Source organism: Rhodoferax sp. GW821-FHT10B06 (genome assembly GCF_059415605.1).
Genome location: NZ_JBWKNO010000015.1, coordinates 1 through 111,682 on the forward strand (window position 1 = coordinate 1; position 111,682 = coordinate 111,682).

General features: G+C 63.3%; 108 protein-coding genes and 1 riboswitch (1 of these 109 cut by a window edge). Of the genes, 54 read left to right on the forward strand and 54 right to left on the reverse strand.

The features are described from left to right. On the forward strand, positions 1 to 348 hold a 348-nt coding region (locus AC07O2_RS19785; RefSeq protein WP_495077458.1), incomplete at its 5' end, for a YncE family protein. Between the two features lie 27 nt (positions 349 to 375). Here AC07O2_RS19785 and AC07O2_RS19790 read toward each other — a convergent pair. Beyond that, complete coding sequence (locus AC07O2_RS19790) at positions 376 to 984, reverse strand: Crp/Fnr family transcriptional regulator (protein WP_495077459.1); 609 nt, start codon at positions 982 to 984, stop codon at positions 376 to 378. Between the two features lie 106 nt (positions 985 to 1,090). After that, positions 1,091 to 1,174, forward strand: a riboswitch (S-adenosyl-L-homocysteine riboswitch). A 26-nt stretch (positions 1,175 to 1,200) separates the two neighbouring features. On the opposite strand from AC07O2_RS19790, the gene metH reads away from it, so the two are divergent. From metH to AC07O2_RS19810, 4 genes are all read left to right on the forward strand, one after another. Next, on the forward strand, positions 1,201 to 3,948 hold the full coding sequence (gene metH, locus AC07O2_RS19795; protein WP_495077460.1) for a methionine synthase: 2,748 nt from the start codon (positions 1,201 to 1,203) through the stop codon (positions 3,946 to 3,948). A gap of 170 nt (positions 3,949 to 4,118) precedes the next feature. After that, positions 4,119 to 6,350 carry a putative bifunctional diguanylate cyclase/phosphodiesterase gene (locus tag AC07O2_RS19800; RefSeq protein WP_495077461.1) on the forward strand — a complete coding sequence of 744 codons (2,232 nt, stop codon included), beginning with the start codon at positions 4,119 to 4,121 and terminating at the stop codon, positions 6,348 to 6,350. Beyond that, complete coding sequence (locus AC07O2_RS19805) at positions 6,347 to 7,438, forward strand: ABC transporter substrate-binding protein (RefSeq protein WP_495077462.1); 1,092 nt, start codon at positions 6,347 to 6,349, stop codon at positions 7,436 to 7,438. Before AC07O2_RS19800 ends, AC07O2_RS19805 begins: the two co-directional genes overlap by 4 nt. Further along, entirely contained in the window at positions 7,435 to 9,717 is a 2,283-nt protein-coding gene (locus AC07O2_RS19810) for an ATP-binding protein (RefSeq protein WP_495077463.1), read from the forward strand. The genes AC07O2_RS19805 and AC07O2_RS19810 overlap by 4 nt, the downstream gene beginning before the upstream one ends. A gap of 75 nt (positions 9,718 to 9,792) precedes the next feature. On the opposite strand, the gene AC07O2_RS19815 is transcribed toward AC07O2_RS19810, so the two are convergent. After that, a complete protein-coding gene (locus AC07O2_RS19815) occupies positions 9,793 to 11,322 on the reverse strand; it encodes a YifB family Mg chelatase-like AAA ATPase (protein WP_495077464.1) in 1,530 nt (509 codons plus the stop codon). A 273-nt stretch (positions 11,323 to 11,595) separates the two neighbouring features. On the opposite strand from AC07O2_RS19815, the gene glnK reads away from it, so the two are divergent. The 4 genes from glnK to AC07O2_RS19835 all read left to right on the forward strand — a co-directional run bounded on the left by glnK (position 11,596) and on the right by AC07O2_RS19835 (position 15,459). Further along, complete coding sequence (gene glnK / locus AC07O2_RS19820) at positions 11,596 to 11,934, forward strand: P-II family nitrogen regulator (protein WP_495077465.1); 339 nt, start codon at positions 11,596 to 11,598, stop codon at positions 11,932 to 11,934. A gap of 35 nt (positions 11,935 to 11,969) precedes the next feature. Continuing rightward, on the forward strand, positions 11,970 to 13,532 hold the full coding sequence (locus tag AC07O2_RS19825; RefSeq protein WP_495077466.1) for an ammonium transporter: 1,563 nt from the start codon (positions 11,970 to 11,972) through the stop codon (positions 13,530 to 13,532). A 209-nt stretch (positions 13,533 to 13,741) separates the two neighbouring features. Then, complete coding sequence (locus AC07O2_RS19830; protein ID WP_495234099.1) at positions 13,742 to 14,641, forward strand: SMP-30/gluconolactonase/LRE family protein; 900 nt, start codon at positions 13,742 to 13,744, stop codon at positions 14,639 to 14,641. Positions 14,642 to 14,712: 71 nt separating this feature from the next. Beyond that, a complete protein-coding gene (locus AC07O2_RS19835; protein ID WP_495105497.1) occupies positions 14,713 to 15,459 on the forward strand; it encodes a YoaK family protein in 747 nt (248 codons plus the stop codon). Here AC07O2_RS19835 and AC07O2_RS19840 read toward each other — a convergent pair. Further along, positions 15,456 to 16,094: a glutathione S-transferase family protein gene (locus tag AC07O2_RS19840; protein WP_495234100.1), complete on the reverse strand. Its 639-nt coding sequence runs from the start codon at positions 16,092 to 16,094 to the stop codon at positions 15,456 to 15,458. The two genes, AC07O2_RS19835 and AC07O2_RS19840, sit on opposite strands and share 4 nt — an antisense overlap. Before the next feature lie 306 nt (positions 16,095 to 16,400). On the opposite strand from AC07O2_RS19840, the gene xylF reads away from it, so the two are divergent. The 7 genes from xylF (at position 16,401) to AC07O2_RS19875 (ending at position 23,430) form a co-directional block, all read left to right on the forward strand. Next, a complete protein-coding gene (gene xylF, locus AC07O2_RS19845) occupies positions 16,401 to 17,423 on the forward strand; it encodes a D-xylose ABC transporter substrate-binding protein (RefSeq protein ID WP_495105601.1) in 1,023 nt (340 codons plus the stop codon). Between the two features lie 80 nt (positions 17,424 to 17,503). Beyond that, positions 17,504 to 18,691 carry a sugar ABC transporter permease gene (locus AC07O2_RS19850; RefSeq protein ID WP_495234101.1) on the forward strand — a complete coding sequence of 396 codons (1,188 nt, stop codon included), beginning with the start codon at positions 17,504 to 17,506 and terminating at the stop codon, positions 18,689 to 18,691. Beyond that, positions 18,691 to 19,470 (forward strand): ATP-binding cassette domain-containing protein, encoded by a 780-nt coding sequence (locus AC07O2_RS19855; protein ID WP_495234102.1) that lies wholly within the window; start codon positions 18,691 to 18,693, stop codon positions 19,468 to 19,470. The genes AC07O2_RS19850 and AC07O2_RS19855 overlap by 1 nt, the downstream gene beginning before the upstream one ends. A gap of 34 nt (positions 19,471 to 19,504) precedes the next feature. Then, entirely contained in the window at positions 19,505 to 20,662 is a 1,158-nt protein-coding gene (locus AC07O2_RS19860; protein ID WP_495100005.1) for an ROK family transcriptional regulator, read from the forward strand. A gap of 17 nt (positions 20,663 to 20,679) precedes the next feature. Further along, complete coding sequence (xylA, locus tag AC07O2_RS19865) at positions 20,680 to 21,996, forward strand: xylose isomerase (RefSeq protein ID WP_495100004.1); 1,317 nt, start codon at positions 20,680 to 20,682, stop codon at positions 21,994 to 21,996. Positions 21,997 to 22,332: 336 nt separating this feature from the next. After that, a complete protein-coding gene (locus tag AC07O2_RS19870) occupies positions 22,333 to 22,968 on the forward strand; it encodes a YiiX family permuted papain-like enzyme (RefSeq protein ID WP_495234103.1) in 636 nt (211 codons plus the stop codon). A 99-nt stretch (positions 22,969 to 23,067) separates the two neighbouring features. Beyond that, positions 23,068 to 23,430, forward strand: coding sequence for a GNAT family N-acetyltransferase (locus tag AC07O2_RS19875; RefSeq protein WP_495234104.1), 363 nt, complete (start codon positions 23,068 to 23,070; stop codon positions 23,428 to 23,430). Between the two features lie 282 nt (positions 23,431 to 23,712). Here the strand turns inward: AC07O2_RS19875 and AC07O2_RS19880 are convergent, their stop codons facing one another. Further along, positions 23,713 to 24,723 carry a zinc-dependent alcohol dehydrogenase family protein gene (locus tag AC07O2_RS19880; protein ID WP_495234105.1) on the reverse strand — a complete coding sequence of 337 codons (1,011 nt, stop codon included), beginning with the start codon at positions 24,721 to 24,723 and terminating at the stop codon, positions 23,713 to 23,715. A 98-nt stretch (positions 24,724 to 24,821) separates the two neighbouring features. On the opposite strand from AC07O2_RS19880, the gene AC07O2_RS19885 reads away from it, so the two are divergent. Next, entirely contained in the window at positions 24,822 to 25,697 is an 876-nt protein-coding gene (locus AC07O2_RS19885) for a LysR family transcriptional regulator (RefSeq protein ID WP_495234106.1), read from the forward strand. A 93-nt stretch (positions 25,698 to 25,790) separates the two neighbouring features. Here AC07O2_RS19885 and AC07O2_RS19890 read toward each other — a convergent pair whose 3' ends face one another. Further along, positions 25,791 to 26,705, reverse strand: a complete 915-nt coding sequence (locus AC07O2_RS19890; protein WP_495234107.1) for a glutaminase — start codon at positions 26,703 to 26,705, stop codon at positions 25,791 to 25,793. A 347-nt stretch (positions 26,706 to 27,052) separates the two neighbouring features. Here AC07O2_RS19890 and AC07O2_RS19895 point away from each other — a divergent pair, with 347 nt between their 5' ends. Together AC07O2_RS19895 and AC07O2_RS19900 are read left to right on the forward strand one after the other, a co-directional pair. Continuing rightward, entirely contained in the window at positions 27,053 to 27,631 is a 579-nt protein-coding gene (locus tag AC07O2_RS19895) for a hypothetical protein (protein WP_495234108.1), read from the forward strand. Positions 27,632 to 27,716: 85 nt separating this feature from the next. Further along, positions 27,717 to 28,748: a hypothetical protein gene (locus tag AC07O2_RS19900; RefSeq protein ID WP_495234109.1), complete on the forward strand. Its 1,032-nt coding sequence runs from the start codon at positions 27,717 to 27,719 to the stop codon at positions 28,746 to 28,748. Between the two features lie 55 nt (positions 28,749 to 28,803). Here the strand turns inward: AC07O2_RS19900 and AC07O2_RS19905 are convergent, their stop codons facing one another. Genes AC07O2_RS19905 through lplT form a run of 3 tightly spaced genes read right to left on the reverse strand, consistent with a single transcriptional unit; the run spans position 28,804 to position 31,529 of the window. Next, complete coding sequence (locus AC07O2_RS19905; RefSeq protein WP_495234110.1) at positions 28,804 to 29,292, reverse strand: glutathione peroxidase; 489 nt, start codon at positions 29,290 to 29,292, stop codon at positions 28,804 to 28,806. Positions 29,293 to 29,326: 34 nt separating this feature from the next. After that, a complete protein-coding gene (locus AC07O2_RS19910) occupies positions 29,327 to 30,202 on the reverse strand; it encodes a DMT family transporter (protein ID WP_495234111.1) in 876 nt (291 codons plus the stop codon). 46 nt (positions 30,203 to 30,248) lie between these two features. Beyond that, positions 30,249 to 31,529, reverse strand: coding sequence for a lysophospholipid transporter LplT (gene lplT / locus AC07O2_RS19915; RefSeq protein WP_495105511.1), 1,281 nt, complete (start codon positions 31,527 to 31,529; stop codon positions 30,249 to 30,251). A gap of 291 nt (positions 31,530 to 31,820) precedes the next feature. Here lplT and alr point away from each other — a divergent pair, with 291 nt between their 5' ends. Beyond that, positions 31,821 to 32,942 (forward strand): alanine racemase, encoded by a 1,122-nt coding sequence (gene alr / locus AC07O2_RS19920; RefSeq protein WP_495234112.1) that lies wholly within the window; start codon positions 31,821 to 31,823, stop codon positions 32,940 to 32,942. A gap of 61 nt (positions 32,943 to 33,003) precedes the next feature. On the opposite strand, the gene AC07O2_RS19925 is transcribed toward alr, so the two are convergent. Next, on the reverse strand, positions 33,004 to 33,546 hold the full coding sequence (locus tag AC07O2_RS19925; protein ID WP_495234113.1) for a gamma carbonic anhydrase family protein: 543 nt from the start codon (positions 33,544 to 33,546) through the stop codon (positions 33,004 to 33,006). Between the two features lie 95 nt (positions 33,547 to 33,641). On the opposite strand from AC07O2_RS19925, the gene AC07O2_RS19930 reads away from it, so the two are divergent. From AC07O2_RS19930 to AC07O2_RS19945, 4 genes are all read left to right on the forward strand, one after another. After that, positions 33,642 to 34,655 carry a glycosyltransferase family 2 protein gene (locus tag AC07O2_RS19930; RefSeq protein ID WP_495234114.1) on the forward strand — a complete coding sequence of 338 codons (1,014 nt, stop codon included), beginning with the start codon at positions 33,642 to 33,644 and terminating at the stop codon, positions 34,653 to 34,655. Next, on the forward strand, positions 34,652 to 35,563 hold the full coding sequence (locus AC07O2_RS19935; protein WP_495234115.1) for a glycosyltransferase family 2 protein: 912 nt from the start codon (positions 34,652 to 34,654) through the stop codon (positions 35,561 to 35,563). Before AC07O2_RS19930 ends, AC07O2_RS19935 begins: the two co-directional genes overlap by 4 nt. An 84-nt stretch (positions 35,564 to 35,647) precedes the next feature. Further along, complete coding sequence (locus AC07O2_RS19940; protein WP_495234116.1) at positions 35,648 to 37,603, forward strand: acyltransferase family protein; 1,956 nt, start codon at positions 35,648 to 35,650, stop codon at positions 37,601 to 37,603. A gap of 186 nt (positions 37,604 to 37,789) precedes the next feature. Continuing rightward, a complete protein-coding gene (locus AC07O2_RS19945) occupies positions 37,790 to 39,226 on the forward strand; it encodes an oligosaccharide flippase family protein (protein ID WP_495234117.1) in 1,437 nt (478 codons plus the stop codon). A 13-nt stretch (positions 39,227 to 39,239) separates the two neighbouring features. Here the strand turns inward: AC07O2_RS19945 and AC07O2_RS19950 are convergent, their stop codons facing one another. Then, on the reverse strand, positions 39,240 to 41,159 hold the full coding sequence (locus AC07O2_RS19950) for an alpha-amylase family glycosyl hydrolase (protein ID WP_495234118.1): 1,920 nt from the start codon (positions 41,157 to 41,159) through the stop codon (positions 39,240 to 39,242). Between the two features lie 172 nt (positions 41,160 to 41,331). Next, positions 41,332 to 41,760 carry an Hsp20/alpha crystallin family protein gene (locus tag AC07O2_RS19955; RefSeq protein ID WP_495099746.1) on the reverse strand — a complete coding sequence of 143 codons (429 nt, stop codon included), beginning with the start codon at positions 41,758 to 41,760 and terminating at the stop codon, positions 41,332 to 41,334. Between the two features lie 210 nt (positions 41,761 to 41,970). Here AC07O2_RS19955 and AC07O2_RS19960 point away from each other — a divergent pair, with 210 nt between their 5' ends. Together AC07O2_RS19960 and AC07O2_RS19965 are read left to right on the forward strand one after the other, a co-directional pair. Next, a complete protein-coding gene (locus AC07O2_RS19960) occupies positions 41,971 to 42,936 on the forward strand; it encodes an AraC family transcriptional regulator (RefSeq protein ID WP_495234119.1) in 966 nt (321 codons plus the stop codon). Between the two features lie 109 nt (positions 42,937 to 43,045). Then, complete coding sequence (locus AC07O2_RS19965) at positions 43,046 to 44,362, forward strand: Nramp family divalent metal transporter (protein WP_495234120.1); 1,317 nt, start codon at positions 43,046 to 43,048, stop codon at positions 44,360 to 44,362. 62 nt (positions 44,363 to 44,424) lie between these two features. Here the strand turns inward: AC07O2_RS19965 and AC07O2_RS19970 are convergent, their stop codons facing one another. The 5 genes from AC07O2_RS19970 to AC07O2_RS19990 form a co-directional block, all read right to left on the reverse strand. Beyond that, positions 44,425 to 45,234: an oxidoreductase gene (locus AC07O2_RS19970; RefSeq protein WP_495234121.1), complete on the reverse strand. Its 810-nt coding sequence runs from the start codon at positions 45,232 to 45,234 to the stop codon at positions 44,425 to 44,427. Positions 45,235 to 45,290: 56 nt separating this feature from the next. After that, complete coding sequence (locus AC07O2_RS19975) at positions 45,291 to 45,995, reverse strand: SDR family oxidoreductase (RefSeq protein WP_495234122.1); 705 nt, start codon at positions 45,993 to 45,995, stop codon at positions 45,291 to 45,293. Between the two features lie 24 nt (positions 45,996 to 46,019). After that, on the reverse strand, positions 46,020 to 47,027 hold the full coding sequence (locus tag AC07O2_RS19980) for an NADP-dependent oxidoreductase (RefSeq protein WP_495234123.1): 1,008 nt from the start codon (positions 47,025 to 47,027) through the stop codon (positions 46,020 to 46,022). Between the two features lie 91 nt (positions 47,028 to 47,118). Continuing rightward, entirely contained in the window at positions 47,119 to 47,493 is a 375-nt protein-coding gene (locus AC07O2_RS19985) for a hypothetical protein (RefSeq protein WP_495234124.1), read from the reverse strand. Between the two features lie 83 nt (positions 47,494 to 47,576). Beyond that, the gene (locus AC07O2_RS19990) at positions 47,577 to 48,176 is read right to left on the reverse strand and encodes a TetR/AcrR family transcriptional regulator (protein ID WP_495234125.1); all 600 of its coding nucleotides are present in this window, start codon (positions 48,174 to 48,176) and stop codon (positions 47,577 to 47,579) included. A gap of 182 nt (positions 48,177 to 48,358) precedes the next feature. On the opposite strand from AC07O2_RS19990, the gene AC07O2_RS19995 reads away from it, so the two are divergent. Further along, positions 48,359 to 49,219 carry a hypothetical protein gene (locus AC07O2_RS19995; RefSeq protein WP_495234126.1) on the forward strand — a complete coding sequence of 287 codons (861 nt, stop codon included), beginning with the start codon at positions 48,359 to 48,361 and terminating at the stop codon, positions 49,217 to 49,219. 18 nt (positions 49,220 to 49,237) lie between these two features. Here AC07O2_RS19995 and AC07O2_RS20000 read toward each other — a convergent pair whose 3' ends face one another. The 5 genes from AC07O2_RS20000 to AC07O2_RS20020 form a co-directional block, all read right to left on the reverse strand. After that, entirely contained in the window at positions 49,238 to 50,200 is a 963-nt protein-coding gene (locus AC07O2_RS20000; RefSeq protein ID WP_495234127.1) for a threo-3-hydroxy-L-aspartate ammonia-lyase, read from the reverse strand. A 22-nt stretch (positions 50,201 to 50,222) separates the two neighbouring features. Further along, positions 50,223 to 51,200: an ornithine cyclodeaminase family protein gene (locus tag AC07O2_RS20005; RefSeq protein WP_495234128.1), complete on the reverse strand. Its 978-nt coding sequence runs from the start codon at positions 51,198 to 51,200 to the stop codon at positions 50,223 to 50,225. Between the two features lie 16 nt (positions 51,201 to 51,216). Next, positions 51,217 to 51,846: a helix-turn-helix transcriptional regulator gene (locus AC07O2_RS20010; protein WP_495099758.1), complete on the reverse strand. Its 630-nt coding sequence runs from the start codon at positions 51,844 to 51,846 to the stop codon at positions 51,217 to 51,219. Between the two features lie 134 nt (positions 51,847 to 51,980). Further along, positions 51,981 to 53,333, reverse strand: coding sequence for a hypothetical protein (locus AC07O2_RS20015; RefSeq protein ID WP_495234129.1), 1,353 nt, complete (start codon positions 53,331 to 53,333; stop codon positions 51,981 to 51,983). 174 nt (positions 53,334 to 53,507) lie between these two features. Then, positions 53,508 to 54,542, reverse strand: coding sequence for an MBL fold metallo-hydrolase (locus AC07O2_RS20020; RefSeq protein WP_495234192.1), 1,035 nt, complete (start codon positions 54,540 to 54,542; stop codon positions 53,508 to 53,510). A 136-nt stretch (positions 54,543 to 54,678) separates the two neighbouring features. Here AC07O2_RS20020 and AC07O2_RS20025 point away from each other — a divergent pair, with 136 nt between their 5' ends. Continuing rightward, positions 54,679 to 55,308 carry a TetR/AcrR family transcriptional regulator gene (locus tag AC07O2_RS20025; protein WP_495234130.1) on the forward strand — a complete coding sequence of 210 codons (630 nt, stop codon included), beginning with the start codon at positions 54,679 to 54,681 and terminating at the stop codon, positions 55,306 to 55,308. Positions 55,309 to 55,310: 2 nt separating this feature from the next. Here AC07O2_RS20025 and ybiA read toward each other — a convergent pair whose 3' ends face one another. After that, positions 55,311 to 55,574 (reverse strand): riboflavin biosynthesis intermediates N-glycosidase, encoded by a 264-nt coding sequence (ybiA, locus tag AC07O2_RS20030; protein WP_495234131.1) that lies wholly within the window; start codon positions 55,572 to 55,574, stop codon positions 55,311 to 55,313. On the opposite strand from ybiA, the gene AC07O2_RS20035 reads away from it, so the two are divergent. Next, positions 55,494 to 55,655: a hypothetical protein gene (locus tag AC07O2_RS20035; protein WP_495234194.1), complete on the forward strand. Its 162-nt coding sequence runs from the start codon at positions 55,494 to 55,496 to the stop codon at positions 55,653 to 55,655. The two genes, ybiA and AC07O2_RS20035, sit on opposite strands and share 81 nt — an antisense overlap. Before the next feature lie 1,505 nt (positions 55,656 to 57,160). On the opposite strand, the gene AC07O2_RS20040 is transcribed toward AC07O2_RS20035, so the two are convergent. Next, the gene (locus tag AC07O2_RS20040) at positions 57,161 to 58,075 is read right to left on the reverse strand and encodes a LysR family transcriptional regulator (RefSeq protein ID WP_495234132.1); all 915 of its coding nucleotides are present in this window, start codon (positions 58,073 to 58,075) and stop codon (positions 57,161 to 57,163) included. Between the two features lie 97 nt (positions 58,076 to 58,172). Between AC07O2_RS20040 and AC07O2_RS20045 the strand changes: the two genes are divergently transcribed. Beyond that, positions 58,173 to 59,381: an MFS transporter gene (locus AC07O2_RS20045; protein WP_495234133.1), complete on the forward strand. Its 1,209-nt coding sequence runs from the start codon at positions 58,173 to 58,175 to the stop codon at positions 59,379 to 59,381. A gap of 137 nt (positions 59,382 to 59,518) precedes the next feature. After that, on the forward strand, positions 59,519 to 60,190 hold the full coding sequence (locus AC07O2_RS20050) for a TetR/AcrR family transcriptional regulator (protein WP_495234134.1): 672 nt from the start codon (positions 59,519 to 59,521) through the stop codon (positions 60,188 to 60,190). Between the two features lie 15 nt (positions 60,191 to 60,205). Here the strand turns inward: AC07O2_RS20050 and AC07O2_RS20055 are convergent, their stop codons facing one another. Beyond that, complete coding sequence (locus AC07O2_RS20055; protein WP_495234135.1) at positions 60,206 to 61,159, reverse strand: DUF2145 domain-containing protein; 954 nt, start codon at positions 61,157 to 61,159, stop codon at positions 60,206 to 60,208. Next, entirely contained in the window at positions 61,156 to 61,641 is a 486-nt protein-coding gene (locus tag AC07O2_RS20060; RefSeq protein WP_495099767.1) for a hypothetical protein, read from the reverse strand. Before AC07O2_RS20060 ends, AC07O2_RS20055 begins: the two co-directional genes overlap by 4 nt. 84 nt (positions 61,642 to 61,725) lie before the next feature. Here AC07O2_RS20060 and AC07O2_RS20065 point away from each other — a divergent pair, with 84 nt between their 5' ends. From AC07O2_RS20065 to AC07O2_RS20075, 3 genes are all read left to right on the forward strand, one after another. Continuing rightward, positions 61,726 to 62,403 carry a DUF3313 domain-containing protein gene (locus AC07O2_RS20065; protein WP_495234136.1) on the forward strand — a complete coding sequence of 226 codons (678 nt, stop codon included), beginning with the start codon at positions 61,726 to 61,728 and terminating at the stop codon, positions 62,401 to 62,403. A gap of 61 nt (positions 62,404 to 62,464) precedes the next feature. Next, positions 62,465 to 63,058 (forward strand): helix-turn-helix domain-containing protein, encoded by a 594-nt coding sequence (locus tag AC07O2_RS20070; RefSeq protein WP_495234137.1) that lies wholly within the window; start codon positions 62,465 to 62,467, stop codon positions 63,056 to 63,058. Between the two features lie 58 nt (positions 63,059 to 63,116). Further along, positions 63,117 to 64,286: an MFS transporter gene (locus tag AC07O2_RS20075; RefSeq protein WP_495234138.1), complete on the forward strand. Its 1,170-nt coding sequence runs from the start codon at positions 63,117 to 63,119 to the stop codon at positions 64,284 to 64,286. Here the strand turns inward: AC07O2_RS20075 and AC07O2_RS20080 are convergent. Together AC07O2_RS20080 and AC07O2_RS20085 are read right to left on the reverse strand one after the other, a co-directional pair. Beyond that, positions 64,278 to 65,999 (reverse strand): GGDEF domain-containing protein, encoded by a 1,722-nt coding sequence (locus tag AC07O2_RS20080; RefSeq protein WP_495234139.1) that lies wholly within the window; start codon positions 65,997 to 65,999, stop codon positions 64,278 to 64,280. The genes AC07O2_RS20075 and AC07O2_RS20080 overlap by 9 nt on opposite strands. Positions 66,000 to 66,257: 258 nt before the next feature. After that, complete coding sequence (locus AC07O2_RS20085; RefSeq protein ID WP_495234140.1) at positions 66,258 to 68,348, reverse strand: EAL domain-containing protein; 2,091 nt, start codon at positions 68,346 to 68,348, stop codon at positions 66,258 to 66,260. A gap of 296 nt (positions 68,349 to 68,644) precedes the next feature. Here AC07O2_RS20085 and radA point away from each other — a divergent pair, with 296 nt between their 5' ends. Further along, a complete protein-coding gene (radA, locus tag AC07O2_RS20090; protein WP_495234141.1) occupies positions 68,645 to 70,015 on the forward strand; it encodes a DNA repair protein RadA in 1,371 nt (456 codons plus the stop codon). Further along, on the forward strand, positions 70,015 to 70,785 hold the full coding sequence (locus AC07O2_RS20095) for a metallophosphoesterase family protein (RefSeq protein ID WP_495234193.1): 771 nt from the start codon (positions 70,015 to 70,017) through the stop codon (positions 70,783 to 70,785). The genes radA and AC07O2_RS20095 overlap by 1 nt, the downstream gene beginning before the upstream one ends. On the opposite strand, the gene AC07O2_RS20100 is transcribed toward AC07O2_RS20095, so the two are convergent. Further along, positions 70,782 to 72,050 (reverse strand): MFS transporter, encoded by a 1,269-nt coding sequence (locus AC07O2_RS20100; protein WP_495234142.1) that lies wholly within the window; start codon positions 72,048 to 72,050, stop codon positions 70,782 to 70,784. The genes AC07O2_RS20095 and AC07O2_RS20100 overlap by 4 nt on opposite strands. A 181-nt stretch (positions 72,051 to 72,231) precedes the next feature. On the opposite strand from AC07O2_RS20100, the gene AC07O2_RS20105 reads away from it, so the two are divergent. The 10 genes from AC07O2_RS20105 to AC07O2_RS20150 all read left to right on the forward strand — a co-directional run bounded on the left by AC07O2_RS20105 (position 72,232) and on the right by AC07O2_RS20150 (position 80,975). After that, positions 72,232 to 72,633, forward strand: a complete 402-nt coding sequence (locus AC07O2_RS20105) for a DUF1924 domain-containing protein (RefSeq protein ID WP_495234143.1) — start codon at positions 72,232 to 72,234, stop codon at positions 72,631 to 72,633. A 23-nt stretch (positions 72,634 to 72,656) separates the two neighbouring features. Next, complete coding sequence (locus tag AC07O2_RS20110) at positions 72,657 to 73,184, forward strand: diheme cytochrome c (RefSeq protein ID WP_495234144.1); 528 nt, start codon at positions 72,657 to 72,659, stop codon at positions 73,182 to 73,184. A 40-nt stretch (positions 73,185 to 73,224) separates the two neighbouring features. After that, a complete protein-coding gene (locus tag AC07O2_RS20115) occupies positions 73,225 to 73,956 on the forward strand; it encodes a cytochrome b/b6 domain-containing protein (protein WP_495234145.1) in 732 nt (243 codons plus the stop codon). Between the two features lie 20 nt (positions 73,957 to 73,976). Next, the gene (locus AC07O2_RS20120; RefSeq protein ID WP_495234146.1) at positions 73,977 to 74,648 is read left to right on the forward strand and encodes a winged helix-turn-helix domain-containing protein; all 672 of its coding nucleotides are present in this window, start codon (positions 73,977 to 73,979) and stop codon (positions 74,646 to 74,648) included. After that, a complete protein-coding gene (locus AC07O2_RS20125) occupies positions 74,645 to 75,994 on the forward strand; it encodes an ATP-binding protein (RefSeq protein ID WP_495234147.1) in 1,350 nt (449 codons plus the stop codon). Before AC07O2_RS20120 ends, AC07O2_RS20125 begins: the two co-directional genes overlap by 4 nt. Before the next feature lie 52 nt (positions 75,995 to 76,046). Continuing rightward, positions 76,047 to 76,991, forward strand: a complete 945-nt coding sequence (locus AC07O2_RS20130) for a branched-chain amino acid transaminase (protein ID WP_495234148.1) — start codon at positions 76,047 to 76,049, stop codon at positions 76,989 to 76,991. Continuing rightward, positions 76,988 to 77,194: a zinc-finger domain-containing protein gene (locus AC07O2_RS20135; protein ID WP_116607525.1), complete on the forward strand. Its 207-nt coding sequence runs from the start codon at positions 76,988 to 76,990 to the stop codon at positions 77,192 to 77,194. The genes AC07O2_RS20130 and AC07O2_RS20135 overlap by 4 nt, the downstream gene beginning before the upstream one ends. After that, positions 77,184 to 78,191: a lipopolysaccharide heptosyltransferase II gene (gene waaF, locus AC07O2_RS20140; RefSeq protein WP_495234149.1), complete on the forward strand. Its 1,008-nt coding sequence runs from the start codon at positions 77,184 to 77,186 to the stop codon at positions 78,189 to 78,191. Before AC07O2_RS20135 ends, waaF begins: the two co-directional genes overlap by 11 nt. Positions 78,192 to 78,355: 164 nt before the next feature. Further along, the gene (locus AC07O2_RS20145; protein ID WP_495105554.1) at positions 78,356 to 79,387 is read left to right on the forward strand and encodes a GGDEF domain-containing protein; all 1,032 of its coding nucleotides are present in this window, start codon (positions 78,356 to 78,358) and stop codon (positions 79,385 to 79,387) included. Between the two features lie 88 nt (positions 79,388 to 79,475). Further along, a complete protein-coding gene (locus AC07O2_RS20150) occupies positions 79,476 to 80,975 on the forward strand; it encodes a protein adenylyltransferase SelO (protein ID WP_495234150.1) in 1,500 nt (499 codons plus the stop codon). Between the two features lie 94 nt (positions 80,976 to 81,069). Here AC07O2_RS20150 and AC07O2_RS20155 read toward each other — a convergent pair whose 3' ends face one another. The 3 genes from AC07O2_RS20155 to AC07O2_RS20165 form a co-directional block, all read right to left on the reverse strand. Continuing rightward, positions 81,070 to 81,378 carry a BON domain-containing protein gene (locus tag AC07O2_RS20155; RefSeq protein WP_495234151.1) on the reverse strand — a complete coding sequence of 103 codons (309 nt, stop codon included), beginning with the start codon at positions 81,376 to 81,378 and terminating at the stop codon, positions 81,070 to 81,072. Between the two features lie 276 nt (positions 81,379 to 81,654). After that, positions 81,655 to 81,933: a hypothetical protein gene (locus AC07O2_RS20160; RefSeq protein ID WP_495234152.1), complete on the reverse strand. Its 279-nt coding sequence runs from the start codon at positions 81,931 to 81,933 to the stop codon at positions 81,655 to 81,657. Between the two features lie 28 nt (positions 81,934 to 81,961). Beyond that, positions 81,962 to 82,225: a hypothetical protein gene (locus AC07O2_RS20165; RefSeq protein ID WP_495234153.1), complete on the reverse strand. Its 264-nt coding sequence runs from the start codon at positions 82,223 to 82,225 to the stop codon at positions 81,962 to 81,964. 38 nt (positions 82,226 to 82,263) lie between these two features. Here AC07O2_RS20165 and AC07O2_RS20170 point away from each other — a divergent pair, with 38 nt between their 5' ends. Then, positions 82,264 to 83,043 (forward strand): N-acetylmuramidase domain-containing protein, encoded by a 780-nt coding sequence (locus AC07O2_RS20170; RefSeq protein WP_495234154.1) that lies wholly within the window; start codon positions 82,264 to 82,266, stop codon positions 83,041 to 83,043. A gap of 15 nt (positions 83,044 to 83,058) precedes the next feature. Here AC07O2_RS20170 and AC07O2_RS20175 read toward each other — a convergent pair whose 3' ends face one another. Together AC07O2_RS20175 and AC07O2_RS20180 are read right to left on the reverse strand one after the other, a co-directional pair. Continuing rightward, a complete protein-coding gene (locus AC07O2_RS20175) occupies positions 83,059 to 83,496 on the reverse strand; it encodes an EamA family transporter (protein ID WP_495234155.1) in 438 nt (145 codons plus the stop codon). Between the two features lie 161 nt (positions 83,497 to 83,657). Continuing rightward, positions 83,658 to 84,557: a LysR family transcriptional regulator gene (locus tag AC07O2_RS20180; protein ID WP_495234156.1), complete on the reverse strand. Its 900-nt coding sequence runs from the start codon at positions 84,555 to 84,557 to the stop codon at positions 83,658 to 83,660. 128 nt (positions 84,558 to 84,685) lie between these two features. Here AC07O2_RS20180 and AC07O2_RS20185 point away from each other — a divergent pair, with 128 nt between their 5' ends. After that, positions 84,686 to 85,168: a nuclear transport factor 2 family protein gene (locus tag AC07O2_RS20185; RefSeq protein ID WP_495234157.1), complete on the forward strand. Its 483-nt coding sequence runs from the start codon at positions 84,686 to 84,688 to the stop codon at positions 85,166 to 85,168. A gap of 107 nt (positions 85,169 to 85,275) precedes the next feature. After that, positions 85,276 to 85,683 (forward strand): SRPBCC family protein, encoded by a 408-nt coding sequence (locus AC07O2_RS20190; protein WP_495234158.1) that lies wholly within the window; start codon positions 85,276 to 85,278, stop codon positions 85,681 to 85,683. Between the two features lie 10 nt (positions 85,684 to 85,693). On the opposite strand, the gene AC07O2_RS20195 is transcribed toward AC07O2_RS20190, so the two are convergent. The 12 genes from AC07O2_RS20195 to AC07O2_RS20250 all read right to left on the reverse strand — a co-directional run bounded on the left by AC07O2_RS20195 (position 85,694) and on the right by AC07O2_RS20250 (position 98,279). Next, a complete protein-coding gene (locus tag AC07O2_RS20195; protein WP_495234159.1) occupies positions 85,694 to 87,271 on the reverse strand; it encodes an EAL domain-containing protein in 1,578 nt (525 codons plus the stop codon). Between the two features lie 234 nt (positions 87,272 to 87,505). Next, entirely contained in the window at positions 87,506 to 87,979 is a 474-nt protein-coding gene (locus AC07O2_RS20200; RefSeq protein ID WP_495099718.1) for a VOC family protein, read from the reverse strand. 157 nt (positions 87,980 to 88,136) lie between these two features. After that, positions 88,137 to 89,321 (reverse strand): GGDEF domain-containing protein, encoded by a 1,185-nt coding sequence (locus AC07O2_RS20205; protein ID WP_495234160.1) that lies wholly within the window; start codon positions 89,319 to 89,321, stop codon positions 88,137 to 88,139. Positions 89,322 to 89,324: 3 nt separating this feature from the next. Then, positions 89,325 to 90,485 carry a GGDEF domain-containing protein gene (locus tag AC07O2_RS20210; RefSeq protein ID WP_495234161.1) on the reverse strand — a complete coding sequence of 387 codons (1,161 nt, stop codon included), beginning with the start codon at positions 90,483 to 90,485 and terminating at the stop codon, positions 89,325 to 89,327. A 295-nt stretch (positions 90,486 to 90,780) separates the two neighbouring features. Beyond that, positions 90,781 to 91,830 carry an L-glyceraldehyde 3-phosphate reductase gene (mgrA, locus tag AC07O2_RS20215; protein WP_495105566.1) on the reverse strand — a complete coding sequence of 350 codons (1,050 nt, stop codon included), beginning with the start codon at positions 91,828 to 91,830 and terminating at the stop codon, positions 90,781 to 90,783. Positions 91,831 to 91,938: 108 nt separating this feature from the next. Next, on the reverse strand, positions 91,939 to 92,643 hold the full coding sequence (locus AC07O2_RS20220) for a site-2 protease family protein (protein WP_495234162.1): 705 nt from the start codon (positions 92,641 to 92,643) through the stop codon (positions 91,939 to 91,941). Further along, a complete protein-coding gene (locus AC07O2_RS20225) occupies positions 92,640 to 92,954 on the reverse strand; it encodes a J domain-containing protein (RefSeq protein ID WP_495234163.1) in 315 nt (104 codons plus the stop codon). The genes AC07O2_RS20220 and AC07O2_RS20225 overlap by 4 nt, the downstream gene beginning before the upstream one ends. Beyond that, positions 92,951 to 93,673 (reverse strand): hypothetical protein, encoded by a 723-nt coding sequence (locus tag AC07O2_RS20230; RefSeq protein ID WP_495234164.1) that lies wholly within the window; start codon positions 93,671 to 93,673, stop codon positions 92,951 to 92,953. Before AC07O2_RS20230 ends, AC07O2_RS20225 begins: the two co-directional genes overlap by 4 nt. A 2-nt stretch (positions 93,674 to 93,675) precedes the next feature. Further along, positions 93,676 to 94,467 carry a DUF2167 domain-containing protein gene (locus tag AC07O2_RS20235; protein WP_495105570.1) on the reverse strand — a complete coding sequence of 264 codons (792 nt, stop codon included), beginning with the start codon at positions 94,465 to 94,467 and terminating at the stop codon, positions 93,676 to 93,678. Positions 94,468 to 94,728: 261 nt separating this feature from the next. Further along, entirely contained in the window at positions 94,729 to 96,045 is a 1,317-nt protein-coding gene (locus tag AC07O2_RS20240) for a sensor histidine kinase (RefSeq protein ID WP_495234165.1), read from the reverse strand. A gap of 82 nt (positions 96,046 to 96,127) precedes the next feature. Beyond that, complete coding sequence (locus AC07O2_RS20245; RefSeq protein WP_495099709.1) at positions 96,128 to 96,844, reverse strand: response regulator; 717 nt, start codon at positions 96,842 to 96,844, stop codon at positions 96,128 to 96,130. Between the two features lie 181 nt (positions 96,845 to 97,025). Beyond that, positions 97,026 to 98,279 carry an AmpG family muropeptide MFS transporter gene (locus tag AC07O2_RS20250; protein ID WP_495234166.1) on the reverse strand — a complete coding sequence of 418 codons (1,254 nt, stop codon included), beginning with the start codon at positions 98,277 to 98,279 and terminating at the stop codon, positions 97,026 to 97,028. A gap of 170 nt (positions 98,280 to 98,449) precedes the next feature. On the opposite strand from AC07O2_RS20250, the gene AC07O2_RS20255 reads away from it, so the two are divergent. Then, a complete protein-coding gene (locus AC07O2_RS20255) occupies positions 98,450 to 99,262 on the forward strand; it encodes a M48 family metallopeptidase (protein WP_495105573.1) in 813 nt (270 codons plus the stop codon). Between the two features lie 19 nt (positions 99,263 to 99,281). Next, entirely contained in the window at positions 99,282 to 99,587 is a 306-nt protein-coding gene (locus AC07O2_RS20260) for an NIPSNAP family protein (protein ID WP_495099706.1), read from the forward strand. A gap of 86 nt (positions 99,588 to 99,673) precedes the next feature. Here the strand turns inward: AC07O2_RS20260 and AC07O2_RS20265 are convergent, their stop codons facing one another. The 6 genes from AC07O2_RS20265 to AC07O2_RS20290 form a co-directional block, all read right to left on the reverse strand. Continuing rightward, positions 99,674 to 100,471, reverse strand: a complete 798-nt coding sequence (locus AC07O2_RS20265; protein ID WP_495234167.1) for an inositol monophosphatase family protein — start codon at positions 100,469 to 100,471, stop codon at positions 99,674 to 99,676. Continuing rightward, positions 100,468 to 101,544, reverse strand: a complete 1,077-nt coding sequence (locus AC07O2_RS20270; protein ID WP_495234168.1) for an ABC transporter ATP-binding protein — start codon at positions 101,542 to 101,544, stop codon at positions 100,468 to 100,470. The genes AC07O2_RS20265 and AC07O2_RS20270 overlap by 4 nt, the downstream gene beginning before the upstream one ends. Continuing rightward, positions 101,541 to 103,709 carry an ABC transporter permease gene (locus AC07O2_RS20275; protein ID WP_495234169.1) on the reverse strand — a complete coding sequence of 723 codons (2,169 nt, stop codon included), beginning with the start codon at positions 103,707 to 103,709 and terminating at the stop codon, positions 101,541 to 101,543. The genes AC07O2_RS20270 and AC07O2_RS20275 overlap by 4 nt, the downstream gene beginning before the upstream one ends. A 25-nt stretch (positions 103,710 to 103,734) precedes the next feature. Beyond that, positions 103,735 to 104,760 carry an ABC transporter substrate-binding protein gene (locus AC07O2_RS20280; protein WP_495234170.1) on the reverse strand — a complete coding sequence of 342 codons (1,026 nt, stop codon included), beginning with the start codon at positions 104,758 to 104,760 and terminating at the stop codon, positions 103,735 to 103,737. Positions 104,761 to 104,883: 123 nt separating this feature from the next. Further along, complete coding sequence (locus AC07O2_RS20285; protein WP_495234171.1) at positions 104,884 to 105,912, reverse strand: LacI family DNA-binding transcriptional regulator; 1,029 nt, start codon at positions 105,910 to 105,912, stop codon at positions 104,884 to 104,886. Positions 105,913 to 105,926: 14 nt separating this feature from the next. Beyond that, positions 105,927 to 106,748, reverse strand: coding sequence for an exodeoxyribonuclease III (locus tag AC07O2_RS20290; RefSeq protein WP_495099698.1), 822 nt, complete (start codon positions 106,746 to 106,748; stop codon positions 105,927 to 105,929). 11 nt (positions 106,749 to 106,759) lie between these two features. On the opposite strand from AC07O2_RS20290, the gene pyrE reads away from it, so the two are divergent. Continuing rightward, positions 106,760 to 107,452 carry an orotate phosphoribosyltransferase gene (gene pyrE, locus AC07O2_RS20295; RefSeq protein ID WP_495099697.1) on the forward strand — a complete coding sequence of 231 codons (693 nt, stop codon included), beginning with the start codon at positions 106,760 to 106,762 and terminating at the stop codon, positions 107,450 to 107,452. 23 nt (positions 107,453 to 107,475) lie between these two features. Further along, positions 107,476 to 108,072, forward strand: a complete 597-nt coding sequence (locus AC07O2_RS20300) for a DUF4124 domain-containing protein (RefSeq protein WP_495234172.1) — start codon at positions 107,476 to 107,478, stop codon at positions 108,070 to 108,072. A gap of 12 nt (positions 108,073 to 108,084) precedes the next feature. Here AC07O2_RS20300 and gatB read toward each other — a convergent pair whose 3' ends face one another. From gatB to gatC, 3 genes are read right to left on the reverse strand one after another with little or no spacing between them, the layout of a single operon-like run. Next, positions 108,085 to 109,542, reverse strand: a complete 1,458-nt coding sequence (gene gatB, locus AC07O2_RS20305; protein WP_495234173.1) for an Asp-tRNA(Asn)/Glu-tRNA(Gln) amidotransferase subunit GatB — start codon at positions 109,540 to 109,542, stop codon at positions 108,085 to 108,087. Between the two features lies 1 nt (position 109,543). Next, a complete protein-coding gene (gene gatA, locus AC07O2_RS20310; protein WP_495234174.1) occupies positions 109,544 to 111,016 on the reverse strand; it encodes an Asp-tRNA(Asn)/Glu-tRNA(Gln) amidotransferase subunit GatA in 1,473 nt (490 codons plus the stop codon). Between the two features lie 6 nt (positions 111,017 to 111,022). Then, positions 111,023 to 111,322, reverse strand: coding sequence for an Asp-tRNA(Asn)/Glu-tRNA(Gln) amidotransferase subunit GatC (gatC, locus tag AC07O2_RS20315; RefSeq protein WP_495099693.1), 300 nt, complete (start codon positions 111,320 to 111,322; stop codon positions 111,023 to 111,025). Between the two features lie 199 nt (positions 111,323 to 111,521). Here gatC and AC07O2_RS20320 point away from each other — a divergent pair, with 199 nt between their 5' ends. Beyond that, positions 111,522 to 111,682, forward strand: the beginning of a protein-coding gene (locus AC07O2_RS20320; RefSeq protein WP_295952839.1) for a rod shape-determining protein. It continues 883 nt past the right edge of the window; the window shows 161 of its 1,044 coding nt (coding positions 1-161); it begins with the start codon at positions 111,522 to 111,524; its stop codon lies beyond the right edge, outside the window.

Consider the following 111,682-nt stretch of genomic DNA (forward strand, 5'->3'; position numbering starts at 1 on the left):
GTGATGGATGCCGACAATGGCGCGATTCTGTACACCTATGAAATCGGTGGCGGTAACGACGACGTGGTGTATGACGCTGAGCTGAAGCGGGTGTTCCTGACCAACGGTGTGAACTCGGTCATGAATGTGTTTGAGCAAGTGGACGCGAACACCTACAAGCCGTCCGAAGCGCTGGGCACCATGGCCGGCGTGCGCACCATGGCCATGGACCACAAGACCAAGAAGATCTACGCCATCACCGCCGAGGGCAGCGCCGACTACAGCAAGAAGATCACCACCAGCGTGTCGCCGTACTACGCCAATACCTTCTTTGACAACAAGTTCTACGTGCTGACCTATAGCAAGTAAAGACTAAGCCACCGCTGGTATGGGCAGCTACGTTGGCATTAAATGGTCGATTTCCTGCTGCATGGCCTGTACCAGCTGGCTGTAGCGCTTGAGCTTTTCCGAGGTTTCCCGCAGCCGCTCGGCCACGCGCATGGAAATCGCCAGCAGCAGCTTGGCGGCGGTGTGCGGGTCGTCCTGGCTGAGCTTTTCCAGGGCGGCACGCGACAGGATGGCGCAGACCACGTTGGTGCTGGCGGTGCACGAGGCCAGCCGGGCCTGGCCGTCGATCAGGCCCATTTCACCAATCAGGCTGCCCGGGCCCAGCACGGTCACGGTAACCGGGTTGCGCCGGCTGACGATGACGTTTTCTACCGTCACCTCGCCCTCCAGCAGTAGCACCATGTAGCCGGTTTCGCTTTTGTCGCCCTCCACGATGAAGGTGGTGTTTATCGGGATGCGGCGCGGCGTCATATAGCTCACCACGGTCAGCGCCTCTTCGGGCCGCAGCTGCATCAACGCCGTGGGAGCGATGAGCAGCTCGGCTGCCCGGTTGGCGGATTCGGACCCTTCTACGGCCCGCATGCGCTGCTTGGGCAGAAGGTCTTCGGGTTGTTGACCTTGAACGGTTTTCTTGCTGCCAAAGAAGTTTTCAAACATGCTGGGGAAGGGGGGTAGAGGTAACACATGGTCCGTGCCAGAAGTTTAGAGCTTTCTTGGGGTAGGGGGTAGGCCGGCAGGTGCGCGCATAGCCTTTAAAATCGGTGCTTCCAAGGAGCGTTGCAGCGGGGCTGGTTCCCGTCAGGCTTGGAAAGCTCTGTGTACGAGACCGCAACGACGCTCACCTGAACCATGCCCCCTCCACAGGTGAGTTGAATGTCCGAACCCGTCGCAAATCTCGTCCCCCCCATGTTGTTGTCCGGCCTGGAGCCTGTGCTCATCGGCCCCGGCACGCTGTTCGTCAACATCGGCGAGCGCACCAACGTCACCGGCTCCAAGGCCTTCGCCCGCATGATCCTGAACGGCGAGTTCGACCAGGCCTTGTCGGTGGCGCGCCAGCAGGTGGAAAACGGCGCCCAGGTGATCGACATCAACATGGACGAAGCCATGCTGGACAGCAAGGCGGCCATGGTGCGCTTCCTGAACCTGATCGCCAGCGAGCCCGACATCGCGCGCGTGCCGATCATGATCGACAGCAGCAAATGGGAGGTGATCGAGGCCGGCCTGCGCTGCATCCAGGGCAAGGGCATCGTCAACTCGATCAGCATGAAGGAGGGCGTGGAGCAGTTCAAGCACCATGCCAAGCTGCTGCGCCGCTATGGTGCGGCCGCGGTGGTCATGGCCTTTGACGAAAAAGGCCAGGCCGATACCTACGAGCGCAAGATCGAGATCTGCGAACGCGCCTACCGCATCCTGGTGGACGAGGTGGGCTATCCGCCCGAAGACATCATCTTCGACCCCAACATCTTCGCCGTGGCCACCGGCATCGAGGAACACAACAACTACGCGGTGGACTTCATTGAAGCCACGCGCTGGATCAAGCAGAACCTGCCGGGCGCCAAGGTGTCGGGCGGTGTGTCGAATGTGAGCTTCTCGTTCCGCGGCAACGACCCGGTGCGCGAGGCCATCCACACCGTGTTCCTGTACCACGCGATCCAGGCCGGCATGGACATGGGCATCGTCAACGCCGGCATGGTCGGCGTGTATGACGATCTGGAGCCGGTGCTGCGCGAACGCGTCGAAGACGTGGTGCTGAACCGCCGCCCCGACGCCGGCGAGCGCCTGGTCGAGATCGCCGAAACCGCCAAGAGCGGCGCCAAGGACGAGAGCAAGCGCCTCGACTGGCGCGGCACACCGGACCATCCGGTGACAGTGGAGCAGCGCCTGAGCCATGCCATGGTGCATGGCATCACCGACTTCATCGTGCCCGATACCGAAGAGGCCTACCAGGCGATTCTGGCCAAGGGCGGCCGTCCGCTGCACGTGATCGAAGGCCCGCTGATGGCCGGCATGAACATCGTGGGCGACCTGTTCGGCCAGGGCAAGATGTTCCTGCCGCAGGTGGTGAAGTCAGCCCGGGTGATGAAGTCCGCCGTCGCCCACCTGATCCCCTACATCGAAGAAGAAAAGCGCCTCGACGAAGCCGCCGGCCGCGATGTGCGCACCAAGGGCAAGATCATCATCGCCACCGTCAAGGGCGATGTGCACGACATCGGCAAGAACATCGTCACCGTGGTGCTGCAGTGCAATAACTTCGAGGTGGTGAACATGGGCGTGATGGTGCCCTGCCACGAGATCCTGGCGCGCGCCAAGGTCGAAGGCGCCGACATCGTGGGCCTGAGCGGCCTGATCACCCCTAGCCTGGAAGAAATGCAGTACGTGGCCGGCGAGATGCAAAAGGACGACCACTTCCGCATCAAGAAGATCCCGCTGATGATAGGCGGCGCCACCACCAGCCGTGTGCACACCGCCGTGAAGATCGCCCACCACTACGACGGCCCCGTCGTTTACGTGCCCGATGCATCGCGTAGCGTGGGTGTGGCGCAGAGTCTGCTTGGGGATGGTGCTGCAGATTTCATAGCGGAACTGAACGCAGACTACGACAAGGTGCGCCAGCAGCACGCCAACAAGAAGCAGACCCCGCTGTGGCCGCTGGCCAAATGCCGGGCCAACAAGACGCCGATCAACTGGACCGGCTATGCACCCAAAACGCCCAAGTTCATCGGCCGCCGCGTCTTCAAGAATTTCGACCTGGGCGAGCTGGCCAAGTACATCGACTGGGGCCCGTTCTTCCAGACCTGGGACCTGGCCGGCCCGTACCCGGCGATCCTGACCGACGAGGTGGTCGGCATAGAAGCCACCCGTGTCTACAAGGACGCGCAGGCCATGCTGAAACGCGTGGTCGAGGGCCGCTGGCTTACCGCCAACGGCGTGATTGCCCTGTACCCGGCGAACACGGTGAATGATGACGACATCGTTTTCTACACCGACGAGTCGCGCAGCGAGGTCGCCATGACCTGGTACGGCCTGCGCCAGCAGACCGAAAAGCAGGCGGTCGATGGCGTGATGCGCCCCAGCCGCTGCCTGGCCGATTTCGTGGCACCCAAAGCCAGCGGCGTGGCCGATTACGCCGGCATGTTCGCCGTGACCGCCGGCCTGGGCGCCGAGAAGAAAGAAGCCCAGTTCATGGCCGAGCTGGACGACTACTCCAGCATCATGTTCAAGGCCATCGCTGACCGCCTGGCCGAGGCCTTTGCCGAATGCCTGCACCAGCGCGTGCGCACCGACCTCTGGGGCACGGCGCCGCAGGAGGCGCTGAGCGTCGAGGACATGATCGGCGAGAAGTACACCGGCATCCGCCCCGCGCCCGGCTACCCGGCCTGCCCGGACCATAGCGCCAAGCAGGACATGTTTGCGCTGCTGCAATGCCATGAGATCGGCATGGAGCTGACCGAAAGCCTGGCCATGCTGCCGGCCGCCAGCGTCAGCGGCTTTTACCTGGGCCACCCGGACAGCGTGTATTTCAACGTCGGCAAGATTGGCGAAGACCAGCTGAAAGACCTGGCCCAGCGCCGGGGTGTGGCCGAGGCCGATCTGCAACGCCTGTTGGCACCCAATTTGTAAAAACCAGGGGCTCGTCCGCATGCGGGCGCCTGGTTTTAGGTGGAAGATGGGGTACTAGAACGTAAACACGTTCTTAGCCGCTCAACTTACTACAAACTTGTACTTTGCTACAGTTTGTAAGAAACTGAGTTAACCACCCACTTAGCGCCACGCCTTCTGCCGGACTGCCCATGGATGACGATGATCTGCTTGAGTTCATAGACACCCCGTCGGCCGCCGAGACCTCTGCGGGTGCGGCCATGCCAGAGGCCTGGCGCATTGTGGTGGTGGACGACGACCCCGATGTGCACGAAAGCACCTCCTACGGCTTGCGTGGCCTGGAGGTCGAGGGTCGTGGCCTGCAACTGCTGCACGCCTATTCGGCCGCCGAGGCCTTGCAGATGCTGCGCGACGAAACCGGCGTGGCCGTGGTGCTGCTGGACGTGGTGATGGAAACCGAAGACGCGGGTCTGGCTACGGTAGGCGCCATTCGCGAAGGGCTGGGTCTGGCGAATCTGCGCATCATCCTGCGCACCGGGCAGCCCGGCCAGGCGCCCGAGATCGAGACCATCCGCCGCTACGACATCAACGACTACAAGACCAAGAGCGAGCTGACCCGCACCAAGCTCTATACCGCGCTGACCACGGCCATCCGCTCTTACGACCAGCTGTGCCGCCTGGACGCCAGCCGGCGGGGGCTGGAGCAGATCGTGGCGGCCAGTAACCAGTTCATTGCCGATGCCGGGGTGCAGACTTTCGCCCAGGGCGTGATCACCCAGATTGCCGGTTTGATCGGCATCGAGGCCGAAGGCCTGGTATGTGCCTGTACCGGCATCAGTGAGGGCACTGCGCAGTACGTGGTGATTGCGGCGGCCGGGCATTTGGCCTATCTGATGCGCCGCCGTATCAGCGAGATCGATGATCCGCACATCGTCGCCAGCCTGACGCAATGCCTGGCGGAGCGCCGCAACCTGGTCACCGAGCGCAGCATCACCTTGTTTTTCGAAGGGCGGGAGTCGGGTGACTTTGCGGCGTTTGTGTATTCGGGCCAGCCTTTGCGCGCTGTGGACATGCATTTGATGCAGGTGTTTTGCACCAATATCGCCCTGTGCGCGGCGAATGTGGAGCTGGTGGCCCGCCTGCGCGACCATGCCTATGTGGACCGCATGCTGGGTTTGCCCAACCGCACCGCTCTGATCGAACATATGGACCGGGCGATCGCTGATGGCGCGGCGCAAGGCAGCGCCCTGGGTCTGATGGACGTGGACCAGTTTGCCGAGACCAACGATATGTTTGGCCATGTGTACGGCGATCTGTTGCTGGTCGCGATCACCCGCCGGCTGCGCGCTCTGCATGGGGGCGACGCGTTTTTGGCGCGCGTGGGTGGCGACACCTTTGCCTTGTTTGGCGCAGAAATCCGGGTCCAGCCCGAGGTGCTGCGCGCAGTGTTCGAGCAGCCGTTCGAGATCGAGGACATCCAGCGCCCGGTGTCCATCTGCATCGGTCTGGTGCGTTGTGATGCGGCCGGTGGTAGCGGCCTGGAGCTGCTGAAGAACGCGTCAATTGCGCTCAAGCGTGCCAAGGAGTTGGGCCAGGGCCGTAGTGCGTACTACTCCGCCGAGATCGGCATTGCCACACGCGAGCGCACCCGCTTGCTGCATGGCCTGCAGCGGGCTTTTGACCACGAACGCTTGTTTGTTGTCTACCAACCGCAAATGTCCTTGCGCACCGGGCTGCCCATAGGTTTTGAGGCGCTGCTGCGCTGGCGTACCGAAGACGGCCAGTTTGTGCCGCCCGATCGCTTCATTCCGGTGGCCGAGCAGTCCGGTCTGATCGTGGCCATCGGCGCCTGGGTCCTGCGCACGGCGCTGCACGCCCACGGCCAGCTGCGTACCGCGGGCATACAGGGCATACGCATGGCGGTGAATGTGTCGTCAGTACAGTTCGCGCAGCCCCAGTTTCTGGCCACGGTGGACGAGGCGCTGGCCGACACCGGCATGCCACCCGACTGCCTGGAGCTGGAGATCACCGAGTCGGTGGCCGTGATGGGTATGGAGCGTGTCGCCAGCGTGCTGCGTGCCATCAAGGAGCGCGGCATTGCGGTGGCGATCGACGACTTCGGCACCGGCTTTTCCTCGCTGTCCTACCTGGACCAGTTGCCCGCAGACCGGCTGAAGATTGACCGCGCCTTTGTCAGTTCGCTGGACTCGGGCCGGTTGGGTGCGCGCATTGCCGAGATGATCGTGCCGCTGGGCCACCAGCTGGGCATGCAGGTGCTGGCCGAAGGGGTGGAGACCGAGGTCCAGGCCAACATCTTGCGCAGCCTGGGCTGCGACGAGGCCCAGGGCTACTTGTATGCCAAGGCCATGGTCATCGAAGAGCTGCTGCCCTGGCTGGCGCAGCGCCTGGGTAAAAAGCCGTGAAATTCTGGCCCTGGCTGTTGCTGGCAGGGCTGTTGGCAGGCTGCGGCCCCGGCCAGCCGGTGCGCATAGGCTTCATAGCCGGCTTGTCCAATCGCAGCCCGGATGTCGAAGAGGATGGTCGCAATGGCCTGATGCTGGCCATCGAGCAACGTAACCAGGCTGGCGGCCTGGGCGGCCACCCGATTGAGCTGGTAGTGCGTGACAGCGGCCAGACGCCGCTGCAGGCCCAGACAGCCATGCAGGCGTTGGTGCAGGCCAAGGTGGTGGCTGCGGTGGGTTCGTTTACCAGCGCTACCGCTGCGCTGGTGGTGCCGCTGGCCGATGCGGCCCAGCTGGTGCTGGTCAGCCCCACGGTGACGTCCATGGATTTTGTGGGCAAGGACGATTATTTTTTTCGCATGAACCGCAATGCGCACGAAAACGCCAGCGCTTACGCGGCCAAGCTGGTGCAAAGAGGCCAGCGCCGCGTGGCCGTGCTGTATGACGTACGCAACAAAAGCCTGTCCAGCTCCTGGGTTCAGGAGTTCCGGATTGCCTATGCCGCAGCGGGCGGCCAGGTGGTGGTCGAGGTGCCTTTTGGCGCGGAGGGGCAGGGCGTGGGCGACAGCGTGCGCCAGATGCTGGCCGGCCGGCCGGATGGCTTGCTGTTCATTGCCGGAACGCTGGACGTGGCGCAACTGGCCCAGCAGGCCGAAAAGCTGGCCCCTGGCTTGCCCAAGACAGCCTCGGAATGGGCTTCTGGCGATTATCTGGTTGAACTGGGCGGGCGTGCGGTAGAGGGCATGATGACGGCCCAGGTGTTTGACCGCGCTGACACTTCCGAGCGCTACCGCCGCTTCCGGGATGCATACCAGGCGCGGTTTGCGCGGCCACCCAGCTTTAGTTCCGTAGCTGCGTTTGACACGGGTACGGTGCTGCTGCAAGCGCTCGAGCGGCGGTCCTGGTATGAGTCGCTCAAGGATGCCTTGCTGAAATACGGCCCCTATGAAGGGCTGCAGCAGAGCATCCAGTTCGACCGCTTTGGCGATGCCACGCGCAAGATGATGTTCACCCAGATCCAGGCGGGTCAATTCGTGCCTTTGCCATGATGGTTTTGCGGCTGCGCAGCTATCTGGGTGGTCTGCTGGTGGCCACCATGCTGGTGACACTGGTGATTGTGGGCAGTGCCATTCTGTGGATGCGTATTCCGCAGATCGAGCAGGCCAACAAGGAAGAGGTGGCCCGGGACATCGGCGAGATGGCCGCCCTGATGGAGATTCTGCTGGGCTCGGTGGAGTCGCGTGTGCAGGTGCTCAGCCAGGCGCTACGGCTGACGCCTGCGTCGCAGGCGAATGCGCTGCTGGATGAAGCCGTGGGCAACGCGCATGTGATGGGGGCCATTTACCTGGTGTCGGGGTCCGGTCGCGTGCTGGCGGCCGGTGTACCCGAGACCCTGCGCGCCCAGCGCGAGGAATGGCTGGGCAGCGATTTGTCGGCGAACCCACTGTTTCGCGCAGCCCAAACCCGCCAGCAGTTGGTTTGGGGGGATAAATACCTGTCCGTGCTGTCTGGCGTGGTGACAGTGGGGTTGGCATATCCAGTGGATGCCCAGCGTGTGCTGGTGGCAGAGGTGCCGCTATCGTATTTGCTGCGCACCTTCCAGCTGGTGGCGGGCCAGCGCGACTCCCTCATCTGGCTTGTGGATCGGCGCGGCGAGGTGTTGGCGGATACCGAGGGGGGGGCGCTCGTGGGCCGTGTGAATGTGCTGAACCTGCCGCTGATATCGACCTTTCAGCAGGGCCAGGCCTTGCCCGATCTGTTCCGCTTCATGGACAGGAATTTTCATCCGGCCGTATCCCGCTCCATGGACCTGGACTGGTATTTCGTGGGTGGCATGCCCTCCGGCCTGGAGAACCACGAGATCCGTGGCTTGGTGGTGATTGTTTTTACGGTGTTTTTGGGGGCGCTGGTCGTGGGCTTCCTGTTGGCTCCGTTCTGGGCGTCCCGCCTGATACGTCCGCTGCGGCGGATTGTGGTGCGCGCTGGTCAGATATCGGCCGGCGAGCAGGTCAGCCCCTGGCAGCAGGGGACGATCGCCGAGTTCAACAGCCTCTCGGGTGACCTGGAAAAGATGGCGGCCACGCTGCAGGAGCGCCAGCAGAAATCACAGGCCATCTTCAACACCTCGCCGGTGGCGATGTCGGTGACCAGCACGGAATCTCCGTTCGCTTTGCTGGACGTGAATCTGGCCTGGTGCCGGGTGTTCCGGCGCCGCCGTGAAGACGCATTGGGTCGCACCGCGACGGAGCTGAATATGTGGCGCTCCCAAGACGACCGCGCGGCCATGTTTGCCGCGCTCCAGGCTGGGCATGCCACCGCCGAGGCCTGGATGCTGCGCGGTGATGGCGAGCCAGTGCTGATCCAGCTATCACGCGATACGGTGCAGATCGGGGCTCTGCACATGATGGTCTGGGCCGGGGTGGACATCACCGAGATGTACCGTATCGATAACGCCCTGCGTGAGCTCAACGCCGAGCTGGAGGAGCGCGTGGCGCGCCGTACCGAGGCCCTGGCCAGTGCCAACGACGATCTCTCCACCGCTATTGCCGAGCTGCGCCAGACCCAGACCGACCTGGTGCGGGTCGAAAAAATGGCCGCATTGGGCGGGCTGGTGGCCGGTGTGGCGCACGAGCTGAACACGCCGCTGGGCAACGGTCTGATGGCGGTGACCGCGTTGGGCGACGAGGTGCGCAAGTTCAGGCAGTCCATGCAGGATGGGCTGCGGCGCACCGCCCTGGAGGAGCTGTTGTCCAGTGTCGAGCAGGCCACCGATATCTCCACCCGCAACCTGTACCGCGCTGCAGAGCTGGTGGCCAGCTTCAAGCAGGTGGCCGTGGACCAGACCAGCGCCCAGCGCCGGCGCTTCGCTCTGGCCGAGGTGGTGGCCGAAATCGTCAGCAGCCTGCGCCCTTCGTTTGCCCGAACGCCTTACAAGGTGGTGGTGGAGATACCACCCGGGCTGTGGATGGACAGCTACCCTGGGGCCCTAGGCCAGGTGGTGACCAATCTGGTGAACAACGCGGTGCTGCATGGCTTTGAAGGCCGCAACCAGGGCACGGTGCATATCACCGGCGAAGCCCGGGACGAGGGCTGGCTGCTGCTGCGGGTGGCCGACGACGGGTGCGGCATCCCTGCCGATTTGCTGGACCGTATCTTTGATCCTTTCGTCACCACCAAGATGGGCCGCGGCGGTACCGGCCTGGGCTTGCATATTTCCTATAACGCGGTGGTCAGCCTGCTGGGCGGCAGCATCAGCGTACGCAGCACGGAAGGCGAGGGGGCCGTTTTTGAACTGCTCATGCCCAGCAGCGCGCCCCGGGCGAGCTGAGTGTGAAGTTTGAGTGTTAAATGGGCTGCCAGCGCAGATATTACCTGCGCTGGCAGCTATCAAAAACATAGTAATTTAGCTGGATGCCCGCAAGGCCCGGCGGTACTGCACGGCTTCGGCAATATGGCTGGTATCGGTCGTGCCAGCGCCTGCCAGGTCGGCAATGGTGCGGGCCACTTTCAGGGTGCGGTGGATGCTGCGGGCCGACCAGCCCAGCCGGGCGGCTGTGGTGTTCAGGAACTTGGCGGCCGCGTTGTCCAGCGCCACGTGCTGGTCCATTTCCTGTCCTTGTAATGCCTGGTTGGACTTGCCTTGCCGATCCATGGCCTGTTGTCGGGCAGCGCTGCTGCGCTGGCGGATGGCGGCCGTGGATTCGCCCGGCGGTGCGTTGAGCAGGTCCTGGGCCGGCAGCGCCGGGACTTCAATATGCAGATCGATACGGTCCATCAAAGGGCCACTGAGCTTGCCCTGGTAACGTAACACCTGGTCTGGTGAACAGCGGCAGGCCTGCTGGCGTGATCCTAAAAAACCACAAGGACAAGGATTCATAGCTGCAATTAGTTGGAAGCGAGCCGGGAATTCGGCCCGCCGCGCCGCACGGGATATGGTGATGTGGCCAGTCTCCAGCGGCTCGCGTAGGGCCTCCAGCGCGGCTCTCGGGAACTCGGGCAGCTCGTCCAGGAAGAGAACTCCATGGTGGGCCAGCGAGATTTCGCCGGGTCGCGGCGGTGATCCGCCACCCACCAGGGCCACGGCACTGGCGGTATGGTGGGGGCTGCAAGTGGGGCGGGTCGCCCAGCGCTCCAGGGAGAACCGCCCGCCCAGGCTGGCCACGGCAGCACTTTGCAGCGCCTCTTCCACCGTCATGGGTGGCAGCAATCCGGCAAAGCGTTGTGCCAGCATGGATTTGCCCGAGCCGGGCGGTCCTATCAGCAGCAGACTGTGGCCGCCTGCTGCGGCAATCTCCAGCGCCCGTTTGGCCCCAGCCTGGCCTTTGACGTCGGCCAGGTCAGCATAGCCGGCCGTGGTGGGTCGGGTGGTCAGCTCCAGATGGCGCCAGCCTTCGGCCGGGGCGTCGCCTTCGCCTTGCGGTAAAAACTGCTGCACCACATCCAATAGGTGCTGGGCGCAGTACACCTGCGCGCCGGGCACCAGGGCGGCCTCTTCGGCGCTGCCCGGCGGCAATACTAACCGGGTGTGCACTTCTTGTGCGTGCAGCGCCAGGCTGGTGGCCAGCGCACCGCGCACCGGGCGCAATGCACCAGACAGCGACAGCTCGCCGGCAAATTCGTGGCCGGCCAGGCGTTCTGCCGCGATCTGGCCGCTGGCGGCCAGGATGCCCAACGCAATTGGCAGATCGAAGCGGCCGGAGTCCTTGGGCAGGTCGGCCGGCGCCAGGTTCACTGTGATGCGTTTGTTATGGGGAAATTCCAGGCCGGAATTCTGGATGGCCGAACGCACGCGTTCGCGCGCCTCCTTGACCTCCACATCGGCCAACCCGACCAAGGTAAAGCTGGGCAGGCCGTTGGTTAGATGCACCTCAACGGTGACGGCGGGGGCTTCCAGGCCCAGTAAGGCACGACTCTGCACCAAACACAAGCTCATCGTCGTTTTACTCCCTGTATCGGTGCAGAAACGACGTCCGAAGTACACGTTTCTTTGCAATGCACCATTTATGTGCGATAAATACCAATCCAAAGCTGTGCATCGCCACGCATGGATAAGGGGTAGGTTAACAAATTGACACCAATTTGGCACGCTACATGCTTAGAGCTTCCCGATTCCCCTCATTATTTTGGAGAAGACAATGAAACTGCCAGCGCCCGAGGCTGCCCGCCTTGACGCCCACCCTCTCTACAGCCCATCGAAGGACCAGCCATGAAACTTGTCACTGCCATTATCAAACCGTTCAAGCTCGACGAGGTGCGTGAAGCCTTGTCCGGCATTGGTGTGCAGGGTATCACCGTGACGGAAGTCAAGGGTTTTGGCCGCCAGAAGGGCCATACCGAGCTGTACCGTGGCGCTGAGTACGTTGTTGATTTCTTGCCCAAGGTCAAGATTGAGGCAGCCATCTCCGACGACTTGGTGGACCGCGTGATCGAAGCCGTAGAGGGCGCAGCCCGCACCGGCAAGATCGGCGACGGCAAGATTTTTGTCTACAACCTGGAGCAGGTTGTTCGTATCCGTACCGGCGAGACCGGCAAAGAAGCGCTGTAAGCGCGGCGTGCGTCATTAACGAAAGCCAAACAACCATGAAAAAACTTCTCGCATCTTTTGCCCTGGGTATGGGGCTGCTATGGGGCGCATCTTTCGCCCAAGCCCAGGCTCCGGCTGCCGAGCCTGCAGCCAGCGCGGCGGCTCCTGCCGCATCGGAAGAGGCCAAGCCAGCCGACGCAGCAGCCCCTGCACCGGCTGCTGCGGCCGCCGCAGCGCCTGCTGCCTCGGCACCGGCTGACGCCGCTTCTGCTGCACCCGCTCCGGTTCCCAACAAGGGCGACACCGCCTGGATGATGGTTTCCACGCTGCTGGTCATCATGATGACTGTGCCCGGCCTGGCCCTGTTCTACGGCGGCCTGGTGCGCAGCAAGAACATGCTGTCCGTGCTGATGCAGGTCATGGTCACCTTCTCGCTGATCCTGGTGCTGTGGTTCATCTACGGCTACAGCCTGGCGTTCACCGAAGGTAATGCCTATGTCGGTGGCTTCGACCGCCTGTTCATGAAGGGCATCTGGGATAACGTTGCGGGCACGTTTGCCACTGGCGGCACCTTCAGCAAGGGTGTGCCCATGTACGAAATCGTGTTTGCCGTCTTCCAGGCCACCTTCGCCGGTATCACCTGCTGCCTGATCGTGGGTGCTTTCGCAGAACGTATCAAGTTCTCGGCTGTGCTGCTGTTCACGGCGATCTGGTTCACCTTCAGCTATGCGCCTATCGCCCACATGGTGTGGTTCTGGATGGGTCCTGACGCCTACGCTTCCAAGGAAGTTGTTGACGCGATGAACGCCAAGGCCGGTTTGATCTGGCAATGGGGCGCGCTGGACTTCGCCGGCGGCACCGTGGTGCACATCAACGCCGCTGTGGCCGGCCTGGTCGGTGCCTACATGATTGGCAAGCGCATTGGCTACGGCAAGGAATCCATGGCACCTCACAGCCTGACGCTGACCATGGTTGGTGCCTCGCTGCTGTGGGTGGGCTGGTTCGGTTTCAACGCCGGCTCCGCTCTGGAAGCCAACGGCTTCGCTGCTCTGGCATTCATCAACACTCTGGGTGCTACCGCTGCTGCTGTGCTGGCATGGTGCGTCGGCGAATCGCTGATGAAGGGCAAGGCTTCCATGCTGGGTGCTGCATCTGGCGCCGTGGCGGGTCTGGTGGCAATTACGCCTGCTTGCGGCAATGTCGGTATCGGCGGCGGTTTGGTGATCGGCTTCGTGGCAGGCTTCGCTTGCTTGTGGGGTGTGACCGGCTTGAAGAAGATTCTGGGCGCTGACGACTCGTTGGACGTGTTCGGTGTGCACGGCGTGGGCGGTATCCTGGGTGCGCTGCTGACCGGCGTGTTCAACAGCCCCAGCCTGGGTGGCCCGTCCACTGTGGCTGACTGGGTTTCCGCTGGCATGACGCCCGCTGATGCCTACTCTGTGGCTGCCCAAGTGTGGATCCAGGCCAAGGCCGTGATGCTGACCATCGTCTGGTCCGGTGTGGTGTCTTTGGTTGCCTACAAGATTGTGGATCTGACCATTGGTCTGCGCGTCTCCGAAGAAGAAGAGCGCGAAGGTCTGGACATCAGCTCCCACGGCGAAACGGCCTACCACCGCTGAAATTGACACACCCCCAGGCTACGCACTTCGTGTCTTCGCCAACCCCCTTGCAGGGGGCGATATCAGTGGCCCGGCAAAGCCGGTTCCACGGTATCCCTGGCAAAGAGAGGTAGCGTCTGTATCGGTGAACCAGCCCGCCCGCAGCAATGCCGGCGGGCTATTTTTTTGCCCGTTCACAATACGGGCACTGCAAACTTTTACATCCCACCATGACCTGGCACACCGTCACCACCGAACCCAACCTCCTGGGTGAGTCTCCCTTCTGGCATCCGCAGGAAAAACGCCTGTACTGGGTCGATGTGCCCGGCAAGCTGCTGCAGCGCCTGGACGTGGTCAGCGGCGTGGTTGAGCGCTGGGCCATGCCCTCCGAGCCTGGCTGTATTGCCCCGGCGGCCAGCGGTGGCCTGGTGGTGGCGCTGCGCGAGGGTATTTACCGCGCCAAGGACTGGGGCGGCGATTTGCAGTTGCTGGCTGCCGCACCGTATGACCCGGCCACCACCCGCTTCAATGACGGCAAGTGCGACCCGCTGGGCCGCTTCTGGGCCAGCACCATCTACGAGCCGCGCGATGCGCGCAAGGCCGAGCTGTACTGCCTGGAGGCCGGCCGGCTGAGCAGCAAGGCCGGCAACGCCATCACCGGCAACGGCCTGGCCTGGTCGCCAGATGCCAAGACCCTGTACTGGTCGGACACGCCGCACCACATTGTCCACGCCTGGGACTGGGACGCGGCCCCGAATGTGCTGTCGAACTACCGCGAGTTCCTGCAGATGGCGCCCAAGCCCGCGGGCTGGCAAGCCGGCATGCCCGGCTACGGAGGCCGCCCTGACGGTGCGGCGGTGGACGTGCAGGGCAACTATTACTCGGCCCAGTTCGAAGGCCAGCGCCTGTGCAAGTTTTCACCAGACGGCGAGCTGCTGACCGCCTACCCGCTGCCCGTACGCTGCCCCACCATGCCCTGCTTTGGCGGTGACGACCTGCAAACCCTGTACCTCACCAGCGGCCGCCATGGTCGCTCCGATGCCGAGCTGGCAGCGCTGCCCGCGTCCGGCCATGTGCTGTCCATGCGCGTGGATGTGCCGGGCCTGCCGGTGAATTTCTTCAAAGACTAGGCTTGCTATTTTTTAAATAGCTGCTGGTGCAGCTAGTATCTGCGCTGGAGCAGTATTTCTTATAAATCCCTATGCGTCGCTTACGCCATCTATCCAGCCACCACCGCACCCCGGCCACCAACCGGCTGTTGGGTGGCCTGCTGGCGTTCAACGCGGGGGCCATCAACGCCGGGGGCTTTCTGGTGGTGGGCATGTACACCTCGCACATGAGCGGTTTTGCGTCCATGGTGGCCGACAACCTGGTGCTGGGTAATTTGACCTTGGTGCTGGGGGCTTTGGGTACGGTGCTGGCCTTCACCTGCGGCGCAGCCACTACGGCGGTGCTGGTCAACTGGGCGCGCCAGCACCATTTGCGCAGCGCCTACGCCTTGCCCTTGCTGTGCGAGGCACTGCTGATGCTGGTGTTTGGCCTGATTGGCGCCACGCTGAACCGCCAGACCCCGTTTGCCGTCCCGCTGACCGTGCTGGTCCTGGCCTACACCATGGGCCTGCAGAACGCGCTGATCAGCAAGATCTCCCTGTCGCAGATCCGCACCACCCACATGACCGGCGTGGTGACCGACCTGGGCATCGAGCTGGGCAAGATGCTCTACATGAACCGGCAGGGCAGCCCGCTCGAATCCCGCGTGCGGGCCAACCACGTCAAGCTGCGCCTGTACGGCACCTTGCTGGGTGCTTTTGTGACCGGCGGGCTGGTGGGCGCCACCGGCTTCAAGTACGTGGGTTTCATCTGGGTGGTGCCGCTGGCGCTGCTGTTGCTGGCCTTGTCGCTGCCGCCGCTGGTGGCGGACCTGGTACGCCCGCGCCCGGTTCGTTAAGTCACGTCCTGCGGCCGGGGGTGGCCGGGCATCAGCGCATAGGGCGCGACCCAGCCGGGCTGACCCTGGATGCGCTGCAGCCAGGCGGCGATGGCCGGGTAGTCGGCCCAGTCCACGCCGAACTCGTCCGGCCAGAACAGGTAGCCGCACAGTGACAGGTCGGCCGTGGTCAGCCGCTCGCCCACTACGTATTGCTTGCCGTCCAGGTACTGGTTCAGCACCTTCAGCGCTGACACCATGCGGCCGCGCAAAAAGGCCGTGACCGGTGTTTCACCCGTCTTGGCAAACTGCAGCTGAAAGCGTAGCGTGGCGATGTTGCTGGTCAGTTTGTGGTTGTCGAACAGGGTCCAGCGCAGTATGTCGCGGCGCTCGTTCTCGTTGGCCGGCGCCAGCTGCGGGAACTGTGCGGCCAGATAGTCCAGGATCACGCCCGACTGGCTCAGACGCAGGCCGTTGTGCTCCAGTACCGGCACCTCGCCCATCACATTGATCTCGCGGTAGGCCGGTGTACGGGTTTCGCCGTTGAAGAAATCGACAAAGCGTGGCGTCCATTCGGCGCCGCACAGCTGCAGCGCCAGCGCCACCTTGTAGGCATTGCCCGATTGGGCGAAACAATAAAGTTGGTAAGCGGCCATGGGGTCTTTCGAGTGGGAGGGGCTGAAAGCGCCATCGTAGCCGCAACCCCGAGTGCTCTATTTTTAATAGCTGCTAGCGCACATGGAATATGCGCTGGAAGGACTTTTTTCGCCATGCTGATGCGATCAACTCCGTGCAATCCCGTATTAGGGCAAGTCCTAGTCCATATTTTCTGGAAATGAAAGATAGTTCGTGCGGCAGTCGAACTAAGTAGTTTCGCGGAATTCCCGCCGCTGCCAGGGTGCGCTGGGCCGTCCGCCTGCAGCCGCCTCGTTGTTCCACAAAAACGGAGACAAAACATGAAGATCGCTTTCAAACAGACCCTGTCCATCCTGGCGTTGGGCTTGGCCAGCAGCGCCGCCTTGGCGCAAATGACCGTGGGCGTCAGCTGGTCCAACTTCCAGGAGGAACGCTGGAAAACCGACGAGGCCGCCATCAAGACCCAGCTGGAAAAGCTCGGTGCCAAGTACATCAGCGCCGATGCCGGTGGCTCCCCCGAAAAGCAGCTGGGCGACATCGACAGCCTGATGAGCAAGGGCGCGAAAGTACTGATCGTGCTGGCCATGGACAAGGACGCGATCCTGCCCGCCGTCAACAAGGCCACCAAGCAAAAGGTGCCAGTCGTCGCCTATGACCGCCTGATCGAAGCGCCCGGCGTGTACTACATCACCTTCGACAACAAGGAAGTGGGCCGCCTGCAGGCCGCCGCCGTGTTCAAGGCCCAGCCCAAGGGCAATTACGTGATGATCAAGGGCTCGCCCACCGACCCGAACGCCAACTTCCTGCGCGAAGGCCAGCAAGAGGTGATCGACGCCGCCGTCAAGTCCGGCGCCATCAAGATTGTTGGCGAGGAATACACCGACGGCTGGAAGCCCGAAGTCGCGCAAAAGAACATGGAGCAGATCCTGACCAAGAACGGTGGCAAGGTCGATGCCGTGGTGGCCTCCAACGACGGCACCGCCGGCGGTGTGGTCGCAGCGCTGACCTCCAAGGGTATCAAGGGCATCCCCGTGTCCGGCCAGGACGGCGACTTCGCCGCGCTAAATCGCGTCGCGCTGGGTTCGCAAACCGTCTCTGTCTGGAAGGACGCACGTGACCTGGGCCGCGAAGCCGCGATTGCCGCCGTGGACCTGGGCAATGGCAAGAAGGTGCCCGGCACCGTGAGCTGGAACGGCGGCGAAAAGAAGATCGCCCTGGACTCTCACTTCCTGAAACCCGTAGCCGTCACCCGCGACAACCTGGACGTGGTGGTCAAGGCGGGCTGGATCAAGAAGGATGAGCTGTGCAAGGGTGTGGCCGCAGCCAGCGCCCCGGCCGCCTGCAAGTAACTCCCCGGTGCTGAAGCGCTCCGCCCTGCAGGCCAGGGCGGGCGCCAGCCTGGAGTCCATTCTTCTTCCGGAACCCTGATATGAGCGATTCCCCCAATGCCTGGCGGCAGGCCAACATCGATTGGCGCCTTGTGCTGATGAGCCTGGTGCTGGCCGTGCTGGCTATGGTGTTTGGCCTGTTGACCGAAGGCATCTTCTTCTCGCCCGAGAACCTCTACAACATCGCCCAGCAAACGGCGGTGGTGGGTATCGTTTCCACTGTCATGGTGCTGGTCATCGTGGCCCGGCATATCGACTTGTCGGTGGGCTCGGTGATGGGTTTTGTGGGCGTACTCATCGCCTATCTGCAGTACAGCGCCAACTGGTCCTGGCCCACGGCCTGCCTGGCCGGCCTGGCCGTGGCATTGGCCGCGTCCATCTACCAGGGCTGGCTGACGGCGGTGCTGGGTGTGCCCTCATTCGTGGTCACGCTGGGCGGCCTGATGTCGTTTCGCGGCGCGGCCTTTTTGGTGGCCGACGGCAAGACCCAGCCGGTGACGGACGACTTCTTTCTGCGCCTGGGCGGCGGCTACGACGGTGGCATAGGCACCACGGCCACCTGGTGGGTGACCAGCCTGGTCTGCCTGGCGCTGCTGCTGCGCGCCGTGCAAAAGCGCCGCTCGCGCCAGCGCCACGGCGTGGCCAACGACCCGCTGTGGATGGAGGCTCTGCTGACCGGCGTGCCCATCCTGCTGCTGCTGGCCTTTGCCGACACCATGAACCACTACCTCATTTCATCCAAGACCGAGCCGCAGGGCATACCGATACCTGTGCTGATCTGGGCCGTGGTGGCCGGCGCACTGTCTTTCATCGTGCACCGCACCCGCTTTGGCCGCTATGTCTACGCCATGGGTGGCAACCCGGATGCGGCCGCGCTGGTGGGCATACCGGTGAAGCGTGTCACCTTGCAATTATTCGCGCTGCTGGCCGTGCTGATTACGGTAGCAGCTATTGTTTCCATAGCGCGGCTGAACGCCGGCACCAATTCGCTGGGCACCGGCATGGAGCTGTATGTGATTGCCGCGGCCGTTATCGGCGGCACGGCGCTGGCCGGCGGCAGCGGCTCCATCTTCGGCTCGGTGCTGGGCGCGCTGATCATGCAGTCGCTGGACAGCGGCATGCTGCTGCTGGATGTGTCGATCGGCAAGCGCATGGTCATCATCGGCCAGGTGCTGATCATCGCCGTGGTGTTCGACGTCCTTTATCGCAAATTCACGGGAGACCGCTGATGACCGAGCACTCCCAACCTTTAGTCGAACTGCGCGACATCCGCAAAGCCTTTGGCGGCGTGGTGGCGGTGGATGGCGTCAGCGTCAACCTCTATCCCGGCGAGGTCGTCGCCCTGCTGGGCCACAACGGCGCGGGCAAGTCCACGCTGATGAAGATGCTGGCCGGCGCCTATCCTATCGACAGCGGCGACACCGTGATTGCCGGCCACAAGGTGCACATCCGCACCCCTGCCGAGGCCCAGGCCCAGGGCATTGAAACCATCTACCAGACTCTGGCTCTGGCCGACAATTTGGACTCCGTCGCCAACCTGTTCCTCGGCCGCGAGAAGATGACAGCCTGGAACACGCTGGACGACCACTTCATGGAGGTCAACGCCCGCAAGGTGTTTGCCCGTCTCAACAAGAACTTCACCAACATCCGCGTACCCGTGCGCCGCCTGTCGGGCGGCCAGCGCCAGGTGGTGGCGATCTCGCGGGCGCTGTACTTCAACGCCCGCATCCTCATCATGGACGAGCCCTGCGCCGCCCTGGGCCCGGAGGAAACCGCCATGGTTGGCCGCCTGGTGCAGCAGCTCAAAAGCGAGGGCGTGGGCATCTTTTTGATCACCCACGACATGCCGGATGTGTTCGGCCTCAGCGACCGCTTGGCGGTGATGAAGAACGGCAAGCTGGTCGGCACCTACAACACTGCGGACGTGACCGAAGACGAGGTGCTGGGCATGATCATTACCGGCAAACGGCCCGAGGGTAAGGCGCAGGCGGAGCGTGCACAGAACTAGACTCAGGTCTTCTTTTGTTCACACGGCAACCCTTATGAAGACTACCGGCGACCAACAACTCGTCAAGCGCATCAACCGCAGTGTGCTGCTGCGCCTGCTGCGCGCCCAGCCCGGCCTGTCGCGGGCCCGCCTGGCGGCCGAGAGCGGCCTGACAAAATCCACGGTCAGTCTGCTGGTGCGCGAGCTGCTGGACGACGGCTGGCTGACCGAGGCCGCCACGCCGGTGAACGACGGCATAGGCCGTCCGTCCACCCCGCTACGCATCCACGAGGGTGTGCGTGCGCTGATCGGCGTGGAGATCGCGGTCGAGGTGGTGCGCGTGGCCTGCGTGACGCTGCAGGGCGAGGTGCTGCACTCGGCCCAGCAGCCGCTGACCAGCAACATCCCGGCCCAGGCCGCGCAGCAAACCGCGCGCATGGTGGCCACCGCCTATGAAGGCCTGCGGGCGTTGGACCTGCAGCTGGTGGGCGTGGGCGTGTGCACGCCCGGCGCCATCGACCACGACACCGGCCTGGTGCTGTTCGCCCCCAACCTGGGCTGGCGCCAGCTGGACCTGCTGGATCTGCTGACCCGCGCCATGGCCAAGGCCGGCCTGCCGCCCGTGCCCGTGCAACTGCAGAACGATGCGGACGCCGGCGCCTTGGGCGAGTACGAATTTGCCCAGGGCGAAGGCGAAGACCCGCTGATCTTCGTCAGCTGCGACGTGGGCGTGGGCGCGGGCATCGTGTCCAACGACCGCCTGTTCACCGGCGCCCAGGGCATGGCCGGCGAAATCGGTCACACCATCATGCAAATTGACGGCCCGCTGTGTTCCTGTGGCCGCAAGGGCTGCGCCGAGGCCTTCATCGGCCTGCGCGCGCTGCGCAACCACCCCATGGACCTGAGCCGCTCCGGCCACTACCTGGGCGTGCTGCTGCAAAACCTGTGGACCACCTTCAACCCGCGCGCCATCGTGGTCGGCGGCAAGTCGTGTGATCGCCACCCTGAATTCTTGCAGGCCGCGCAAAAAACCGTGGCCGCCTATGCCGAAAGTGCTGGCATGCCGCCCCCTAGCATCCGCGTGGCCCGCTATGGCCCGTTGGCCGCCGCCGTGGGCGCAGCCGCGCTGACGCTGCACGAATACCTGCGGCCCATGCACCCCAATTCCGAAGCCCGGCGCGCCCGCGCAGGGCAGGCTCTTTCACCCCCCTAACTTTTTAAAGGACTTCCATGGCCTCTTATTTCTCAGACATTGCCCCCATCGCGTTCGAAGGCCCGGCCTCCTCGAACCCGCTGGCCTTCAAGTGGTACGACCGCGACAGGCTGGTGCTGGGAAAGCGCATGGAAGACCACCTGCGGTTCGCCGCCTGCTACTGGCACAGCTTCTGCTGGAATGGCTTTGACCCGTTCAGCCACGACGGCACCTTCGAGCGCCCCTGGATGCGCATGGCCGACCCCATGGAAGCCGCCCGTGCCAAGGCCGACGCGGCCTTCGAATTCTTCGCCCGGCTTGGTGCGCCTTATTACTGCTTCCATGACCGCGACGTGGCCCCCGAAGGCGCCACCCCGCGCGAGAGCCTGAACAACCTGCACGCCATGATCGACGTGCTGGGCACCAAGCAGCAAGACACCGGCATGAAGCTGCTATGGGGCACGGCCAACATGTTCAGCCACCGCCGCTTCATGGCCGGCGCCTCCACCAACCCCGACCCGGCCATCTTCGGCATGGCCGCCCTGCAGGTGCGTGCCGCCATGGACGCTACCTTGAAACTCGGCGGCGAAAACTATGTGCTGTGGGGCGGCCGTGAAGGCTACGAGACCCTGCTCAACACCCGCATGGGCCAGGAGCTGGACCAGATGGGCCGCTTCATGAACATGGTGGTCGAGTACAAGCACAAGATCGGCTTCAAGGGCACCATCCTCATCGAACCCAAGCCCCGCGAACCCACCAAGCACCAGTACGACTACGACGTCGCCACCGTCTACGGCTTCCTGTGCCGCTACGGCCTGGAAAAGGAAATCAAGGTCAACATCGAAGCCAACCACGCCACCCTGGCCGGCCACAGCTTCGAGCATGAGATCGCCACCGCCATCGACCTGGGCATCTTTGGCTCCATCGACATGAACCGCGGCGACATGCAATGCCAGTGGGACACCGACCAGTTCCCCAACAGCATCCCCGACACCGCGCTGGCCATGTATTTGATCCTGAAGGGCGGCGGCTTCACCACCGGTGGCGTCAACTTCGACAGCAAGGTCCGCCGCCAGTCCATCGACCCCGAAGACATGTTCTACGGCCACGTAGGCGCCATGGATGTCAGCGCACGCTCCTTGCTGATCGCCGAAAAGATGATCAACGACGGCCGCCTGGAAAAGCACATCGCCGCCCGCTACGCCGGCTGGCAAGGCCCCGAGGCACAGAACATCCTGGCCGGCAAAGTCAGCCTGGACGCCTTGGCAGACCAGGTCCTTGCCAGCGGCGCCGACCCACGCCCGGTATCTGGCCGCCAGGAGTACATCGAAAACCTGCTGAACGCGTATATCTGAGTACGCGCTATTTAAATCGTAGCTGTTGGCGCAGGTTCTATCTGCGCCAGCGGCCGATTTAGTTTGCAAGCCCGCTGAAAGGACACCGTGCGCTGGTAGGCCATGGGGTCAGATCCGAATTGCGCGCAACCGGCCTGTTTGAACTCGCAATGCCCACCCGCATTTCGGCTGACCCCAGGGGCGGATAGATCCCCCCGGCTATAGTGGCCCATCGCTTTGATCTGCTGCTTTTGCTGGAACTCTTATGTCCTTTGACAGCATGTTGGAAATCCCGGAAACCCAAGCTAACCGGGCATTTGAGACAAATAGGAACATCGATGTTAGGAAGACATATTTGTGTCTCTCGATCTTGGGGCAGGCATCATCATGAGATTCATTGTCATCCTGGCGCTGGTTTTTCTCGCTCACCGTATTAGCGCGGAAGTCTTGCCGCTTCACGATGGTGATGTCGTGTTTCAAACCTCTCGCTCGTCGCAAAGCATTGCTGTTCAGAAGGCAACTGCTTCCCGGTACAGCCACATGGGCATCGTTTTCATCCGCAATGGCGAGCCATTCGTTTACGAGGCCGCCAGCAAGGTTCAGTACACGCCTTTGGAAGTATGGGTTGCTCGTGGCATCGGAGGCCACGTTGTGGCCAAGCGATTGCAGGATGCTTCAGTCATCCTAAATCCTGCTGGCGTCGAGCGGCTACGCCAAGCGGCGCGCGGCTTTGAGGGCAGGCCCTACGATCTCACCTTTGAATGGTCAGATGATCGAATCTACTGCTCTGAGCTTGTTTGGAAGATCTATCAGCGTGCTCTTGGAGTTGAGTTGGGTGGACTTCAGAAGATCAAAGAGTTCAATCTTAAAGACCCAGCAGTCCAGCAGAAAATGAAGGAACGCTATGGCGCACAAGTTCCGCTCGAAGAGCCCGCTATTTCGCCGGTCGCCATGTTTGGCTCCTCCCGTCTAGTAACTGTGCTGGAGCGCTAGCGGAGATGCTTGTGGCTCAGCGTCAACTTGCAGCATGCTGGCACTCCTCCCCGCATCCGAGCCCGACAAAGACTTCATCTTTGAAGCCTTTAAACCTCTATGCGCGAGTACGTGGAGTGGGCTTGGGGATGGAATGAGGAGTTTCAGCGTGATGGTTTTTGGGCCAACTTAGCGGTACAGAATTTCCAACTGATTTGCGTTGATGGGCAAAACGCTGGGGCGCTGTATGTCGAAGAGAGCGCGCAAAACCATTGTGTGCGCACCATCTTTCTCATACCGGAATTCCAAGGGTGTGGGGCGGGCTCCGCTGTGCTTGCGCAAGAAATGGTTCGCGCTACAGCCGCCCACAAGCCCCTCGTCTTGAAAGTGATCAAGATCAACCCGGCCAAACGCCTCTATGACCGCATGGGGTTTAAGGTCGTGCAAGAGGACGAGGCCACCTTCCACATCCAATGGGGCTGAGGTTGCAGGGATGGACTCGTCCACAACGTCGAAACGGGTGGCAGCTACGCGCACTGGGCCCTAGGTCTTGCTGCTGAAAAGATAGCGCCTAGCGCACGATTTACATGCGCCAGCGGTCTATTCTTCTTGAATTTTCAGGCCACAGCATCAAAACAATCGACAACCCCGTCCGCCCCACAAACAGCCCCAGCGCGGGAGACCAGACGCAAAGGCTGAGTTGGTCGGGCACTACGGCGACGATGCCGCTTATGCCGCTCTTGCAAGACAGGGATTCAGTTTTGCTCAGCCTCCGTGCACGATGGCCAGCTTCCCAAAGTGACGCCCACCGGCGCTGAGTTCGGCATAGGCTGCGCCGGTGTCGGCGATATCGAAGATTCGGTCGATCACCGGCACGATGCGGTGGGCGGCAATGGCGCGGGTGGCCTGGGCCAGGTCGGCGACCGAACCGGTGTTGTTGCCGACGATGCGCAAGCCCTTGACGATGATGGGCATCAAGTTGATGGACGCTGCCGTGCCGGAGAGAAAGCCCACCGTGAATACCGTGCCGCCCATCGCCGCTGCGTTGAGCGAGCGGGCGATGGTGGCCTCGCCCACGGTTTCCACCACCAGGTCCGCGCCGCGCCCGTCGGTGAGCTTCAACACTTCTGCGTCCCAGGCCGGGGTGGCGCGGTAGTTGATCACATGGTCGGCGCCGAGCTGGCGTGCGCGCTCCAGCTTTGCATCGGAGGAGGAAGCGAGGATCACCGTGGCGCCCGACGCCTTGGCGAACTGCAGGGCGAAGATGCTGACGGCACCCGTGCCCAGCAGCACCACTACCGACCCTGGCCGCAGCGATGCCGAGCGCACGGCGTTCCAGGCCGTGGTGGCGGCGATGGGCAGCGCCGCGCCCTGGACGAAATCCAGATGCGCGGGTAAGGCAACCAGGCTGTGGGCGGGCACGGCGACGTAGTCGGCCAGCGAACCCGGCAAGTTGATGCCCCGCATCGCGGCTATCTTGTGCGGCGCCATGGCGCCGTCTTGCCAGCCCGGCATGAAGTGCGGCACCACGCGGTCGCCCACCGCCCAGCCGCTGACGCCTTCGCCCAGGGCCACGACTTCGCCCGCGCCATCGGCTACCGGCACCATGGGCAAAGTCACGCCGGGTATGGCGCCGAGGGCGACGGCTACGTCGAGGTAGTTCAGCGTGGCGGCGCGCATGCGCACCAGCACTTCGCCATGGCCGGCCTGGGGGTCGGGCAGTTCGGTGCTTTGAAAAGCGCTGAGGGAATGGGCGGTGAGTTGGACTGCGTGCATGGTGTTTTCTTTGCAATGAAGGAAGTCGATAGTGTTATTGATAAATTAACGGAGATAAACTGCGATTTGGTTGATAGATTTGAAATCAGGAGTGGTGAATGGATGTGTTCAGCAGCATGCAGGTCTATGTGCACGCCGTGGAAAAAGGCAGCCTCAGCGCGGCCGCCACGGCCTGCGGTATTTCGGCGACCATGGCGGGCAACCACCTGCGGACGCTGGAAAAGCGCCTGGGCATGCAGCTGCTGCAACGCACTACCCGGCGCCAGCATCTCACCGCCTTTGGCGAGGACTACTACCTGCGCTGCAAGGAAATCCTCCGGCTGGTGGCCGAAACCGATGCCCAGGCGCAGAACCAGCAGCTCGCGCCGGCCGGCAAGCTGCGCATCACCGCACCCGTGAGCTTTGGCGCCGAAGCTCTGATGCCGGCCCTGTCGGACTACATGGCGCGCTACCCCGAGGTGAGTGTGGATGTGGCCTTAAGCGACCACACGGTGGATCTGGTGGAGGAGGGTTTCGAGGCCGCCATCCGCATTGGCCCGCTGCCGGATTCGCTGATCGCCCGGCCGCTGGCGCCGTACCGGCTGATGGTCTGCGCATCGCCTGACTACCTGGCGCGCCGCAGCACGCCGGTCCGGCCCGAGGATCTGGCCCAGCATGAATGTCTGTCGTTCTCGCTCGCCGCTCTGCAGCACTGGCCCTTGACAGGGGAGGAGGGCACCTGCCAGGTACCGGTGTCGGGCCGGCTGCAGGTCAATAACGGGCAGGCGCTGCGGGTGGCGGCGCTGCACGGCTTGGGCATCGTGCTGCAGTCGGCCTTTCTGCTGCAGGCCGATGTTCAGGCTGGTCGCCTGGTGCAATTGCTTCCCAGCTACACCCTGCCCAGCCGGCCGATGAGCCTGGTCTATCTGCCCGACCGCTACCGCTCGCCCAAGCTGCGCAGCTTTGTGGATTTTCTGGTGGAGCGGTTCAGCTAGTGGGTCGTCGATTGCTATCGTAAATGTAGCTGCTGCCGCAGGTAGTACTTGCGGCAGCGGCCTATTTCCCTTGAATTCTCAGGCCGCCAAAGGTCAAAAGATTGACAGTCCCGTACGCGCCGCAAACAGCTCCAGCGCCTGCATGCCCAGCAGCGAATTACCGCTGCCGTCCAGCGCTGGCGACCAGACGCACAGGGTGAGCTGGTCGGGCACCACGGCGACGATGCCGCCGCCTACGCCGCTCTTGCAGGGCAGGCCGATGCGGAAGGCGAATTCGCCGGCGGCGTCGTAGGTGCCGCAGGTCAGCATCAGCGCGTTGATGCGGCGTGTCTGGCTGGAGCTAACGACGGTTGCGTCCGCGCGGTAGGGGTGGCGGCCGTCGCGGCACAGGTAGCCGGCGGCGCGGGCCATTTGCTGGCAGCTCATGCGGATGGCGCACTGGTGGAAGTACAGGTCCAGCACGGCGGCCACCGGGTTGTCGAGCTTGCCAAAGCTTTTCATAAAGTTGGCCAGCGCATGGTTGCGAAAGCCGGTTTGGGCTTCGGACCGGGCCACCTCGGGGTCCAGGTGCACCGGCTCGTCGCATAGCTCGGACAACAGTTCCAGCACATTGCCTACGCCGTTGCCGTGCGACAGCAGTCGGTCGGCCACGGCGATGGCGCCGGCATTGATGAAGGGGTTGCGCGGTTTGCCTTGCTCGTTTTCCAGCTGCACCAGTGAGTTGAACGGGTTGCCCGAGGGCTCGCGGCCTATGCGCTGCCACAGCGCGTCGCCCAGGTGCTGCATCGCCATGGTCAGCGAGAACAGCTTGGACATGCTCTGGATGGAGAACGGCGTGGCGTAGTCGCCGCTGGCGGCCTCCAGCCCGTCGCAGGTGCGCAGGGCGATGCCGAATTGCTGCGGCGACACGCGGGCCAGCGCCGGGATGTAGCTGGCCACCTGGCCTTGCACGCCCAGCTGGGGCCGCACGGCAGCAACGATGTCGTCGAGGATGGCTTGGAAGTTCACACGGGGCTCCACTCAGAAATGAGTCTGGATTGTCCCGCATCCTGGCTGGCTGAGTAAACGGTTTGCTATGTAAACAATAGCTGCTTGCGCAGGTGAAATGTGCGCTGGGAGCCGATTCGGTTTAAATGCTTCATGCACCAGACCCTGGGGTTTGCGCCCGGCAGCGCATCCTGACAGGCTGTTGCAGGGCCACCACGTGTATGCGTTCGGTAAAGGGCTTGTCACAAAGCCTACGTACGCTGCCCATGCGCTGTTAACTGAGAAAGTCTTGCTCAGGTACCAGTCACCATGAATCGCTGGATCACGCGTTCGCGTCAGATCTGAAACCTCATTTTTCCGGAACCAGTATGAAATTTTTAAAGATCGCTTTGTTGTTTGTTTTGGTGGCCGCCTACAGCGGCTTGGTCGGTGCCACAGAAGGAACACTCAATACCCAGTTCTGGGGTTGGGTTGGCAAGAACCAGCATGGGTATTACTTGGATGGGTCAGATTGGCACTATTGCTTCAATAACAAGGGCGGTAGTTGCGGTACCGTGGCTTTGACGACAGGTCATTCCCAATGCAGAACCACCGGCTTCAATATCGGTGGCAAATGGGCGATCCCGACGCGGGTCGGTGGCATGGAGATCAATGCCGGGGCCAACCATTCGTGGACGGCCTGCAATATTCGCAGTGAAACAGTCACCTGCGGCCCCGACAAGGGTTACAGGGGCCGCGCGGTGATCCAATTCAGCGAGCGTTGGGGAAAAACGCATGTGCTCGGCGGGGACACCTACCTCACCGAGCGCTCGAGCTGCCCTGCCGGCTGGAGGTCTGATTGGATGGGTGGTCCAAACTGGCGTTGCACCTACGTGGGCGGTAGTTACACCGTCGAAGGCTATCTGCCTGAGTGGCGTGGCAGCAGCTGCCAGTACGAAAAGATCTAAGCACTTAGGTCATTGAGGGGCAGCAGAAGCGTGTGCCAGTTTGACGCTTCTGCCTGCCTACGCCCACCATTTCCAGAGGATTGCAGTGCCTTCCAAAATCTATTTTTCCTCACCCCGCGTGGCTGTGAAAACCGTCATTGGCGGGTGTTTGCTGATTGCGGCAGGGGTCTATTTTTTTGCCCGTAGCGGGTATGGCACGGACCAGGCCGAAGCGTCGCAGGTAGGCAGTTCCAGCGCCCAGCCGTCCCAGACGCTGGCGGCCGCTGGCGCGCCAGCGTCCTTTTCCGCTGTGCCGGGGGGATTCCAGGGGACGCTTGTCTCCGCCGATGAATCCGATGTCAAGGTATTCACGCCAGAAGAGGCGGTCGAGAGTCTGAAGGCCTTTTTTGACAAGATACTGAAGCGGGAAGACCTGTCGTCGAAGGATGTCGAGGAACTACAGGCGCGGCTCCTGGCGTCGATCGAGGGCAACCCTGCGGTCGCCAAAGTCGTGGAGCAGTTCTATCACAGCGTGCCGGCCGAGCAAGGTATGGAGCGCGATATGCTGCGCTCACTGCTGGTTGGATCGGCGGCTGGTCGGAGCATCGTCTTGCATGAGGCGAACGCCATCTGGGAAGGCAAGAGCGAAGCCAAGTTCGCCGAGATGTACGAGACCTACTTCAACCTGCCGGGCCAGGCGCCGCAAGAGGTACTTGTCCGGGCGCTGGCCGATGTGAAGGCGGGCGCGCAAACTGATGACCGAACCGCCGTCGCGCGGCTGAATTTCATTGGTCTGCTGGAGGACCAGAAAAGTGGTGACACCGCCAACCTGCGAAGCGATGCCGTCCAGCTCTTGAACCAACTGGCGGAGAGCCAGGGCAGCGATATAGTGCGGGCGCTTGCCGTTCAGAAGCTGTACCGCCTGAGCTCGCCTGCGGAGGCTTCCAACATCGCCATCACGCAGCTGTCCAAAGGTGCCTATGGCGACCTGGTGCGGGAAACACTGAGTTCGGTGAGCAGCGGCGATGTGGAGCTCACGCCGAACCTGCGTGTCGCGTTGACCACCGCCGTCAAACGCCCGGCCGCCTCCGCCGAAGAGAAGCAGCAACTCAACCAAGTCCTGGCCTCGCACAGCTGAGGTACTCGTTCGCCGCGCATGGTCAAAAGCCTGGGCGACGGAAGAAGCGCCGGCCTTAAATTGCCAATGCCGCCTCGATGTCCTTTTGCAGGCTTTGGGGCGTATCCATTGGCGCATAGCGCTTGAGTACCTGGCCGTCCTTGCCGACCAGAAATTTGGTGAAGTTCCACTTGATCGCCTTGGTGCCCAGCAGGCCCGGGGCCTCGTTGACCAGCCACTGGTACAGCGGGTCGGCACCGGCGCCATTGACCTCGATCTTGGCCATCATCGGGAAGCTGACGCCGTAGTTCACTTGGCAGAAGCTGGCGATCTCGTCGTTGCTGCCCTTGTCCTGCGCGCCAAACTGGTTGCACGGAAAGCCCAGCACCGTTAGGCCCTTGGTACCGTAGCTTTTGTGCAGCTCTTCCAGCCCGGCGAACTGCGGCGTGAAGCCGCAGGCGCTGGCCGTGTTGACGACCAGTAGAACCTGGCCTTTGAACTGCGACAGGGCGACCGGTTGGCCGGCAATGTCTGTGGCGCTGAAGTCGTAGATGGAGGTAGTCATGCCTGCGATTTAAGCAGACTTCTCTCTGACGCGTTTATTCACTGCGCGCCGCCAGCACCGACGCCAGCAGTATCAGCGCCGCTCCCACCAGCGTGCGCAGCGACAGCGTGGCCGCGCCCAGTGCCACCGAGGACACGCTGGCAAACACGATTTCGGTCAACATCACGATGGAGCTGTTGCTGGACGACATGCGTGCCGCACCATACTGCAGCCCCATATTGCTGATGAAAAACAGCAGGCCCAGCAGCACGATGGCGCTGCCCCAGCCCAGCTGCAGCGCAGGGATAGCCGGCACCAGCCCAAACTGTCCGCCCAGGGAAGCGGCCAGCCCAGCCATCAATACGCCGCCGCCAAACATGGCGCACATGCGCTCGGTGCCGGGCACATCCTGCAGGCGGCGTAACAGCACATTGGTCAGCGCAAAGCTGAAGCCGCCCAGCAGGGCCAGTCCGTCCGCCGCCGAGAACGCCATGCCGGCCACGGCGCTCAGGCCGCCCTCGGGCCATAGCACCACCAGCACGCCCACCAGCGCCAATACCAGTCGCAGCAGCGAGGCCCGCGTAGGCCGCTCGCCCAGCACCAGCCAGGCCAGCAGCACGGCCCAGCCGGGCATCAGATAGAACAGCAACACCACGCGCACCACGTCGCCAATCGCCACCGCCCAGTTGAAGCCCACATTCGTCATGCCGGTGGCCAGCAGCAACAGCCATAGCTCCGGCCGGCGCAGCAAGCCGCGTACAGCAGTGGGGCGGGCCAGCAGCAGGCCCGCCAGGGCCACGGCGTACAGCAGGGAGGTGGACCACAGCGGATGCAGGCCCAGTTGCTGCAGCTGGCGGAACGGCCACCAGGACACGCCCCAGATAAAGGCGTTCAGCATCAGCGCGAGAACGGGGAGCAGGGCGGCGGGCATGCAGGAGGCGCGCCCTGCCGCAAGGGCGGGCGCGGGGGGGGGGGGGTCAGTGAGTATTGTCGGTACGGGCCAGCATCAGCAGATGGTCAACCTCGTCCTTGTACTTGATGCAGTTGTTGGCGTGCCAGCGCTTGATCAGCCACATGAAGCCGGCCACCACCAGGCCAAAGGCGGTGATGGCACCAAAGGACGATAGGCCCAGGCCGGTGGACACGCTGTAGAACGCGCCCAGGGCCAGAATGCACAGCTGCTCGTTGAAGTTCTGCACGGCGATCGAGCGGCCCGCGCCCATCAGGTTGTGGCCACGGTGCTGCAACAGGGCATTCATCGGTACCACCATGAAGCCGCCCAGGCCACCCAGCACCACCAGGAAGGGCACGGCCAGCCAGACGTTGTGGATGAAGTTCATCAAGATCACCAGCAGGCCCATCAGCAGGCCCAGTGGGATGACCTTGGTGGCGGTGTCCAGCCGCATGCGCATGGACGCTGCCACGGCGCCAGCGGCGGTGCCTATGGCGACTACGCCCAGCAGGCTGGTCGATTGGGTGATGCTATAGCCCAGCGCGGTGGCGCTCCAGGCCAGCACGATGTATTTCAGGTTGCCGCTGACACCCCAGAACAGGGTGGTGGTGGCCAGGGTAATCTGGCCCAACTTGTCGGTCCACAGCCGGGAGTTGCAGCGCCAGAAGTCGGGCAGCAGGGCCAACGCGTTGCTTGGCATGGGACGCATTTCCACCCCGGTATCGGGAATGCGGGTGTTGAACCAGGCGGCCAGCGCGTAGACGGCGATGAGCACGCTCACAGCGGCTTGCGGCGGGGTGCTGATGCCGGTGTCAAAGAAGGGGAAGTCCAGTGCCAGCAGTTTGGCCGACACCGCCGGCCCTACCAGTTGCCCGCCAAACAGCACGCCCAGAATGATGGATGCAATCGTCAGGCCTTCGATCCAGCCATTGGCCTGCACCAGCTGCGAGGCCGGTAGCATCTCGGTCAGGATGCCGTACTTGGCTGGCGAATAGGCCGCCGCACCCAGGCCCACCACGGCCGTGGCCAGCAGGGGGTGGATACCAAACAGCATCATCAGACAGCCCGCCATCTTGATGGAATTGCTGGCCAACATCACCTTGCCCTTGGGGAACGCGTCCGCCAGCGCGCCCAGCCAGGGGGCCAGGATCACATAGAAAAGCGCAAACATGGGAACCAAGGCGGCCTGTTGCCAGGGAGCACCTCCGGCACCTCGGATCATCGCGATGGACGCCACAAAAAGCGCCTGGTCGGCCAGTGACGAGCAGAACTGGGCCGACATGAGGGTAAAGAAACCGCGCTTCATTAAATGCTTGTGGCGGCATCAGTCTGGCTGATGCAGGTTGATTTAAGACAAGTCTCCAGGGACAGCGGGTTATATCACGCGGTGGAATGCCAAAATCCCGGAATAACCATTCCCCCCCAGGCTTCGCGCACTGCGTGTCGCTTTCGCCAACCCCCTACAGGGGGCGAACCCTTGTGGCCCGGCAAAGCCGGTTCCACGGGTTCCCTTGGTGTGAGCGTTCTGACTCTGCAGCTTGGGGCGAAATAGTCAAAATCCAGTAACCCCATTTGTTTGCCCTACCGGAACCCACCCATGCCGCGTCCCATTCAGGCCACCATCCACACCGACTCCTTGCGCCACAACCTGGCCCGCGCCCGCGCTGCCGCGGGGGATGCCCGGGTCTGGGCGGTGGTCAAGGCCAATGCCTACGGCCATGGCATCGAGCGTGTTTTCGAGGGCCTGCGCGGCGCCGATGGCTTCGCCCTGCTGGATCTGAACGAGGCCGAACGCGTGCGCGCCCTGGGCTGGCGCGGCCCGGTGCTGCTGCTGGAAGGCGTGTTCGAGCAGCGCGATCTGGAGCTGTGCTCGCGCCTGGACCTGTGGCACACCGTGCACTGCGATGCCCAGATCGACATGCTGGCCGTGCACAAGACGAATGTGCCGCACCGCGTGTTCCTGAAAATGAACACTGGCATGAACCGCCTGGGCTTTAGCCCCGAGCGCTACCGCTCAGCCTGGACCCGGCTGAACCTGCTGCCCCAGGTGGACGAAATCTCGCTGATCACCCATTTCAGCGACGCAGACGGTCCGCGTGGCATTGCCGAGGCCATGGCGGTGTTCAACGCCGTCACCGCCGACCTGCCCGGTGAGCGCAGCGTGGCCAATAGCGCCGCCACCCTGCGCCACACCCCCGGTGCGCCCCTGCAGCAGCCCGCGCTGGCGGCCCAGGTGGCGGGCGACTGGGTACGCCCCGGCATCGCCATTTACGGCAGCGCACCCGACTTTCCGGCCTACACCTCGGCTGATTGGGGCCTGCAGCCGGCCATGACGCTGACTGCAAAAATCATAGCTACGCAAGACCTGCAGCCGGGCGCTACCGTCGGTTATGGTTCCAACTTTGCGGCCGAGCAGGCGATGCGTATCGGCATCGTGGCCTGCGGCTATGCCGATGGCTATCCGCGCATCTGCCCCACCGGCACCCCGGTGCTGGTGGACGGCGTGCGCAGCCGCACCCTGGGCCGGGTCAGCATGGACATGCTGGTGGTCGACCTGACGCCCACGCCCCAGGCCCAGATCGGCACACCCGTCACTCTGTGGGGCCGGGCTGCGAATGGCGTTGTGTTGTCGATCGACGAAGTAGCACAGCAGGCCGGCACCGTGGGCTACGAGCTGATGTGCGCTCTGGCCCAGCGTGTGCCGGTGGTGGTCGAGTGAGCCAGGTTACTCTGATTTTGATAGCTGCCAGCGCAGGTATTTACTGCGCTGGAGGTCATTTTTACACTTTGGTTTCGCTGGCGAGAAAATTGTCCTTTACCCGCACATAGTGCTCGGCCGAATAGCGCAGATAGGCGATTTCCTCGGGGGTGAGCGCCCGCACCTTGGCGGCCGGCCGACCCATGTACAGGTAGCCGCTCTCCAGTACCTTGCCCGGGCCGATCAGGCTGCCTGCGCCGACCATGGTGCGCGCCGGTACCACCACGTCGTCCATGACGATGCTGCCCATGCCGATCAGGCACTCGTCGCCAATGCTGCAGCCGTGCAGGATCACCGAATGCCCGATGGTCACGTAGTTGCCGATCAGCAGCGGCGAGCCTTCGGGCTTGCTGGCGCTCTTGTGCGACACATGGCCCATGCTCAGGTCCTGGATATTGCTGCTGTGGCCAATGCGGATGCGGTTTACGTCGCCGCGCAGCACGGTGTTGCACCAGACCGAGCTGTCGGCGCCGATCTGCACGTCGCCAATCACCTGGGCCGAGGCGTGGATGAAAGTGCGTTCGGCCAGCACAGGCCGGGTATCAAGGTAAGAGGAGGTTGCCATGGAATGTGTTTGTATACAAAGCAAAGGTCCATCATAGGACAGCCCAGGCCAGGACCCGTCTTAGAATGCCGCCACGCTGTCCCCTGGAACCCCTTATGCCTGCAAGCGACGTCTCGGTCGTGATTCCTGCCTACAACGCCGCCCATTTTCTGGCCGATGCATTGCATGGAATTGCCCAACAAACGCTGCAGCCACGGGAGGTGATCATCGTCAACGATGGTTCCACCGACGATACGGTGCAAACCGTGGCGGCCTGGATTGCCGCCTATCCGCAGCCATACCCCATCCATTTACACAACCAGTCCAACAGCGGCATTGCAGCGACGCGCAACCAGGGCATTCGACTGGCGCAGGGCGAGTGGCTGGCCTTTCTGGATGCCGACGATATTTTCGAACCCGAGCACATTGCCGAGCTGATGCGCGCACTCGCTGCGGAACCCAAGGCCAAAGGCGCGTACGGCGCCGGCCGCCTGTTGGCCAAGGGCGTGCTGCAAGACATGCTGTACGACGACTACTGGGACAGCCCCTCGCGCAAATTTGGCACACCCATTGCGGGCACCGATTTCTACCGTATAGACAAGCAGATACTGCCACGCATGATCAAGGGCAATTTCATCAAGCCGTCCAGCCTGGTCGTCTCCAGGGCTTTGGCCAACGAGGTGGGTTTGTTCAATGAAAAGCTGGCCACGGCCGAAGACCGGGAGTTCCTGGTACGCCTGCTGCTGAAGGCCAGCTTTGTGTACGCCCCGGTGGCCATCACCCAGTACCGCTGGCATGACGACAACGCATCGCATGTGCGCAACGCCCGCCGCAATGCGGAAAACGGGTTGTTGGCCATCAAGATCATCCGAGACAATCCAAACATAGGTCTGGGGCCCGTGGAAATCGGGGCCTGCCAGGACGCGATTGCAAGCACCTTGCAGGAGTACTTCTATATGTGCAGCCAGCACGGTGTGGCTGCCTATGCGCAAGGCATGCGCTTTGCGCAGCGGCATTTCGGCTGGGCTTCGGCGCATGCCTCCTTGCGGGTCAAAAACCTGGTTCGTAGCGTGATGGCCCTGTTTGTGGACCCGCTCAAAAATCCAGCCAAAGACTATCCAGATCTATGAATCCAAGAGACATTGCGGGTGCGAACTCCGCCGGGGATGCGCCCTTGGTCAGCGTCATCATTCCCACCATGGCTTCTGCCGCGCGGGCCGAGCTTCTCCAGCGTGCGGTGAATTCCATCCGCTCTTCCTCTTCCCAGCCCGTGCAGATTATTGCGGTTGTGAATGGCAACCGTTCTGATGCTGCTGTGTGCGACTGGTTGAAGGCGCAACCAGACATCCATTTTGAATATGTGGCCAAGCCCTCGGCCCCGAATGCCGTGCTGCGTGGGCGGGAGTTGGTCACCACCGCATTTTTCTCGGCATTGGATGACGACGACGAGTATCTGCCTGGCAGTACCGATCAGAAACTGGCCGCGCTGCAAGCAGACCCGCTGGCGGATCTGGTCGTTGGCAACTACTACCAGCACCGTGCCGGTCGGCAGGTTTTGTCCTATGACCGCTTGGCGGACGTACCCGCTCGCCCATTGGACACGCTGATGGAGTTCAACTGGTTGCACAACGGCAACGCGTTGTTTCGCTCGGCCTCTGTGGGCGTGGGCTATTTCCAGAACTACCACGACTACGCAGAGTGGACGCTGGTGGCTTTTAGGCTGGCGCTGGATGGCAAAAAGGTGGCGGTCGTGGATGCACCAGTATTCCGTTGCAATGAAGAAACGCCAGGGTCCTTGTCGAAATCGGCGGCTTATTTCCAGGCCTACATTCCGCTATTCCAGCGCATGCTGGGGTTGGCGCCACCGCGACGAATTGTGCGCATGATCCAACGCAAGATCGGCGCGGCACACCATGATGCATCGGTAGCCGCGCTGGAAGACGGTGAACGCACAAGGGCACTGTTGCACCATTGGAAAAGCCTGGTGCATGCCGGTGGGTTGCGCTACCTCAGCTATACCCGGCGGTTGATTTTGTGATTTTGCTGCATCAGCGCTAGCTTATGTGGGTTGCATATTGCATCGGTGCACGTGCTTATTATTGGCCGTAGATAACTTTTTAATATGCACCTCACAAACCCCACCGCGCATCATCTTAAATATCGCTCCGATATCGATGGACTGCGTGCCGTTGCCGTTCTTGCTGTGGTGGGTTTTCACGCATTTCCATCCTGGGTGCACGGTGGATTTGTCGGTGTCGATATATTCTTTGTCATCTCCGGTTTTTTGATTTCTTCCATTATTTTTCTGAATCTGGAAAAAGATAAATTCAGTATTATTGATTTTTACGATAAGCGAATCCGAAGAATATTTCCGGCTTTGCTGGTGGTGATGCTGGGTAGTTTGGTATTTGGCTGGCATTTGCTGTTGGTGGATGAGTACAAACAGCTCGGAAAACATCTTGTCAGTGGCGTTGCATTTGTTACCAACTTTATTTTGTGGAAAGAAAGCAGCTACTTTGATAATGTGGCAGAAACCAAGCCCATGCTGCACTTGTGGAGTTTGGCGGTGGAAGAGCAGTTTTATATATTCTGGCCCATTTTGCTAAGTTTCTTCTGGGGGCAGAGACGGGTTTTGGGGCTTGCTATTGCATTGATATTGGCAGGCTCTTTTTGGATGAATATATATTGGACCAGCAACCATCCCGATGCAGCATTTTATTTGCCGATGCCGCGTTTTTGGGAGTTGCTGGCCGGGGCCGTGCTTGCATATATCGCCATGTACAAGCCGGCGGTACACCAGCGGTACCCAAACGAACAGTCTTTCGTTGGGGCCGCGTTATTGGTGGTCGGTCTTGTTTATATCGACAAGACGCAACATTTTCCGGGCTGGTTGGCATTGCTTCCGGTCATCGGCGCATTTTTGCTTATTTCAGCTGGGCCCAACGCATGGGTCAATAGACATGTTCTAGGCTCCAAAGTATTGGTGTCGATTGGCTTGATCAGCTACCCGCTGTATTTGTGGCACTGGCCTTTGCTGTCATTTGCCCATATTTTGGAGTTGAATAGCCCTGAAATTAAATTGGCAGCAGTTTTCCTGTCATTTGTGTTGGCGATTGCCACCTATTTCTGGGTAGAGAAACCGGTTCGCTTTGGCGCGTACGGCAAAGAAAAATCCTTTGCCTTGCTGGGTAGCATGCTGTTGGTTGGTGTTGGTGCAGGCTATATTTATGCGCAGAATGGATTGGCCCGAATTGACGGTGGTGCGGTGGACCGGCCTGAGTTCTACAGGTATTTCTCTAATATTCCCAATGGCCGATTGGTGGAGGTGTTTGAGAAGAACTTCCGCCATGACTGCAATTTCTCTGATATTCAAAAAGAAATTTCGGGCGATAAAAACAGAACTCCCAAAGATGAAATCCCCAGCAGCTGCTACGCCAGAGACACCGCCAAATATGACAAAGCGGTATTCATATGGGGTGATTCGCATGCGCAAATGCTGAATTTTGGTTTGACCAAGAATCTGCAAAGCAACTGGCAGGTATTGCAAGTGGCTAGCTCGGGTTGCAGACCATTGGTGGATGTAGCCTCCGATTCATCTACCAGCTCTTGCGTCCGGTCCAACTGGTTTGCTCTGAAGGCGATTGCACAGGCCCGTCCTGATGTGGTCGTCGTGGCGCAACGTGCAGGGCATTCCGAAGTTGCGGCGCAGCAAATCAAGGCAAAACTGACGCAGCTCGGCGTCGCCAAGGTGGTTTTTACCGGGCCGACACCGGAGTGGGATTCCGATTTGCCCAAAATCATTGTTCGAAAGCTATGGAACGATACGGCGCACAGGAGCTTGGAAGGAATCGATGCAACGATTCTTGAAAAAGATAGGCTGTTGAAAAAATCGTTCAACGACACGCGGCTGCTGTATGTGAGCTTGGTCGATGTTTTTTGCAGTGTTGAAGGCTGCATGACATTTATCGGCGACGACCGAAAAAATGGCATTACAACCTGGGATTACGGCCACCTCACACCGGTCGCCTCCGACTATCTTTCTCGGTCGGTGCTGGCGCGTGCGGTGGCTGGCAATTGAGCCAGCGCAATGGCTCGGCTGGCCGCTTCCTCGGCGCGCTTGGTTTTCACGGTCTGCAGCGGGGCATTCGGCTGCCCAGATGTTTGACGCTGTCTCCGATTCTTCGGTCCCTTGCCATGCATGGTTGCATGGCCTAATACGGCCTTCTTGCGTGCGCGTTGTTCTGCAAGCTATGTATTCCACACCATGTCCACTCGTAAATCCTTAGTTTTCTCGTTTCTGGACCGCTATGCGAGTTTGGCGATGTCCATCGTTTCGTCCATGGTGATTGCCCGTTTGCTCACACCTGCGGAGATCGGGGTGTTTTCCGTCACCATGGTGCTGTTGATGTTCGTGGCTTCGGTGCGGGATATGGGCGCCGGCTCCTACCTGGTGCAGGAAAGAGAATTGACGACCGAGCGCATCCGGGCGGTGTGGGCAGTGCAGCTGGGCTTGGGTGTGGGCCTGGCGTTGTTGGTATTGCTGGCCAGTTATCCGGTTTCGTTGTTTTACAAAGAACCCCGCATGCGCGACATCATGCTGGTGATCGCCTTGAACTATGCGGTCAATCCGTTTGGCTCTTTGACCTACGCCTGGTTAATGCGCGAGATGCGTTTTGACAGTGTTGCGCTGATGCGTTTTGCTTCTGCACTGAGCGGTGCATTGGTGTCCACCTTCATGGCCTGGAAGAACTTCGGCCCCATCAGCCTGGCCTTTGGGTCGTTGACGTCCACAGTGGTGAATGCGCTGATGGCCACGTATTTTCGGCCGAAGTCCTTCCCTTGGCTGCCCGGGGTGGCGGAAATCCGGCGTGTGCTGGCGTTCGGCTCGCGCTTGTCCGTCAGCTCCATCGTCGGCGTGGCGGCTGGCGGTGCGCCCGAGCTGCTGCTGGGCAAATTGCAGAGCCTGGCGTCGGCGGGCTTGTATTCGCGTGCGAATGGCCTGGTGCAGATGTTTACCCGCCTGGTCACGGATGCTGTGGGCTCGGTATGTTTGCCCTGGTTTTCCAAGCAGTCGCGCGAGCAGGGCGATTTTGTGGAGCCCTTTGTGAAAGCCACGGCCTATGTGTCGGCGGTGGGCTGGTTTTTTTGCAGCATGGTGGTGTGCATGGCCCACCCCATCATTCACGTGCTCTACGGCACGCAGTGGGATGAATCCGTGATCCTGGCCCGGCTGCTGGCGGTGGGCACAGCGCTGAGCGTGCCCACCTCTTTGTGCGGCGTCGCCTTGCTGTCGTCGGGGGCAGTGAGCACGATTGCCCGCTTGACCATCGTCAACGCGCTGATGACCATATGCCTGGTGGCCGTGGGCGCACTGCAGGGGCTGGTGGCGGTGAGTTGCGCGTCGATTCTGGGCTCTGGTGTCTACGCCGCGTACAGCATGCGCCTGACGTCCAAGCACATCGGCCTGGACCTGTCGATGCTGTGGCCTGTCCTGGCGCGGAGTGGGCGCGTTACGCTGTTCGCGGCCATTGGGCCTGTGTTGGCCCTGGTGTTGTTTGGCCCCACCCCCGAGCATTCTTTGTTGGCCGTTGTGTTTGCTGGCCTGCTGGGTCTGGCGGGTTTTGTGACGGGCGTGTTCTTTTTCAAGCACCCGCTGCAAGAAGAGCTGCAGTCGGTTTGGGCCAAGATTCGCCGTCGTTGATAGGGCTGAATTTCTAGACCTGTCCGGCCCCGCCACAGGCCAGCCACAGCACCTCATACGCTGCCAGCGTCACGCCGCCCTGCAGGGCCAGGGTTTTGCCGCTCAGCACATCCACCGCCGTATCCGGCTGGGCCGAGAACACCCGCGCCGGGCAGTGCTGTGCTTGTTCGCTGAAGTTGGCCAGCACCAGCACATGCGTCCCCGGCGCGCCGCGCATATAGCCCAGCACACTGGGGTTACCGGCGCGAAAGCCGGTGAGTTGGCCACCGGCGAATACCTCCAAAGACTGGCGCACTTCCACCATGCGGCGCAGGCCCTGGTAGATCTGGCCGGGCACACTGTTCTTGGTGGTCCGCTGCGCGTAGAGGCTTGCGACGCGGGCCGGGCGGTGCACCCAGCGGCTGTCGCCGACCTTGGCCGGGTCGCTCAGATAGCTGGGGTCGTTCGGCGTGCCCACCTCATCGCCCAGGTAGATCAGCGGTATGCCGCCGGTACTCAGGGCCACGCTGTGCAGCAGCAGGATGCGCGCCGGCGCCAGCGGATCGCCTTGCTCGATGCCAGCCAGTGAGGCGCAGGTGCCGCTGATGCGGCAGTCGCCGGTGGCCGGGTTGTCCTGGAACGGCACGCCGCGGGCGAAGCTACCCTCGAAGCGGTTTACGTAAAAGCGGTTCAGAAACTGCCGGTGTGCAAAGCCGTGGATGCCGAGCTGGATCGCGTCCTCGTCGGCGAATGTCCAGCCTATGTCGTCGTGGCTGCGCACATAGTTGACCCAGCTGGTGTCCGGGTCCAGGTTGTGGCGCTGCTCCAGCGCCTGCTGCAACAGGTTCACCTCGCGCGTGGCCAGGCTGTTCCACAGCAAGGCCATCTGCAGCGGGTTGTAGGACAGCTGGCATTCCTGCGGTGAGATGTACTTGACCACATCGTCCGGGTGCACGATGGCCTCGCTCTTGAACAGCATGCTGGGCGCGGCAATCCGCACCAGCGCGCTGAAGGCGCGGATCACCGTGTGCGCCTCGGGCAGGTTTTCGCACACCGTGCCCAGGCGCTTCCACACAAAAGCCACCGCGTCCATGCGCAGGATCTCGGTGCCCAGGTTGGCGATGGCCAGCATCTCGCCGGCCATGGCGGTGAACACGGCCGGGTTGCTGTAGTTCAGGTCCCACTGGAAGCTGTTGAAGGTGGTCCAGACCCAGCGGCCGTCGGCCAGCTGCGAGAACGCGCCCGGGTGCTGGTCGGGGAAGATCTCGCGCACAGTTTGGTCGTAGGCGTCGGGCAGCGTGCGGTCGGGGAACAGGTAGTAGAAGTCGGCGTACTTGGGGTCGCCGGCCACGCAGGCGCGGGCCCAGTCGTGCTCATCTGAGGTGTGGTTGAAGATGAAGTCCAGCACCAGGCTGATGCCCTCGGCGCGCAGTGCGGCGGCCAGGGTCTGCAGGTCGGCCATAGTGCCCAGGGCCGGGTTCACCTCGCGGTAGCTGCTGACCGCGTAGCCGCCGTCGCTGTTGCCGTCCGGGCATTTGAACAGCGGCATCAGGTGCAGATAGGTCAGCCCCAGTTCCTTGAAGTAGGGGATCTGCTTCAGTAGGCCCTTCAGATTGCCCGCATACAGGTCCACGTAGCAGACGCCGCCCAGCATCTTCTGCGACTGGAACCAGCGCGGGTTTTGCTCGCGCTGAACGTCCAGCGCCTGCAGGTCGGCCGGGCGCTCCAGCCAGGCGTCGAAGCCCACGGCCAGCAGCTCGACCAGGAAGTCCAGAAAGTCGGGCCGCGCACCGTACAGCGGGGCCAGCTCCTGCAGCAGGGTGGGGAAGTGGGTGTCCAGCCGGCTGGCAAAGGTCTTCCAGGACTTGCGTGCAGCCTTGGCTTCCGGGCGTGCGGCCAGCTGGGCCGTGACGTGTTGCTGGGCGAGCTGGGTTTGGTGGGCGAGGGACAGCATGGGCGGCGTATTCCGGTGGTCAGAATCAGGTTTTCAAAGCGCTTTGAATGTAGCAAAGATTGAAACCTGCTTGTGCCTACAAGCACACAGGGGAAACACCGAGGCGGCCCGCCCCAGGAATACACAGGCAGGTCTCAGAATTCCTTCCAAGAGCTGCCTGTGCACGCGCCCATCAGTCGATGGCCAGACGCTGCGAGCTGGTGGCCGCTTTCTTGGGCAGGGTCAGGGTCAGCATGCCGTTGTCGTACTTGGCTTTGGCCTGGCCCGGGTCTACCTCTTGCGGCAGCTGGAAGCTGCGCGCCACCGCGCCGTAGTAGCGTTCGCTGCGCAGCAGTTTTTCGCCGTGGGCTTCACGGTCTTCCTGCTTTACCTCGGCGCGCAGCGTGACCGTGCTGCCTTCCAGGGACACCTGGATGTCCTCCTTGCGCACGCCGGGCACTTCGGCGTTGACGGTATAGGCGCCGTCGGTCTCGTGCACGTCCAACTTGATCTGGGCGGGCGAGGGCAACGGGTCGCCATGCAGGGGGCGGACGTACAAACTGGGCACCACGTCGCGAAAGAATTCATCGAACAAGCTGCCGCGGTTAACCAATGCATTCATGGGATTGCTCCTTTCTTACTGGTGGTGGCGACACCCCTGTGGTGGCGCCATACTTCTCAAATATTGGCCGTTGGCGTAGTTTCAAGAGCTGTTTGCACAATCGCAGATGTGACTTTTCGTTGGACCAAGCGCTATAAAGAAAACAGGCCGCTGGCGCACATGTTGCGTGCGTCTGCAGCTAGCAATTCAATAGCGCTACACTGCGCCACCATGTCCTTGCCCCTTTCGCCGCGCAGCCATGTTACCGAGTACACCCAGCGCATGAACCGGGTGCTGGACCACATCGACCGGCACCTCGATACCCCGCTGGACCTGGCGGGCCTGGCCGACATTGCGCACTTCTCCGCCTTCCATTTCCACCGCGTGTTTGCCGCCTGGATGGGCGAGACCCTGGGCGACTACCTGCGCCGGCGCCGACTGGAGGTGGGTGCGCTGCAACTGGCCCGCCTGCCGCAGGCGCCGGTGCTGCAGATTGCGCTGGCCGTGGGCTTTGGCTCGGGCGAGGCCTTTGCGCGGGCCTTCAAGCTGCGCTTTGGCTGCACGCCCAGCGCCTGGCGCGCGGCCACACCGCAACGCTGGGCGGACGAGTTGGCCCATGTGCGCCGCCAGCAAGACCGCAATCTGGATCAGGCCCAGCGCAAGCCGGATCAGGCGGCCCACCGTGTTTCTGGGAACCATCAAGGTCTCAACAACCTGGAGCCTCTCATGGACGTCAGCATCGCCACCCTGCCCCCTACCCGTATTGCCTATATGCGCCACATCGGCCCTTACGGCGCCACCATCAGCCGCTTCTGGGCCGAGCAGTTCATGCCCTGGCGCAGCGCCCAGGGGCTGGATGGCGCGGCCTGCTACGGCATAGGCCGCGACGACCCCCATGTCACCCCGCCGGCCCAGTGCCGTTACGACGCGTGCGTGCAGGTGCCCGACGACTTTGTAGGCCGCAGCCCGGTCAGCGTGGCGGAACTGCCCGGTGGGTGCTACGCGTTGGGCGAGTTCCGTGGCACAGGCGTACAGATCGGCCTGGCCTGGAGCGAGATGCTGCGCGACTGGCTACCCGCCAGCGGCATGCAGGCCGACGCGCGGCCGTTCTTCGAGTACTACCCTGTCGGCAGCTATCACGACCCCGCGACGGGCGTGTTCTCCTGCCAGATCTGCCTGCCCGTGCGGGCCTTGTAGGCTTTAAAGAAAATAAGGCTCTAGCGCAGGTAGGATCTGCGCAGACAGCTATCACAAGCATAGCAATTCCGCATCATACTTTGCTGCCCACGGCCCTATACTGGGCCGCATGTTTTCACTGCCCCGCACCGCCACCGCTCCCTTTTGTCCGTCGGAAGTCAAAGGCTCGGTGGGCGACGCCATGGGGTTGCCCCTGCACAAAAAGCTGCTGCGTTACGCCGGGCCCGGGCTGCTGGTGTCGGTGGGCTATATGGACCCCGGCAACTGGGCCACGGACATCGAATCCGGCTCGCGCTTTGGCTACGGCCTGCTGTTCGTGGTGCTGCTGGCCAGCCTGGCGGCCATGCTGCTGCAAACCCTGTGCGTGCGCCTGGGGCTGGTGGCGCAAAAAGACCTGGCGCGCCTGTGCCGCGAGCAGTATTCGCCCGCGGTGAACCGCTTCCTGTGGCTGGGTGCCGAGCTGGCCATTGTGGCCTGCGACCTGGCCGAAGTGCTGGGCAGCGCGCTGGCCTTGCATCTGCTGTTCGGCGTGTCGGTGCCGGTGGGCATTGGCATCACCGCGTTGGACACCGTGCTGGTGCTGGGCTTGCAGGGCGCGGGCTTCAGGCGCGTGGAGGCCATTGTGCTGGGCCTGGTGCTGACCATTGCCGGCTGCTTCATGGTCGAGTTGGCGATGGCGCAGCCCAACTGGCTGGGCGTGGCCATCGGTTTTGTGCCCAGCCTGGAGCGGCTGCAGCAACCAGGCGCGCTGTACCTGGCGATTGGCATCGTCGGCGCCACGGTGATGCCGCACAACCTGTACCTGCACACCAGCATCGTGCAGACGCGCCGGGTCCATGCCTCCGAGGCGGGCCTGCGCGAGGCGCTGCGCTTCACCACGCTGGACACTCTGGTGTCCCTGTCATTGGCCTTGCTGGTCAACGCCGCCATCATGGTGCTGGCGGCCAGCGCCTTCAACAGCAACGGCCACCGCAGCGTGACCGACATTGCCGATGCCTACCACCTGATCGAACCCGTGGTGGGCAGCGCCCTGGCCGCCAGCCTGTTTGCGATCGCCTTGCTGGCCTCGGGCCAAAGCTCCACTTTCACCGGCACCATCGCTGGCCAGATCGTGATGGAGGGCTTTCTAGACCTGAAGATACCGTGCTGGCAGCGCCGCCTGTTGACGCGGGTGCTGGCCCTGGTGCCGGCCTTCATCGGCGTCTGGTGGCTGGGCGAGGACGCCATCGGCAAGATGCTGGTGCTCAGCCAGGTGGTGCTGAGCTTTCAGCTGCCCTTTGCCATGTGGCCGCTGATCCGCTTCACCAGCAGCCGCGCGCTGATGGGTCGCCACGCCAATGGGCCCATGCTGAAGCTGCTGGCCTGGGCCCTGTTTGCCATCATCAGCGCGGCCAATGTGTGGCTGGTGGTGCAGGTGCTGGCCTAAAAAAAACCCGCACATAGCGGGCCCCGGCTTTTGCCCGCAACGCCTGTGCGTGCAGGGGGCTGTTATGCCAAGCCGAATTGCTTGTGCAGCACCTTGTCGAACAGCGAGCGTGGCAGAAAACGCCGGGCAAATGCACCCTGCCGAGCAGACCTGCCGGAGGGGTAGCGCAGGTGCGGAGTTTGATCGCGCGCCGCGAGGACGATGGTGTCGGCGACGCTTTCAGCGGTATCTGCTACGGCCATGGCGCGCTCAAACGCGACAAGATACTTTGCGCGGCTTGCGTTGTAGGCGGCGAGCGGCGTATCGGAGAGGACCGTGCTGGCTTCAAAGGATGTCCGGGTGGCTCCGGGTTCTATGACTGCGACACGCACGCCAAACTCGCGTACCTCATGGTCCAGCGCCTCGGAATAGCCCTCAAGCGCATGTTTGGTCGCCGAGTAATGGGCGCTGTACGGTGCAGGAATAAAGCCCAGCCCGGAGCCCACATTGAGGATGCGCCCGCGTCCCTGTCCACGCATGATGGGCAGGACCGCATTGGTCACCCGAACGACACCGAGGTAGTTGGTTTCGAACAGAGCGCGGACTTGCGCGATCGAGCACTCTTCGGCAGCGCCCGTGATCCCGGAACCGGCATTGTTGACCAGCACATCAATCTGCCCTTCCAGCTCTTGCAACTCGCTGACGGCCGCTGCGACGGATGCGTCGTCGGTGACGTCAAGCGCCAGCATCGGAAAAGGCCGCTGGCCCGATTGAGCTCCGCGCCGGCTGGTGCCGTAGACCGTGTAGCCTGCTGCCAACAGCTTGATGGCCGTGGCTTCACCGATGCCTGATGAGGCGCCCGTCACGAGCGCCACAGTTTTATTTTTTTTCATAAGAGTCCGGTTGTAAGTAGTAAATATTCCATCAAGGCTACGTATTGCTTATCGCCTCAGGACGCTTGCGGCAGGTAGCTGGGCCTGGCTGCCGTCATCCCCTGCTTGACCTGCTGGGTGAGTTCGTCGGCCAGTACTTCGTCGAGGCCCGATTCGAGTCCGTCCAGCGCACGCTGAACGATTGCCTCCGGGCTGGACTTCGGCACATCGAACCCGCGCGTGAGGTCGGTATCAACGTAGGCCATGTGCAGGCCCAGCACCTGGGTTTTCTGCACCGCCAGTTCGTTGCGCAGTGCGTTGGTGAGTGACCAGGCTGCAGACTTGCTGGCCGCATAGGCAGCCAAGTCGCCGCCGTTCACCCACGAGGCAACGGACAAGACGTTGAGCAAGGCACCGCCGCCATTGGCCTTGAGGATGGGCGCGAAGGCCTTGCTCATGCGCAAGACGGCGAAGAAGTTGGTCTCGAAGATGCGCCGTGCGACGTCTTCGCTATCGGCGTCGAGAAAACCTCCGGGCTGGGCAATACCTGCGTTGTTGATCACCAGCGTGACGTCCGATGCCAGCGCTGCGGCGGCGGCCACATCTTTCAAATTATTGACGTCGAGCCGCAGGGCTTGAACACCGGGCTGGGTCACGGTGGAGGGGTCACGCGCGGCCGCATAGACCTTGCGGGCGCCTCGGGCCAGCAGTTCACGTGCAAATGCCAGGCCGATGCCGCGATTGGCACCTGTAACGAGGACAACAGAATTCTCGATCTTCATAGCAAGCTCCAAAAATGAGGGAAATCAGACAGACGTGACCTTGACGACGACCTTGCCTTTGGCGCGGCCTGCTGCGACGTAGGCCAGGGCCTCGTTGGTTTGTGCGAACGGGAACACCTTGTCGACCACGGGGCGGATGACGCCCGCGTCGATGAGCTGGCTAATCTGCCGCAGTTGGCTGCCGTTCGCCTTCATGAAGAGGAACGAATAACCCACGCCCCGGCTCTTGGCCCTGCGGCGTATGCCTGCGCTCAGCATGCGCATGACCAGCCGTACGAAACCGGGGGCGCCGATCTCCTGGCCGAATGCCGGGTCCGGTGGCCCGGAGATGGAGATGAGCTTGCCGCCGGCCTTGAGCACGCGCAGGGACTTTTCCAGCGTCTTACCGTCCTGGCTGTTCAGCACCACGTCGTAGTCTTTCAAGACATCTTCGAAATCCTGTGTTTTGTAGTCCACGACCACGTCTGCGCCCAGGCTCTTCACCAGTGCGATGTTGCCTGCGCTGGTTGTCGTGGCGACGGTGGCGCCCAGGTGCTTCGCCAACTGGATGGCAAACGTGCCGACCCCGCCGGAGCCGGCCTGGATGAAAACCTTCTGCCCCTTCTTCAGCTGGGCCTTTTCGACCAGAGCCTGCCATACCGTCAATGCCACCAGGGGAATAGAGGCGGCTTCCTCCATGGTGAGGTTCTTGGGTTTGAGCGCCAGAGACGCTTCCTTGACCGGGACAAATTCGGCGAATGTGCCTATCCGGAAATCATCCGGCCGCGCATAGACCTCGTCGCCCGGCGTGAACTGCCGCACGCGCGGGCCGACCTTGACAACCACCCCGGCCACATCGTGGCCCAGGATCAGGGGCAGCTTATAGGGGAGGATGAGCTTGAACTCTCCGTCGCGGATCTTCGAGTCGATCAGGTTCACGCCGGCGGCATGTACCTGCACCAGGACCTCGTCGTCGCGCAGCGTTGGCTCGGGCATGTCTGCGGCCCGCAATGTGCGCTGTTTGCCGTATCTCTCAAGAATGAATGCTTTCATGGTTTCCTTATTGCTGGTGAATCCAGCGGGGTAAACGGTCCTGTCAGCCTGCGCTGCAAGGTGTGTTCTTTGTTCGGTGGTGGGTGGTGAATTACCTGGTACGGGCGGCATACAGAAGCGCTACAGCGAGTACGGTGTCGATGGCGACCGCCGCCAGGATGTCGGGCCGCGCATGGTTGTTGACAAGCTCAGCGGCCCCCAGCGCCGCAAGCAGCAGGCAGGTGACGAATGCACCCCTCAGCATGGCCGTGCGGGCTGGCGACGGCGCGGCATTACGTGCCAGCAGGAACATGACACCCAAGCCCGCATACATAGCCGCCGACCTGCGTCCCACCAGATTTGCCTGGTTGGCAAGATCAACGCCCCAGCTAGATGGCAGCACGTCCGGCGCGAGTATCCAGGTCAGTGCCAGGGTGAGGAATATGGCTGCGGACACCATCGCTACGCCGCGAAAACTGGTTTTCATGCTGTGTATCCTTCCGTATGTAATTTGCGTATGATGATCGTCATATTTTTAGGCGTGCGAAAAGCCAGCGTGTTCCAGCGGCTTCAGGCAGGGAGCAGGTGTTTCAATGCGGCCGCGCACAGGCTGTCGGATAGCGCGGGTTCGTCCACCGCACGGGCCAACAGCAGGGTGCCAACCATGGTGGCGATGGTCACCAGCGCACGCTCGTGCGCAGCGGGCTGTCCCCAGTCGGGCGACTGGCGGGCGGCCAGATCGACCATGGCCTTGACGTGCCGGGTAGTCACCCGGCGGACTTCGGGGGCCTGGCGTGGCGTCTCCGAGCCCAGTGCGGCCAGCGGGCAGCCCAGCTCGATTTGCTGTAGGTGCTCTGGGGACAGATAGGCGTGCAGCATGGATGCCAAGGCCTGTTCGGGCGGTACATTGGCGACAACGCCGGTCGCCACGGCGGCGGACTCTGCGCAAGCCCGATCCGCGGCCTCGGCCAGCATGGCCTCGCGCGACGCGAAATGGGCGTAGAAGGCACCATGGGTCAGGCCGGCCTCCTTCATGATGTCGGCGACACCGGTGCCGTCATAGCCGCTACGGCGGATGGCCCGCGCGGCGGCGGACACGATGCGCTCGTGAGAGGCTTCCTTGGCCGCTGACCTGACGTTGTGTTTCGAATTTCGCATGACGTTAATCATACAAGATTAAAAAACACGTGGTGTGATGTATTTGGCAAATACGATCGTTCGTATGGCGAAAGACCGACGGATCGGTGGGAGGCCGGGCGCGGATATTGCGCCACGGGCTATTTTTTTCCCGGCATGTGGCCTGCAGCAGAATCGACATACGCTATTCATTGCTTTGCACAACGGAGTTGCCCATGCCGCGCCTTCTTGCCGTTTCCATCCGCTCCCTATCCTTCGCCAGGTTTGCTTGCCGGCACAACCTGGTGCCTGTGGCCAGCCATGCCTGCAAGTTCGGTCACGACAGGAACCGCGGCATGGCTTTGGCGTGGGGGCTGTTGGCGGCACTGCTGCACGGCCCGGTGCAGGCCGACTCCGCCTGCTGGCCCGAGCGCGAGCTGCTAGGCCAGCGCGCCGAAGCGCTGGTCTGGGGCAGCTCCGAGGCTGGCCAGCAGCCGGTGCAGCTCTACACCGCCCAGGGTGCCCCGCTGGCGCGGCAAGGTTGCCAGGCCCTGGCCTATTTGCGCGGCGACTGCACTGGGGAATATGCGTTCTTGCCCCTGGCCTGGAGCACCCAGGTGGCGGGGCTGGCCCAAGCGCAACTGGCCAACGGCCAAGCTGTGTGGCTGAAGCCGCAGGCGCTGGGCCGGGTGCAGGCCCTGTTGCCCATGGGCCGCTCCGGTTTGGCGCAGCCTGCAGATGCGCGCATCGCCGTGGTACCCAGGTACGCGGCCGCCACAGCGTCCATACCGGCGCCAGCCCGACAGGCACTGCAGGCCTTCATCGCCGCCCAACATTTGCCCGAGGCGCCCACGCTGGAGCAGGTGTTGCAGCAGCGTGCCGACGGGCCATTGCCACCGTTTTTCCGGCAGCTCACCGTGCAATCCTTGCGCCGCAATACCGAAGGCACCTGGGCACGGGTGCAGGAGCGGCTGGTGTATTCCCCCGACGATGGCCTCACGCGCGTCCTGGGGCCGGTAGTTCGCAGCGGCTACCTGCTGTACCGTGACGGCCAAGGCCTGGTGCGTGCCGTGGTGGAGGATGCCTGGTGCGATTAAGCGCCATGCAGTTTGGTCTTATCCCGCCAGCAGCGAGGCGAAGCGGTCCAGGTCCACGTTGCCGCCGCTGATGATGATGCCCACGCGCTGGCCCTGCAGCTGGGTCTTCAGTTTGCGTGCGGCGGCAAAGCCCAGGCAGCCGGTGGGTTCGACCACCAGCTTCATGCGCTCGGCGAAGAAGCGCATGCTGGCCACCAGCTCGGCATCGCTGACGGTGTGGATGTCGTCCACATCGCGGCGGATCAGCGGGAAGGTGTAGTTGCCCAGGTGTTGCGTCTGTGCGCCGTCGGCAATGGTTTTAGGCGTGTCTATGTGCACGATGCTGCCACTGCGAAACGACTGCTGGCCGTCGTTGCCGGCTTCGGGCTCCACGCCATAGACCTTGCATTGCGGCGCCAGTGCACGCGCCGTCAGGGCCGAGCCCGACAGCAGGCCGCCGCCGCCCAGGCAGACAAATAGCGCGTCCAGCGGGCCGGTCTCTTCGAACAATTCCAGCGCCGCCGTGCCTTGGCCGGCAATCACGTCTGGGTGGTCGTAGGGCGGTATCAGGGTCAGGCCGTGCTGCTCGGCAAGCTGGCGGCCGATCTGTTCGCGGTCTTCGGTGTAGCGGTCATACAGCACCACCTTGCCGCCGTAGCCCTTGGTGGCGGCCACCTTGGCGGCGGGTGCGTCCTGCGGCATCACGATGGTGGCCGGCATGCCCAGCAGCTGGGCGGACAAGGCAATCGCCTGCGCGTGGTTGCCGGACGAGAACGCCACCACGCCGGCGCGGCGCTGTTGCGCGTCGAACTTCGACAGCGCATTGAAGGCGCCACGGAACTTGAAGGCGCCCATGCGCTGCAGGTTCTCGCATTTGAAAAACAGTTGTGCGCCCAGCTCGGCATCGGCCGTGCGCGAGCGCAGCACGGGTGTGCGGTGGGCATGGCCGGCCAGGCGCTGGGCGGCGGCGGAGACATCGACAAAGGTAGGAAGGTTTTGCATGGTGTGTGAGGCAGGTGAAGGCTTACCAGGGCCAGTGGATGCGTGTGCCGGCCTGTGTGGCCGTGGCGCGCTGCTGCAGCATTTGGGCTACGGTCAGGTCCTGCAGGGCGATGCCGGTGGAATCGAAGACGGTGATGTCGCCGGGCTGGCGCGTGAATTGCGCCTGGCCGGTCAACAGGTCGCCGATTTCGGTGCAGGGCGTGGAGGGCGCCCACTGCAGTTCGCCCAGGGTGCTGGCCTGGGCCTGGTCGTCCACAAACAGGCGTGCGCGCGGCAGCAGGCCGTCTGGCAGCTCGCGCTTGCCACGGGTGTCGCTGCCTATGCAACTGAAGTGGGTGCCGGGCTGTACCGCTGCCAGGTCGAACAATGCGCCGCCGCCGGTGGTGGCGGTGATGACCACGTCGCTGGCGGCGACGGCCGCATTCACGTCGCGCGCGTGAACCAGGTCGCAGCGCGTGCGGTAGCGGGCTTCGAACGCGGCATTGCGCTCGCCGTTCGAGGTGGCGTAGCGCACCTGTTTTATTTTGGGCAGGAGCAGCAGCGCGTAGTCCAGCTGGATGCGGCCCTGCACGCCGGTGCCGAACAGGCACAGGCTCTGGCTGTCGGGCCGGGCCAGCAGCTGCAGACCCATGCCACCGGCTGCACCGGTGCGCAGGGTGGTCACGGCGTTGCCGTCTACCAGGCACAGCGGGCGGCCGGTGGCGGGGTCGATCAGCAGAATGGTCGCCTGGTGCTGCTCGCTGGCCAGCGCACGGTTGCCGGGCCAGAAGCCGGCGGCCTTGAAGCCCAGCACGTTCTGCGCGGCGATGTCGCCGGACTTGATGCCGAACACGCCGCCGGTGTGCAGGCGCTCGCGCACCAGGGGGAACACCCGGCCCTCGCGCCGGCTGTGCAGCGCAAAGGCTTGGTGCACCGCGTCCAGCACCGGCGCCAGCTCCAGCAGGGCCTCGACCTGGTGGCTGTCCAGTAGCAGCAATTCGGTGGTTTTGGTGGCGGCCATGGTGGCTACGGCGGGCTTATTTGGCATAGCTGTACACGGTGGCACGCGACACGCCCAGGTGCAGTGCCACGGTTTCCATGGCGCGGCGGATGTCCATGTAGCCGGCGTCTTTCAGCTCGCGTAGCAGCGAGCGGCGCTCTTCGGCTTTCAGCGCGCGCGGCGTGGTGGACAGGCGGGCGGCGAACGCGTCGATACGGCTGCGGATGGCGTCGGCGCCGGCCGGGTCCAGCGACTCCTTGGGCGCCTTGGTGGCGTCCACGCTGCCGAACTGGCCCAGCACATGCTGCACGCTGCGGATCTGCGTCAGGTCCACATTCATGCACAGCGCGGCGATGTATTGGCCGCTGCTGTCCTTGATGCCGATGGAGGTGCTCTTGGCCTGGCGGCCGTCGGCAAACTGGTTGGCGTAGTTGCTGATGACTTGCGGGTAGCCGGGGTCGGCAATGCGGGCCAGGCCCAGCTCGGTGGTCGGGTCGCCCACCTGGCGGCCGGACAGGTTGTTGTGGATCGCCAGGATGGAGTGGCTGGGCGTACGCAGGTCGTGCAGCACCACCTCGCAAAACGGCGCAAAGGTGGCGGCCAAGCCCTGGGCCACCTGCTGCATCTGGGCCAGCAGGTGCTGCTGCTCGGGCGTGGATTTTGTCATTTGGATAGTTTATCCAGAATTAGACAAATTGCAAAGATCCTGGGCTTTGAAGCCCTTTAGGCTGCCAGCGCAGGTTTTATCTGCGCTGGCAGCTATCTAATGCATAGCATTTGTTCGAATGGGCGGTGCGGGCCTCACGGCCTGGCTTCGCCTTCTTCCAGCTTTTTCTTCTCTTTTTCCTTGGCGGCGCGGGCTTTTTCATCCACGCCGTGCTTTTGGCCCTCGGCGCGGCGGGCGGCTTCCTGGGCCGCTCTTTCCTGCTGCGCTTTCTGCATTTGCTGCTGTTGCATCTGCATCTGATGCTTTTGTTGCTGCTCCATCTGCATCTGGCGCTGCTCTGCTTGCTGTTGCTGCTGGGCGCGCGCCTTTTCCTGCGCGGCCTCGGCCTGCGGGGGCGGAGGAGGAGGCGGCGGTGCCACGGGCTTCATGGCTTCTGCCGGTCTGGGCATTTCCATGGGGCGCCGCTCGGCTTCATTGGGTCGTGCCGCGCTGGCCGGGGGCTGGGCGGCTGGCATGGGCAGGAAGTGTTGCGGCGGCGTGGCTTCGACGTTCGGCAGGTTGGTGGCGGCACGGGCCGGCGCCGGCTGGCCGGGCGGGTGTTCTGCCGCGGCGGCTGGTGGCGGGGGCTTGGCGGCGGGTGGCGGCGCCGGCATGCGGACCACGGGGGCCTGGGCGGCGGCCAGGTGGGCCAGGGCCGGCACGTGGGATTCGAAGGCCTGGCCGTTGGCGGTAGCGCCGGGCGGGGCCACGATGGTCACGTTCGTGATGTTGGTGACATTGGTGATGCGCTGCGCGTTATTTACCGTGTTGTTGTTGACGGTGTTGGTGGTGTTGTTGCTGTTCACCTGGCTCTGGATGTGCATGCCCACATGCGTCACGGGCGGAGCGCCCACCACCACGGCCGGCGGCGTGCCTATGGGTGCCGGGATGATCAGGCCCAGGCGCGAGCCGGGGGGCGCGGGCACGAACACGCCGGACGGCCCCTGCGGCCGCGGTCCGCCGATGTTGATGGCCACATTCAGGCTTAGCGTGGGCGGCGGCGGTACAAACACCGCGCCGGGCGGCGCCCAGTGGCCGGTGATGAAGACCACCACGCCGTCGCGGTTCTCGTAATAGGGGTGGACCCAGTGGTATTCCGGCTGCGGCGGCGGTGCCCAGCGCCCGGTGGCCCAGACCCAGCGGTCCTGCCAGGCCCAGTAGCCGCCGATCCAGACCGCGCCGGCAAACGGCATGGGCGGTGGCGGCTCGACCAGCATCGGCGGCGGTGCCGAGGCAATCACCACGGGCGCGGGCTGGTACAGGGGCGGCTCCACATAGACGCTGACCACCGGCGCGGCAGGGGCGGGGGCTGGCGCTGGCGCATAGGCCACGGGTGGCGGTGGGGGGCTGACGTAGACCCGTTGGGGCGGGGCTTGCACCACGCAGCCAGCCACCGCGAGGGTGGCCAGGGCGAGTACGGTGGGGCGGAGCAGGTGGGGTCGTTGCATCGGTGGTGGTCAGAAGTGGACTTGCTCTTCCAACGTGCCGCAGCGCCGCCACGCCGACCGCTTTGCGCTTTGTTCACCAGGACTTTACCTCTGTGAGTTTGTGTGAGAACGTATAAGAAATAGGCCTCTGGCGCAGGATTTACCTGCGCCAGTAGCTATCAAAATAAGAGTACTTCACGCGCCCGCTGTACGCCACCAGTGGGTGGATGGCGCGGGCGCCTGCAGGTCCAGCCGCTCGCCCATGCGCGGGGCGACTACGGGCACCTGGGCGGTGGCGGCCAGGGCTGTGATGCGCTCGAAGGGCTCGGTCCAGACATGCAGCGCCAGGTCGAAAGTGCCGTTGTGGATGGGCATCAGGTGTCGGCCTTGCACGTCGATGTGGGCCTGCAGGCTTTCCTCGGGCTGCATGTGCACGTCGGGCCAGTCTTTGCCGTAGGCGCCGGTTTCGATCATGGTCAGGTCAAACGGGCCAAAGCGCTCGCCGATCTTCTTGAAGCCGTCAAAGTAGCCGGTGTCGCCGCTGAAGAACACGCGGGTATCGGCCGTCATCAGCACCCAGGAAGCCCACAGCGTGCTGCTGCCGTCCGACAGACCTCGACCCGAGTAATGCTGGGCCGGCGTGGCTACCAGGCGCATGCCGCCCACTTTTGTGCCCTGCCACCAGTCGAGCTGCTGCACCTTGGCCGCCGACACACCCCAGGCGATCAGCCGGTCGCCCACGCCCAGCGGCGTGATGAAGTGCGCCACTTTGGGCGCCAGTTGCAGGATGGCCGTGCGGTCCAGGTGGTCGTAGTGGTCGTGCGACAGGATCACGCCGGTGATCGGCGGCAGGTCGGCAATGCCCATGGGCGGCGCGTGGAAGCGCTTGGGGCCGATGAACTGCAGCGGCGAGGCACGCTCGGCAAACACCGGGTCGGTCAGCCAGAACTTGCCGTCCATCTTCAGCAGCATGGTCGAATGGCCGAAGCGCCACAGGCTTTTGTCCGGCGCGGCCAGCAGCTCGGCCTGGGTCAGTGCCTGCACCGGCAGCGGCTGGGCCGGGGAGGCCAGCGCGGGCTTGTCCACCATGAAGCGCCACAGCAGGGTCAGCGCTTTCCAGGTGCCGATGGCGTGGCGTGGCACCGGGTTGCGGAATTTGCCGTTGCTGAATTGCGGCGACGCGGTGTAGGCGGGGGAGGGCTGGGCGGGCGGGCAGAGGGTGTAGGCCATGGCGATCAAGCAGATAAGGGAGATAAGGGCAATACCAATCCAGGAAGAACGGAGCTTCATGGGTCGACGTGAAAAGTACACTGCACAGTGTAGTGCAATTGGCAAAAAAGTAAACTACACAGTGTAAAATTTGTATATGTTGTCTGAACCGTCCTCACCCACCCTGCTCACGCACCGCAAGCGTGAGGCCATCCTGCAGGCCGCCATCAGCGAATTCCGCGCCCATGGCTTTGCCGGCACCAGCATGGACCGCGTGGCCGCCGTGGCCGAGGTGTCTAAGCGCACGGTCTACAACCATTTCCCGAGCAAGGACGAGCTGTTCGCCGCCATCCTCACCCAGCTGTGGCAGCGCGCCCAGGGCCTGCTGGCTGTGGCCTACAACCCGCAGAAGGCGCTGCGCACGCAGCTGCTGGACTGCCTGGAGCAGAAGATGCGCCTGCTCAACGACAGCAGCTTTCTGGACCTGTCGCGGGTCGCCATCGCCGAAATGATGCAGTCGCCCCAGCGCGCCCAGGCCATGGTGGCCCGCCTGGCCGAGAAGGAGGAAGGCCTGGTCACCTGGATACGCGCCGCCCAGCTCGACCAGCGGCTGCGCGCCGACGTAGACCCGCAGTACGCAGCCGACCAGCTGCAAGGCATGGTCAAGTCCTTCGCCTTCTGGCCGCAACTGGCCCTGGGTCAACCTCCGTTGGAAGCTGTGCAGCAGCAGCGCGTGCTGGCGGATTGCGTGGATATGTTTTTGGGGTTCTATGCGAGCGGGGCGTAGCGTTAGACGTCACGGCGCACCTGCATGAGCGCGAAGCCCAAGAGATTGAGACCCAGCCACTGATTGGGATTGTTGACCTTGTCGTCATCCTGGGCCAGACCAATACCCCAAACCCTATCGACCGGACTTGCTTCGACAAGGATGCGATCACTGGTTTGCTGCAGAAATTGCCGAAGTTTGAGGTTTTGCATGAACTTGGCTTGATTGGCTCGAACGACGATGGAGAGCCTGCGCTGAAGCCAAGTGGCTTCATCGAAGCCGCGCACCTGTCGACCCAAGGCTTTGGCGGCACCCGGGTTGCGAGCTTGAAGAACCTGCTATTTGATTACCTGATCGCCGAAGAGTAAAGCCTTCTCAGCCCTTATGGAATGTTCAGCCGTGGGACACCGCTGGAGGTTCTGGGTTAGCGGGCTTCCTCGTGGGGCCAGCGCACGCTGTCCTCCATTTGCAGGATGTAGCCCAAGCCGCGTGTTCTTGGTGCACTAGTCTTGGGTTGGGCATGGCTATAGTGTTTGTAACGAATGCGCTCGCAAACCTATTCCTGTGTGGCGTGCAACACAAGAGGATGGCGGGTTTCATGGAAAAACTACACTTGTTTTCTTGCGCGGCATGCGTGCCGAAAATCCATCTGCCAGCGGCCTGCAGAGCCTTCATTTAAAAGATATATCGTCACGCGTCTGATGTGTCGGTCGGGTTCAAGTTCTATATTGAGTTAAGTCCAATGCGTTACCTTCCACTTCTAGCATTGATGGCGTTCTTCTTACCTCCTGCGACAGCTCAGGTACCTGAAGGCTTTTCGGCTTGGTCGTTCACTGGTGCATGTGACGCTGACTGTCGATCGATAGGTCGGCGACCCAGTTCGATCGATGTATGGTTGGTGCGGCGAGCAGGCCTGCTGTGCGGATGGGCTGCGCAGGACTACGGGCTCGAATCCTGGAACAAATCTCCCTCTGGCAGGTTTGCAGGGCGGTTGCAAGGCAACCACTTTGAAATTCAGTACAGCGACTCGTTTTCTGATCCATCGACTCCCGGCGATGCCCACGTTCAAGTGCGTGATGGGCGCTTGCTTTTCGAGACTATCAACGGTGCACCACATGGTTACTTGGCTCTTAGCGAAGGGCCGCTTCGCCGTGAACTCCGAGCGAAGCCGCCGAAGAAGAGCAAGGATTACAAGGCCTGCCTAGCGTTCAAGGGTGACGTGAATGAATACCTGTCCGTCCTGCCATAGAACTAATGCGTTTACTGAGCGACGTTAGACTGCAGATGAGGTCATTAGTGCTAATCGCAGTTATGTTACTTGTGGCTTCCGCTGCCGGGGCCAATGACGCTCCTTTTTCGGGGATGTGGGAAATTGATCTGCGTACGCCAGCGGAGAAGAGCTCTGGCATAGAGTGCGGATACGCCGGGTTCAAGTTGGCTCAGTCGGGTGACAAGATATCTGGAGATCACTGGATGTTCACAGCGAGCTGTGGGCGCATGAACGAGGGCGGCGAAGGCTCGGTTACGGGCGTGGTACGTGGGGGCGTCGCTATCCTTAGGGTCACGAGCGGTCGCAACGGACAGATCGTTCGTGGGCGTGCGACCCGTGAAGGTGCGAACTTGCGTTGGAAGGTGTTGGAGGAGCTAAAGGTTGGAGAGCCCGAGGGGGACTCGGGCCTAATCCTCAATCAAGGCGTCTTGCGACGGAAGGGCCGCTAGCATGGCGATGGCACCCGCTGTGCATCTTGCGGCTCTGCTGCCACCGGTGGTATCCGAATATCCGAGAGTTGAAAGAATATGGCTCTGGCGCAGGATTCATCTGCACCAGCAGCTATCAAATGCAGAGCATTAACCTGCCCTTACCTTTAGCCACCTACAGCACCCGCTCCAGGCCTTGCAGCAGATCGGCCCGCACGATCTCGGAAAAGCGGCGCAGCTTGGCCGGGTAGAACTGGGCGTAGGGGTATAGCAAATACATGGGCAGCGGGGCCGCATGCCAGTCCGGCAGCAGGTGCAGCAGCCGGCCGGCGCGTACGTCGTCGGCCACCGCCCAGGCAGATGCCACGCAGACGCCCAGGCCCATCAGCGCGGCGTTGCGCATGGCAAACAGGCTGTCGGTGCTGATGCGCGGCTGCAGCGGCAGGCGCAGTTGCTCGCCGCTGCTGTGCTGCAGCGTGATGTCGTTGCGGTAGAAGGTGCGCAGGGCCAGCCAGGGCAGGGCGGCCAGGTCGGACGCGTGGCGCGGCGGTGGTGCGTCGCCCAGCACGGAGGGCGCGGCCACCACGATGCGCGGGATCTCGGCCATCTTCACTGCCACCACGGCCGGGTCTTCCACCGTGCCGACGTGGATCGCGCAGTCGATGCCGTCGGAGATGAAGTTGGGTGTGCCGTCGTGCAGCAGCCACTCCACCGCCACGCGCGGGTACTGGCGCAGGTACTGGGCCAGCGGCGCGATCAGCTGCTGCTGGCCAAACGCATGCGGCGCCATCACCCGCAGTGTGCCCTCGGGCAGGTCGTGGCTGCCGCGCAGGTCGGACTCGAAGGCCTCCCAGCGGCCCAGCAGCTCTTTGGCGCGGTCAAAGCAGCGTGCGCCGTCTTCGGTCAGTTGCATGGCGTGGGTGGAGCGCTGCAGCAGCTTGATGCCCAGCGAACGCTCCAGCGTCTGCAGCCGGCGGCTCACCGTGGGCTGGGTGGCTCCCATTTGCGCGGCGGCGGCAGACAGGCTGCCGGCCTCCACGATGCGCACAAAGGTTTGCATCAATTCAATCCGATCGGGGGCTGTCTTCATACGTAGAGCGTATAACAATTCTGCCCAGTACGGGCGTTCCCAGGTGCGTTGCATTCCGGGACACTTGCGGCATTCTGCAAAAGCAAGGGTTTCCACGATGTCTTCTACCGTTTTAACGCATAACCAACCGGCTGCCATGCCCGGCGCGCTGGTGCTGCTGTTGGCCGCCGGTGCCGGCCTGGCCGCCGCCGCGCTGTACTACAGCCAGCCCATGCTGGGCGTGCTGGGCGGCGAGTTCAACGCCAGCCCCGGTGCCATCGGCCTGGTGCCCACGCTGACCCAGCTGGGCTACGCCCTGGGCCTGCTGCTGCTGGCGCCGCTGGGCGACCGCTTCGACCGCCGCCGCATCATCTTGGGCAAGGCAGCGGTGCTGACCCTGGCCCTGCTGCTGGCCGCCGCCGCGCCCAACATCCAGGTGCTGCTGGTCGCCAGCCTGGTGATCGGCCTGTCGGCCACCCTGGCGCAGGACATCGTGCCCGCCGCCGCCACGCTGGCACCCGAGGCGCACCGCGGCAAAACCGTGGGCACGGTGATGACCGGGCTGTTGCTGGGCATTCTGCTGTCGCGCGTGGTGTCCGGCTTTGTGGCCGAGCACGCGGGCTGGCGCGGCATGTTCGTGGTGGCGGCCAGCAGCGTGGCCCTGCTGGGTGTGGCGGTGTGGCGCAGGTTGCCGCGCTTCAAAGCGACCACGCAGATGTCTTACCTGTCGCTGATGGCCAGCCTGTTCACGCTGCTGCAGCGCTACACGCCGCTGCGCCGGGCCGCCCTGGCCCAGGGCCTGCTGAGTGTGGCCTTTAGCGCCTTCTGGTCCACGCTGGCGGTGATGCTGCATGCCGCGCCCTTCCATCTGGGCAGCGCTGCCGCCGGGGCTTTTGGCCTAGCCGGTGCGGCTGGTGCGCTGGCCGCGCCGCTGGCCGGCCGGGTGGCCGACCGCAAGGGCCCCGAGGTGGTGACGCGTTTGGGTGCGGCCCTGGTGGTGGCGTCCTTCCTGGCCATGGCCGTCGGCGAAATCGGTGGCAGTGGCCCGCTGTGGCTGATTGCCGTGGGGGCGGTGGTGTTCGACCTGGGCGTGCAAGCCAGCTTGATCGCCCACCAGACCATCGTCTACAGCCTGGAGCCCGCTGCCCGCAGCCGCCTGAATGCGGTGCTGATGAGCAGCATGTTTATCGGCATGGCCAGCGGCGCCTGGCTGGGCAGCCTGGCCCTGGGCCAGTACGGCTGGCAGGGTGTGTGCGGTTTGGCGGCCATGGCGGCTAGCGCGGCGTTGGTGGTCCGCCTGTGGCCAGGTATGAAAAAGGCGGTTTGAGCAGATATATTCTGCGCTGACAGCTCTTTATTTAATAGCAAAATGGCCCGTCTCTCAGGCCCATCATCTGGCAAATGTTACAGTGCTACTGATAGATCGGTCATTAGCAGGCCGCATCTGACCAGGAACCAGAACGGATGACCCAGAGACAAGCCCCCGATCTGCCGCCCACCGCCGCGGCAGACCTGCCCGCCAAGCCCAAGCGTGTACGTCTGATGCCCGAGGTGCGCCGCCAGCAGATACTGGATGCGGCGTTGGTCGAGTTCGGCGCGCTGGGCTTCACGGCGGCCAGCATTTCCAAGATTGCCGCGCGCGCCGGCACGTCCAAGGCCAATCTGTACGTGCACTTTGCCAATAAGGACGAAATCTTCGAATCCCTGCTCAAGGTCCTGCTGGTGCCCACCAACAGTATCTGGAGACCTATGCAGCCGGGCCAGGACATGCAGGCCTCGATAGACACCTATGTGGACGAGTTGTTCGGCGGGCTGACGCCGCAGTCCATGGCCATCATGCGCCTGCTGATTGCCGAGAGCCACCGCATCCCGGCCCTGGCCAACCGCTGGTACGAGCAGACTATCGTTCCTACCAAGGTCGTGCAGCAGCAACACATTGACGCGTATGTGGCCGCAGGCCAGCTGCGCAAGACGCCGCTGAGCGACTACTTCGGCTTCGCCATGGCGCCGGTGCTGTATGCCGCCATCATGCAGATGGTGTTTGGCGGGGAGATTGCCGAGAGCGAGTCGCACAAGGCCAAGGAAACCCTGCGCAAGCTGCTGCACATGATGCTGCCGCCGGTGGCCGCCAGCTAGTCCTGCATCGTGCCGCTACGGCCGTAGCGGCACGATGCGGTCGCCTGGCATGGCCACACAGTCTGGCGCGGCGGCCGTCCAGCCGCGGTGCACCACGGCGTTCTGGCCGTCGTGGCAAATCTCCACGCGCTGGCTGTCTGGCAGGCGTTGGTGCACAAAGTTCTCCACCGATGCGGGCAGGCTGATCTGCAGCGCCAGCGCGTAGCGGTCGTCTGCCGGGTGGTCGTCCACATGCAGCAGGGGTATGAAGTTGGCTGCAAACATTTGCCAGTGTGTGACGCGTACCGGCTCTGGCGCGTAATGCGCCTCGGCCAGCCAACGCTGGGCGCGGCCGCGCAGCTTGTCGCCCTGGGGCAGATCGCCCCAAGCGGCGGCCAGCAGCTCCACCAGCCACTGGTTGCAGTTCTGGTAGCGCAGCCCGTAGGCATAGGCGCTGGCGCTGTAGTGGCTGGCCAGCAGGCCCAGCGCACGGCCGTCGTCCAGCGCGGCCTGTTTGAGCTGGGCGGCGGCCGTCGGCGGTAGCGTCACCATCGAGATATAGCCGCGCGCCGGGTTGTCCGTGCCCACCACAAAGCCGGCTAGGCCCTGGTCGTAGATACGGGGGCGGCTCTCGTCGCAGGCGTAGTAGAGCTGCCGCACGGTCCAGCTACTGCCCTGGCCCTTCCAGGCCACCGCGGCATGCGAATAGCGGATCTGGAATTGCGACAGGTTCAGCCCCGAGCGGCTGATCAGCACGGCGCCAGCATCGTCGCCCATGCCGCTGCCACCACTGCCCACACCCAGGTTAGACAGCGCATCGCGCACCACGGCGCTGAAGCGCAGCAGCCGGTCCTGCTCTGCGGCGGTGAGCGCGGCGGTGCGGTCGCAGAACCGCGATGCCGCGGAAGCGCCGGAGGCCGCCTGTGCAGCGGGCATCCACAGCCCTGCTGCGGCGGCCAGTGCAATGGCCGCCCAAGCGGATGGCGTCACAGCTGCGTCACGGGGCGTGCAGCCAGCTCGCCGTGCCAGTCGTCGGCCAGCACCAGGTAGAACGGCTCGTGCGCGTCGGCGCGGGCGAACGCAAAGCCATAGGCTGGGCGTTCCACGCGGACCACGTCGCCGACCTGCAGCGCTTGCGCCTGGAAGACGGCCTCTGGCAGGTTCAGTGCCAGTGTCTGCTCCGATGCGTCGGTGCGCATCTTCACCCGGAGCAGGCCATTGCCGCCCGGGGCCTGTGCCACCTCGGTGATGCGGTAGTCGCCAGCGGCGGTTTTCTCCTTGTGCGACGAGCTATCGCTGGAGCCGTCCAGCGAGTTCGAGATGCTGGCGCTGGAGGTGGATGCCGCGCTGGACGCGGAGGAGGTAAAGCTTTCCGCATAGACCGTGCCGGCCAGGCCCCAGCCCAGGCCTATGCCCAGTGCCAGGATGGCGCCGGTCAGCGGGAGAGGGGCGGGCTGTTGATGGATTTTCATAGCGTGTTCCTTGGTTAGTGAACGATTGGTCGTTAGTAATGTACCATTGATACCGATCGATCGTTCATTAACTAAGGAATCACCATGCACACACCACGCACCCTGGCTTCATCCCTGGCTACCTCGGCCCTTGTTCTGGCCGGCGCTCTGCTGGCCACGGGCTGTGCCGTTACCCGGACGCCGGCCTACACCGGCCTGGCCTCTGCCCCGCAGATGCAGCCCAATGCGCAAGATGACGCCGAGCAAAGGCCGTATGTCTACCGCTCCGCCGTCAACTGGAATGACTACAAGGCGGTACTGGTAGAGCCGGTGTCGGTCTATGACGGCGCCGACAACCAGTTCGGCGACCTGCCCCAGGCCGACAGGCACGAACTTGCCCAGTACATGTCGACCGAGTTCAACAAGCAGCTGGCCAAGCGCTTCAGCCTCAGCCGCACGGCGGCGCCGGGCGCTTTGCGCCTGAAGCTGACGCTGACCGGCGCCACGACGAATACCCCCGTGGTGTCCACCTTCACCCGCTTTGATCTGTTTGGCCTGCCCTATAACGCCGTGCAGTCCGCACGCGGCAAAGAGGGCATCTTCATGGGCTCGGTCAGCTATTCCGTGGAGATCTACGACGCCATGAGCAACCGCCTGGTCCAGGCTTTTGTGGCCAAGCAGCACCCCAACGCCATGAACGTGGCCGCCACCGTGGGTGCCCTCAGCGCGGCCAAGACCGGCATCGAGATAGGCGCCGAGCAACTGCTGCGCGATTTGCAATAAAGAGGCCTCTGGCGCAGGTAGAACGTGCGCAGACCGCTACTATTTTGATAGTATGGCGGGCATGACGGATTGCGCTTTCTCCCTTCTGGCCAGTCACGCAGACGCGGCTGGCCTGCCATCCTTCGGCCAACGGCTCAGGCGCCTGCGCCGCAGCAAGGCCCTGAAGCAGGACGCGGTCGCCCGGCTGGCCGGCGTGAACCAGGCCACTGTGTCGCGCTGGGAGGCGGGCGCGCTGCAACCGTCCGCGCGGGCCATGCGGGCCGTGTTGCAGCTGCTGGCCAGCCTGCCCACGCAGGACGCCGCCTTGCAGCGCCTGGTGCAGCACTGCAGCCAGCCTGCGCATCTGGTTACCGATGTGGACCACCGGCTGCTGGCCGCGTCCTTGCCGCGCCAGCAGATTTGGGGCGTCTCAGCGCATAGCTTGCTGCACACCTCGCTGTGGCGCTTTGCCACCGACGACATCGCTGCCGCCGAGGCCAGTTTGGCCGCCAGCGGCTGGTGGGAACAGGAGGCTCCCGCGCCCGTCACCGTGCAGGTGCGCACCGCCCGCACCGAGGGCCTGCAGATACGCCCCAGCACCATGCTGTGGGAGCGGGTGTGGCTGGCCAACGGCGTGCCTGCGCGGCTGTGCACCACGCTGACTTGCCACGCATAACTTATGCGTTGACGCCCCGGGCGGGCGCCGCCAACATCGGGCGATGTTGAATCCCCCCATGCTTTCCATCCCCTGGCCCCGCGTCATCACCCTCTGGCTGTGTGGTGTGTTGGCGGCCATGCAGTTTTCCAAGGTCTCGTTTGCCTTCCAGGCCCTGCAGGTGGCCTACGGAGCCACGCCGGCGGCCATGGGCTGGATCTTGTCCACCGTGGGCATGGTCGGCCTGGTGTTTGGCGTCACCGTGGGCCTGCTGGCGCCGGCCCTGGGCTACCGGCGCCTGCTGCTGCTGGGCATGGGTCTGGGTGCGGCCCTGGCCGGCCTGCAATCCCTGGCGCCGCCGTTTGCCCTGCTGTGGTTGACGCGGCTGTTGGAAGGCGTGTCACAGCTGGCGGTGGTGGTGGCCGCGCCCACGCTGATCATGCAGCACAGCGCGCCACGGCATCGTGCCATTGCCATGGGGCTATGGAGCACGTTTGTGGGCGTGGCGTTTGCGCTGACGGCGGCCGGCGGCGGCTGGGTGCTGGCGCAGTTCCAGCTCAGCGGGTTGCTGCTGACCCATGCCATCGGCATGGCCGTGATGTTTGTCGCCGTGCTGTGCATGCTGCCGCCGGATGGCCCGGCCCAGCCCTGGCCACGCCTGGCCGACTTGCCGCAGCTGCACGCGCGCATTTACAGCCAGTGGGCTACGGCGTTGCCGGGCTGCTGTTTCTTTTTCTACACCGTTACTGCACTGGCTCTGTTGACTTTCATTCCGCAGCAGGCCGGGGCGGACCGGCCTTGGCTGGCCGTAGTGCTGCCCCTGGTGAGCATTGCCGGCACGTTTTCGGCGGGCTGGCTGGCGCAGTCGGTGCTGGCGCCGGCCTGGTTGGTACGTGCCGCGTTTGCCGGTGTGGCCTTGGCCGGGTTGGCCCTGGGTGGCTGCCTGGGCATGGCCTGGCCCATCGCGCCGATGGCCCTGCTGCTGGTGTACGTGGTGGGCCTGGCGGGTGGGGCCTCGTTCGCGCTGATTCCGAGCCTGAGCCAGGTGCCAGCGGTGCAGGCCCGCGCCACCGGCGCTGTGGCCCAGATGGGCAACCTGGGCTCTACCCTGGGCCCGCCGGTGTTTGCCTACGCCATTGCCAATTTAGGCGGCGTGGGCATGGTGCTGCCGGTGCTGGTGTTTGCGCTGCTGGGATTGTGTTTGGCCACAGTAGGTGTGCACCGCTACCAACGGTCGATTTCAATCTGAAGCCGGGGACGATGGTGGCGGCATATCTGCCAGCACAGCCCTATTGCGACCCTGGGCCTTGGCGCGGTAGAGAGCCTGGTCGGCTTGTTTCAACAAGTCTTCTGGTGACAGCCCCTCCGCAGGGGCCATGACTGCCACGCCGATGCTCGCCGTAACGTAGCCGAAGGGCGATTCAGCATGTGGCAGCGCCATTTTCTCAAGCGCGTGGCATAGGGCCTGGGCATGCTGCAGTGCTTTGTCAGGATGGACTGTGGTGGCGATCAGCACAAACTCCTCCCCGCCGTAGCGGGCCACTATATCGCCCGCCCGCAGGGCGTGGGCTTCCAGTATTTGGGCAACGCTGCGCAGGCAATCGTCACCTGTCTGGTGTCCGTAGTGGTCGTTGTATTTTTTGAACCAGTCCACATCGATCATCGCCAGCGACAAAAGTGCCCCCGAACGCTGGGCTCGCCGCCATTCGCTGTCCAAAGCTTCATCGAAATGGCGGCGGTTGGCAATACCGGTCAGTCCATCAGTGGAGCTCAGTGCGATCAACTTGCGATTGGCTTCCTCCAGCGCGGCGGTGCGGTCCTGTACCTTGATTTCCAGCTGTTCATGCGCGTCCTGGATGCGTTCTGCCATGCTCGCAAAGTCCCTGGCTAGTTCGCCGATTTCGTCGTTGAACTGGATCGGCAGGACGTCCCGGTCCAAGCGCTCTTTGGATACACCGACCCGTCGCGTTGCATGCATCAGGCGAGACAGTGGAATGGCTACCTGCTTTTGCAAAATGGAGCGAAGGACAAAAATTTCAACCAGCAGTGTGAGCAGTCCGAGGGCGATCACGATGACCAGGTTGTCAAGAATGGCCGCGCTCATCAGCGCCCTTGGATAGTGGACGGCGAGCACCCAGGGCGTTCCTGGGATGATGCCCATCGCAATGATGTCGTCATGCTCTTGCACGATCGTTGCCTTGCCAGGGAGCAACGATGGAATGGCGCTCAACAGCGGGTAGTCGTGGGCCATTTTGAGCGACTGGATGGACGCTTTGCCCTCGCTGCTTTTGACTTGCTCCATGACGCTGGGGTGGTAGAGCAGTGTGCCTTCGCGGTCTGCCATCAGGATGGTGCTGTAGGCGCCCTGCATGACGGGCTTGGCGGTGCGTTTCATGAGTTCGTCCAACAGCACATCGACGCAGGCCAGGATGTGGTGCTTGCCAGACGCATCGGCCACGTCGGGCGTGGCGATGGTGGTCATCCAGGCATTGTTGGAGGGGTCCCAGTAAATGCGGGTAAACAATGTGCTGTTGCTCGGTGAACCAAAGCCACGCTCGTAGAACTCAAAGGTTTCAAGCTTGAGAGCATCCGGGCCTGAGTAGGTAAACACCTTGGAGATGTCGGCGTCCTGGTAGATGGGAAAGCCTTTTTCAGGCACCACGCCGTAAAAATTGAACAGCCGGCCCTTGGTGCTGGAGCCGTATTTGTGAGACAGCATGTATGACAGCGTAAACCGTGCTTTGGTGTCGTCGTTGGGCGGTGTGTCGGGTGCATAGGTTGCCGACATGCCGGCGAAGCGGCGGCCATCGGCCAGCGCTTGACCTTCGAACAGCATCGGACGCTGCGTATAGGAGCCGTCCTCATGGCGGTAGAAAATTTGGTCGAAGTCACGCGCCAGAGTGGCATTCATGCCCGGCCGGTCACGGATAAGCTTGAATTCATCCAGAAAATTTTGTTGCAAATTCTGGATTTCTTGAAACGGCAATGACTCTCTTTGCAATGTTTGCTCGGTGGACAAAAACAGCTGTCTGGTAACAGACTGCTCAATCGAGGACAGGTTGACAAAATAGGAAATCGCGCCAGCGCATAGTGAGACCAGGCCGATACGCAATAAAGCCAGCCGGAGGGCACGCGAGGCGAGCGAGCCCCGACGGGATACGAAACCAGGGTCTTGTTGTGTCATCTATCGATTTCCTGTCTAAGCAGTTTGTGGGTCATCTCAAGCCATGAGGGGCGGTGTTGCCGGCAGTGCGGCGTTGTTGCGATGGGTGCTGTGCGCCAGCAGGTATTCGACGCAGGCCGCGGCAGGCAGCGGCGGGCTGTACAGATAGCCTTGGAAAACGTTGCAACCCAATGTCTCCAACACATCGCGCTGTTCCATGGTTTCCACGAACTCTGCCACCACTTCGACCTGCCGCGAACGCCCCAGCGCGCCAATTGAGCGAATGATGTCGCAGCTTGTGGGATTGGTCAGCACATCGCGGGTCAGCGATCCATCGATCTTGATGGCATGGATGTGGAAGCGCCGCATGTGCAGTAGCGATGAATAGCCCATGCCGAAGTCGTCCATGGCGAGAGAAACGCCGGTGGAGACGATCTGAGCCAGGTTCTGGTCCACTACCTTGTGAACCGGGATGGATTGGCTCTCGGTGATCTCTAGCTCAATTTCGTTCGGGGCCAACCGGTACCGCTTTAGGCAGTGGGCGATCAACTCCGGTAGCTGGGGGTCGTTGAGCTGGAACGGCGAGACATTGATTGCCATCGTGATGTGCGACAGGCCGACCGTATTCCAATGCGCCTTTCGTGCGCAAGCCTCTTCCAGTACCCAGGCGCCGAGGCGCCGGATGAGTCCCCCGTCTTCGGCCAGCGTCACGGCTACATCGGCGCGGATCGGCCCATGGCGTCCATGTGTCCAGCGCAGCAATGCTTCCATGCTGACCGCCGCGCCGCTGCAATCATGCTTGGGCTGGAATGCCAGCGTAACGGCTGGCGTGCCCAGGTCGCGCGTCAGGGTAAGAAGTAGGCCCCGGGCAATCAGGCCCACCTGGTCGTTGCGTTGTACCGAGCGCAAATATTGCCTGCTTTGGGAAACGATGACTTGGGTGGCTGTGTCGAAAGTTTCCGCCTGGTCGCGCACCCTGCGTGCGTCGGCTTGGCGCACGAAGGGCAGGTAGATCAGCGTGCTCACCAGCAGGCCCACCGCCTGCAAAGCCGCGCCGCGCCAGGAGTCGGTGAGCAGGTAGCCCGACAGCAGCGGCGGTGTTGTCCAGGGTATGGCGATGTTGTGCATTTGCACGAGGCCGGTGTGTACTGCCGTCAGCGCCAGTCCGGTCAGTGCCAGTGGTGCCAGCAAAAAAGGTCGCAGGAATATCGGGTTGAGCGCAATTGGCAGCCCAAAAATCAGAAGTTCGTTGATGTTGAAGAGTGACGGCAGCAGAGACACCAAGCCCAGCCGCTGGAACGGACTCTTACGTCGGGACACCAGCAGGGCCAGAATGAGGCCCAATGTGGCACCGGATCCGCCCATATGTACGAATATGTCGATAAGTGGGCGCCAGGCTAGCGCTGGTGTGTATGCGGAACCTGCTACGCCGAAGAGTGCCTGCGCCTGCTGGTCCAATACTTTGCCGCCATGGATGCCAAAAAACCAAAGGAGTTGGTTGAATAGCACTGCGCCGCTGTTAAGCAGCCAATCCGCATCCATCCAGGCGTTGATCGCCGGAGGCAGTACGGCCAACCAGTGCATTCCCAGGGGCGGCAAGGCTGCTTGCACCTCAGCCGCCAGTACCACGGTGAGGCTGACGATCATCAATGGTGGCGTCATGCGCACGGCATAGTAGAAGGTTGGATCGCTGTCATAGGCAGGAGATATCCGGCGCAATGCAGGCAGGGCGGCCAGTAGGCGCAACAATTCGGGCGTCACCAGTCCGATCACGATGCCCAGTAGCATTGAGTCATGCCCCAGCACGGCAAGGGACGGTGTGCTGCTGAGCATCACATACAGCATGAAGTTCATCAGCGTGGCAACGCCCGTCCAGGTTTGCGGCAGTGCTTCTTCCCCTTCGCGTACGGGCAGTCGGCGTGCCAGCTGCATGCTGAGCACCACCGCTAGCGCGAGACCGAAGACGCCACTGGTGGCATTGACCACGCTTTGGGTAGCCGCCTGCCATCCCGGACCGAGGATCGGATCTATCAGGCGATGTATGGCAGGGAAGGGGAGGTTGCCCAGCAGGGTTGCGGCAACCCCGAAAAATGTGAGTGGCAGCAGCACTACAAAACTGTCCCGTACCGCGACCGTCCAGAGCGTCAAGCGGGAGCGCAGCTTCCGCGGCAATGCGGATATTGCAGCCACCACGCTACCCAGCAGGGAAGCAGATGACTGCATTGAGAGCAAGGATCGCCATGGTGGTGGTTGGAGGTGCATGACGTCTTGTATTCGCAACTTACGTTACTGGCGGAAGTGTCTGACGCCAAACACAAATTGATACATGGTATGCCATGTGGTAACGATGTGGCGAGCTGCTGCGTCCTAACAAAACGGGTTGCGTGAAATTTGTCAAATCTGTGATACTGTGTTTTTGAACAGCCTTCGGCTATAGTCCCGGCATGGCCAAAGAAAAAACCATCTACACCTGCAACGAGTGCGGCGGCACCACGCCCAAATGGCTGGGCAAGTGCCCGCACTGCCAGGCCTGGAACACGCTGATCGAATCCATCGCCGAGCCGGCCGCGTCCAGCAAGAACAACCGCTTCGCCGCACTCGCCAAGACCGCCGAAGTGATGGCCCTGGCCGACATCGAGGCCAGCGACTTCGAGCGCACGCCCACCGGCCTGGATGAGCTGGACCGGGTGCTGGGCGGCGGCATCGTCGAAGGCGGCGTGGTGCTGATCGGCGGCGACCCGGGCATCGGCAAATCCACCTTGCTGCTGCAGGCGCTGGACGCCTTGCAGCGCTCGGGCCAGAAGACGCTGTACGTGACAGGCGAGGAGAGCGGCGCCCAGGTGGCACTGCGTTCGCGGCGTCTGGGCATCGTCAACAGCCAGGTGCAGGTGCTGGCCGAGATCCAGCTGGAGAAGATCCTCGCCACCCTGCAAACCCACCGGCCGCAGATCGCGGTGATCGACTCGATCCAGACCGTGTATTCGGACCAGCTGACTTCCGCCCCCGGTTCGGTGGCCCAGGTACGCGAATGCGCAGCGCATCTGACGCGCGCCGCCAAGTCCAGCGGCGTGGCCATCGTGCTGGTCGGCCATGTGACCAAAGAGGGCGCTCTCGCCGGCCCGCGCGTGCTGGAGCATATGGTGGACACGGTGCTGTACTTCGAGGGCGACACCCACAGCAGCTTCCGCCTGGTACGGGCCATCAAGAACCGCTTTGGCGCGGTCAACGAGATCGGCGTTTTCGCCATGACCGAGCACGGCCTGAAGGGCGTGAGCAACCCCAGCGCCATCTTCCTCAGCCAGCACCCCGAGCCGGTGCCCGGCAGCTGCGTGATGGTGACGCTGGAAGGCACGCGGCCGCTGCTGGTGGAGATCCAGGCGCTGGTCGACAGCGGCGGGCCGAGTCCACGCCGCCTCAGCGTGGGCCTGGACAAAGATCGCCTGGCCATGCTGCTGGCCGTGCTGCACCGTCACGCCGGCGTGGCCTGCATGGACCAGGATGTGTTCGTCAACGCCGTGGGCGGCGTGCGCATCAACGAGCCCGCAGCCGACCTGGCCGTGCTGCTGGCCATTACCTCCAGCCTGCGTGGCAAGGCGCTGCCCAAGGGCTTTATCGCTTTCGGCGAGATCGGCCTGGCCGGCGAGGTACGCCCCGCGCCGCGCGGCCAGGAGCGCCTGAAAGAAGCCGCCAAGCTGGGCTTCAGCGTGGCCATCGTGCCCAAGGCGAATGCGCCGAAGAAGCCCATTGAGGGCCTGACCATCCACGCAGTGGAGCGGGTCGAGCAGGCAATGGAAGTGGTGCGGAGCCTGACATGATGAAACTGGCCGTGCTCTCCGACATCCACGGCAATCTGCTGGCGTTACAGGCCGTGCTGGCCGATGTGGCGCGCCAGGGTGTCGACCAGACCGTGCATCTGGGCGACCTGCTCAGCGGCCCGCTGCAGCCGGCCGAGACCGCCGACCTGCTGATGGCGCAGAACCTACCCATCATCCGTGGCAACCACGAGCGCCAGGTGCTGGCGCTGCTGGACCAAGGCCGGCCGCTGGACCCACTGGACACCGACGGCTATACCGCCGCCCAGCTGCGGCCCGAGCACATCCGCTGGCTGCGCACATTGCCGGCGAGCCTGGCGTTGACGCCGGATGTGCTGTTATGCCACGGCACACCCCATAGTGACCTGGACTACTGGCTGGAGACCACCGAGCCCGGTTTCGGCCAAGGCCATGCCACCGGCCTGCGTGCTGCCACGCAGCTGGAGGTGGCGGCCCGCTTGGGTGGTGTGCCGGCTTCGCTGGTGCTGTGCGGCCACACGCATGTGCCGCGTGCGGTGCAGGTCGGCGATACGCTGGTCGTCAACCCTGGCAGCGTGGGTCTGCAGGCCTACGACGACGTGCACCCGCACCCGCATGTGGTGGAGGTCGGCACGCCGCATGCGCGCTACGCCGTGGTGCAGCGCTGTGCGGCGGGCTGGCGGGTTGATCTGCGCGCTGTGCCTTATGACCACGGGGCCCAGGCCGATCTGGCCGACAGCCGAGGCCGGCCCGACTGGGCTTATGCGTTGCGCACGGGCTGGGCCATGCGTTAGGCCGCTGCTACGGCTTTGCCAGCGTGGCGGGCCACCACCGCCCCCAGCAGCATCAGAGCGCTGGTCGCCAGGAACACCGCGCGCATGCCGATGTGTCCGCCCACCAGGCCACCCAGCAGCGGCCCCGCTACCTGCCCGGCGTACTGTGAGGAGGTGGAATAACCCAGTACGCCACCAGCCACCGCCGCTGGCACGCTGCGTCGGATCACGCTGGCAATGCAGGGCAGCAGGCCGGCCAGCGCCGCGCCCATCAGCAAGCGCAGCACAAGCAGCTGCCAGACATTCGTCACAAAGGCCTGCGGCAGCAGCAACGCGGCCGCCACCAGCAGGCAGCCCACGATGACGCGGTGGTAGCCCACGCGGTCGGCCAGTTTGCCCAGGCGGGGCGCAGCCAGAATGTTCCCCAGTGCGCCGGCTGACATCGCCAGGCCGGCATACCAGGTGACCGCGCCACCGGGGGGCAGCAGCTGCGCCACATATACGGTGATGATGGGTTCCACCGACATATGCGCCAGCGTCAGCAGCAGGCCGGTGAGCAGCATGGCGTAGACCGGGCGGCGATCCGGGATCTGCGCCCACAGGCCCTGGCGCGGCGGGGAAGCTGCTGTGCGCGGCGCGCGCACCGGGCGCTTTTCGTGGACCAGCAAGCAGGTCGCCAAAAAGGCAATGAAGATCACTCCGCCGGCCAGGAAGAAGGTGGCACGTATGCCGATCAGCGGCGGCAGGCTGCCGCCCACCAGGGGGCCCAGCAGATTGCCCGCCATGAAGCCGGAGGACAGCGTGCCCAGCGCCCAGCCGGTGCGTTCCTTGGGCGTCTGTGTGGCCACCAGCACCGTGGAGCCGGACGCGTAGCCGCCCACCAGTCCGGCCAGCAGGCGTAGGCCGACCAGTTGCCAGGCGGTATCGACCACGCCAATCAGCGCCATGGTGATGGCCATGCCCAGGCTGGCGCGGATCAGCATCAGCTTGCGGCCATAGCGGTCGGCCATGCGGCCCCATAACGGCGCTACCAGGCCGGCGCTGAGAAAGGTGGCAGCAAAGGCCAGACCCGACCACTGGGCCAGCGCCGCGTGGCCCTGCACGCCCAGTTGCTCCAGGTACAGCGGCAAAAACGGTAGCAGCAAGGTCATCGCCACGCCGGTGGTGAAAGAGCCAAACAGGCAGACGTACAGGTTGCGTTGCCAGTGCGGAAAGTCGGAGTCGGTGGGTGTGGGTGTGGGTGTGGGTGTGGGTGTGGGGCCGATGGATGCGGGAGGGTTGGCCATTCGGGAAATTCTAGGCAGCACAGGCTAGGCGCGGGTTGCCGCTTGGCGATACCTGCCCCCGTTATTCACGGGGGCATGGCACCTGAAAAGCAGGCACTCAGAACACGTTCGTAGGCGCGAAGCGCCCCCTTAAGTTTTCGATAATCTGCGCTTCCTACCATGGCAACCCATGGAGGACGCAATGCGTACATTCACTTTTTTTAGGCGCTGTCTGGCAGGGGCCAGCCTGGTATTGGCTCCGTGGACCTATGCCACTACGCCGGCTGAACAACTGGCGGGTTACTCTGCACAGGCGGGTGCACCGGCGCAGGCCGCACGCGGACAACAACTGTTCACCACCCGGCATGGCAAGGACTGGACTTGCGCGTCCTGCCACACGGCGTCTCCCACGGTGGAGGGCCAACACGCCAGTACCGGCAAAGCCATTAGTCCACTGGCGCCGGCTTTCAATCCGGCACGTTTTACCGATGCGGCCAAGACCGAAAAATGGTTTCGCCGCAACTGCAATGACGTGTTGGCGCGTGAATGCAGTGCCGCCGAAAAAGCCGATGTACTCGCCTGGTTGATCAGCCTCAAGCGCTGATGCTCAGTCTAGGAGAAACCGCCATGTCTATTTCTTCCATCTTTCGCCGTGCCTCAGGTCCTGTCTTGCTTGCTTTGGTAGGGGCAAGTGCACTGCTGTCCTTTGGTGTCTCAGCGGACTCCCGCGCGCCCGTGCCCGCGCCGCTGCCCAAATTCCAGCAGGAATGCGCGGCCTGCCATATTGCCTATCCGCCCGGCATGCTGCCCGCCGCATCGTGGCGGCATTCAATGGGCGCGCTGGACAAGCATTACGGCGCCGACGCGTCTCTGGACGAGGCCAGCGTGCGTGAGATCAGCACCTGGCTGCAGGCCAATGCCGGTACCTACAAGCGCGTGAGCGAGCCGCCACCGCAAGACCGCATCACCCAGTCGGCCTGGTTTGTGCGCAAACACCGCGAGGTGGATGCGCAAATCTGGAAGCAGGCCGCCGTCAAGAGCGCAGCCAACTGCGCCGCATGCCACAGCGCAGCCGCCAAGGGCAGCTTTCGCGAATCCGAAATTCAATTTCCCAAAGGCCTGGATGCGCGCTTTCGCCGCAACTGGGAAGACTGAAGCACACATCTGAAGCACACACCGAACCCGAAAGCCCACCATGAACGCCATGACTTCTTCGTCTGCCCCCACCGCATCGGGTGGCACCGCACGGCCCCGCACCCGCCTGGTGGTGGATGCGCCCACCCGCGTCTTCCACTGGCTGTTTGCCCTGAGCTTTCTGGGCGCCTATTTGAGCGCCGAGGGCGAGCAATGGCGCATGCTGCACGTGACCCTGGGCTACACCATGGCGGGCTTGCTGGTCTTTCGGGTGTTGTACGGCCTGTTTGGCCCCCGGCAGGCACGTCTGTCCCTTATGCTGCGTAAGCTCGCGGGCCTACCCCAGTGGCTGAGCGGGCTGCTGCAGGCCAAGGAGGTGAACTGGCGTCAGGGCCAGAACCTGGCGATGGCACTGGCGGTGGTCGGCCTGCTGGGGCTGGCCCTGCCCTTGACGCTGTCGGGCTACGCCAGCTATAGCGAATGGGGCAATGGGGGCGATGTACTGGAAGAGCTGCACGAGTTCATGGCCAATGCCTTTTTGGTCCTGGTGCTGGGGCATTTGGCGGTGATCACCGGCCTGAGCGTGTTGCGCCGCAAGAACGTGGCCTCGAACATGTTGACCGGGCGAGTCGAAGGCCCTGGGCTGGACTTGGTGCAGCGCAAGCACCGGCTGCTGGCAGCCTTGCTGCTCAGCGCGGTGTTGGCCTTCTGGGCATGGCAGTGGCAGCAATCGCCCCATGGTTTGATCTATGTCCAGGCATGGGGCCAGCATGGTGGGGACAATGATGACTAAACACTTGGTATCGGTACCCCATGCGCATTCTGTTGGCCGAAGACGACCCTATCCTGGGTGACGGCCTGCGTGCCGGTTTGCGCCAGCTAGGCTTTCAAGTGGACTGGGTGCACGATGGCCTGGCTGCCGAGCGAGAGCTGGCTACCGGCAACTATGCCGCCGCCGTGCTGGACCTGGGCCTGCCGCAGCAGGACGGACTGGCGGTGCTGAAAGCCTTGCGCCAGCGCAGCTGCAACACCCCGGTGCTGGTACTCACTGCCCGCGACGCCGTACCCGACCGCATTTTGGGCCTAGACCTGGGGGCAGATGACTATGTGGTCAAGCCGGTGGACCTGCACGAGCTGGCTGCACGTCTCCGCAGCCTGGTGCGCCGGGCCCATGGGCAGGTGCAGGACCTGTTGCGCTGCGGACCGGTACAGCTGGATCCGGCTGGCCGCCAGGTCATGCTCGACGGCGAGACAGTTACCCTGTCCCAGCGCGAATTCGATTTGCTACATGCGCTGATGCGCAATGCCGGCCGGGTGATGTCCCGCGAGCAGCTGGAGCAGCAGATGTACAGCTGGGGCTATGAAGTAGATAGCAACGCGATCGAGGTGCACATCCACCATCTGCGGCGCAAGCTCGCCCCCGACCTGGTGCAAACCGTGCGAGGCGTGGGCTATACCGTACAGCGCGTTTCGGATTCGGCATGACTTTGCGCCGATTTCCGTCCATGCAGGCCCGCCTGCTGGCGCTGGTGCTGGGCATGGTGGTGTGCGTCTGGCTCGGGGCTGCGGCCTTTACCTGGTTGGATGCGCGCGGTGAGCTGGATGAGCTGCTGGACGGCCATCTGGCCCAGGCAGCCTCCTTGCTGGTAGCGCAGCAGTCTGTGCCAAATGACGACGATGACGTGGTGGACGCGCCTTCGCTGCACAAATACGCCCCCCGGGTAGCATTTCAGGTATTCCATGAAGGGCTGCTGGTGATCCGCTCGGCCAATGCCGGTGAACAGCCCATGTCCACCCTGCGCAAAGGGTTTGAGACCATCCGCCTGGCCGATGGCGAGGAATGGCGGGTATTTGCCACCCGTGGGGTCAAGCACGATGTGCTGGTTTACGTGGCCGAGCGCACCGATGCACGAGCCTCCATTTTGTGGGCTGTGCTGCGCAGCGTATTGCTGCCCCTGTGTTTTGCCCTGCCACTGTTGGCGCTGGCATGCTGGTGGGCGGTGCGGCAAGGCCTGGCGCCCCTGCGGTTGCTAAGCATGGTGTTGGGCCGGCGCCAGCCGCAGGTGCTGGAGCCGGTGGTGCTGCCCGATATGCCCACGGAAATGCAGCCCGTGGTGCAGGCTTTGAATGCCCTGTTTGCGCGCATAGACCGTATGGTGGAGTCCGAGCGCCGCTTTACTGCAGATGCCGCCCACGAGCTGCGCACCCCGATCGCCGCCATCCGTGCCCAGGCCCAGGTGGCGCTAGGAGCTGGAGGCGACGCGGCCCAGTTGCAGCATGCCCTGGGGGCCACGCTGGCCGGCTGCGACCGCGCCACCCGTTTGGTGGAGCAGCTATTGACCTTGGCCCGGCTGGAGGCCTCGCCGACGGCCAGCCAGAGCCAGGTGGACCTGGGTGCCGTGGTGCGCGGCGTGGCCGCCGACCTGGCGCCCGCCGCCCTGCAGCGCCAACAGGTGCTGGAACTGGATGCGCAGGCGGTGGCTCCGGTCGTTGGCGATGGCCTGCTGCTGGGTGTGCTAGCGCGCAATCTCATCGACAACGCCCTGCGCTACAGCCCGCCTGGCGCTGCCATTCACCTGGCGGTACAGCCGCAGGATGGCCAAGTGCAGCTGCGGGTGGAGGACAGCGGCCCCGGTATGTCGCAGGCCGATGCCACCCGGCTGGGCGAGCGTTTTTTTCGCGTGTTGGGCCAGGACCAACCCGGTAGCGGTCTGGGCTGGTCTATCGTGCAGCGTATTGCCGATGTATCGGGTGCGCAAATCCATGTGGGGCGCTCCGAAGCGCTGGGCGGGTTGGCGGTAACGGTGTGCTGGCCGCTCGTCGGCATTTGACTAGACCGTAAAATCGCTCCCCATTCCCCACAAGAACTTCTTAGGAACCGCTATGTCCCCGCTTCCCCCTTCAATGGCTGACCGTGACGGCAAAATCTGGATGGACGGCCAGATGGTCGATTGGCGCGATGCCAAGATCCACGTGCTGACGCACACCCTGCACTACGGTTGCGGCGCGTTCGAAGGCGTGCGGGCCTACAACACGGTGAACGGCCCGGCGATCTTCCGGTTGCAGGAGCACACCGAGCGCCTGTTCAACAGCGCCAAGATCCTGCGCATGAAGATCCCGTTCACCCAGGAACAGGTGAACGAAGCGCAATGCGCGGTGATCCGCGAGAACAAGCTGGAATCTGGCTACCTGCGTCCGCTGACCTGGATCGGCGACAAGAAGCTGGGCGTCAGCCCCAAGGGCAACACCATCCACCTGATGGTCGCTGCCTGGCCCTGGGGCGCCTACCTGGGTGAAGAAGGCATGAAGCGCGGTATCCGTGTGAAGATCAGCAGCTACACCCGCCACCACGTCAACATCACCATGACCCAGGCCAAGGCGGTGAGCAACTACACCAACTCCATCCTGGCGAACATGGAAGCCACGGACGACGGTTACGACGAAGCCATGCTGCTGGACGCCAACGGCTTTGTGTCCGAAGGCGCGGGCGAGAACCTGTTCGTGGTCAAGGGCGGCGTGGTCTACACCCCCGACCTGTCGGCCGGCGCGCTGAACGGCATCACCCGCAACACGGTGTTCCACATCTGCAAGGACTTGGGCCTGGAAGTGGTGCAAAAGCGCATCACCCGCGACGAGGTCTACATCGCTGACGAGGCCTTCTTCACCGGCACCGCTGCCGAAGTCACGCCCATCCGCGAACTCGACCGCATTGAACTAGGCAGCGGCAGCCGTGGCCCGATCACCGAAAAAATCCAAACGGCCTTCTTTGACATCGTCAATGGCCGCAACCCCAAATACGCCCACTGGCTGACGAAGGTTTCCGCATGAGCAACGCCAATATTGAACTCCTGGCCAAAGACCTGAACGCCCAAGGCGGCGTGTTCTGCCCCAGCCCCAAGGCCGACATGAAGCTGTGGAATAGCCACCCCAAGGTGTATCTGGACGTGGCCCACACCGGCTCGGCCAAGTGCCCGTACTGCGGCACGGTCTATGCGCTGAAAGCCGGCGAACACTTCGGCGGTGGCCACTAACTCCCTGGTCATCGCGCCCCAATGGATTGGGGACGCGGTGATGACCGAGCCGCTGATGCGCCGCCTGCATGCGCGCGGCGAGCGGCTCACGGTGGGGGCTTTGCCCTGGGTGGCGCCGGTGTACCGCGCCATGCCGCAGGTGGCCGAGGTCATTGACTTTCCCTTTCAGCATGGCGGCTTGCAGTGGCAAGCGCGCCGCGCAATGGCGGCGCAACTCCAGGGCCGTTTCGATACCGCCTATGTGCTGCCGAATTCGCTCAAAAGCGCGCTGTTGCCGTTTCTGGCACGTATTCCGCGCCGCATCGGCTATGTAGGTGAATCTCGCCTGGTGCTGCTGAACCAGCGCCTGCCAAATCCGCCCAAGGGCGAGCGCCCGCCCATGGTGGCTTACTACTCGGCCCTGAGCGGTGAAACCGGACTGGAGCAGGACCGCCCGCATCTGCAGCTGGATGCGCAGCCGGTGGCCCAGGCCCTGGCCGCGCTGGGCTTGCAGATCGGTGGCTATGTGGTGTTTGCGCCGGGCGCCGAGTTTGGCCCTGCCAAGCGCTGGCCGGCTGCGCACTTTGCGGCCCTGGCCCAGCAGCTGGACGTGCCGGTGGTGCTGTTGGGCTCGGGCAAGGAGCATGCGTTGTGCGAGGAAATTGCCGGTCCGGTGAACGCCGTACGCCCCGGCTGGGCCATGAACTTTGCAGGAAAAACCACGCTAGCGCAGGCGCTGTCTGCGATAGTTGCTAGCAAAAGTGTAGTGAGCAACGATTCCGGCCTGATGCACGTGGCGGCGGCTTTTGGCGTGCCCCAGGTGGCGGTGTTCGGCTCCAGTAGTCCGCTGCACACCCCGCCGCTGAACGACCATGCCCACGTGCTGTGGCTGAAGCAGGATGCGACCTACCAGCCACCGCTGGATTGCGCGCCGTGCTTCCAGCGGAATTGCCCCTTGGGACACACACGCTGTCTGGTAGACGTGGGGCCGGAACGGGTATTGCATGCGCTAGCATGAGAAACTGCCGCAGGCGGTGTATACACATCGCGTGGTGGCAGTTTTAAAAGAAGCTGTTACAGTCCACCGCCACAGCGGCTAGGTACCGCACATCGGAACCAGAGCCTGCAGCCGCTCCAGGTTCTTGGATAAACAACAGAGAAGTGTTTGCCCCATTGATCGCGATGACACCCAAGAATCTCACACCCGTTCTGCAGCACCTGGTAGACATCACCGGCCACCGTGACCACTCCCGGCTGGAGCTGTCCGTGGTTTCGGCGCTGCGCCAGCTGATGGGCATACGCCGCATCCGCAAGCTGGAATTTCTTACGCAGGACGATGTGACCTACGTGCGGCCGCATCTGCTGCTGGAGCACGACCAGGTGTTTGCGATAGAAGAAAACAGCAGCGATGAAAATTTCGACCTGCTCAGTGACTACCCCGAGCTGGCCAAGTGCATAGACCAGCAGACCGACCGCGTACAGCGCCTTGAGGCCGATGGTTCCGATATCCTGTGGCTGCCAGTGCGGCTGGACAACAAGATCGTCTCCTGCATCGAGATCACCAACGACACGGCCTACAGCGCGCAGGCCATCGACATGATCCACGGCATCATCGAGGTCTACCGCAACTACCAGAGCCTGCTGGACTACAGCGAGCGTGATGCGCTCACCGGCCTGTTCAACCGCAAGACCTTTGACGAGCAGTTCTCACGCTATGCCCGCAATACCGCCGTTGGGCCGGTTGGCGAGCGGCGTACCCACGGCGACACCCAGTGGCTGGCCGTGGTGGACATTGACCACTTCAAGCTGGTCAACGACCGCTTTGGCCACGTGTACGGCGACGAGGTGCTGATTCTGGTGGCCAACCTGTTGCGCTCCTCGTTCCGTAGCAACGACCGCATCTTCCGTTTTGGTGGCGAGGAATTCGTAGTGCTGTTGCGCTCGGCCGACCTGGAGCACGCGCGTGGCATCTTTGAGCGCTTCCGCCAGAACATTGAAGAATACGATTTCCCCCAGGTGGGTCGCGTTACCGTCAGCGTGGGCTTTACCGGCACCAGCCAGGGTGCACCGGTGGAAATCCTTGGCCACGCCGACCAGGCCCTGTATTACGCCAAGCAGCACGGCCGCAACCAGGTCTGCTTCTATGAAGAGCTGATGTCCGGTGGTCGTCTACAGGTTGCTGATATAGCGCATAACGACGTCGAATTGTTCTAAACAGTCAGCTCGTTTTACACGCGGCTGCTTTAGCCTAAAGTAGGGGTATACAGGGTTCTCCCTGCCCCGCTACCCCGAAAGCCGCGCCATGCCCCTTGAGACCGACGTCTCCTTCCGTTTTGATAACAGCTATGCCCGCGAACTGAGCGGCTTCTACGCACCCTGGCAACCGGCCCAGGTACCCCAGCCTGCCATGGTCAAACTCAACCACGCCCTGGCGGCCGAGCTGGGTCTGGATGCCGAGGCCCTGGACTCCCCCGAAGGTGCGGCCATCTTTGCCGGCAACCGTGTGCCCGACGGTGCTCAGCCCCTGGCCCAGGCCTATGCGGGTCACCAGTTCGGTGGGTTTTCTCCCCAATTAGGCGATGGCCGGGCATTGCTGCTGGGCGAGGTGATCGACATGCACGGTCGGCGCCGCGACATCGCCCTCAAGGGCTCGGGCCGCACACCGTTTTCACGCGGCGGCGACGGCAAGGCCGCGCTGGGCCCGGTGCTGCGCGAATACCTGATGGGCGAGGCCATGCATGCACTGGCCATTCCCACTACGCGCGCGCTGGCGGCCGTCACCACCGGCGAAAAAGTGCGCCGCGATGGCGCCCCCCCCGGCGCCGTGCTGGCCCGCGTAGCGGCCAGCCATATCCGCGTCGGTACCTTCCAGTTTTTCGCCGCGCAGGGTGAAGCGCTGCAGCTAAAAAAGCTGGCCGACTACGTCATCGCCCGGCACGACCCGGTCGTCACCAGCTCCGCCAACCCCTACCTGGCGCTGTTCCAGGCTGTATGCGAACGTCAGGCGCAGTTGGTGGCGCAGTGGATGCTGGTTGGCTTCATCCACGGTGTGATGAATACCGACAACATGGCCTTGTCTGGCGAAACCATTGACTACGGCCCCTGTGCCTTCATGGACCAGTACGACCCGGCCACGGTGTTCAGCTCGATCGACCACCAGGGCCGCTACGCCTACGGCAACCAGCCTGCCATCGCCCGCTGGAACCTGGCCCGCCTGGCCGAAACCCTGCTGCCCCTGGTGCACGCCGATGGTGACCAGGCCGTGGCCCTGGTGACCGAGGTGCTGGACCTGTTCCCCGACCGCTACCTGCAGCATTGGCTGGACGGCATGCGCCGCAAACTGGGCCTGGCCAGCGCGCAAGAAGACGACCTGGTGCTGGCCCAGGGCTTTCTGGCCACGCTGCAGGACCAGTCGGTGGACTACACCCAGGCCTTCCGCGCTCTGGCCGACCTGGTGGATGCGCCCGGCAGCCCGGCGGCCCAGGCACTGCGGGCCCGCTTCAGCGACACCAGCGCCCTGGATACCTGGCTTTCCCGTTGGCACGCCCGCCAGGGCCAGGACCCCATGCCGGCCGCGCAGCGTGCCCAGGCCATGCGCCAAGTCAACCCGGCCTATATCCCGCGCAACCACCGGGTTGAAGAAGCCCTGGCCGCTGCCGTGGAGCGCGGCGACTATGCCCCGTTCGAACGCCTGCTGGCCGTGTTGTCGCGCCCCTTCGATGCGCAGGCCGACTTTGCCGCCTACGCCGAGCCCGCGCCGGCCGCCACGCAGCAGGGCTACCGCACCTTTTGCGGCACCTGAACGCCAACGGCACCTGCTATCTTTGCAATAGCAGGTGCCGTTGGATCCATCAGCGCTGGGCGGCATATAGCCGCTGGGAGCTGCGGGTGGGAGATTACTCGTCGTTATCGGTCGAGAACGTGCGCACCGCGCTGTAGGCGTTGGCCACGCCCGGCACCTTGCTGGCGACGAAGCGGGCCTTGGCTTCTTCCACCGGGCCTTGGGTCCAGCCGTGCAGGGTGACGGAGCCGTTTTGTGCGGTTACCGTCAGGTCCTTGGCGTCGCTGCCCAGGCTGCTGCTCAGAGCGGATTGGACCGAGCTGGCCAGGTCAGCGTCATTGGTCGCAGCATGTGCGGGCAAGAAGGCACCAGCGGCCAGGGCGAACAGAGCGGAAGCGGCGATGCGGTTGAAAGTGCGTGTCATGGTGAATCCTTTGGGGTGGTGCACCAAGATCGGTGCGATGGGCTGATCTTCCCAAGCCGCCGCCAATGGCGTGTTGCGGGGCACGCACGCCAGATTTCAACTGCAATCTAGGGTGAAACCCTAGGCATGCTGAAAACTATGCATTTGATAGCCGCATGCGCAGGTACAGGCTGCGCTGCAGGCCGATTTCTTCATATTTCAAATCTGAGATAAAAAAAGCCCGCCGTAGCGTTACGGCGGGCTTCCTCTTCCTTCCTTTTTGTCACGCAGACGGGCTTATGCGTGGTGCAGGATTTTGTGCTTGGTGGCAGGGTGGTGGGCTGTCTTGCTCAGCTTGCCGTCGGCCTTCACCGGGGCATGGGCCACCTTGTGGATGGGGTGCTTCACCACTTTCTTGGCTACGACCTTGTGCACGGGCTTGGCGGGCGCAGCGGTGGTCTTCACCACTGGCGCGGTGGCGGGGGCTACCGCAGGTGTGGCGGCGGGGGCCTGGGCAAAGCTGGCGGCGCTGGCGGCAGCGAGGGCGAAGGCGGCGATCAGGGTCTTGGCTTGCATGGTGGCTCCTGGAAAGTAGTGCTTGGGTCTATCGGTTGTCACGGGTATGGAGTGTTGAATTCCATGTGTCTACAACGCCTGCGGCTGGAGCTCTGGCCGACGCCAGTGCCTGCAAAGTTTTGTAATCCTGCGCGGCAGCATCGTTATCGCCTTCGGCTTGCTGCGCCTCAAAGGTCTGATTTAAATGCTCTCGTTTTGCTAGCTGCCAGCGCAGGCAATACCTGCGCTGGCGGGTCAAATGGCTTGTGGCTTCAAGGGTGGGTGTAGCGCTGCCGCTGAAATCGGCGTTCAATAGCGGCCGCGTCATCCTTTGCATCAAGGAGTTGTGCCATGGTGTTCACCGGAAAAACCAGCCCTTTGACCGCCCAAGGCGTTGCCAACGCTGCAGGCTCCTTGGGTGTAGACCAGCCCGCGCTATGGGCCGTGTTGACGGTGGAGACCAGCGGCTGCGGCTTTCTGCCGGACCGCCGACCCAAGATCCTGTTTGAACGCCATTGGTTCAGCCGCCTGACCCATGGCCGCTTTGACGCCGACCCCTCGGGCATCAGCAACCCGGTTGCCGGGGGCTATGGTGCAGGCGGCGCCCCGCAGTACGACCGCCTGGCCCAGGCTATGGCGCTGGACGCCGACGCCGCGTTGCAAAGCACCTCCTGGGGCCTGGGCCAAATCATGGGTTTCAACGCCGTGGCCGCTGGCTGCGCCAATGTGACCGCGCTGGTCGCCGCCTCGCAGGACTCGGAAGATGCCCAGCTCCGCGCCATGGCGGCCTTTGTGCAGCACGCGAACCTGGCCGACAGCCTGCGCCGCGGTGACTGGGCCCAGTTCGCCCTGCACTACAACGGCACGGACTTCCAGAAGAACAAGTACGACCAGAAGCTGGACCTGTTCCATAAACGCTATCTGCAAGGCCCCATGCCTGACCTGACGGTGCGCGGTGTGCAGCTAGGCCTGATGGTGCTGGGTTACGGCGGTAACGGCTTTGTGGACGGCTGGTTTGGCGCCGCCACCCAGAGAGCGCTGATGCGTTACCAGCAGCAGGCTGGCTTGCCGGTCAGTGGCGCCATCGACGCGGCCACGCAGGCGCGGCTGTGGGGCGATCTGGGTTGGTGAGCAGCCCGGGCCTGCTCAGCGTTTGATTGCCAGCACCAGCACGCCGCTGGCCACCAGGCCGATGCCCGCCCATTCGCGCAGCGAGGGGCGCTCGCCCAGGAATGCAAAGGCAAACACCGCCACCAGCACCAGGCTGAACTTGTCCACCGGTGCCACCTGCGAGGCCTGGCCCCTCTGCAATGCCCGGAAGTAGCAGACCCACGACGCCCCCGTGGCCAGGGCCGACAGGCCCAGGAACAGCAGGGTGCGGGGCGACAGGTTGCGCGGGTCCATCCACTTGCCGGTGGCGCCTACAAACACCGCCAGCAGGCAGACGATGATGGCCGTGCGCACCAGCGTGGCGAAGTCCGAGTCCACGCCCTGTATGCCCACCTTGGCGAAGATCGCCGTCAGCGCCGCAAAGCAGGCCGATAGCGCGGCCCAGAAGAACCAGCCGTGGGAGGAGTCAAGCATGGGGTGGCCTTTCGCAAACGGGGTGGTGCCGATTCTGCATCTGCGCCGCCCGGCTGTGCGTGATTGCTATGTAAAAAATAGCTGCTTGCGCAGGTATTACGTGCGCCAGAGGGCTATTGGGCTTGCATCTTCGGGGCCGCATGGAACGGACAACTTGGCGGTTATTCCAGCGCCCCCACGCCCCGCAGCCGCTCTACCGCCATGTCCAGAAACGCCCGCACCCGCTGCGCTGCGTAGCGCCCCTCGCGGTGCAGCAGGTGTACCGGCAGGGCTGGGGGCTCGTAGTCGGCCAGCAGGATCTGCAGCCGCCCGGCGCGCACATGCTCGGCTACCTGGTAGGAGAGCAGGCGGGTGATGCCAAAGCCACTGACGGCGGCGGCCATGGCGCTGTCGTTGGTGGTGGTGAGCATGCGGGGCTGCAGCTTCACCAAGCGCGGTGCGCCCTGGTGCCAGAAGCGCCACTCGGTGGTGGGGCCGCTGCCGTGGATGGTGGTAACGGTGTGGCTGGCCAGATCATCCGGTGTGCTGGGCGTGCCATGCTGGGCCAGGTAGGCGGGCGATGCGCAGAGCACGCGGCGCAGCTGGGAAACGCGCACGGCTTGCATGCTGGAGTCGGGCAGGGCGCCGATGCGCACGGCCACGTCCACACCCTCGTCCAGCAGGTTCACCACCCGGTCCAGAAACAGGCAGTGGGCCTGCACCTCGGGGTAGCGTTGCAGGTAGTCGGTGACCAGGGGCGTGACGTGCAGCGCGCCGAACATCAGCGGTGCCGTGATGACGAGGCGGCCACGCGGTGCGCTGTGCATGCCAGCCACCGAGGCGTCGGCGTCGGCCAGTTCGGCCAGGATGCGGCGGCAGTCCTCGGCGTGGCGGGCGCCGGCTTCGGTGAGCCGCACCACGCGGGTGGTGCGGGTGAGCAGGCGCACGCCCAGGTGGCTTTCCAGGTCCTTGATGGCGCGGGTTACGGCCGGGGGCGACAGCTGCAGTTGGCGCGCGGCACCCGCAAAACCCTGCGCGTCGGCCACGGTCACAAAGATTTGCATGGCCTGGAGTCTGTCCATATTCTTCCTGTTTATGGAATGGTGTATTGGAAATAGAGGTGATTCTATTTTTCACCTGGTATCAATACAGTGCATCCATGCGCTGCGTTCCGCGCAGACACTGTCTACACACCTGGAAGGAAAACACCATGAGCCTGGCCCCCGAAGCTCCTCGCCCACCCCTGCCGCCGTTCAACGCCGACACCGCCGCGCAAAAGGTGCGTCTGGCCGAAGACGCCTGGAACAGCCGTGACCCGGCCCGTGTGGCGCTGGCCTATACGCCGGACAGCCGCTGGCGCAACCGCGCGGAGTTTCCGCAGGGCCGGGCCGAGATTAAAGTGTTTTTGCAGCGCAAATGGGTGCGCGAGCTGGACTACCGGCTGATCAAGGAGCTGTGGGCTTTTGATGGCAACCGCATCGCCGTGCGCTTTGCGTATGAGTGGCATGACGCGGCGGGCCAGTGGTTCCGCTCCTATGGCAACGAGAACTGGCTGTTTGATGCGCACGGCTTCATGGCCGAGCGCCACGCCAGCATCAACGACTTGGCGATCACCGAGGCCGAGCGTAAGTTCCACTGGCCCAGCGGGCGCCGGCCCGACGACCACCCGGGCCTGAGCGCACTGGGCTTGTAACCCGCGTTGACCTAAGGTGGGTGCGCCAGCAGAATGGCCGCCGCAGACACTGCCGCCGGGTGGGTCTGCGGCACTATTGTTTTTCGCCAACCCACCGGAATTGCATTATGAAAATCAGTGTTGAAACCACGGTTGCAGCCCTTATCGAGAAAGTGTGGCGTGCCTACACGACGCCGGCCGACATCGTGCAGTGGAATGCCGCGTCACCGGACTGGCACACCACCACAGCCCAGGTGGATTTGCGCGAGGGTGGCGCCTTCTCGTCGCGCATGGAGGCCAAGGACGGCAGCATGGGTTTTGATTTTGCGGGCACGTACACAAAAATCGTCAAGCATGCGTTGATCGAATATGCATTTGGCGACCGCACGGCCCAGGTCACGTTTACCGAGGGCGCGGGCGGCGTACAGGTGCGCGTGACTTTCGACGCCGAATCTACCTACTCCGTCGAGCAGCAGGAACAGGGCTGGCAGGCCATTCTGGGTAACTTCGCACGCCACGTGGAAGCCCTGGCCTGAACTTGCACCATCAGCTGGTCGAGCGGTTTTCGGCGGCCAGGTAGTCCAGAAAGGCTTGCAGCGGCATGGGTTTGGCGAAGTAGTAGCCCTGGCCGTACTGCACGCCCAGCGCGCTGAGCTGGGCCGCCTGGGCGGCGTTTTCAATGCCCTCGGCGACGACCTTGCTGTCCACCGCCTTGGCGATGGCGACGATCTCGGGGATCAGGCTGGAGCGCAGGCTGGCGTCTTCCATCTCGAACACAAAGGACTTGTCGATCTTCAGGAAGTCGGGTGCCACGCGCTTGACCATGCCCAGGTTGGAATAGCCGGTGCCGAAGTCGTCGATGGCGATCAGGTAGCCGTCGGCCTTGAGGCGCTGCAGCTCGGGCACGATCTCGGGCGAGAAGTTGTATTCGGTCACCTCCAGCTCGACCCGCAGGTCCTTGCGGCCGGTGGTATGCATGACGGCCTGCAGATGTGCATGGACCCGGTCGCGCTGCAGATTGTTGGGGAAGAAGTTCAGCGCGATCTTGAAGTCGGTTTGCGCGGGCAGGGCTGCACCCAGTTCGCGCAGGGCACAGGCGCTGATGGCGGTGTCAAACGCCCAGCCCAGGTTTTGCCGCACCAGCGCGGGTATGAACTGGTCGGGGTAGACCAGTTTTTTGCGGTCCTGCAACCGGGCCAGTACTTCGCAGCCTATGGTGCGTCCGCTGGCCAGGTCGCGGATGGGTTGATAGTGGCAGACCACGTTGTCGGGCCGGCACAGGTGGCGGATGCGGTAGTCCATGGACTGGTAGTGCCGGCAGCGCCGGGTCACCACGTCGGCGACCAGAAAGCCCAGCAGCCCACACAGGCCCAGAGCGCCCAGCAGCAGGGCCCAGTAGTCGGCCAATAGCTCGCGCAGCTGCAGCACCGACTGTGCCGAGAGCTGGACAAAGTTGGGCAGGGTGTTGCTGACCAGCAGCACAGCCCTGTGGGTGTCGAGCTGCAGGTGCGGCGTGTTGGGGCCGACTTGGGGGCTGGTCAGGTTGGCGTGTTCGCCACGGAATACCTGGGTGCGTTCGACGCCGCGGCCGGCCCACAGCGTGTCGCTGTGCTGCAGTTTGGCATCGCGGGTGGCGTTGTCGTCCAGTGCGACCTGGAAGGGGCCGCGTTCCACCAGGGTAACGAATACGGTTTCGTCGGCCAGCGGCAAGGGGGCGTTCAGGTAGTAGTGGCCGGCCTCGCCCTGCAGACCTCCGGTATTGGGTGCCAGCGGCGGGTAGATGTCGCCCAGGCTGGTGCTGCAGACCAATTGGCGCTGGCTGTCGAGGATGCCAATGTCGCCCACCACCCGGTGTTTGAACAGCAGGCTGCGTAGTTTGGTGCGGTTGTCAGCGGTGCAGTCTGCGGGATAGATGCTGTTGAGCTCCTGCAGCAGTGCAGTGACTTCCACGCGCCGGTTCTCCATGGTGCGGAATAGCGTGGCATGGCCGCGGTCGATCTCACGCACGCGCAGCCCGATGCCTGCCAGCACGATCGCCAGGCCCATGGCCAACGCCAGGACGCAGCCGCTCAGGCTGCCAACCAACCGCGGGCGGCGCCCAAGCGTACGCCTTAAGACAGGCATGGCTGCGTATTCCATCGTCCCGGCATGGTGGGCTCCCCTTACGGCTATTGATGGCGCTGGCCGGGTGCCGCCCCGGCGCAGAGCTGATGCATTATCAACACATTTATTCCGCTCCCAGGCGGTGCGCGCCTGTGCGGAATATGCCGCCGGATTTTAGGAGTGAAAATGCCGATGGCGCAGGTGGATTCTGCGTAGGCAGCTATCAAAAAATGAGTATGAATGGGTGCGGTGGTCTCAGACGCTATGGTAGGCCTGCTCCAGTGCTGCGATGTCCAGCTTGACCATTTGCAGCATGGCGGCAACTGCGCGCTGGGCGGCGGCGGTGTCGTCGCCCTGCATCATGGCAGTCAGGGTTTTGGGCACGATCTGCCAGGACACGCCGAACTTGTCGGTCAACCAGCCGCATTGCTGGGCGTGGCCGCCGACCATCAGCTGGCTCCACAGATGGTCCAGCTGGGCCTGGGTGTCGCAGGGCACGACCATGGAGATCGCCGGGGAGAAGTTGAAATACGGGCCACCGTTCAGGGCCACAAACTCCTGGCCATCCAGCACAAACTCCACCGTCATGACCGAGCCTATGGGCCGGTGCGTACTTTCCACGTAATGCGTGGTGCTGACGATGCGTGCGTTGGGAAAGACGGATACATAAAACTCCGCCGCCTCTTCGGCGGCTCCGTCAAACCACAGGCAAGGCCCGATTTTCTGCATGGAAATTACCTCCAGTCGCGGGTATGCAGGGTGCGAAATACTCCCTCAACTTCAGGACTGTAGCGCCCTGGCGGACCGGAAGTGGCTGTTTTATTGCTACCGTTTGTATAGCCGGTAACGGTGTGGTGCAGTACCTGCCAGGCAGAGCCACAGGCTTCTAGGGGCTGACTCCATGCGCCAATGTGGACACCGTTTGGCCATGGAGGTGCACGCGGTTGCGCCCAGCGGCTTTGGCCGCGTACAGTGCCTGGTCGGCCTGGTGCAGCACGGCTTGCCAGTGCGGGTCCTGGGCCGAGGCCAGGGCCACGCCCATGCTGGCCGAGATGGGCACGCGCTGGCCCTGGCTTTCACAGACCAGGGTGGCTATACCGCGGCGCAAGCGGTCACACACCTGCAGGGCTGCATCCACCGACACCTCGGGCAGGTAGAGCACGAATTCTTCTCCGCCGTAGCGTGCAAAAGCGTCGTGTTCGCGCAGCATGCTCTGGATGTACTGCGCGCAGCTGACCAGCACTTCATCACCCGTCGCATGGCCGTAGCGGTCGTTGATCTGCTTGAAATGGTCTAGGTCCATCAGCACCAAGGCGGCGCCTGCTGCGGGCTGTTTGGGCAACTGGGCTAAGAACCAGCGCCGGTTGCCCACCCCGGTGAGTGGGTCTGTCTGGGCCATGCGTTGCAGGTGCAGCTGCGAGCGCTCGTTCACCAGGGTGACCGTCAACAAGGCGATGCCGAAGTTGCACAGGATCTCCATGAAGAAAGTGTCCGCAACATTGCCCAGAAGGTCAGATCCGCGGAAGATGCTGAGCACCCGTATCAGGTAAAAAAGCGCTCCCAGCAGCATACATATGGCCAGGGGCTTACGCGACGGCAAGGGTTCCAGCCGCCCGTTACGCAAGATGCCGTACCCGGTCAGTGTCAGGCCCAGAATGGCGCCAGCATAGTAGGTAAGGCCGCGTAACTTGGCTTCGTAGGGGAAGCCGGTGGCAAGCCCCAGCAGAGCCACGCCCAGGGGCAGCAACAGGACCAGGCGGGTCTGTTTCCAGCGCCAGCGTCCTGCCAGTTCGGCGTAGCTGGCCCATAGCAGGCTGTAGCCCAACATGGTGCACAGCAGGCTGATATGCGGGCGCACCATGGTTGGCAAATCTATTCGGCCTGGATGCGTGATGGCGGATGTGAAGGTATATCCCCCCGCCAAGAAAACAAAGGCCAGGGCCAGCAGGCCGATGCCCTGTGTGCCCGAGGATTGCCTGCGCAGTTGCACGAACACCAGCGCCCCCAGCATGAAGGAAGTCTGGTGCAGGAACAGCACCGTGGGCAGGTGGATCTCTAAACTGGCAGCCATTTTTTATGTAGCCATGGGCGCGAACTGTCCATGCAGGCGCACGCAATTGCGGCCTGCGGCTTTGGCGGCATACAGGGCCTGGTCGGCCCGGTGCAGGACCGCGTGCCAATGGGTATCTTGCACGTTGGTAATGGCGATACCGAAGCTGGCCGAGACAGGCACGGGCCGCCCTTGGTTTTCGCATGCCAGTGCCGCCAGGCCCAGGCGCAGGCCTTCGGCGATGGCCTGCGCTTCAGCGGTGTTTGTCCGGGGCAGGTAGAGCACAAACTCCTCTCCTCCGTAGCGCGCGAACACCGCCTCTGGGGGCAACAGGCCCTGGATGCGATGGGCGCATGCCACCAGCACAGCGTCGCCGGTAGCGTGGCCGAACTGGTCATTGATGCGCTTGAAGTGGTCCAGGTCGATCAGCAGCATGGCGGCCCCTGACTCAGGGTGTGCTGGGAGCCGGCCCAGGAAGCTGCGCCGGTTGCCTGCGCCGGTCAGTGGGTCGGTCTGGGCCATCTTCTTCAATCGCACCTGGGTGCGGTCGTTGACCAACGAGATGGTCAGCAGGCACATGGCAAAGCCGCAGACAATTTCAACAAAGAAGGCATCCGCCACGTTGAGCAGAATTTTGGTTTCCTGGTGCATGTTGACGATGTTCAGCATGTAGACCAAGGCGCTTGCCACCAAGCTGCTGGCAAGTAGCGGCCTGTTCGGCAAGGGATCGATGCGGTTTTGCCGCAGCATGCTGTAGGCGGAAGACAGCAGCGCAACGATTGCGTAGCCGTGGTAAATGCTGGCACGCAACAGATTGTTCTGTGGAAATCCTGTGAGCCCGCCTAACAGCGCGATAGCCACCGGCAGAAGCAGCATCCACCGGTCTTGCTGCCAGTTTCCAGTACCTGCCAGTGTGTTGAAGCCACCCCACATCAGCGTGTATCCCAGTGTGCCAAATAACAAGCTCAGGTGCGGCCATACGGCCATGGCCACTGGAAGATGGTCCGTCATGCCCGCAATGGTTGCACCCGCAGCCAGCAACAAAAAGCTGGCGGCCAGCAGGCCCAAGCTAACGCGCTTGCTCTCATGCGATTGCTTGCGTACATGCATGAACACCAGTCCACCTATGAACAGGGAGGTGGTGTTGAGCAATAAAACCGTACGTAACTCGATCTCGAACGCCATGTCCTTGTGTTCGCCAAATGCGGATGGGGCGATATTGCGGGCGGCAGGACGTACGCGCTACACATCCGGGACAGCGTCTCCTGGCTATGATTTTAAGAGCCAATTGTGATGGCTGGATGTGCTGCAACACGGCATTTGGGCTGTGCATGGGGCCTGCCCAATGGGCCCTGCACTGCTGGATGACAGCTTCGCGACAAAGCCCGCCGTGCCACGGCTTGGCGGCTGCAATGCAGCATGAAGCTGCATTTGCGAAACACGGTCTATTTGGAGCCTTAAATAGACCGTGAACAGTTTCTCAAGACAGGCGTTGGTCCGTAGAGGGTTTTTTCCACAGATTGATGCCGCCGTCCACCGCATGCTGGTCGATCGCGGTGAGTTCTTCGGTGCTGAAGTGCGCGTTCTTCAGCGCACCGGCCAGTTCCACGATCTGCTCTGGGCGGCTGGCGCCGATCAGGGCCGAGGTGACGCGCGGGTCGCGCAACACCCAGGCGGTGGCCATCTGCGCCAGGCTTTGGCCACGGGCCAGGGCCATCTCGTTCAGTGCGCGCACATGGGCCAGGTTCTGCGGGCTCAGGTGGTCTTGCTTAAACGAGCTGCCGCCGGGGCGGTTGATGCGTGCGTCGGCGGGCACGCCGTTCAGGTACTTGTTGGTCAGCAGGCCCTGGGCCAGCGCGCTGAAGGCGATGCAGCCTATGCCCTGGTCACCCAGGGTGTCCAGCAGCTCTTCTTCGATCCAGCGGTTGAGCATGCTGTAGGACGGCTGGTGGATCAGGCAGGGCACGCCCATCTGCTTGAGGATGGCAGAGGCCTCGCGGGTCTTGCCGGCCGAGTAGCTGGACAGGCCCACATACAGTGCCTTGCCCTGTTGTACGGCCGTGGCCAGCGCACCCATGGTTTCTTCCAGCGGGGTGTCGGGGTCGAAGCGGTGCGAGTAGAAGATGTCCACATAGTCCAGGCCCATGCGCTGCAGGCTTTGGTCCAGGCTGGCTAGCACGTACTTGCGGCCACCGCCGCCCTGGCCGTAGGGGCCGGGCCACATGTCGTAGCCGGCCTTGCTGGAGATTACCAGCTCGTCGCGGTAAGGCCTGAAGTCGCGGCGCATGTGCTCGCCGAAATTGGTCTCGGCGCTGCCGTAGGGTGGGCCGTAGTTGTTGGCCAGGTCGAAGTGGGTGATGCCCAGGTCAAACGCTGTACGTAGCATGGCGCGCTGGGTTACCAGTGGTGTGGTGTCGCCAAAGTTGTGCCATAGGCCCAGGGTGATGGCAGGTAGCTGCAGGCCGCTGCGCCCAGAACGGCGGTACGGCATTTTGTCGTCGTAGCGGTCGGTTGCGGCGTGGTAGGTCATGTTCTGTCTCCAAGGCTGTTGTAAGCGGAGCAGGCATTCTAGGAAGGATCGCCACCATTTGTGCGGCAGCCGCACTATGCCCTGGCGGGGGACTCGGCTCCGGGGGGCTCAAGTTCGCAACTGGCCGAGTCTTTCGTGGGCGTCCATGGCCAGCAGGGCCAGCACGGCGACCAGCAGCAGGTAGTGCAGGCCGTATTGCAGCTTGACCTGCGGTGAGGCAATTTCCTGGGTTGTCGGGGCATTGCCCTTCAAGGCTGACCATACTTTGGGCAGCGCCAGGATGGCTATGACGACAAGGAGAGGGCTGGGCTTCCACCAGAACACCGCGCACAGCAGGGGCATGCCCAGCAGCCACAGTTTGTTCGAGATGACAGAGACGATGCGCCCTCCATCCAGCGGGGTCAGGGGAATCAGGTTGAACAAGTTCAGCACGAAGCCCGCGTAGGCAATCGCCATCCACAATGCCTGGCCGTTCTCGCGGGCATAGAGATAGCATAGAAAGGCGCCGGCGGTGCCCAGCATGGGTCCAGCCAGGCCGACATAGGCCTCAGTTTCCGGGTCGAGCTGGGTGGTTTTGAGCGAGATCCAGGCGCCGACAAATGGAATGAAGACCGGCATGCCCACTTCCAGGCCACGCTTTTTCGCGGCGATGTAATGGCCCATCTCGTGCAGGAACAGCAGGCCGATGAAGCCCAGGGCATAGGGCCAGCCATAGTGCATGCTGTAGACGAAAACCGACACCAGCATGCTGCCGCTGGACACCAGCAATTTGCCCAGCTTACCCGCGAATAGCAAGGCCAGCAGGAACTTCATGCGTTAGCCCCGAGCTGCTGCAGTGCCGCCTGGTAGGCCGCGCCGATTTGTTTGCTTTTACGTTCCGCCAGGGCCTGTAATTCGCTGCCCAGGGAGGCCACCTTGTCGGGGTGGTATTCACCCATCAGCCGGCGGTAGGCGTTGCGGATGTCTTCCAGGCTGGCGTCGGGTGACAGTTCCAGTACCTGGTGCCAGGGCGGGTCCAGGGAGGCGGGCGCCACGTGGCTGGGCGCTTTGGCGGTAAATAGCGAGACCACCCAGTAGCCCAGTACCAGGCCACCGATGACGATGATGATTTCTGTGGTACTCAAGGAGCGTTCTCTGCAGGAGCAAATCGCAGGCGCGCATTCAGCAGCGCGGGCATTTCGGAGCTGGCTTCGTCTTCGCAGGCGATCTGCTCGTCTAGTCGCAGCAGGCATTGCGCCTTCACTTGCGTCAGGGTCGTCGGGTCTAGCAGGCGCAGGCAGGCGGCTTCGAAGTCTTCCACCACCGGCTGGGTGGCGCATAGCTTGCGCACCAGGTTCAATGCGAACGGCGGGCAGCTCAGGCATTCGAATGCCAGCGTGCCAAATGGTCCGTTTTGCAGGCCCAGCGTGTGCCGTCGACGCCACAGCAGCAGCAGCGCAGTGGCATTGCTCAGGTACATCAGGGCTAGCGCCGGCACCACGGCCCACAGCCCGGCGCGGGTGAACAGCCCCAGCGGTAGGCCTACGAAAAGACAGGCGGCCGACAGCCAGATCCATGGAGTGAATACCCGCAGCGCCGGTAAAGTGTCCAGCACCCGTGGTGTGGCGCGGACTTGTGTCGTACCGGCATAGCGCCAGCGCAGCACGAACAACTGCCGGTGCGGCGTGAGTGGGTTGGGCAGATAAGGTTCACGGCCGCGTATCTTCCAGCGCTGCGAGCCAAAGGCGGCCAACCAGCCGGCACGCCTGTGTACCAGCACGGCCTGGTTGCCCGACAACAGTCGTGCCGAGTCGTAGAGGTAGAGAGCCAATGCCAGCAGCATCAGCGCCGAAGCGGCATCCACGCCTATTTGCGCTTGAACAGCTTGCCTATGCTGCCCAGGAACACTGCGGCCGCAGCAGCCACCAGCTTCCAGGAGGCCGCCAGAACGCCTACCAGCACCTTCCAGAAGCCGGTCTTGGTGGCCACTGCGGCTGCGCCGCCGGCGACGAGGGCCGCCAAGCCGAATTGGGCAATGCGGTCACCGGACTTGAATTCAGAGTACTTTTCGCCGGCTTTGAACTCGAAGCCTGTCAGCACGGACTTGAATTCCTTGACATCTGCGTCCAGTGTTTCGGGGCTGGATACCAGCACCGCGCTTTCGTAGCCTGTGCGGCCCAGCAAGCGTACGGTGTAGTTGATGATGGGCCGGTCGTGGCTGGCAGAGCGTAGCCGCAGCGCCCACTCCAGGTGCTTGGTGGTGGGGTCGTAGTGCGGGGGAATGTACCAACCGTCGGTATACAGATCAGGCATGCCACGTTTGCGGCGCTCTTCGTTGCTGGGGCCGTCGTGGCTCTTGAGCTGCTTGAGCAGTTCGTCAGCATCGATCTTCTCGTCGTCTTTCACGTAGCCGGCCGGGTCGAATGAGAATGCGGCCCACCAAGAATTGCCCATCAGGATGTTTTCGGCCGAGGGTAGATTGCCCGTCAGCTCCAGAAACTTGGAGCCATTGGTGGTATCCAGGAATTGCGAGTCCTTGGGTATTTTCAGTTCAGCCTTGTCTTCCAACGCGGCGGTAACCGGGCCGTTTTGCCAGGCCAGGGCCTTGAGGGCGGCGTTCGGGTCTTCAGAGGTGGCAGCTTGCGTCAAGGTACCCAAGGTCAGAATAGCTATCGCTAGAGCGGCGTGCCTGAATCTCAACATATTTCCCCAATCATGCTGTATGGGCCTCGAGTGGCTGCATTGCATTTGTCCACTCGGAGCACTTGTGTCTATTTGTAAATGACGCAGCAGATTATTGACCGGCGGATCTGATGGAACGAAGGGAATGGAGCAGGTGCTCATTCTTTTGAATGAAAACACAGCTTAGCGCGCCCAACATTTAGGAGGTGCTAAGTTAGTGGTGGCAAATGGCGTACTTCAGGCCGTGGGGCGGGGTAGCTCTATGACAAAGCAGGCGCCACCGCCTTCGCGGCCTTCGCAGCGGACGCTGCCACCGTGGCGTTCGGCGATGGACTTGACCAGGGCCAGGCCCAGGCCTACACCGCCATCGCGTTCGCTGGCGCCGGGCAGGCGGTAGAAGGGCTCAAAGATGCGTTCGCGCAGCTCGGCCGGTACGCCGGGGCCGCGGTCGAACACGCGCAGCACCGCGTTGCCGCCGTGCCGCTGCAGGGTGACGTCCACCTCGCCACTGGTGTAGCGGCGGGCGTTTTCCAGCAGATTGCGTACGGCGCGGCGCAGCAGCTTGGCCACACCCTGTACCTCGTAGCTTTGGTCGGGCTCGCCTTCCACGCCGACCTCGAACGAGGCATCGGTGCGGGCGCATTCTTCGGCCACCAGGCCGGTCAGGTCCACCTCTTCCACCGTGCCTAGGTCGGCTTCCTTGGCGTCTAGCCGGCTGGCCAGCAGGATTTCGTCCACCAGCTGGTCCAGCTCGGCGATGTTTCGGCTGATCTCATTTTTGAAAGCCGGGGAGGGCGAGGAGCCCATGAGCTCGATGCCCATGCGGATGCGCGTCAACGGCGAGCGCAGTTCGTGCGAGGCATTGGCCAGCAGCGACTTTTGCGACTGCAGCAGGGTTTTGTGCGAGGCCACCAGGGTTTCGATGCGTTCGGCGGCGGTGTTGAAGCGCTGCGCCAGCAGGCCGGCCTCGTCGCGGCCATGGATGGGCACGCGTACCGACAGGTCTCCGGTGCCCCATTGCTCCACGCTGCGTTGCAGCGATTCCAGCCGCCGTGTCAGGCGCCGGATGATGGGGTACATGGCCAGTGCCATGGCAATGCCGACCATGCCCAGCGTCCAGAAGAAGCCGAACGGCGGCCGCAGCCACCAGGTGCGCGCCGGGCGCGGCAGGTGGATCAGCACCCGCTGGCCGTCGTGCATGCGGACCACGAATTCGGGGCCGCGGTTGTCCATGGTTTCGGGCGAAGGTGGGGGCAACTCTGTCAGGTCTTCACCGTCGTCCGGTAAGGCCGGGGCTGCCGGGGCGCTGGCGGGCGGGACGATCTGCAGGCCGTCGGGCGAGACGCGCAGTTGGCGGGTCGTGCCCTTGCCGATGATTTCGCCGGCCCGGTTGCGTATCACCAGGTCGTGCAGCGGCGGGTCGGCTGCCATGCGCCAGGCCAGGCCGACCAGCAGCATCAGCACGGCCAGGGCCAGCAGCACAGCCAGCCAGATGCGCACATACAGGCGCTGCAGCAGCGAGGGCAGGGAGGGTTGCATCGGGACGTAGTCCATCTCAGTTCTATCCGGTCGGGCTGTGGAGCCGCAAAATGTACCGCGCTTCTGTGCGGCACCGCAGAGAGAACCGGACGGCGGGCTAGTCTTGCTGTTTGGCGAAGACGTAGCCGGCGCCGCGTACGGTGACGATGCGGCGCGGGTTCTTGGAGTCGGTCTCAATGGCGGCGCGGATGCGGCCCATGTGCACGTCGATGGAGCGGTCAAAGGCCTCGAGTTCGCGGCCGCGCACGGCTTCCATGATCTGGTCGCGCGTCAGCACGCGGCCGGCACGTTCGGCCAGCGCCACCAGCAGGTCGAACTGGTAAGAGGTCAGGTCGGCCGGCTGGCCGTTGACGGTAACGGAGCGCGCGTCGCGGTCGATCTCCAGCGAGCCGAAGCGCAGCACTTTGTTGGCGGTGTTGGCGGTGTCGCCCTGGCGGCGCAGGATGGCGCGGATGCGCGCCAGCAGTTCGCGTGGCTCGAAGGGCTTGGGCAGGTAGTCGTCGGCACCCAGTTCCAGGCCGATGATGCGGTCCAGCGGGTCGCCCTTGGCGGTCAGCATCAGCACTGGCACCTGGGCGATGTCGCCGGTGCTGTTGCGGATGCGTTTGCACACTTCCAGGCCGTCCAGGTCGGGCAGCATCAGGTCCAGGATCACCAGATCGGGACGGGTCGGGCCGCTCTGGCCCTGCAACTGCGCCAGACCGCCCATGGCCGTAGGCTGGTGCGACACGTTGAAGCCGGACTGGCCCAGGAACTCGCCGACCATGCTGGCCAGGCGGGTGTCGTCTTCGATCATTAGCAGGTTTGCGCTCATGGGGTATCCGTTAAGTGGTCTGGCCGTTGGGAAAGCATTTGTAAAGCACGATGGTGCGCCTTTGCCGCCAATATGGGTTGTAGCCACCGTAAAGATAGGTAAATACTTTACATCCAAATTGCTATCAAATAAATAGCTTCCGGCGCTTGCTCCTTCTGCGCTAAAGACGGTTTTTGCCGTATCAGCCTTTGTTCCGCTGCATACGCCACAGCAGCAGCAATAGCAGCATGGGCGGGATCGCGGTCAGGCCAGTGGCCACGAAGGCCGTGGCGTAGGCGCCCAGCAGGCCATAGGTGGGCGTGAGCGTTTCGACGGCAATTCCAGAGAATCCTTTCAGGAACTTGCCCAGCAACGCGTAGGTCGAGGACAGCATGGCGTACTGCGTGGCGGTGTAGCCCAGGCTGGTCAGGCTGGACATATAGGTCACCAGGGCGACGCCGGCAAAGGCCTGTGCAAATGCATCCAGCGCCATCACCGCGGCAAAAACCTCGGTGCTGGCATGGAAGCTGAGCAAGGCGAATGCAGCCGTGCCGAAGCCTTCGAGCACCAGCCCCGCCACCAGCGTGGGCAACAAGCCCAGCCGGATGGCGCTGATGCCGGCCGCCGCGATGCCCAGGAAGGTGGTGACCAGGCCAAAGGAGCCGCGCACCCAGGCTACCGTGTCTTTGGCGAGGCCGAGGTCGTGGTAGAACGGGTTGTACATCGGCCCCATCACAAAGTCGGGCAGGCGGTACAGCGCCACCATCAACAGCATGACCAGTCCGGCGACCTTGTGCTTGGCGAAGAAATCGACGAACGGCCCGACGATGGCATCAGCCAGGCCGCGCAAGGTCCACAGCGAGGGCTTCTGCTGCAGCACCACATCGGCACGCGCCGGCTCGGATGCGTACAGGGTTGCCACCATGCACAGCGCCATCAGCACCGCCATGCCCACATACGACATGCTCCATCCGACACGGGCCGCGGCGGCGATGATCAAGGCATCGGTGATGAGCAGGGCCACGCGGTAGCCTACCTGCGCCGCCGAGGTCATCAGGCCCACCTCGTCCGCGTCAGCGGCCGACTCGATACGCCAGGCGTCGATGGCGATGTCCTGCGTGGCCGAGGCAAAAGCCGTCAGCAGGGCGAACGCGCCTATGGCGGCCAGCCCGCCGGCCGTGCCTACGGTAGCCATGCCCAGCAGCCCTATGGTGACCAGGATCTGGCATAGCAGCATCCAGCCGCGGCGCCGGCCCAGGCGGCCCAGCAGCGGCACATCGATGCGGTCTACCAGCGGCGACCAATACACCTTGAACGCATAGGCGAATCCAACCCAGGAAATGAAGCCTATGGCCACCAGGCTGGTGCCGTCGTCCCGCAGCCAGTAGCCAAAAGTATTCGCGGTCAGCAAAAAGGGCAGGCCCGAGGCAAAGCCCAGCGCCAACATGACCGCCACCTTGGGCTGCCTGAGTTCTCTCAGCACCTCCATCGCTGAACGTTTGCGGCGCGGGGCGGAGGCAGGCTCTGGCTGAGGGGAGATCGGGGTACTGGCAGAAGAGGGGGACGTCATCCGGGAATAATACTTGCTGCGTTATAGATGGCTTGCAATATGGAAAGTAGCTACAAATGCAGTTGAAAGTAGGTTGGATGTCGTTTTGCTTGGGTCTGGCCTTGGTGCAGACACCCTCGGTGTGGGCGCGCGACGGCGTGGACGTGGGGGGCAACTCGGCCTTCTCCAAGCTGGTGTCGGCCGACCAGGTGGAGGAAACCGCCAAGCTGCAATACCAGCAGACTTTGCAGCAGGCGCAGCAAAAGCAGGCACTGGCGCCCGCCGATCACCCGCAATTGGTGCGTTTGCGCCGCATTGCGCAGCGCATCATTCCGTATACCGCCGACTGGAACCCGCGCGCCAAGGACTGGAAGTGGCAGGTCAACCTGATCGGCAGCAGCCAGATCAACGCCTGGTGCATGCCCGGCGGCAAGATCGCCTTCTACACCGGCATTCTGGACAAGCTGCAGCTCAACGACGACGAAGTCGCCGCCGTGATGGGCCATGAAATCGCCCACGCCCTGCGCGAGCATGCGCGTGAACGCATGGGTAAGTCCGCCGCCACCAATCTGGGCGCGAATCTGCTCAGCCAGCTGCTGGGTGCCGGCACTCTGGGCCAGCAGGTGATTGGCGGTGGCGCACAGCTACTGAACCTGCAGTTCAGCCGGTCCGATGAAACCGAGGCGGACCTGGTGGGCCTGGAGCTGGCAGCCCGCGCCGGCTTCGACCCGCGTGCCGGCATCAGCCTGTGGAAGAAAATGAGCGCCCAGAATACGGGGGCTCCGCCGCAATGGCTGAGCACCCACCCGGCCAGCAGTACGCGCATCGCCCAGATCGAGAAGAATCTGCCCAAGGTGTTGCCGCTGTACGAGCAGGCCAGGAAAAGTTAAACCCTGAAAGTTCTATGCGATGGTGACCTGCTACCTGCGTTATGTGATCGATCCCTACAAGCTCGCCGAATTCGAGCATTACGGCAAGCTGTGGATTCCGCTGGTGGAAAAATTTGGCGGCCAGCACCACGGCTACTTTCTGCCCTCCGAGGGGGCGAACAACATCGCGCTGGCGATGTTCACCTTCCCGTCGCTGGCCGAGTACGAGGTGTACCGCGCCGCGTCCCTGCAGGACCCGGAATGCCAGGCCGCCTTCCGCTATGCCGGAGAGACGCGCTGCATCCTCAGCTACGAGCGCAGCTTCTTCCGGCCTATGTTTTCCTGAGTTTCCAGGATTTAAGTAAAAAGAGCTGCCGGCGCAGGTATCACCTTCACCAGCAGCTCTTTTTTTGATAGCAATACAGGTGAGCGTCAGGCTGACGTGGCCGGGTCTATCAGCGCCAGCAGCGGCGCATAAATGTGCGCACCAGCGGCGATGATGGGGTTGCCCTTGTGCAGCCCGTTGTGTGCCAAGAAGTCATTTACCTGGCCGCCGGCCTCGCGCACCAGCACGATGGCGGCCAGGCAGTCCCAGGAGTTGATGTGCGGCTCGTAGTAGCCAATCAACCGGCCGGCCGCCACATAAGACAGCATCAGCGCACCCGAGCCGTTGCGGATGAACATGCCGCCCGCCTCCAGCACCCGGCCCAGAAACGGCACAAAGGCGCTGACCGGCACGCGGTGTGAGAAGCCCACGCCCAGCACGCCTTCGGTGATGCTGTGGGCCTGGTGCGCATGGATGGGCTGCTGGTTGACGAAAGCGCCGTGGCCGTCGCAGGCGTGGAACATCTCGTTGCTGTTCGGGTCGAACACCACGCCGATCACCGGCTTGCCCTGGTGGGTCACGGCGATGGACAGGCACCAGGCATGCATGCCGTTGACGAAGCAGGCGGTGCCGTCGATCGGGTCTATGACCCACAGATAGGCCGCGTCCTCGCGGTCCAGCCCGCCTTCTTCGCCCAGAAAGCCGTCGTCTGCAAACTGCGCCAACACCTGGGCGCGGACGTACAGCTCGGTGTCTTTGTCGGCGGCGCTGACCATGTCCTGTAAACCCTTGGACTCAATCACCAACTGGTCGCGCTGGCGGAACCATTCCAGGGCCTGCATGCCGGCCTGGCGGGCAATGCTCTGGGCCAGCGCGTAGCGCGCGGCAATAGCTGCGGTGCTCATGCCTGGCCTCCTACGATGCAAACTCCGTGCTGGGCGAAGCGGATACCGACCGACGCGCCCACGGCCAGCGGTTGGTGCATATCGGTCTGGCGCACAAACAATTCGCCCAGCGGCGATTCCACGGCGTACTGCATCTCCGTCCCCAGGAAGGCCGCGTGGCGGACCTGGCCGACCAGGGCGTCGCTGCCGGTGGCGGCCGTGAGCTGCACAGCGTCCGGCCGCACGGCGATGCGTATGTCGCCGCGGTAGGCGCGCGGGTTGGCCAGTGGCACGGCCAGGCCGCCCAGCAGGCAGTCGGCCTTGCCGTCCGCCAGGGCGCCGCGCACGCTGCCGCTTACACGGTTGGCGTCGCAGATGAAGTCGGCCACGAACTCGTCTGCCGGGGTGTCGAACAGTTCGCGCGGCGTGCCCTGCTGGGCGATGCGCTGGTTGTTCATCACGATGATCTGGTCGGACACGGCCAGGGCTTCTTCCTGGTCGTGGGTGACGTAGACCGCGGTGAGCTGCAGGCGCTGCTGGATCTCGCGGATTTCCTCGCGCACGCGGCGGCGCAGCTTGGTGTCCAGGTTGGACAGCGGCTCGTCGAGCAGCAGTACCTGGGGTTTGAGCACCAGGGCCCGGGCCACGGCCACACGCTGCTGCTGGCCGCCGGAGAGTTCGCTGGGCAGGCGCGGGCCGAAGTCGGTCAGGCCGACCAGGCGCAGGCCTTCCATGGCCTGCTCGCGTGCATCGGCCTTGCGGGCACCGCCCACCTCCAGGCCGTAGGCCACGTTTTCCAGCACCGTCATGTGCGGGAACAGTGCGTACGACTGGAACACCATGCTAACGTTGCGCTCGATGGCCGACTGCTGGGTTACGTCCTGGCCGGCGATGAAGATGCGCCCTTGGCTCACATGTTCCAGCCCGGCTATCAGCCGCAGCGTGGAGGTCTTGCCGCAGCCGCTGGGGCCGAGCAGGGTGACCAGCGTGCCCTGCGGAATGCTGAAAGACACATCGTTGACGGCGACGACCTTGCCGTATTGTTTGGTGACGCGCTCGAAGACCAGCGCGCCCTGCGTTGCGGCAGTGCTCATGATTCCACCTTTAAAGAAAATACCGGGGCAGGGGCGGCACCCTCTACCCGTTCCACTCTGCGCAGCCGGCGTTTGCCGACCAGACTCTGTGCGGCCAGCACGATCACCAGCATCACCACGATCAGCGCGCTGGAATAGGCGATGGCAATGCCGTACTGCCCGTTCTCCACCAGGCCGACGATGTAGGCCGTGGCCATGTTGTACTTGGCGCTGACCAGGAACACCACCGCACTGATCGAGGTGATGGAGCGCACAAAGCTGTACACCAGGGCTGCGCTCAGCGCCGGCCGCATCAGTGGCAGGATGACGCGGCGCGCGGTAGTGAAACTGTTGGCGCCCAGCATGGTGGAGGCTTCATCCAGGCTGCGGTCCAGCTGGCTCATGGCCGCCATGCCGCCACGCAGGCCTACCGGCATGTTGCGGAACACAAAGCACAGCAACAGGATGGCGGCGGTGCCTGTCAGCTCAATCGGCGGCACGTTGAAGGCCAGGATGTAGCTGATGCCGATGACGGTGCCAGGGATGGCAAAGCTCAGCATGGTGGCAAATTCGAATGTACCCTTGCCGGCAAACTTTTGCCGCACCAGCAGCCAGGCGGCGACCAGGCCGAGGGCGGCGGTCAGCGGCGCCGAGATGCCGGCAATCATCAGGCTGGTGAACAACGAGTCCCAGGCCGTGCCTATCCAGCGCAGGCCATGGCCGTCGGACTCGATGCCGAAAGCGCTGGCGTAGTGGCGCAGTGTGAAGCTGTTGTCGCGGCCCCATTGGTTGACGAAGCCACCGGCTAGGATCATGCCGTACAGCACCAGGGTAAAGCCGGTCCATAGCGTGGCGATGACTGCCAGCACGGCCGACAGGCGCCGGTCCAGCCCGGCGTGTTGGCCGTTGTCGGCCTTGCCGGTGACCGTGGTGTAGGACTTGTTGCCCAGCCAGTGGCGCTGGGCCAGGAAGGCGCTGACGGCGAACACCAGCAGGATCAGGCCGAGCCCGGCTGCACGGCCGCCGTCGTTCTGCGCACCGACAATGGCGAAATAGATTTCAGTCGACAGCACCCCAAAATTGCCGCCCAGCACCATAGGGTTGCCGAAGTCGGCCATGCTTTCGATGAAGGCCACCAGGAAGGCATTTGCCAGACCCGGGCGCATCAGCGGCAGCGAGACGCGCCAGAAGGTGGTCCAGCGCGAGCCGCCCAGGGTTTGCGAGGCTTCTTCCACCGAGGGGCTCACGCCCTCGACCACACCGATCAGCACCATGAAGGCGATGGGCGTGAACGACAGTAGCTGCGCCAGCCACACGCCGTAAAAGCCATAGAGGCCGCGCCCTGCGGGAACCTGGAATACGGAAGCCACCCAGGCCGACACCACACCGCTGCGGCCGAACAAGAGGATCAGCGCTAGGCCAATGACGAAGGGCGGCGTGATGATGGGCAGCACCGTGAGCGCACGCAGGATGCGTTTGAAGCGGAAGCCGGTGCGTGTGACCACCAGCGCAAAGGTCAGGCCCAGCAGGGTCGAGCCGGCGGCAGTGCAGAGCGCCAGGAAGACTGTGTTCCAGGCCACGCCGCAACCACGGGCACTGGCCACGCAGGCCAGCGACCAGATGCGTCCATCGGCCACGCGGGCCCAGGCAGCGTGCAGGCTGTAGCCGGTCTCTTGTTCAAACGCGCCGGCCAGCACGCGCAGCACCGGGAACATCACGAACAAGCCCACCAGGGCCGCCAGCATGGCGATGACACCGCAGACGAATACATCGCCGCGACAAGCGCCCATCCAGGCGGCGCCGGTGCTGAGCACAAACAGGGCGCTGGTGGTGAACAGCAATGCTCCCCAGCCCAGGCCGGGCAGACCGGCGGCGCTTGGCCCCCAGCCTAGATAGGCCAGCCACAGCAGGGCTGCGGTGGCCAACCCGCACAGTCCCGCGCCCTTGGCTCGGCGCTGTAAGGGCAGCAGGCAGACCAGGGCCACCAGTGCCGGCCATAGCACCAGGGGTAGCAGGCCGTAGCGCTGCAGGCCTAGCACCTGCCACAAGGCGCCGGCGGTCTGCGCGTCGCCGGGCCAGCCGGTGTGCAACCATTCGCCGCCGAACAGGCCGGCTTCCTGTACGTGCCAGGGCGCCAGCACGCTTGCCATCAAAGCCAGCCAGAGCCAGCCGCGTAAAGACTTCATCACAAACTTTCTTTCAGGGGGCGGATCAGCGCGACAGCGAGAAGATCTCGTCGTCCCAGCGTTTCAGCAGGCGCTTGCGAACTTCGTCGCTCCCGTATTTGGCGAAGTCGTAGTTGATGGTCTTGACGGTTTCCAGGCGCGGCGCCTTGGCGGGGATGGTGGCGGCCTTGTTGGACGGCACCTGGTAGGAGCCGGCTTTGACGGCCAGGGACTGCACATCGGCGCGCAGCGCGAACTCATAGAAGCGCTTGGCAGTGGCCATGTTTTTCGCGCCCTTGACCAGGCTCATGGAGCCGATCTCGTAGCCCGTGCCTTCGCAGGGCGACACCACTTCCACCGGGAAGCCGGCGATGGTTTCCTTCAGCAGGTCGTGCTGGAAGGTGATGCCAATACCGGTTTCACCGCGTGCAAGCGCCTTGGCCGGTGCCGAGCCGCTCTTGGTGTACTGGCCCACGTTGTCGTTCATTTTCTTCATGAACGCGAAGGCTTCGTTCTCGCCCTGCAGCTGGGCCAGCGTGGCGATAGTGGCATAGGCGGTGCCGGAGGAGTTGGGGTTGGCGATCTGGATCTCGCCCTTCAGGGCTGGATTCAGCAAGTCCTTCCAGCATTTGGGCGGAGCGATGTTCTTCTGCTTCAGCACCTCGGGGTTGTAGCCAATGCCCAGCAGGCCGGCATAGATGCCCACCGTGCGGTAGCCGGAGATTTCGGCCTGCTTCTGTGCCCAGGGCTGCAGCTTGTCGAGCAGGGGTGATTTATAGACCTCGGTGTAGCCGGCGGCTGCGGCCTGGAGGTGCGGATCGCCGGTGCCGGCCCACCAGATGTCGGTCTTGGGGTTGCTGGCTTCGGCGCGGATCTGGGCAAAGATTTCGCCTGCGCTTTTGCGCACCATGGATACCTCGACCTGGGTTTCCTTTTCAAACGCGTTGCGCATCAGCTCACACCAGTCGTTGTCGGCTGCGCACAGCACGTTGAGGCGGTCTGCAGCCTGACTGGCCAGGGGCAGTAGCAGCAGCGCGGCGAGCGCCAGTTTGGGGGATGTATTGCGTTTCATGCTTGTGTCTCCAAGGTCGATGGCAGAGGGGTGCAAACGCGTTGCACACGTGTGCAATGTAGATCACACACGAAAACCATGCACTAGGGTCTTCCCTCGGAAGCCTCTGGTCTCTGGTAAGTGCTAGATGCGGGTGCTGCTGCGGCCCATGAGCGTGACCGGCACTTGCAGCGTGCGACCGGGCATGTCGGGCTCGGCCATGCGTTCGGCCAGGCAGGCAACTGCGCTTTGGGCCAGTGCATCCACGTCCTGGCGCAGAGTGGTCAGTGCATAGGCCGAAAGGCTGGCCATGGGGATGTCGTCAAAGCCTATGACCTGGAAATCCTCAGGTACCCGCAGCCCCATATGCTGGCGTGCGCCGTCCACCAGGCCACAGGCCAGCACGTCGTTGGCGCAGAAGATGCCGTCTGGCCGGGTCGGCGTGTCGGATAGCAGCGTCTGCACGGCATCGAAGCCGCCGGCATAGCTGGCCGCGGGAGCGTCCACGCAGCGCAGGCTGAGCTCGCCGCGCTGCGCGGCAGGCGCCAGGGTCTGCACGAATCCCTCGCCACGGATGCGGGCGCTGTAGGTGGCGGTAACGGAGCTGAGGAAGACCAGCTTGCGTGCACCCTGCGCGACCAGGGCGCGGGCTGCCATGGCACCGCCGGCAAAGTGGTCGCTGTTGACTACGTCCACACCTTCCAGATCGGGCGAGCGGTTGATCATGGCCACGGGCACGCGCAGCCGCAGGTATTCCTGGGCTAGCTCTATGGGCGGTGTGCCCGAGGTCAGGATGACCCCGGCAATCCGGTACTGCAGCAGGTGCCGCAGCGATTTGGCCAGCTGCTCTGGCTCGCTGGCGTCCATCAGCAGCGGGGCCAAGGAGCGCAGTGCCAGGTGGTGGGTGATGGGCCCGAGCAGGCTCTGCAGAAAGGGGTCGCTAAAGCCCTTGACCACCACGCCGACGAGATTGCTCTGGCGTTGGATCATGCTGCGCGCCAGCATGTTCACCTGGTAGCCCAGAGCCTCGGCGGCGCGTTGCACCTTTTCCCGGGTTTCGGGCGAGACGCTGGCGCCTTCCGTGAAGGTGCGCGATACCGCCGAGCGCGACACCCCGGCCTTGCGCGCCACGTCGGCGGCGGTGATCCAGGACGAATGGTTGTCGGTGGCCATGGGGCGATGCCGGTTTACAGCGCGAAGTCGTAGTCGATGGTGATAGGCGCGTGGTCGGAGAACTTCACATCCTTGTAGATGTGCTCGCTGCGTGCCAGGGCTGCGATGGCTGGCGTGGCCAGGTGGTAGTCCAGCCGCCACCCCACGTTGTTGGCATAGGCCTGGCCGCGGTTGCTCCACCAGGTGTAGGCGGTGTCGGTGGCGGTGGGCTGCAGTTGCCGGTACACGTCGACCAGGCCCAGGCCTTCGGCGGCCAACGGGTCCAGGTCTGCACGGGCCAGCAGGTGGGTCATCCAGGCGCGCTCTTCGGGCAGGAAGCCGCTGTTTTTCTGGTTGCCGCGCCAGTTTTTCAGGTCCATGGCCTGGTGGGCGATGTTGACGTCCCCACAAAGGATGAAATCGCGGCTTTGCTTTAAGGCGGTCAGGTAGGGGCGCATTTCGGCCAGAAAGCGGAACTTGGCCTGCTGTCGCTCGTCACCCGAAGAGCCGCTGGGAAAGTAGCAGCTGATGATGGAGAACTTGCGCTTGGGCGTGTCAAAGCGCAGTTCCACGTAGCGGCCTTCGGCGTCAAATTCCGGTGAACCATAGCCCGTCACGACTTCGCTAGGGGTATGTTTGCTGTACACGCCCACGCCGGAGTAGCCCTTCTTTTCGGCGAAGTGAAAGTAGCCTTGCAGGCCGGCCATTTGTTCGAATTTGCCCTGCACATCGGCCGCCTGGGCCTTTACTTCTTGGACACAAATACAATCCGGCGCAGTGGCGGCGATCCAGGCTTCTACGCCTTTGGTGGCAGCCGAGCGGATACCGTTTAAATTCAGGCTGGTTAATTTGAACAAGGAATTCCCCCATGGTGGAAAGTAAAGCGCCGGGCAGTTTGGCGCAGGATTTTGTGCAGTTCGCGGTCGATGCGGGGGTGCTGCGCTTTGGTGAATTCAAAACCAAAGCCGGCCGCTTAAGCCCCTACTTCTTCAACGCTGGCTTGTTCGACGACGGCGCCCGCATGCAGCGTCTGGCCGAATTCTATGCACAGGCCTTGCTGCACAGCGGCATCGAGTTTGACATGATTTTCGGCCCGGCCTACAAAGGCATTCCGCTGGCCGCCACTGTGGCGGTGGAGCTGGCCCGGCATGGCCGCAACCTGCCATTTGCCTACAACCGCAAGGAAGCCAAAGACCACGGCGAGGGTGGCACCCTGGTAGGCGCGCCGCTCAAGGGCCGGGTGCTGATCGTGGACGACGTGATGTCGGCCGGCACAGCCGCCCGCGAGTCGATTGCCCTGATCCAGGCTGCCGGCGCCACGCCCCATGCGGTGGTGATTGCGCTGGACCGCCAGGAAATGGCGACCGAGGCTGGGCGTGATGTACCCCACAGCGCGGTGCAGTATGTGCGTGACCAATTGGGCATGCAGGTGTGCGCTATTGCGAAGCTGGCCGACTTGCTGCAATATTTGGAAACAAATGGCACAGACGAATTACGGGCTCACTACCCGAAGGTGCTGGCATATAGGCAGCGCTACGGCGTAGACAAAGGAACCGTGTGATAGCTTGGGTGAGGTGTTTGGGGATGTTTGCTCTGTGTGCTGGCCTGCACCTTGGTACGGGCGCGCAAGGCATCTTCACCTGCATAGACGGGCGGGGCAAGCGTCTCACCTCTGACCGGCCGATTCCCGAATGTATGGACCGCGAGCAAAAAGAGCTCAACTCCAGCGGCACGGTGAAACGCAGTGTTGCCCCCGTGCTCACCCCGCAAGAAGAAGCCGCCCAGGCCGCCCTGGAGAAAAAGGACACGGAAGACAAGGCCCGTGCCAACGAAGAGCGCCGGCGCAACCGCGCGCTGCTGGCCCGCTACAAGAACCAGGCCGCGCACGACGCCAGCCGCAGCGAAGCCCTGACCCAGGTGGACGAGGTGATCCGCGCGGCCAATACCCGTTTGGCCGATCTGGCGCAGCAGCGCAAGTCCCTGGACGCAGAGATGGAGTTTTACGCCAAGGACCCCAGTAAAGCACCGTTTGCCCTGCGCCGCCGCATGACAGACAACGACGAGAGCGTGCTGGCCCAACAGCGCTTCATCGCCAACCAGCAGCAAGAGAAGCAGCGCGTGAACGACCGCTTCGACGAAGAGCTGGCCCGGCTCAAGCCCCTGTGGAGCGGGGCCCGCTGAGCCGCCGGGTTATCAGGCCAGCTTGGCCTTCAGCAGTTCGTTGATCTGCCCTGGGTTGGCCTTGCCCTGGCTGGCCTTCATGATCTGACCCACCAGCGCGTTCAAAGCTTTGCTGTTGCCGGCTTTGAACTCGGCCACGTTCTTGGCATTGGCCGCAATCACCGTATCCACGATGGCTTCCAGCGCGCCGCTGTCGTTCATCTGGCGCAGCCCCTTGGCTTCGATGATGGCGTCCACCTGGGCGTCGGCATCGGTCCACAGCGCATCGAACACCTGCTTGGCGGCATTGTTGGAGATGGTGCTGTCGGCAATGCGCACCAGCATTTGCGCCAGTTTCGCCGCCGGCACGGGGGCCTGGGCAATGCCCAGGTCTTGCCCGTTCAGGCGCCGTGCCAGCTCACCCATGATCCAGTTGGCGGCCAGCTTGGGTTGGGCGCCGGCGGCAATGGCGGCTTCGAAATAGCCGGCAATGTCCTTGCTTTGGGTCAAGGCATTGGCGTCGTATTCCGACAGGCTGAAATCGGCCACAAAGCGGGCCGCCATGACACGGGGCAGCTCGGCCATTTCGGAGCGCACGCGCTCCACCCATTCGGGCGCCACCACCAGCGGCGGCAGGTCGGGGTCGGGGAAGTAGCGGTAGTCGGCGGCGTCTTCCTTGGTCCGCATGGCACGGGTTTCGCCGGTGTCAGGGTTGAACAGCACCGTGGCCTGCTGGATCTCCAGCCCGTCTTCGATCTGGTCGATCTGCCAGCGGACTTCGTAGTCGATGGCCTGCTGCATGAACTTGAAGCTGTTCAGGTTTTTGATCTCGCGGCGTGTGCCCAAGGGGCCGCCGGGCTTGCGCACCGACACGTTGGCGTCGCAGCGGAACGAGCCCTCTTGCATGTTGCCGTCGCAGATGCCGATCCAGGTGACGATCTTGTGCAGCTCCTTGGCATAGGCTACCGCCTCGGCGCTGGAGCGCATGTCCGGCTCGGTAACGATCTCCAGCAGCGGCGTGCCGGCGCGGTTCAAGTCGATACCGGTTTGGCCAATGAAGTCTTCGTGCAGCGATTTGCCCGCATCTTCTTCTAAATGTGCGCGCACCAGCCGCACGGACTTCTTCTCGTCGCCCAGGAAGAACTCTACGCTGCCGCCTTGCACCACCGGAATCTCGAACTGGCTGATCTGGTAGCCCTTGGGTAGATCCGGGTAAAAGTAGTTTTTGCGCGCAAACACGCTGCGCGGCGCGATGTGCGAGCCCAGCGCCAGGCCGAGCTGGATGGCGCGTTCGACCGCACCCTTGTTCATCACCGGCAGTGTACCGGGCAAGGCCAGATCGACCGCGCAGGCCTGGGTATTGGGTTCGGCACCGAAGGCCGTGGAGGCACGGCTGAAGATTTTGCTCTGTGTGGAGAGCTGGGCATGGGTTTCAAAGCCGATGACGACTTCATAGCCCTGCACCAGCAGGGAGGTTGTAGCTTTGCTCATGTCAGATACCGGCGGGTTGCTGGAGATGGAAATCGGTGGCTTGCTGGAAGCGGTGCGCCACGTTCAGCAGCTTGGCTTCCTGCAGGTAGTTGCCTATCAGCTGCAGGCCGACAGGCATGCCGGCCTCGCCAAAGCCGGCGGGAATGCTCATGCCAGGCAGGCCGGCCAGCGACGAGGGCAGGGTGAAGATGTCGGCCAGGTAGCTGGCGACCGGGTCGGCGGACTTGTCGCCCAGCTTCCAGGCCACGGTGGGCGCCACCGGGCCGGCGATCACGTCGCACTGCTGGAAGGCTTGCTGGAAGTCGTCGGCAATCATGCGGCGGATTTTTTGCGCCTGCAGGTAGTAGGCGTCGTAGTAGCCGTGGCTCAACACATAGGTGCCGATCATGATGCGGCGCTTCACCTCGTCGCCAAAACCTTGGGCGCGGGTCTTTTTGTACATATCGACCAGGTCGACGTATTTGTCGGCCCGGTGGCCGAATTTCACGCCGTCGAAGCGGCTCAGGTTACTGGAGGCCTCGGCCGGCGCAATGATGTAGTAGACCGGGATGGCCATTTCCGTGCGCGGCAGTGTGATGGGCACCAGCTTGGCGCCTAGTTTGGTGTATTCCTGCAGCGCGGCATCCACGGCGGCTCGTACGTCAGGCGCCAGACCCTCGCCGAAAAATTCCGCCGGTACGCCGATACGCAAGCCTTCGATGGAGTCGTTCAGCTGGCGGCTGTAGTTCTCGGCGGGCAGGTCCAGCGAGGTGGAGTCGCGGTCCAGGTCCGGGCCACAGAGTGTGCTCAGCAGCAGCGCGCAGTCTTCGGCGCTGCGCGCCATCGGACCGGCCTGGTCCAGGCTGGAGGCAAACGCCACCATACCGTAGCGCGACGCACGGCCATAGGTCGGCTTGATGCCGGTAATGCCGCAGAACGATGCCGGTTGGCGGATGGAGCCGCCGGTGTCGGTGCCGGTGGCTGCCGGCACCAGGCGCGCGGCCACGGCGACCGCGCTGCCGCCCGACGAGCCGCCGGGGATGCGGCTGGTGTCCCAGGGGTTTTGCACGGGCTGGAAGGCAGAGTTCTCATTGGCCGAGCCCATGGCGAATTCGTCGCAGTTCAGTTTTCCCAGGGTAACCACGCCCTGCTGCGCCAGTTGATTGACAACTGTGCTATCAAAAGGTGAGCGATAGCCGGCAAGCATCTTGGAGCCGGCGGTGGTCGGGAAGTCTTTGGTGGCGAAGATGTCCTTGTGCGCCATCGGCACGCCTTCCAGCGTACCGGCCGTGCCATTGGCCAGACGCGCATCGGCGGCCTGGGCCTGGCGTAGGCTGACGGCTTCGTCCATGGCCAGGTAGGCGCCCAGCGGCGCGTGGGTTTGCGCGCGGGCCAGGAAATGCTGGGTCGTTTCGACGGCGGAGACCTTGCGTGCGCGCAGCTCTTGGGCCAGTTCGACCAGCGACAGGTCGTGGAGTTGGGAGGGGAGGCTCATGGCGCTTTATTCAATGACTTTAGGGACGAGAAACAGGCCGCGTTCCACGGCAGGGGCGGTTTGCTGGTTGGCTTCGCGCTGGTTGGGCTCGCTGACCACGTCGTCGCGCAGGCGCAGCGTGATGTCCTGGATGGCGGCCACCGGGTGCGCCAGCGGTTCAATCCCGGTGGTGTCCACCGCGCGCATTTTTTCCACAATGCCAAAAAAACCATTGAGTTGCGAGAGCAGGCGCTCGCTCTCGGCGGGTTGGAGTTCTAGCCGTGCCAGATTGGCAATGCGGTCGAGTTCTGGAAGCGTCAGGGCCATGTGTAAGACAGGTGAGAAAACGAAAGTAAAGTGCCGTTTACGCGGCGTACGCGGGCGTTCTGCACAGGGGATGCGGTATTATCCCGCCTTTGGTGTATCCGCTGCGAAATCGCCGGTATTTGCACCGAAAACCCCTATTTGACCCGTTATACAGGGCGATGGCAGGCCGATGCGCAGGCCATGCCTGAGAGGATTTTGCATGTTTGGGACTTTTCGTCGGTACTTTTCCACCGACTTGGCCATTGACCTTGGCACCGCCAACACCCTGATTTACGTACGCGGCAAGGGCATTGTGCTCGACGAACCGTCCGTAGTCGCCATCCGCCATGAAGGCGGACCCCAGGGTAAAAAAACCATCCA

Bases quoted from the DNA above. Each gene is read 5' to 3' on its own strand.
- AC07O2_RS20015 (WP_495234129.1), bottom strand. From the start codon at position 53,333: ATGCAACGACCCCACCTGCTCCGCCCCACCGTACTCGCCCTGGCCACC.
- AC07O2_RS19835 (WP_495105497.1), top strand. From the start codon at position 14,713: ATGCGTCGCTTACGCCATCTATCCAGCCACCACCGCACCCCGGCCACC.
- radA (WP_495234141.1), top strand. From the start codon at position 68,645: ATGGCCAAAGAAAAAACCATCTACACCTGCAACGAGTGCGGCGGCACC.
- AC07O2_RS19940 (WP_495234116.1), top strand. From the start codon at position 35,648: ATGCACCTCACAAACCCCACCGCGCATCATCTTAAATATCGCTCCGAT.
- AC07O2_RS20050 (WP_495234134.1), top strand. From the start codon at position 59,519: ATGACCCAGAGACAAGCCCCCGATCTGCCGCCCACCGCCGCGGCAGAC.
- AC07O2_RS19830 (WP_495234099.1), top strand. From the start codon at position 13,742: ATGACCTGGCACACCGTCACCACCGAACCCAACCTCCTGGGTGAGTCT.
- AC07O2_RS19935 (WP_495234115.1), top strand. From the start codon at position 34,652: ATGAATCCAAGAGACATTGCGGGTGCGAACTCCGCCGGGGATGCGCCC.
- AC07O2_RS19825 (WP_495077466.1), top strand. From the start codon at position 11,970: ATGAAAAAACTTCTCGCATCTTTTGCCCTGGGTATGGGGCTGCTATGG.
- AC07O2_RS20005 (WP_495234128.1), bottom strand. From the start codon at position 51,200: ATGGCCGCCACCAAAACCACCGAATTGCTGCTACTGGACAGCCACCAG.
- AC07O2_RS19960 (WP_495234119.1), top strand. From the start codon at position 41,971: ATGTCCTTGCCCCTTTCGCCGCGCAGCCATGTTACCGAGTACACCCAG.
- AC07O2_RS19880 (WP_495234105.1), bottom strand. From the start codon at position 24,723: ATGCACGCAGTCCAACTCACCGCCCATTCCCTCAGCGCTTTTCAAAGC.
- AC07O2_RS19895 (WP_495234108.1), top strand. From the start codon at position 27,053: ATGAAATTTTTAAAGATCGCTTTGTTGTTTGTTTTGGTGGCCGCCTAC.
- AC07O2_RS19980 (WP_495234123.1), bottom strand. From the start codon at position 47,027: ATGAAAGCATTCATTCTTGAGAGATACGGCAAACAGCGCACATTGCGG.
- AC07O2_RS20100 (WP_495234142.1), bottom strand. From the start codon at position 72,050: ATGGCCAACCCTCCCGCATCCATCGGCCCCACACCCACACCCACACCC.
- AC07O2_RS20025 (WP_495234130.1), top strand. From the start codon at position 54,679: ATGTTGTCTGAACCGTCCTCACCCACCCTGCTCACGCACCGCAAGCGT.
- AC07O2_RS19985 (WP_495234124.1), bottom strand. From the start codon at position 47,493: ATGAAAACCAGTTTTCGCGGCGTAGCGATGGTGTCCGCAGCCATATTC.
- AC07O2_RS20020 (WP_495234192.1), bottom strand. From the start codon at position 54,542: ATGGCCTACACCCTCTGCCCGCCCGCCCAGCCCTCCCCCGCCTACACC.
- AC07O2_RS20170 (WP_495234154.1), top strand. From the start codon at position 82,264: ATGGTGTTCACCGGAAAAACCAGCCCTTTGACCGCCCAAGGCGTTGCC.
- AC07O2_RS20135 (WP_116607525.1), top strand. From the start codon at position 76,988: ATGAGCAACGCCAATATTGAACTCCTGGCCAAAGACCTGAACGCCCAA.
- pyrE (WP_495099697.1), top strand. From the start codon at position 106,760: ATGGTGGAAAGTAAAGCGCCGGGCAGTTTGGCGCAGGATTTTGTGCAG.
- AC07O2_RS19885 (WP_495234106.1), top strand. From the start codon at position 24,822: ATGGATGTGTTCAGCAGCATGCAGGTCTATGTGCACGCCGTGGAAAAA.
- AC07O2_RS20105 (WP_495234143.1), top strand. From the start codon at position 72,232: ATGCGTACATTCACTTTTTTTAGGCGCTGTCTGGCAGGGGCCAGCCTG.
- AC07O2_RS19855 (WP_495234102.1), top strand. From the start codon at position 18,691: ATGACCGAGCACTCCCAACCTTTAGTCGAACTGCGCGACATCCGCAAA.
- AC07O2_RS20010 (WP_495099758.1), bottom strand. From the start codon at position 51,846: ATGACAAAATCCACGCCCGAGCAGCAGCACCTGCTGGCCCAGATGCAG.
- AC07O2_RS20195 (WP_495234159.1), bottom strand. From the start codon at position 87,271: ATGCCTGTCTTAAGGCGTACGCTTGGGCGCCGCCCGCGGTTGGTTGGC.
- AC07O2_RS20280 (WP_495234170.1), bottom strand. From the start codon at position 104,760: ATGAAACGCAATACATCCCCCAAACTGGCGCTCGCCGCGCTGCTGCTA.
- AC07O2_RS20210 (WP_495234161.1), bottom strand. From the start codon at position 90,485: ATGGCGTTCGAGATCGAGTTACGTACGGTTTTATTGCTCAACACCACC.
- AC07O2_RS19810 (WP_495077463.1), top strand. From the start codon at position 7,435: ATGATGGTTTTGCGGCTGCGCAGCTATCTGGGTGGTCTGCTGGTGGCC.
- AC07O2_RS20175 (WP_495234155.1), bottom strand. From the start codon at position 83,496: ATGCTTGACTCCTCCCACGGCTGGTTCTTCTGGGCCGCGCTATCGGCC.
- AC07O2_RS19965 (WP_495234120.1), top strand. From the start codon at position 43,046: ATGTTTTCACTGCCCCGCACCGCCACCGCTCCCTTTTGTCCGTCGGAA.
- AC07O2_RS19850 (WP_495234101.1), top strand. From the start codon at position 17,504: ATGAGCGATTCCCCCAATGCCTGGCGGCAGGCCAACATCGATTGGCGC.
- AC07O2_RS20040 (WP_495234132.1), bottom strand. From the start codon at position 58,075: ATGAAGACAGCCCCCGATCGGATTGAATTGATGCAAACCTTTGTGCGC.
- AC07O2_RS20185 (WP_495234157.1), top strand. From the start codon at position 84,686: ATGAGCCTGGCCCCCGAAGCTCCTCGCCCACCCCTGCCGCCGTTCAAC.
- AC07O2_RS20130 (WP_495234148.1), top strand. From the start codon at position 76,047: ATGTCCCCGCTTCCCCCTTCAATGGCTGACCGTGACGGCAAAATCTGG.
- AC07O2_RS19995 (WP_495234126.1), top strand. From the start codon at position 48,359: ATGCCGCGCCTTCTTGCCGTTTCCATCCGCTCCCTATCCTTCGCCAGG.
- AC07O2_RS20070 (WP_495234137.1), top strand. From the start codon at position 62,465: ATGACGGATTGCGCTTTCTCCCTTCTGGCCAGTCACGCAGACGCGGCT.
- AC07O2_RS20095 (WP_495234193.1), top strand. From the start codon at position 70,015: ATGAAACTGGCCGTGCTCTCCGACATCCACGGCAATCTGCTGGCGTTA.
- AC07O2_RS20300 (WP_495234172.1), top strand. From the start codon at position 107,476: ATGTTTGCTCTGTGTGCTGGCCTGCACCTTGGTACGGGCGCGCAAGGC.
- AC07O2_RS20160 (WP_495234152.1), bottom strand. From the start codon at position 81,933: ATGCAAGCCAAGACCCTGATCGCCGCCTTCGCCCTCGCTGCCGCCAGC.
- AC07O2_RS19905 (WP_495234110.1), bottom strand. From the start codon at position 29,292: ATGACTACCTCCATCTACGACTTCAGCGCCACAGACATTGCCGGCCAA.
- AC07O2_RS20255 (WP_495105573.1), top strand. From the start codon at position 98,450: ATGCAGTTGAAAGTAGGTTGGATGTCGTTTTGCTTGGGTCTGGCCTTG.
- AC07O2_RS20275 (WP_495234169.1), bottom strand. From the start codon at position 103,709: ATGAAGTCTTTACGCGGCTGGCTCTGGCTGGCTTTGATGGCAAGCGTG.
- AC07O2_RS20115 (WP_495234145.1), top strand. From the start codon at position 73,225: ATGAACGCCATGACTTCTTCGTCTGCCCCCACCGCATCGGGTGGCACC.
- AC07O2_RS20110 (WP_495234144.1), top strand. From the start codon at position 72,657: ATGTCTATTTCTTCCATCTTTCGCCGTGCCTCAGGTCCTGTCTTGCTT.
- AC07O2_RS19930 (WP_495234114.1), top strand. From the start codon at position 33,642: ATGCCTGCAAGCGACGTCTCGGTCGTGATTCCTGCCTACAACGCCGCC.
- lplT (WP_495105511.1), bottom strand. From the start codon at position 31,529: ATGAAGCGCGGTTTCTTTACCCTCATGTCGGCCCAGTTCTGCTCGTCA.
- AC07O2_RS19800 (WP_495077461.1), top strand. From the start codon at position 4,119: ATGGATGACGATGATCTGCTTGAGTTCATAGACACCCCGTCGGCCGCC.
- alr (WP_495234112.1), top strand. From the start codon at position 31,821: ATGCCGCGTCCCATTCAGGCCACCATCCACACCGACTCCTTGCGCCAC.
- AC07O2_RS20045 (WP_495234133.1), top strand. From the start codon at position 58,173: ATGTCTTCTACCGTTTTAACGCATAACCAACCGGCTGCCATGCCCGGC.
- AC07O2_RS20220 (WP_495234162.1), bottom strand. From the start codon at position 92,643: ATGAAGTTCCTGCTGGCCTTGCTATTCGCGGGTAAGCTGGGCAAATTG.
- AC07O2_RS19860 (WP_495100005.1), top strand. From the start codon at position 19,505: ATGAAGACTACCGGCGACCAACAACTCGTCAAGCGCATCAACCGCAGT.
- AC07O2_RS19790 (WP_495077459.1), bottom strand. From the start codon at position 984: ATGTTTGAAAACTTCTTTGGCAGCAAGAAAACCGTTCAAGGTCAACAA.
- AC07O2_RS20060 (WP_495099767.1), bottom strand. From the start codon at position 61,641: ATGAAAATCCATCAACAGCCCGCCCCTCTCCCGCTGACCGGCGCCATC.
- AC07O2_RS19945 (WP_495234117.1), top strand. From the start codon at position 37,790: ATGTCCACTCGTAAATCCTTAGTTTTCTCGTTTCTGGACCGCTATGCG.
- AC07O2_RS20075 (WP_495234138.1), top strand. From the start codon at position 63,117: ATGCTTTCCATCCCCTGGCCCCGCGTCATCACCCTCTGGCTGTGTGGT.
- mgrA (WP_495105566.1), bottom strand. From the start codon at position 91,830: ATGACCTACCACGCCGCAACCGACCGCTACGACGACAAAATGCCGTAC.
- AC07O2_RS20000 (WP_495234127.1), bottom strand. From the start codon at position 50,200: ATGCAAAACCTTCCTACCTTTGTCGATGTCTCCGCCGCCGCCCAGCGC.
- AC07O2_RS20260 (WP_495099706.1), top strand. From the start codon at position 99,282: ATGGTGACCTGCTACCTGCGTTATGTGATCGATCCCTACAAGCTCGCC.
- AC07O2_RS19970 (WP_495234121.1), bottom strand. From the start codon at position 45,234: ATGAAAAAAAATAAAACTGTGGCGCTCGTGACGGGCGCCTCATCAGGC.
- AC07O2_RS20150 (WP_495234150.1), top strand. From the start codon at position 79,476: ATGCCCCTTGAGACCGACGTCTCCTTCCGTTTTGATAACAGCTATGCC.
- xylA (WP_495100004.1), top strand. From the start codon at position 20,680: ATGGCCTCTTATTTCTCAGACATTGCCCCCATCGCGTTCGAAGGCCCG.
- gatB (WP_495234173.1), bottom strand. From the start codon at position 109,542: ATGAGCAAAGCTACAACCTCCCTGCTGGTGCAGGGCTATGAAGTCGTC.
- AC07O2_RS19975 (WP_495234122.1), bottom strand. From the start codon at position 45,995: ATGAAGATCGAGAATTCTGTTGTCCTCGTTACAGGTGCCAATCGCGGC.
- AC07O2_RS20145 (WP_495105554.1), top strand. From the start codon at position 78,356: ATGACACCCAAGAATCTCACACCCGTTCTGCAGCACCTGGTAGACATC.
- AC07O2_RS19875 (WP_495234104.1), top strand. From the start codon at position 23,068: ATGCGCGAGTACGTGGAGTGGGCTTGGGGATGGAATGAGGAGTTTCAG.
- gatA (WP_495234174.1), bottom strand. From the start codon at position 111,016: ATGAGCCTCCCCTCCCAACTCCACGACCTGTCGCTGGTCGAACTGGCC.
- glnK (WP_495077465.1), top strand. From the start codon at position 11,596: ATGAAACTTGTCACTGCCATTATCAAACCGTTCAAGCTCGACGAGGTG.
- AC07O2_RS20155 (WP_495234151.1), bottom strand. From the start codon at position 81,378: ATGACACGCACTTTCAACCGCATCGCCGCTTCCGCTCTGTTCGCCCTG.
- AC07O2_RS20205 (WP_495234160.1), bottom strand. From the start codon at position 89,321: ATGGCTGCCAGTTTAGAGATCCACCTGCCCACGGTGCTGTTCCTGCAC.
- AC07O2_RS19990 (WP_495234125.1), bottom strand. From the start codon at position 48,176: ATGATTAACGTCATGCGAAATTCGAAACACAACGTCAGGTCAGCGGCC.
- metH (WP_495077460.1), top strand. From the start codon at position 1,201: ATGTCCGAACCCGTCGCAAATCTCGTCCCCCCCATGTTGTTGTCCGGC.
- AC07O2_RS20120 (WP_495234146.1), top strand. From the start codon at position 73,977: ATGCGCATTCTGTTGGCCGAAGACGACCCTATCCTGGGTGACGGCCTG.
- AC07O2_RS19925 (WP_495234113.1), bottom strand. From the start codon at position 33,546: ATGGCAACCTCCTCTTACCTTGATACCCGGCCTGTGCTGGCCGAACGC.
- gatC (WP_495099693.1), bottom strand. From the start codon at position 111,322: ATGGCCCTGACGCTTCCAGAACTCGACCGCATTGCCAATCTGGCACGG.
- AC07O2_RS20265 (WP_495234167.1), bottom strand. From the start codon at position 100,471: ATGAGCACCGCAGCTATTGCCGCGCGCTACGCGCTGGCCCAGAGCATT.
- AC07O2_RS20200 (WP_495099718.1), bottom strand. From the start codon at position 87,979: ATGCAGAAAATCGGGCCTTGCCTGTGGTTTGACGGAGCCGCCGAAGAG.
- AC07O2_RS19840 (WP_495234100.1), bottom strand. From the start codon at position 16,094: ATGGCCGCTTACCAACTTTATTGTTTCGCCCAATCGGGCAATGCCTAC.
- AC07O2_RS20245 (WP_495099709.1), bottom strand. From the start codon at position 96,844: ATGAGCGCAAACCTGCTAATGATCGAAGACGACACCCGCCTGGCCAGC.
- AC07O2_RS20180 (WP_495234156.1), bottom strand. From the start codon at position 84,557: ATGGACAGACTCCAGGCCATGCAAATCTTTGTGACCGTGGCCGACGCG.
- AC07O2_RS20125 (WP_495234147.1), top strand. From the start codon at position 74,645: ATGACTTTGCGCCGATTTCCGTCCATGCAGGCCCGCCTGCTGGCGCTG.
- AC07O2_RS20270 (WP_495234168.1), bottom strand. From the start codon at position 101,544: ATGAGCACTGCCGCAACGCAGGGCGCGCTGGTCTTCGAGCGCGTCACC.
- AC07O2_RS20285 (WP_495234171.1), bottom strand. From the start codon at position 105,912: ATGGCCACCGACAACCATTCGTCCTGGATCACCGCCGCCGACGTGGCG.
- AC07O2_RS20240 (WP_495234165.1), bottom strand. From the start codon at position 96,045: ATGGACTACGTCCCGATGCAACCCTCCCTGCCCTCGCTGCTGCAGCGC.
- AC07O2_RS20190 (WP_495234158.1), top strand. From the start codon at position 85,276: ATGAAAATCAGTGTTGAAACCACGGTTGCAGCCCTTATCGAGAAAGTG.
- AC07O2_RS20065 (WP_495234136.1), top strand. From the start codon at position 61,726: ATGCACACACCACGCACCCTGGCTTCATCCCTGGCTACCTCGGCCCTT.
- AC07O2_RS19955 (WP_495099746.1), bottom strand. From the start codon at position 41,760: ATGAATGCATTGGTTAACCGCGGCAGCTTGTTCGATGAATTCTTTCGC.
- AC07O2_RS19815 (WP_495077464.1), bottom strand. From the start codon at position 11,322: ATGAGCTTGTGTTTGGTGCAGAGTCGTGCCTTACTGGGCCTGGAAGCC.
- AC07O2_RS19910 (WP_495234111.1), bottom strand. From the start codon at position 30,202: ATGCCCGCCGCCCTGCTCCCCGTTCTCGCGCTGATGCTGAACGCCTTT.
- AC07O2_RS19950 (WP_495234118.1), bottom strand. From the start codon at position 41,159: ATGCTGTCCCTCGCCCACCAAACCCAGCTCGCCCAGCAACACGTCACG.